Origin of the sequence: Curtobacterium sp. BRD11 (assembly GCF_031844345.1) — a bacterium.
Classification (GTDB): Bacteria; Actinomycetota; Actinomycetes; order Actinomycetales; family Microbacteriaceae; genus Curtobacterium.
Genome location: NZ_JAUZUZ010000005.1, coordinates 170,001 through 277,876 on the forward strand (window position 1 = coordinate 170,001; position 107,876 = coordinate 277,876).

The 107,876-nt window shown below is 71.0% G+C and carries 92 protein-coding genes (1 of these 92 only partly in view); 35 read left to right on the forward strand and 57 right to left on the reverse strand.

Annotated features, from left to right (window positions below):
• Nucleotides 1-687, forward strand: the 3' portion of a protein-coding gene (locus tag Q9R28_RS12780; protein WP_251155389.1) for an SOS response-associated peptidase. Its footprint begins 45 nt before the window's first position; the window shows 687 of its 732 coding nt (coding positions 46-732); its start codon lies off the left edge, out of view; its stop codon occupies nucleotides 685-687.
• Between the two features lie 152 nt (nucleotides 688-839).
• On the opposite strand, the gene Q9R28_RS12785 is transcribed toward Q9R28_RS12780, so the two are convergent.
• From Q9R28_RS12785 to Q9R28_RS12795, 3 genes are all read right to left on the reverse strand, one after another.
• Nucleotides 840-6,242 (reverse strand): Ig-like domain-containing protein, encoded by a 5,403-nt coding sequence (locus Q9R28_RS12785; RefSeq protein WP_311206267.1) that lies wholly within the window; start codon nucleotides 6,240-6,242, stop codon nucleotides 840-842.
• 346 nt (nucleotides 6,243-6,588) lie between these two features.
• Complete coding sequence (locus tag Q9R28_RS12790) at nucleotides 6,589-6,918, reverse strand: hypothetical protein (protein ID WP_209684057.1); 330 nt, start codon at nucleotides 6,916-6,918, stop codon at nucleotides 6,589-6,591.
• A 113-nt stretch (nucleotides 6,919-7,031) separates the two neighbouring features.
• On the reverse strand, nucleotides 7,032-7,358 hold the full coding sequence (locus Q9R28_RS12795; protein WP_066652101.1) for a hypothetical protein: 327 nt from the start codon (nucleotides 7,356-7,358) through the stop codon (nucleotides 7,032-7,034).
• 271 nt (nucleotides 7,359-7,629) lie between these two features.
• On the opposite strand from Q9R28_RS12795, the gene Q9R28_RS12800 reads away from it, so the two are divergent.
• Together Q9R28_RS12800 and Q9R28_RS12805 are read left to right on the forward strand one after the other, a co-directional pair.
• A complete protein-coding gene (locus Q9R28_RS12800; RefSeq protein ID WP_311206268.1) occupies nucleotides 7,630-8,520 on the forward strand; it encodes a VanZ family protein in 891 nt (296 codons plus the stop codon).
• Between the two features lie 52 nt (nucleotides 8,521-8,572).
• A complete protein-coding gene (locus Q9R28_RS12805) occupies nucleotides 8,573-8,701 on the forward strand; it encodes a hypothetical protein (protein WP_268746769.1) in 129 nt (42 codons plus the stop codon).
• A gap of 135 nt (nucleotides 8,702-8,836) precedes the next feature.
• Here the strand turns inward: Q9R28_RS12805 and Q9R28_RS12810 are convergent, their stop codons facing one another.
• The 5 genes from Q9R28_RS12810 to Q9R28_RS12830 form a co-directional block, all read right to left on the reverse strand.
• Complete coding sequence (locus tag Q9R28_RS12810; protein WP_209684062.1) at nucleotides 8,837-9,394, reverse strand: hypothetical protein; 558 nt, start codon at nucleotides 9,392-9,394, stop codon at nucleotides 8,837-8,839.
• Between the two features lie 439 nt (nucleotides 9,395-9,833).
• Nucleotides 9,834-11,654, reverse strand: a complete 1,821-nt coding sequence (locus tag Q9R28_RS12815; RefSeq protein ID WP_311206269.1) for a DUF4012 domain-containing protein — start codon at nucleotides 11,652-11,654, stop codon at nucleotides 9,834-9,836.
• Between the two features lie 35 nt (nucleotides 11,655-11,689).
• A complete protein-coding gene (locus Q9R28_RS12820) occupies nucleotides 11,690-12,658 on the reverse strand; it encodes a GDP-L-fucose synthase (RefSeq protein WP_311206270.1) in 969 nt (322 codons plus the stop codon).
• Complete coding sequence (gmd, locus tag Q9R28_RS12825) at nucleotides 12,658-13,686, reverse strand: GDP-mannose 4,6-dehydratase (protein WP_251155395.1); 1,029 nt, start codon at nucleotides 13,684-13,686, stop codon at nucleotides 12,658-12,660. Before gmd ends, Q9R28_RS12820 begins: the two co-directional genes overlap by 1 nt.
• A complete protein-coding gene (locus tag Q9R28_RS12830; protein ID WP_311206271.1) occupies nucleotides 13,683-14,933 on the reverse strand; it encodes a glycosyltransferase family 4 protein in 1,251 nt (416 codons plus the stop codon). Before Q9R28_RS12830 ends, gmd begins: the two co-directional genes overlap by 4 nt.
• 1,106 nt (nucleotides 14,934-16,039) lie before the next feature.
• Between Q9R28_RS12830 and Q9R28_RS12835 the strand changes: the two genes are divergently transcribed.
• The 6 genes from Q9R28_RS12835 to Q9R28_RS12860 all read left to right on the forward strand — a co-directional run bounded on the left by Q9R28_RS12835 (nucleotide 16,040) and on the right by Q9R28_RS12860 (nucleotide 22,243).
• Nucleotides 16,040-16,591: an acetyltransferase gene (locus Q9R28_RS12835; protein ID WP_311206272.1), complete on the forward strand. Its 552-nt coding sequence runs from the start codon at nucleotides 16,040-16,042 to the stop codon at nucleotides 16,589-16,591.
• A gap of 107 nt (nucleotides 16,592-16,698) precedes the next feature.
• Nucleotides 16,699-17,766: a glycosyltransferase gene (locus Q9R28_RS12840; RefSeq protein WP_311206319.1), complete on the forward strand. Its 1,068-nt coding sequence runs from the start codon at nucleotides 16,699-16,701 to the stop codon at nucleotides 17,764-17,766.
• 53 nt (nucleotides 17,767-17,819) lie between these two features.
• Entirely contained in the window at nucleotides 17,820-18,836 is a 1,017-nt protein-coding gene (locus tag Q9R28_RS12845; protein WP_311206320.1) for a glycosyltransferase, read from the forward strand.
• A 20-nt stretch (nucleotides 18,837-18,856) separates the two neighbouring features.
• Nucleotides 18,857-19,840, forward strand: coding sequence for a glycosyltransferase (locus Q9R28_RS12850; RefSeq protein ID WP_311206273.1), 984 nt, complete (start codon nucleotides 18,857-18,859; stop codon nucleotides 19,838-19,840).
• Nucleotides 19,841-19,893: 53 nt separating this feature from the next.
• Entirely contained in the window at nucleotides 19,894-21,183 is a 1,290-nt protein-coding gene (locus Q9R28_RS12855; protein ID WP_311206274.1) for a hypothetical protein, read from the forward strand.
• 49 nt (nucleotides 21,184-21,232) lie between these two features.
• On the forward strand, nucleotides 21,233-22,243 hold the full coding sequence (locus Q9R28_RS12860) for a glycosyltransferase (RefSeq protein ID WP_311206275.1): 1,011 nt from the start codon (nucleotides 21,233-21,235) through the stop codon (nucleotides 22,241-22,243).
• Nucleotides 22,244-22,276: 33 nt separating this feature from the next.
• Here the strand turns inward: Q9R28_RS12860 and Q9R28_RS12865 are convergent, their stop codons facing one another.
• The 5 genes from Q9R28_RS12865 to Q9R28_RS12885 all read right to left on the reverse strand — a co-directional run bounded on the left by Q9R28_RS12865 (nucleotide 22,277) and on the right by Q9R28_RS12885 (nucleotide 28,450).
• Nucleotides 22,277-22,981 carry a polysaccharide pyruvyl transferase family protein gene (locus Q9R28_RS12865; protein ID WP_311206276.1) on the reverse strand — a complete coding sequence of 235 codons (705 nt, stop codon included), beginning with the start codon at nucleotides 22,979-22,981 and terminating at the stop codon, nucleotides 22,277-22,279.
• Between the two features lie 95 nt (nucleotides 22,982-23,076).
• On the reverse strand, nucleotides 23,077-24,570 hold the full coding sequence (locus Q9R28_RS12870; protein ID WP_311206277.1) for a lipopolysaccharide biosynthesis protein: 1,494 nt from the start codon (nucleotides 24,568-24,570) through the stop codon (nucleotides 23,077-23,079).
• Complete coding sequence (locus tag Q9R28_RS12875) at nucleotides 24,570-26,036, reverse strand: sugar transferase (RefSeq protein WP_311206278.1); 1,467 nt, start codon at nucleotides 26,034-26,036, stop codon at nucleotides 24,570-24,572. The genes Q9R28_RS12870 and Q9R28_RS12875 overlap by 1 nt, the downstream gene beginning before the upstream one ends.
• A gap of 13 nt (nucleotides 26,037-26,049) precedes the next feature.
• A complete protein-coding gene (locus tag Q9R28_RS12880) occupies nucleotides 26,050-26,988 on the reverse strand; it encodes a hypothetical protein (protein WP_311206279.1) in 939 nt (312 codons plus the stop codon).
• A gap of 13 nt (nucleotides 26,989-27,001) precedes the next feature.
• Nucleotides 27,002-28,450: a polysaccharide biosynthesis tyrosine autokinase gene (locus Q9R28_RS12885; protein ID WP_311206280.1), complete on the reverse strand. Its 1,449-nt coding sequence runs from the start codon at nucleotides 28,448-28,450 to the stop codon at nucleotides 27,002-27,004.
• 153 nt (nucleotides 28,451-28,603) lie between these two features.
• Here Q9R28_RS12885 and Q9R28_RS12890 point away from each other — a divergent pair, with 153 nt between their 5' ends.
• Entirely contained in the window at nucleotides 28,604-29,323 is a 720-nt protein-coding gene (locus Q9R28_RS12890; RefSeq protein ID WP_081984608.1) for a CPBP family intramembrane glutamic endopeptidase, read from the forward strand.
• 51 nt (nucleotides 29,324-29,374) lie between these two features.
• Here Q9R28_RS12890 and Q9R28_RS12895 read toward each other — a convergent pair whose 3' ends face one another.
• A complete protein-coding gene (locus Q9R28_RS12895) occupies nucleotides 29,375-30,319 on the reverse strand; it encodes a hypothetical protein (RefSeq protein WP_311206281.1) in 945 nt (314 codons plus the stop codon).
• Nucleotides 30,320-30,457: 138 nt separating this feature from the next.
• On the opposite strand from Q9R28_RS12895, the gene Q9R28_RS12900 reads away from it, so the two are divergent.
• Nucleotides 30,458-31,456 (forward strand): nuclease-related domain-containing protein, encoded by a 999-nt coding sequence (locus Q9R28_RS12900; RefSeq protein ID WP_209684078.1) that lies wholly within the window; start codon nucleotides 30,458-30,460, stop codon nucleotides 31,454-31,456.
• 63 nt (nucleotides 31,457-31,519) lie between these two features.
• Here the strand turns inward: Q9R28_RS12900 and Q9R28_RS12905 are convergent, their stop codons facing one another.
• Nucleotides 31,520-32,077, reverse strand: coding sequence for a low molecular weight phosphatase family protein (locus Q9R28_RS12905; RefSeq protein WP_066652063.1), 558 nt, complete (start codon nucleotides 32,075-32,077; stop codon nucleotides 31,520-31,522).
• 2 nt (nucleotides 32,078-32,079) lie between these two features.
• A complete protein-coding gene (locus tag Q9R28_RS12910; protein ID WP_066652061.1) occupies nucleotides 32,080-33,384 on the reverse strand; it encodes an adenylosuccinate synthase in 1,305 nt (434 codons plus the stop codon).
• A 48-nt stretch (nucleotides 33,385-33,432) separates the two neighbouring features.
• Between Q9R28_RS12910 and Q9R28_RS12915 the strand changes: the two genes are divergently transcribed.
• Entirely contained in the window at nucleotides 33,433-33,618 is a 186-nt protein-coding gene (locus tag Q9R28_RS12915) for an Rv0909 family putative TA system antitoxin (protein WP_311206282.1), read from the forward strand.
• 80 nt (nucleotides 33,619-33,698) lie between these two features.
• Here the strand turns inward: Q9R28_RS12915 and Q9R28_RS12920 are convergent, their stop codons facing one another.
• Nucleotides 33,699-33,869: a hypothetical protein gene (locus Q9R28_RS12920; protein ID WP_153257418.1), complete on the reverse strand. Its 171-nt coding sequence runs from the start codon at nucleotides 33,867-33,869 to the stop codon at nucleotides 33,699-33,701.
• Nucleotides 33,870-34,004: 135 nt separating this feature from the next.
• Complete coding sequence (locus tag Q9R28_RS12925; protein WP_311206283.1) at nucleotides 34,005-37,664, reverse strand: S8 family serine peptidase; 3,660 nt, start codon at nucleotides 37,662-37,664, stop codon at nucleotides 34,005-34,007.
• Nucleotides 37,665-37,822: 158 nt separating this feature from the next.
• Between Q9R28_RS12925 and Q9R28_RS12930 the strand changes: the two genes are divergently transcribed.
• From Q9R28_RS12930 to Q9R28_RS12945, 4 genes are all read left to right on the forward strand, one after another.
• On the forward strand, nucleotides 37,823-38,479 hold the full coding sequence (locus Q9R28_RS12930; RefSeq protein WP_066657692.1) for a TetR/AcrR family transcriptional regulator: 657 nt from the start codon (nucleotides 37,823-37,825) through the stop codon (nucleotides 38,477-38,479).
• A complete protein-coding gene (locus Q9R28_RS12935; RefSeq protein ID WP_251154113.1) occupies nucleotides 38,476-39,192 on the forward strand; it encodes a hypothetical protein in 717 nt (238 codons plus the stop codon). Before Q9R28_RS12930 ends, Q9R28_RS12935 begins: the two co-directional genes overlap by 4 nt.
• Nucleotides 39,189-41,258, forward strand: coding sequence for a YhgE/Pip domain-containing protein (locus Q9R28_RS12940; protein ID WP_311206284.1), 2,070 nt, complete (start codon nucleotides 39,189-39,191; stop codon nucleotides 41,256-41,258). Before Q9R28_RS12935 ends, Q9R28_RS12940 begins: the two co-directional genes overlap by 4 nt.
• Nucleotides 41,259-41,607: 349 nt before the next feature.
• On the forward strand, nucleotides 41,608-42,627 hold the full coding sequence (locus Q9R28_RS12945; protein WP_271825680.1) for a LacI family DNA-binding transcriptional regulator: 1,020 nt from the start codon (nucleotides 41,608-41,610) through the stop codon (nucleotides 42,625-42,627).
• Between the two features lie 204 nt (nucleotides 42,628-42,831).
• Here Q9R28_RS12945 and Q9R28_RS12950 read toward each other — a convergent pair whose 3' ends face one another.
• From Q9R28_RS12950 to Q9R28_RS12965, 4 genes are all read right to left on the reverse strand, one after another.
• Nucleotides 42,832-43,503, reverse strand: a complete 672-nt coding sequence (locus Q9R28_RS12950; RefSeq protein ID WP_396137165.1) for a TrmH family RNA methyltransferase — start codon at nucleotides 43,501-43,503, stop codon at nucleotides 42,832-42,834.
• A gap of 97 nt (nucleotides 43,504-43,600) precedes the next feature.
• Nucleotides 43,601-43,912: a DUF4190 domain-containing protein gene (locus tag Q9R28_RS12955; RefSeq protein WP_066652049.1), complete on the reverse strand. Its 312-nt coding sequence runs from the start codon at nucleotides 43,910-43,912 to the stop codon at nucleotides 43,601-43,603.
• Nucleotides 43,913-43,970: 58 nt separating this feature from the next.
• Nucleotides 43,971-44,837, reverse strand: coding sequence for a DUF3592 domain-containing protein (locus Q9R28_RS12960; RefSeq protein ID WP_311206285.1), 867 nt, complete (start codon nucleotides 44,835-44,837; stop codon nucleotides 43,971-43,973).
• Complete coding sequence (locus Q9R28_RS12965) at nucleotides 44,834-45,580, reverse strand: TetR/AcrR family transcriptional regulator (RefSeq protein ID WP_066652046.1); 747 nt, start codon at nucleotides 45,578-45,580, stop codon at nucleotides 44,834-44,836. Before Q9R28_RS12965 ends, Q9R28_RS12960 begins: the two co-directional genes overlap by 4 nt.
• Before the next feature lie 137 nt (nucleotides 45,581-45,717).
• Between Q9R28_RS12965 and Q9R28_RS12970 the strand changes: the two genes are divergently transcribed.
• Entirely contained in the window at nucleotides 45,718-46,515 is a 798-nt protein-coding gene (locus Q9R28_RS12970) for an HAD-IIA family hydrolase (protein WP_058730132.1), read from the forward strand.
• Nucleotides 46,516-46,534: 19 nt separating this feature from the next.
• Here Q9R28_RS12970 and Q9R28_RS12975 read toward each other — a convergent pair whose 3' ends face one another.
• The 5 genes from Q9R28_RS12975 to Q9R28_RS12995 all read right to left on the reverse strand — a co-directional run bounded on the left by Q9R28_RS12975 (nucleotide 46,535) and on the right by Q9R28_RS12995 (nucleotide 52,826).
• Nucleotides 46,535-47,989, reverse strand: a complete 1,455-nt coding sequence (locus Q9R28_RS12975; protein WP_311206286.1) for an FAD-dependent oxidoreductase — start codon at nucleotides 47,987-47,989, stop codon at nucleotides 46,535-46,537.
• A complete protein-coding gene (locus Q9R28_RS12980; RefSeq protein ID WP_066652042.1) occupies nucleotides 47,986-48,882 on the reverse strand; it encodes a UbiA family prenyltransferase in 897 nt (298 codons plus the stop codon). Before Q9R28_RS12980 ends, Q9R28_RS12975 begins: the two co-directional genes overlap by 4 nt.
• A gap of 29 nt (nucleotides 48,883-48,911) precedes the next feature.
• Nucleotides 48,912-49,787, reverse strand: coding sequence for a L,D-transpeptidase (locus tag Q9R28_RS12985; protein ID WP_144411218.1), 876 nt, complete (start codon nucleotides 49,785-49,787; stop codon nucleotides 48,912-48,914).
• A gap of 144 nt (nucleotides 49,788-49,931) precedes the next feature.
• On the reverse strand, nucleotides 49,932-51,707 hold the full coding sequence (locus tag Q9R28_RS12990; RefSeq protein WP_311206287.1) for a phosphatase PAP2 family protein: 1,776 nt from the start codon (nucleotides 51,705-51,707) through the stop codon (nucleotides 49,932-49,934).
• A 237-nt stretch (nucleotides 51,708-51,944) separates the two neighbouring features.
• Nucleotides 51,945-52,826 (reverse strand): CPBP family intramembrane glutamic endopeptidase, encoded by an 882-nt coding sequence (locus tag Q9R28_RS12995; protein ID WP_311206288.1) that lies wholly within the window; start codon nucleotides 52,824-52,826, stop codon nucleotides 51,945-51,947.
• A gap of 22 nt (nucleotides 52,827-52,848) precedes the next feature.
• On the opposite strand from Q9R28_RS12995, the gene Q9R28_RS13000 reads away from it, so the two are divergent.
• The gene (locus Q9R28_RS13000) at nucleotides 52,849-53,538 is read left to right on the forward strand and encodes a metal-dependent transcriptional regulator (protein WP_271825663.1); all 690 of its coding nucleotides are present in this window, start codon (nucleotides 52,849-52,851) and stop codon (nucleotides 53,536-53,538) included.
• 526 nt (nucleotides 53,539-54,064) lie between these two features.
• Here the strand turns inward: Q9R28_RS13000 and Q9R28_RS13005 are convergent.
• Both Q9R28_RS13005 and Q9R28_RS13010 read right to left on the reverse strand, forming a co-directional pair.
• On the reverse strand, nucleotides 54,065-55,360 hold the full coding sequence (locus Q9R28_RS13005; protein WP_311206289.1) for a sodium:proton exchanger: 1,296 nt from the start codon (nucleotides 55,358-55,360) through the stop codon (nucleotides 54,065-54,067).
• 349 nt (nucleotides 55,361-55,709) lie between these two features.
• Entirely contained in the window at nucleotides 55,710-56,354 is a 645-nt protein-coding gene (locus Q9R28_RS13010) for a HEAT repeat domain-containing protein (protein WP_311206290.1), read from the reverse strand.
• Nucleotides 56,355-56,445: 91 nt separating this feature from the next.
• Between Q9R28_RS13010 and Q9R28_RS13015 the strand changes: the two genes are divergently transcribed.
• Nucleotides 56,446-57,399 (forward strand): aldo/keto reductase, encoded by a 954-nt coding sequence (locus Q9R28_RS13015; RefSeq protein ID WP_066652028.1) that lies wholly within the window; start codon nucleotides 56,446-56,448, stop codon nucleotides 57,397-57,399.
• 156 nt (nucleotides 57,400-57,555) lie between these two features.
• Here Q9R28_RS13015 and Q9R28_RS13020 read toward each other — a convergent pair whose 3' ends face one another.
• On the reverse strand, nucleotides 57,556-60,042 hold the full coding sequence (locus Q9R28_RS13020; RefSeq protein WP_311206291.1) for a hypothetical protein: 2,487 nt from the start codon (nucleotides 60,040-60,042) through the stop codon (nucleotides 57,556-57,558).
• Nucleotides 60,039-60,590 carry an orotate phosphoribosyltransferase gene (gene pyrE / locus Q9R28_RS13025; protein ID WP_066652024.1) on the reverse strand — a complete coding sequence of 184 codons (552 nt, stop codon included), beginning with the start codon at nucleotides 60,588-60,590 and terminating at the stop codon, nucleotides 60,039-60,041. The genes Q9R28_RS13020 and pyrE overlap by 4 nt, the downstream gene beginning before the upstream one ends.
• Before the next feature lie 76 nt (nucleotides 60,591-60,666).
• On the opposite strand from pyrE, the gene Q9R28_RS13030 reads away from it, so the two are divergent.
• The 3 genes from Q9R28_RS13030 (at nucleotide 60,667) to Q9R28_RS13040 (ending at nucleotide 64,862) form a co-directional block, all read left to right on the forward strand.
• Entirely contained in the window at nucleotides 60,667-62,355 is a 1,689-nt protein-coding gene (locus Q9R28_RS13030) for a hypothetical protein (RefSeq protein ID WP_311206292.1), read from the forward strand.
• A gap of 93 nt (nucleotides 62,356-62,448) precedes the next feature.
• Nucleotides 62,449-63,807, forward strand: a complete 1,359-nt coding sequence (locus Q9R28_RS13035; RefSeq protein WP_251154127.1) for a M23 family metallopeptidase — start codon at nucleotides 62,449-62,451, stop codon at nucleotides 63,805-63,807.
• A gap of 218 nt (nucleotides 63,808-64,025) precedes the next feature.
• On the forward strand, nucleotides 64,026-64,862 hold the full coding sequence (locus tag Q9R28_RS13040; RefSeq protein ID WP_311206293.1) for an exodeoxyribonuclease III: 837 nt from the start codon (nucleotides 64,026-64,028) through the stop codon (nucleotides 64,860-64,862).
• A gap of 357 nt (nucleotides 64,863-65,219) precedes the next feature.
• Here Q9R28_RS13040 and Q9R28_RS13045 read toward each other — a convergent pair whose 3' ends face one another.
• Entirely contained in the window at nucleotides 65,220-66,143 is a 924-nt protein-coding gene (locus Q9R28_RS13045; protein ID WP_066652019.1) for an AEC family transporter, read from the reverse strand.
• A 126-nt stretch (nucleotides 66,144-66,269) separates the two neighbouring features.
• On the opposite strand from Q9R28_RS13045, the gene Q9R28_RS13050 reads away from it, so the two are divergent.
• Together Q9R28_RS13050 and Q9R28_RS13055 are read left to right on the forward strand one after the other, a co-directional pair.
• Nucleotides 66,270-66,863, forward strand: a complete 594-nt coding sequence (locus Q9R28_RS13050) for a nitroreductase family protein (RefSeq protein WP_066652018.1) — start codon at nucleotides 66,270-66,272, stop codon at nucleotides 66,861-66,863.
• A 90-nt stretch (nucleotides 66,864-66,953) separates the two neighbouring features.
• Complete coding sequence (locus Q9R28_RS13055) at nucleotides 66,954-67,712, forward strand: HAD-IIB family hydrolase (RefSeq protein ID WP_311206294.1); 759 nt, start codon at nucleotides 66,954-66,956, stop codon at nucleotides 67,710-67,712.
• Nucleotides 67,713-67,803: 91 nt separating this feature from the next.
• Here the strand turns inward: Q9R28_RS13055 and Q9R28_RS13060 are convergent, their stop codons facing one another.
• Together Q9R28_RS13060 and Q9R28_RS13065 are read right to left on the reverse strand one after the other, a co-directional pair.
• Nucleotides 67,804-68,427, reverse strand: a complete 624-nt coding sequence (locus Q9R28_RS13060) for a phosphoribosylanthranilate isomerase (RefSeq protein WP_209684114.1) — start codon at nucleotides 68,425-68,427, stop codon at nucleotides 67,804-67,806.
• Nucleotides 68,428-68,491: 64 nt separating this feature from the next.
• The gene (locus tag Q9R28_RS13065) at nucleotides 68,492-69,544 is read right to left on the reverse strand and encodes a serine/threonine-protein kinase (protein WP_066652012.1); all 1,053 of its coding nucleotides are present in this window, start codon (nucleotides 69,542-69,544) and stop codon (nucleotides 68,492-68,494) included.
• A 200-nt stretch (nucleotides 69,545-69,744) separates the two neighbouring features.
• On the opposite strand from Q9R28_RS13065, the gene Q9R28_RS13070 reads away from it, so the two are divergent.
• The gene (locus Q9R28_RS13070) at nucleotides 69,745-69,948 is read left to right on the forward strand and encodes a DUF2945 domain-containing protein (protein WP_311206295.1); all 204 of its coding nucleotides are present in this window, start codon (nucleotides 69,745-69,747) and stop codon (nucleotides 69,946-69,948) included.
• A 4-nt stretch (nucleotides 69,949-69,952) separates the two neighbouring features.
• On the opposite strand, the gene Q9R28_RS13075 is transcribed toward Q9R28_RS13070, so the two are convergent.
• The 15 genes from Q9R28_RS13075 to Q9R28_RS13145 all read right to left on the reverse strand — a co-directional run bounded on the left by Q9R28_RS13075 (nucleotide 69,953) and on the right by Q9R28_RS13145 (nucleotide 85,694).
• Entirely contained in the window at nucleotides 69,953-70,726 is a 774-nt protein-coding gene (locus tag Q9R28_RS13075) for a DedA family protein (protein ID WP_311206296.1), read from the reverse strand.
• 331 nt (nucleotides 70,727-71,057) lie between these two features.
• Complete coding sequence (locus tag Q9R28_RS13080; RefSeq protein ID WP_311206297.1) at nucleotides 71,058-73,187, reverse strand: fructose-specific PTS transporter subunit EIIC; 2,130 nt, start codon at nucleotides 73,185-73,187, stop codon at nucleotides 71,058-71,060.
• A gap of 82 nt (nucleotides 73,188-73,269) precedes the next feature.
• A complete protein-coding gene (locus Q9R28_RS13085; protein WP_235426453.1) occupies nucleotides 73,270-74,274 on the reverse strand; it encodes a 1-phosphofructokinase family hexose kinase in 1,005 nt (334 codons plus the stop codon).
• A gap of 17 nt (nucleotides 74,275-74,291) precedes the next feature.
• Nucleotides 74,292-75,080, reverse strand: a complete 789-nt coding sequence (locus Q9R28_RS13090; protein ID WP_311206298.1) for a DeoR/GlpR family DNA-binding transcription regulator — start codon at nucleotides 75,078-75,080, stop codon at nucleotides 74,292-74,294.
• Between the two features lie 149 nt (nucleotides 75,081-75,229).
• Nucleotides 75,230-75,784, reverse strand: a complete 555-nt coding sequence (locus Q9R28_RS13095) for a DUF2231 domain-containing protein (protein WP_066652001.1) — start codon at nucleotides 75,782-75,784, stop codon at nucleotides 75,230-75,232.
• A 91-nt stretch (nucleotides 75,785-75,875) separates the two neighbouring features.
• Nucleotides 75,876-77,084 carry an ABC transporter permease gene (locus Q9R28_RS13100; protein WP_311206299.1) on the reverse strand — a complete coding sequence of 403 codons (1,209 nt, stop codon included), beginning with the start codon at nucleotides 77,082-77,084 and terminating at the stop codon, nucleotides 75,876-75,878.
• Nucleotides 77,081-77,845: an ABC transporter ATP-binding protein gene (locus Q9R28_RS13105; RefSeq protein ID WP_235426449.1), complete on the reverse strand. Its 765-nt coding sequence runs from the start codon at nucleotides 77,843-77,845 to the stop codon at nucleotides 77,081-77,083. The genes Q9R28_RS13100 and Q9R28_RS13105 overlap by 4 nt, the downstream gene beginning before the upstream one ends.
• On the reverse strand, nucleotides 77,842-78,888 hold the full coding sequence (locus tag Q9R28_RS13110; protein WP_209684123.1) for an efflux RND transporter periplasmic adaptor subunit: 1,047 nt from the start codon (nucleotides 78,886-78,888) through the stop codon (nucleotides 77,842-77,844). The genes Q9R28_RS13105 and Q9R28_RS13110 overlap by 4 nt, the downstream gene beginning before the upstream one ends.
• The gene (locus tag Q9R28_RS13115) at nucleotides 78,885-79,361 is read right to left on the reverse strand and encodes a hypothetical protein (protein ID WP_144411217.1); all 477 of its coding nucleotides are present in this window, start codon (nucleotides 79,359-79,361) and stop codon (nucleotides 78,885-78,887) included. Before Q9R28_RS13115 ends, Q9R28_RS13110 begins: the two co-directional genes overlap by 4 nt.
• A gap of 53 nt (nucleotides 79,362-79,414) precedes the next feature.
• Nucleotides 79,415-79,924, reverse strand: coding sequence for a hypothetical protein (locus tag Q9R28_RS13120; RefSeq protein ID WP_311206300.1), 510 nt, complete (start codon nucleotides 79,922-79,924; stop codon nucleotides 79,415-79,417).
• 87 nt (nucleotides 79,925-80,011) lie between these two features.
• The gene (locus Q9R28_RS13125; RefSeq protein ID WP_311206301.1) at nucleotides 80,012-81,160 is read right to left on the reverse strand and encodes a HAMP domain-containing sensor histidine kinase; all 1,149 of its coding nucleotides are present in this window, start codon (nucleotides 81,158-81,160) and stop codon (nucleotides 80,012-80,014) included.
• Nucleotides 81,142-81,795 (reverse strand): response regulator transcription factor, encoded by a 654-nt coding sequence (locus Q9R28_RS13130; protein ID WP_200884151.1) that lies wholly within the window; start codon nucleotides 81,793-81,795, stop codon nucleotides 81,142-81,144. The genes Q9R28_RS13125 and Q9R28_RS13130 overlap by 19 nt, the downstream gene beginning before the upstream one ends.
• A 23-nt stretch (nucleotides 81,796-81,818) precedes the next feature.
• Entirely contained in the window at nucleotides 81,819-81,941 is a 123-nt protein-coding gene (locus tag Q9R28_RS13135) for a hypothetical protein (protein ID WP_311206302.1), read from the reverse strand.
• Between the two features lie 136 nt (nucleotides 81,942-82,077).
• A complete protein-coding gene (locus tag Q9R28_RS13140) occupies nucleotides 82,078-84,246 on the reverse strand; it encodes an ATP-dependent Clp protease ATP-binding subunit (RefSeq protein WP_271826936.1) in 2,169 nt (722 codons plus the stop codon).
• A 53-nt stretch (nucleotides 84,247-84,299) separates the two neighbouring features.
• Nucleotides 84,300-85,694: an MFS transporter gene (locus Q9R28_RS13145; protein ID WP_311206303.1), complete on the reverse strand. Its 1,395-nt coding sequence runs from the start codon at nucleotides 85,692-85,694 to the stop codon at nucleotides 84,300-84,302.
• Between the two features lie 77 nt (nucleotides 85,695-85,771).
• Between Q9R28_RS13145 and Q9R28_RS13150 the strand changes: the two genes are divergently transcribed.
• On the forward strand, nucleotides 85,772-86,959 hold the full coding sequence (locus Q9R28_RS13150) for a heparan-alpha-glucosaminide N-acetyltransferase domain-containing protein (protein WP_209684133.1): 1,188 nt from the start codon (nucleotides 85,772-85,774) through the stop codon (nucleotides 86,957-86,959).
• A 101-nt stretch (nucleotides 86,960-87,060) separates the two neighbouring features.
• On the opposite strand, the gene tatA is transcribed toward Q9R28_RS13150, so the two are convergent.
• Entirely contained in the window at nucleotides 87,061-87,351 is a 291-nt protein-coding gene (gene tatA, locus Q9R28_RS13155) for a twin-arginine translocase TatA/TatE family subunit (RefSeq protein ID WP_396137163.1), read from the reverse strand.
• Between the two features lie 252 nt (nucleotides 87,352-87,603).
• Complete coding sequence (locus Q9R28_RS13160; RefSeq protein ID WP_311206304.1) at nucleotides 87,604-90,348, reverse strand: glycosyl hydrolase 2 galactose-binding domain-containing protein; 2,745 nt, start codon at nucleotides 90,346-90,348, stop codon at nucleotides 87,604-87,606.
• A gap of 318 nt (nucleotides 90,349-90,666) precedes the next feature.
• Between Q9R28_RS13160 and Q9R28_RS13165 the strand changes: the two genes are divergently transcribed.
• The 3 genes from Q9R28_RS13165 to Q9R28_RS13175 all read left to right on the forward strand — a co-directional run bounded on the left by Q9R28_RS13165 (nucleotide 90,667) and on the right by Q9R28_RS13175 (nucleotide 94,222).
• Nucleotides 90,667-91,065, forward strand: coding sequence for a pilus assembly protein CpaE (locus Q9R28_RS13165; RefSeq protein WP_066651968.1), 399 nt, complete (start codon nucleotides 90,667-90,669; stop codon nucleotides 91,063-91,065).
• Nucleotides 91,066-91,145: 80 nt separating this feature from the next.
• Nucleotides 91,146-91,976 carry an aldo/keto reductase gene (locus tag Q9R28_RS13170; RefSeq protein WP_311206305.1) on the forward strand — a complete coding sequence of 277 codons (831 nt, stop codon included), beginning with the start codon at nucleotides 91,146-91,148 and terminating at the stop codon, nucleotides 91,974-91,976.
• Nucleotides 91,977-92,128: 152 nt separating this feature from the next.
• Nucleotides 92,129-94,222 carry a hypothetical protein gene (locus Q9R28_RS13175; protein WP_311206306.1) on the forward strand — a complete coding sequence of 698 codons (2,094 nt, stop codon included), beginning with the start codon at nucleotides 92,129-92,131 and terminating at the stop codon, nucleotides 94,220-94,222.
• Between the two features lie 62 nt (nucleotides 94,223-94,284).
• Here Q9R28_RS13175 and Q9R28_RS13180 read toward each other — a convergent pair whose 3' ends face one another.
• On the reverse strand, nucleotides 94,285-95,433 hold the full coding sequence (locus Q9R28_RS13180) for a methyltransferase (protein ID WP_311206307.1): 1,149 nt from the start codon (nucleotides 95,431-95,433) through the stop codon (nucleotides 94,285-94,287).
• Nucleotides 95,434-95,578: 145 nt separating this feature from the next.
• Between Q9R28_RS13180 and Q9R28_RS13185 the strand changes: the two genes are divergently transcribed.
• Nucleotides 95,579-96,235 carry a GntR family transcriptional regulator gene (locus Q9R28_RS13185; RefSeq protein ID WP_066651959.1) on the forward strand — a complete coding sequence of 219 codons (657 nt, stop codon included), beginning with the start codon at nucleotides 95,579-95,581 and terminating at the stop codon, nucleotides 96,233-96,235.
• 1 nt (nucleotide 96,236) lies between these two features.
• Nucleotides 96,237-96,386 carry a hypothetical protein gene (locus Q9R28_RS13190; protein ID WP_311206308.1) on the forward strand — a complete coding sequence of 50 codons (150 nt, stop codon included), beginning with the start codon at nucleotides 96,237-96,239 and terminating at the stop codon, nucleotides 96,384-96,386.
• A gap of 69 nt (nucleotides 96,387-96,455) precedes the next feature.
• On the opposite strand, the gene Q9R28_RS13195 is transcribed toward Q9R28_RS13190, so the two are convergent.
• A complete protein-coding gene (locus Q9R28_RS13195; protein WP_311206309.1) occupies nucleotides 96,456-97,625 on the reverse strand; it encodes a hypothetical protein in 1,170 nt (389 codons plus the stop codon).
• On the opposite strand from Q9R28_RS13195, the gene Q9R28_RS13200 reads away from it, so the two are divergent.
• Nucleotides 97,596-98,027: a hypothetical protein gene (locus Q9R28_RS13200; protein WP_311206310.1), complete on the forward strand. Its 432-nt coding sequence runs from the start codon at nucleotides 97,596-97,598 to the stop codon at nucleotides 98,025-98,027. The two genes, Q9R28_RS13195 and Q9R28_RS13200, sit on opposite strands and share 30 nt — an antisense overlap.
• Nucleotides 98,028-98,446: 419 nt before the next feature.
• On the opposite strand, the gene Q9R28_RS13205 is transcribed toward Q9R28_RS13200, so the two are convergent.
• The 4 genes from Q9R28_RS13205 to dnaK form a co-directional block, all read right to left on the reverse strand.
• Nucleotides 98,447-98,857 carry a heat shock protein transcriptional repressor HspR gene (locus tag Q9R28_RS13205; RefSeq protein ID WP_311206322.1) on the reverse strand — a complete coding sequence of 137 codons (411 nt, stop codon included), beginning with the start codon at nucleotides 98,855-98,857 and terminating at the stop codon, nucleotides 98,447-98,449.
• Between the two features lie 123 nt (nucleotides 98,858-98,980).
• Nucleotides 98,981-99,985, reverse strand: a complete 1,005-nt coding sequence (locus Q9R28_RS13210; RefSeq protein ID WP_311206311.1) for a DnaJ C-terminal domain-containing protein — start codon at nucleotides 99,983-99,985, stop codon at nucleotides 98,981-98,983.
• Between the two features lie 24 nt (nucleotides 99,986-100,009).
• Entirely contained in the window at nucleotides 100,010-100,699 is a 690-nt protein-coding gene (locus tag Q9R28_RS13215) for a nucleotide exchange factor GrpE (RefSeq protein ID WP_311206312.1), read from the reverse strand.
• A gap of 2 nt (nucleotides 100,700-100,701) precedes the next feature.
• Nucleotides 100,702-102,573: a molecular chaperone DnaK gene (gene dnaK, locus Q9R28_RS13220; protein ID WP_311206313.1), complete on the reverse strand. Its 1,872-nt coding sequence runs from the start codon at nucleotides 102,571-102,573 to the stop codon at nucleotides 100,702-100,704.
• Between the two features lie 835 nt (nucleotides 102,574-103,408).
• Here dnaK and Q9R28_RS13225 point away from each other — a divergent pair.
• The 3 genes from Q9R28_RS13225 to Q9R28_RS13235 all read left to right on the forward strand — a co-directional run bounded on the left by Q9R28_RS13225 (nucleotide 103,409) and on the right by Q9R28_RS13235 (nucleotide 107,831).
• A complete protein-coding gene (locus Q9R28_RS13225; protein ID WP_311206314.1) occupies nucleotides 103,409-106,273 on the forward strand; it encodes an Ig-like domain-containing protein in 2,865 nt (954 codons plus the stop codon).
• Between the two features lie 92 nt (nucleotides 106,274-106,365).
• Complete coding sequence (locus Q9R28_RS13230; protein ID WP_311206315.1) at nucleotides 106,366-106,770, forward strand: DUF3060 domain-containing protein; 405 nt, start codon at nucleotides 106,366-106,368, stop codon at nucleotides 106,768-106,770.
• Between the two features lie 122 nt (nucleotides 106,771-106,892).
• The gene (locus Q9R28_RS13235) at nucleotides 106,893-107,831 is read left to right on the forward strand and encodes a hypothetical protein (protein WP_311206316.1); all 939 of its coding nucleotides are present in this window, start codon (nucleotides 106,893-106,895) and stop codon (nucleotides 107,829-107,831) included.
• Nucleotides 107,832-107,876 lie beyond the last annotated feature (45 nt).

The window sequence follows — 107,876 nt, forward strand, 5'->3', positions numbered from 1 at the left end:
CCCGAGCTCGTGGGTGAGCTCGCGGCGCGCACCGAGCACGTCGACGAGGACACCGGGGAGGTGCACGCCGGCCTCGCCCCGAGCTGGAACGTCGCGCCGACCGACCCCGTGTACGCCGTCCGGCAGCGCCACGGGCAGCGCGAGCTCCCGCAGATCAGCTGGGGCTTCGTGCCGAGCTGGGCGAAGGACTTCCGGAAGCAGCGGCCGAAGCCGATCAACGCCCGCATCGAGACGGTCGCGACGAGCGGCATGTTCAAGCGTGCGTTCGCCACGAACCGGTGCATCGTGCCCGCCCTCGGGTACTACGAGTGGGTCGTGCGCGAGGACGGCAAGGAACCCCACTTCGTGCACGAGCCCGACGGCGCACTGGCGATGGCGGGCATCGTGAGCGCCTGGCCGGACCCGACGAAGCCCGAGGACGACCCGGACAAGTGGCGGCTGTCGCTCGCGATCATCACCCGCGACGCACACGTCGCGCCCGGCGAGGTCCACGACCGGATGCCGGCGTTCCTCACCCCGGACGGCTACGACGACTGGCTGGACGGCGACCTCGGCTCCGACGACCTGCTCGCACTGCTCGACCACGAGTCGCTCGCGGTCGCGGCCGGGCTCGAGCAGTACGAGGTCTCCCGCGCGGTGAACAGCGTGCGGAACGACGGCCCGCAGCTCATCGCACCCATCGGGTGAGCGCTGCGCACCACGGGCCCGTCCGCTGACCCCCGAGGGCACGGCGACCCGACGTCGGGTCGTGACCACGGACGACGGACGGGAGGCCCGGATCACGTGCGCCTGTCGGCTGTCGTGATCCGGGCCTCCTGTCCGGTGGTGGGGTGCGGTCGTCAGGACCCGCTGCGGCGGCGCGTCCCCGTCACGACGGCGGTCCCGTCACCTCGGCGGCGGACCACCAGGAACGCCCCGGCCAGGACCATCGCGACCGCGGCCAGGCCGAGTCCGACGAGTCCCGTGGTGCCGGTGAAGGCGAGCTTCGCGATGTGCGCGACCGCCGCGATCCCGGTGGGGTAGGACACCTCGATGGTCGCGCGGACCAGCTGCGCGGCACTGTCGAGCACCGTGTAGTCGATCGAGGTGCGCGCTGCCCAGCCGTGCTCGGGGGTGAACACGACCTGCCCGCGGTCGACCTGCCAGGTGCCCATGCCCTGCACGACGACCCGGTCGGTCGGTGCGCCGGTGGCCGGGTCGACCAGGTGCAGCGTGGTCGCCACGAAGTGCGCTCCGCCGCTGGCGTGGTCGTTGTCGATCGGGCGGACGGTGACCGGGTGGCCCACGGCACCGACAGCCGAGTCGTCCGTGGCGGTGGCGGCCGCGACGACCGTCATGACCGCGGTGGCCGTCGTCGTCTGCCCGGAGGCGTCGGTCACGGTGTAGGTGAACCGGTCCGTGCCGGTGAAGCCGTCCGCGGCCTCGTACAGGTACGAGCCGTCGCGCTGGACCGAGACGATGCCGTGCGCGGGCTTCCGGTCGAGGGCGGCGGTCAGGCCGGTCCCCCGGTCGTTGCCGAGCAGGCCGTGCCGGGCGTCACGGGCGACCGGGGTGCCCGCGACGGTCCGCGCACTGTCGTCGACGGCGTCGATCCCGACGGTGATCCACACGGTGGCGTCCGCGGCCTGGCCCTCCAGGTCGTGGTCGCGGTACGTGACCGAGTCCACACCCGAGAAGCCCTGGTCCGGCGTGTAGACGAAGGTTCCTGCGCCGGCGATGCGGACCGTGCCGTGCCGCGCCGTCCCCGCGGACACGACCCGTAGGGCCGAGCCGTGGTCGTTGCCGAGCACGCCCGGGTCGACCGCCGTCACCGGGGTGCCGGCGGCGGTGCCGGTGCGGTCGTCGGTCGCGACCGGGGTGACGGTGATCGTCACGAGGCCGGTCGACGTCGAGCCCTCGGCGTCCACCGCGGTGTACGTGAAGGTGTCGGTGCCCGAGAAGCCGGCAGCCGGCGTGTACACGTACGAGCCGTCCTTGCGGAGCTCGACCGTGCCGTGCTCCGGCTGCCGGTCGATCTTCGCCCAGAGACCCGCGCCGGAGTCGTCGGTCAGGACGCCCGAGGCCGCGGACACCCGCAGCGTGCCGTTCGTGGTGGTGGTGCCGTGGTCGGCCGTCGCGACGTTGCCGACCAGGACCGTGACCGTGGCGGTCGCGGTCTGCGCGGCGGCGTCGGTCACCGTGTACGTGAACGTGTCCGTGCCGGACCAGCCCGTCGTCGGCGTGTAGACGAGCGAGCCGTCCGCCGCGGTGGTCACCGTGCCGTGGCGCGGAGCCGTGTGGTCCGTGACCGTGAGACCGGTGCCGTGGTCGTTCCCGGTCAGCACGGTCCCACCGAGCGCGAGCGGGGTGCCGGAGGTGGTCTGCAGCACGTCGTCGGTCGCGGTGGGTGCGACGGCGACCCGCACCGTGGCGGTCGCGGTCGAGCCGGCGCCGTCGGTCACCGTGTAGGTGACGGCGTCGGTGCCCGAGAACCCGTCGGCGGGCGTGTAGGTCACGCCGGTGTCGCGGGCGACCGTGCCGCCGGTGCCGGTCGTGTCGGAGATCCGGACGGTGCCGTTCGCAGCCGTGCCGACGCCGGTCACCCGGAGCGCGGTGCCCTTGTCGTTCTCGGTCACGGCGACGTCGACCGGGGTCCCCGTCGTGGTCGTCGCGGTGTCGTCGACGGCCTTCGGTGCGACGGTGATCGTGACGGTGCCGGTCGTGGTGTTCCCGGAGCCGTCGGTGATCGTCACGTCGAAGGTGTCCTTGCCGGAGTACCCCGGCTCGGGCGTGTACGTGTACGAGCCGTCCTTCCCGACCTCGACGGTGCCGTGGCCCGGGTCCGTGTTGTCGGTGACGGTCAGGCCGGTGCCGGTCGCGCCCTCGAGCACGCCCTTGCCTGCGGGCACCACGAGGGTGCCGTCGGCGGTGGCGTCGGCGTCGGTCGCGGCGACCACGGGCGTGATGGTCACCGTGACGGTGCCCGCGGCCTGCTTGTCGTTCGCGCCGGTGACCCCGTACGGGAAGGTCGCCGTGCCCGAGGTCCCCGGAGCCGGGGTGTACGTGACGATGCCGTCGGCGTTCAGCACGACGGTGCCGGCGCTGGGCTGCCCGACCGACGTGACGGTGAGGCCGGAACCGTGGTCGTTGCCGGTCAGGTCACCCGAGGTCACCGTGACGGGCTGGTCGGCCGCGGTGCGGATCCGGTCGTCCTCGGTGCGGGGCGTGACGGTGATCGTCACGAGCCCGGTGCTCTTCTCGTCGGTGTCGGACGCGTCCTTCGCCGTGTAGGTGAAGCGGTCCGAGCCCGACCAGTCCGCGGTCGGCGTGTAGGTGTACGAGCCGTCGGCGGCGAGGTCGACCGTGCCGTGCAGCGGCTGCTCGTCGATCGTCGCGGTCAGCCCGGTGCCGTGGTCGTTCGCCAGGACGCCGTCCGCCACGGGGACGGTCAGCGTGGTGGACGCCGGGACGGTCGCGGAGTCCGCGGTGGCCTGCGGTCCGACCACGACGACGACCCAGGTGGAGTCGGTGCGGCCCGAGGCGTCACGGACGTCGTACCAGAACGAGCCGGTACCCGAGAAGCCGTCGGCAGGGGTGAACACGGCGTTGCCGTCCGCGTCGAGCACGACCGTGCCGTTCGAGGCCTTGCCCACGCCGGTGACGGTGAGCCCGGTACCGGAGTCGTTGCTCGTCATGGCCGTCACCGCGACGGTGACCGGGGTGCCGGCCGTCGTCGAGGTGGTGTCCGGGCGGGCGGTCGGCGAGACCACGATCGTCACGGTCGCCGGCTGCGACGTCCGGCCGGAGCCGTCGGTCACCGTGTAGGAGAGGGTGTCGGTGCCGGACCAGTCACGGGCCGGGGTGTACTCGACGGCACCGTCCCCGTTCACGACCGCGGTGCCGTGGGCCGGAGCCGTGGCGATCCTCGGCGTGAGGTCGGTACCGGTGTCGTTCGCCGCCACGTCGATCGCGACGGGACGGTTCGCCGTCGTCGCGGCGCGGTCGTCGGCCGCGACGGGCACGACCACCACGGTGACGGTGCCGCTGACGACCGTGCCGGCGCTGTCGGTGGCCTGGTAGGTGAACGTGTCCGTGCCGGAGAACCCGGTCGCGGGCACGTAGGTGTAGGTGCCGTCGGGTGCCAGCGTCAGCGAACCGTGCGTCGGCTCGGTGTTCGAGCGGATCGTCAGGCCGGTGCCGCGGTCGTTGCCGAGGACGCCGTCGGCGCGGGTCGTCGCCGTGGCGGTGCCGCCTGCGGGCAGCGTGATCGTGTCGTCGACCGCTGCGGGGCGCACGAGGACGGTCACGGTGACGGTGTCGGACTTCCCGTTGCCGTCGGTGACCGTGTAGTCGAAGGTGTCGTCACCGGAGTAGCCGTCGGCCGGGGTGTACGTGTACGAGCCGTCCTTCCCGACGGTGACCGTGCCGTGTGCGGGCTGGGTCGAGCCGGTGACGGTCAGGCCGGTGCCCTGGTCGTTGCCGAGCAGGCCCGGGGCACCGACGGTGGTCGGTCCGCCGGCGGTCACGGTGATCGCGTCGGCGCCGGCCGCGGGCAGCACCGTCACGGTGACGGTCGCCGTCGTGGTGGTGTCGTTGCCGTCGGTCGCGGTGTAGGTGAAGGAGTCGGTGCCCGAGAAGCCGGGGGCCGGGGTGTACCGGTAGGACCCGTCCTTCCCGAGCTCGAGGGTGCCGTGCGTCGGGTCGGTGTGGCTCGTGATGGTCAGGTCGCTGCCGCCGTCGTTGGCCAGGAGGCCCGTGGTCGCGTCCGCCGTCGCGGTCCCGCCGGCGTGCACCGAGAAGGCGTCGTCGGCGCCGGTCGGCTGGACCGTCACGGTGACGGTGCTCGTCGCGGTCTGCCCGGAGGAGTCCTTCGCCGTGTAGGTGAAGGAGTCGGTGCCGGAGAAGCCCGCGGCCGGCGTGTACGTGTAGGACCCGTCGGCACGGACCGTCGCGGAACCGTGTGCGGGCTGCGTGTTCGAGACGACGCTCAGGCCGGTACCGCTGTCGTTCGCGAGCACACCGTCGGTGGCGCTCTTCATCACCGCGGTACCGGTGGTCGTGGTCGCGGTGTCGGCGGTGGTCGCGACGTGTGTGGCCTTCACGGTGTTGGCGAAGGTGACGACGATGTCGCTGCCGTCCGCGGTCGTCGCGTGCGGGAACACGAAGGACGCGTTGTTGCCGCTTCCCGATGCAACGGTCCGACCGCTGTTCAGCTCGACCGCCTGCCAGGTCGTGTCGTAGTTCGCGAGGTCCGTCGTCCCCTTGGCGGACTGCGTCGCCGTGTAGGTCGTGTCCGGCAGCGTCAGTACGGCACCGGCCTTCGGCGTCTGCGCGCCGGCACTCGTGCTCGTCGTGTCGGCGGTGTTGCCCGCGGAGATCTGATCGCCGTCGACGCGGAGACCGAACTGGTCGCCGGCGTTCCACCGCTCGTCGACGCTCGACTGCGCGGCGAGCGTGTTCGCGTAGTTGCAGGTCGCGAGGTCCGACGGCTGGAAGTTCCCACCGATGGTGAAGCTGTCGACCTGCTTGCCGGAGCTCGGGTTGATCTTGTACATCGTGGTGCCGATGGACGCGTAGAGGTAGCCGTCGGACGAGAACGCGATGCCCGGGCTGCCCCCGGCGTCGGCCTGGTTGCTCGGCAGCGTCGCGACCAACGAGGTCGACAGCACCTGTCGACCGGCGGAGGTCGGCACGGTCTCGACGTCGACGCGACGGACCTGGTTGCCGGTCACCACGAACAGCAGGCCGCGGGTGCTGAAGGCCATGTCGCCGTTCATGCCCGTCTGCAGGTTCCCGAGGGAGCCGACCTGGCCGATGCGGGTCTTCGTGTTCGGGTCGTACGCGCCGAGGTAGGCGCTCGCCCCGTTGCCCGCGTAGTAGTACAGGCCCGTCACCGGGTTGACCGCGCCGCGCAGCAACGCACGCGCGCCGGAGGGGTCGGCGTTCTTGACGTCGGGGAGCCGCTGCTCGTTGACCGCGTCGTACGTGGTGATGGTGTTCGCGCTGCCCGCGGGCGTCGTCCCGTTGAACGACGCGTAGGCGGCGACACCGTTCTTCGCGAGTCCGAGGGCGTTGTTGCCCGGGCTCATGCTCGCCTTGACCTCGGAAGCGTGGCTCGTCACGTCGATGGACGCGAGGTCACCCGCACCGTTGATCGCGTACACGGTGTTCTGGTCGCAACGGAGTCCGGACGCAGCCGCAGCCGGGTCGGCCACCACGGCCTGGGTGAGACCGACGGCGCCGAGCAGGGCGACGCCGAGCATGGCGACTGTACGGATACCGGGTCGTGGGCGCGCGTGAGCGCGTGCGGGCACACGGGTGCCCTGGTGCACAGGCAGCATGAGTCACTTTCGGGTCGAGACGATGCCGACGCCGAGCTGTCGTGACGGTCCGTGCAGAGGGACGGTCGCTGGCGTCGTCCCGATCCTGGCAGGACACTGAGTGCACCAGGGGTCAACGCCGGTCCCCAGTGTGGGGGACCCTCCTCGAACTGGGGGTGCCTACTGGCGGCCCCGCGGGGAGGGTCGCGGCGGGCGCACGACGACGGGAGGCCCGGGTCACGTCCGCCGTGTGGCGGAGGCGACCCGGGCCTCCCGGCCGGATCGTTGCTCAGTCGAGCGTGCGGCGCACGTCCGGCAGCAGCTGGTGGAGCCGCTCGGCGAGACGGTCCTGCGCCTCGTGCAGCGAGCGGAAGTCGCCGACGTACTGACCGAAGGTGTCGGACACGAAGAAGTGTGCGCCCTGCTGGTCGATCACGCCGCCGTAGTAGCCGCCGTAGTTCGCCGCCCAGAGCCCCGCGTCGGCCTCGGACCAGACGACGTGCGCCCGGGCCGGTGCATCGGGGGACACGACGCCGGCAGCGATGCCGGTGATGACCTCGATGGTCGCCGTGTCCACGGTCACCTCGGCCTGCTGGCTGTTGGCGACGCTGGTGCTCATGGTGGTGCTCCTCGTGCTGCTGTGGTGCTGGACGGTGCTGGTGGTTCGGGCCGTGCTGGTGGTACGGGTCTGGCTGGTGGTGCTGGCCGCGAGGGCCGGATGGTCGTCGGGCACTACGCGACCGGACGGATCACGGCCGGCAGCATCACGTGGAGCTGGTCCGAGAGCTTCGTCTGGGCCTCTTCGAGCGTGGCGAAGTCGCCGACGACGAGTCCGAAGGTGTCCGAGGCCACGTAGCGGCCGTCGCGCTTGTCGACGCTCCCGCCGAAGTAGCCGCCGTAGTTGGCGATCCACTCGCCGTCGTCCTCCTGCGTCCACGTGGTCTTGGCACGTGCTGCGCGGCCGGAGTGCTCTGCCTCGGCCTCGAGGATCGCGATGACGTCGACCGTGTCGGTGTCGAGGGTGACCTCGCGGGTGTCGGTGGTGACGGTGGTGCTCATGTCGCTCTCCTTCGCGATCCGGGGTACATCAGGTGATGGTGTAACCGTACGAGAACGTCCCCCGGCGACGCCAGCGATGCCCGTCCATTCACGGGTTTCGTGCATACGGATCGGGGTACAGCCCCGGATTTCCGCGGCCGGGGGACACGGGAACGGGGTACAGGGGCGCGATCGGGGTACTCGTTCCGTGGATGAACCGGTTCCTGCGGGTTCGCGAGGTCGCCTCGCGTCCATCCCGGACGGGAGGCGCGGCCCACTAGCGTCGTTCCCGATGAGCACCAGGACGAGGACCACGATCGTGCGCAGCGGGATGGTGACTGCGGTCGTGCTCGTGGGCGCGGTCCTGCTGGTGCCCGGCCTCTCGGACCGGGTCCGGTCCGTGCTGCTCCACCTCGTGGGCGCGCTGCGCGCGCTCGGGCACGGCACCCTGACGCTCGGTGACGGCTTCTTGGCCGCGATCGCGGTGACCCTGCTGACCGCCCTGCTGCCGGTGCTGCTGGCGGGGGCGAGCCGGGCCTCCCGGCCGGCCGGGGTGGCGGGACGCGCCCTGGTGAGCGCCGTCGTCGTGCTGGCGGCCGCCGTCGCCGTGGCGGCACAGTCCTCCGCCCCGGGCGAGCGGTTCCGGTCCGTCGTGCTCGCGGGCCTCGTCGGGGTCGCGATCGGGGCGCTGCTCGACGCGGCCTGGCACGCACGGCACCGCGCCGCGCACGCGTCGGAACGTACGAGGCGGGTGGCGTGGTCGCTCGCGGCCGCATACGCGCTCCTGGTGGTGCTCGTGGCGACGGCGGGCTCCCCCGTCGACCGAGGGATCCACCCGTGGCTGACGCGAGCGATCGCCGCGGGGCACCGGCTCGGCGCTCCGCAGTGGCTCGACTACGGATCGGTCGAGTTCACCGCGAACGTGCTCTTCTTCGTGCCGTTCGGGTTCTTCGTGCTGCTGCTCTTCGGAGCGCGCGCGTGGTGGGTCGGCATGCTCGGCGGATTCCTGGCGAGCTGCGTGATCGAGACGGTGCAGGCGCTGTTCCTGCCAGCGCGGTTCGCGTCGGTGGACGACGTGCTGTCGAACACCTCCGGAGCGGTGCTCGGGGTCCTGCTGGGGATCGTGGTGCTGGGGCGGGCCCGCGTGAGCGCGGCTGGCGGACAGTCGCGGGCCGCAGTGTGACGATCTGACGACGGACGAACCGCTCGGCCCGCGCACGGCCTACGGTCAGCGCATGGACCCGAACCCCGATCGGAAGCACCATCGCCCCTACCGCCGGCCGTCGACCTTCCCCTGGTGGCTGTGGATCGTCGCGCCGCTCGTCGTGATCGCCGTCGTGGCGATCGCCCTCGTCGTCACCTGATCCGTCCGACCTGACCCGCCCGACCTGACCCGTCCGACCTGACCCGTCCGACCAGACCCGCCTCGTTCCTCCACCGACGACAGCACGAAGCCCCCGGCACCGAGATGCCGGGGGCTCCGTTCAGTTCAGCTGTGCTCAGGCGGCGTCGTTCTGACGACGGACCGACTTGCGGGCGACCAGGAGGCCACCACCGAGGACGATGGCGCCGCCGGCAGCCCAGAGGCCGAGCGTCGAGATGGTGCCACCGGTGAAGGCGAGCTGGCCGGGGGTGCCGGAGTTGCCGTTCGAGCCGACCGTGACGGCGGTGTCGCCGGGGGCGACGGTGAACGAGGCGAGGCCGACGACGCCCGAGGTGGCGCCCGTGGCGGTCAGGTTGTAGGTACCCGAAGCACCGGCCGGGAAGGTGACCTTGACGACGAGCGCGCCGGTCGGCGAAGCCGTGTAGGCCTTCGAGACCGTCGTGGTCGGCAGCGCACCGAGGGTCACGGCGCCGGCGCCGGTCACCTGGACGTTGACGGTCTCGCCGTTCTGGAACGCACCGTCGGTGAAGCTGACGAAGGCGGTGCCGCCCGCGACGTAGTTGCCCGAGACGGAGACGCTCGAGTCCGGCGCGTAGCCGGCAGCGTTCGCCGCGGTCGGGATGGCGATGAACGCTGCGCCCGCGAGGACGGCAGCTGCAATGAGCTTCTTCATGAAGTGTTTCCCCTAAGAATCTGATCCTGCAGACCCTGACACCCAGAGCCCGTGGCACTCCCCCCAAACGCAAGCCGTGAAGGAGCAAGCGGTCGCTATGGCGAAGTTCCCTCAATCTAGCGGGAATCCTCAGGTTGTTGCCACCAGATCCGAAACTTTTTCGAGATCGAGCCGAGACCGGTGCGCATCAGGGACAGCTCGAGGGCGCCCGCACTCCCGGCGAGGGGCATGGTTGTCGAACCGAAATCCCAGTTCAGGGGCGCTATGCAACAAATTCACACAGCTACTCCGGCCGCTCGTTCTGTACCTGTGACCGGCTGAGCCGCGTGCTCAGAAAAGTCCTGAACCCCCCACTCTGGGGACAACATGAACCGCGCTGCTCGGCTCGACACGCCGTCGCCTCCGTTCCGTGGACGGGCCGCGGACGTATGGTTCGCGCTCAGCCGGCGGGGACCGGGTCCTTGCACTCGAACCGCAGGGGCTCGACCTTGCCCTGCTTGACGCCCGGCGTCGAGATCGCCTCGACGCCGGCGTTCGCGAACTTCGCGTCACCGAGGTACGCGACGCGGAAGGTCGTGCTCTCCCCCGGTGCCAGCAGTGTCTGCAGCTGTGCAACCGGGTGCCTGCCGTCCATCGCCGTCTGCACGCCGACCTGCTTGCCGTCCTGCGTCGAGCCGAGGTAGATGGCGTTCTCCGGCGCGTAGACGGCGACGAGTGTCTTGATCTTTCCGGGCTCGGTACCGAAGTTGCCACCGCCGGTGACGTACTCGGGGAGACTCGTTGCGGCATCGGCCGGAGCCGTGTTCTTGAGCGTGACCTCGACCACGGAGGTCGGACGACCGTCCTGCCGGCAGACGGACGATCCGACCGACACGGTCTTGTCGAGGTAGTAGTCCATCTTCGAACCGGTGCCGTCGTTCAGGTAGACGCCGAACTGCCGAGTCTCACGCGATGCGGTGGGGAGCTCGCCGGCCAGCGCTGTGCCGTCGAGCCGCTGCTGCTCGTCCTTCGTCGCGCTCCACAGCCGGAGTCGCCCCTCGTTGGTTCCCTCCGTCAGCGCCGAGATGAACTGCTTCGCATCGAAACCACCGCCCGACACCTTGTCGAAGACCGCGCTCGCGGCCGAGGCGAAGAACGCGTCCTGCACGGCGGGGTCTGAGTACTTCGTGTAGACGTCGCTCAGCAACAGCTGGACGGCATTGTCCGCAGTGAGAGTGTCACCCGTTGCCAGCTGGACCGGCCCGGTCGCCCGGAGCATGTAGCTCAGCGTCACCGGGTCCATCGCGAGGGCCCCGTCGACCTCCTGCCCGAACTTCTGCTTCCACATCTCGCGGGCGAGCTGTGCTGAGACGTCGAAGCGGGGCGTGAGGTTGACGTCCTGCATGTACCTGCCGGTGATGTCCCCGTACAGGCTGGCCGTGTCCGGCTCGAGCGGAAGCACCGGCTGCTCGTAGGGACCGAACGACGAACCCGCAGCCTGGTTCTCGAGCTTGATCGACCCGTCCTGCACCTTGAGCAGCGCGACGGCCCCTGGGATGCCCCCGCCGGCGCGGAGCTCGGCGTTGTTCTGGAACAGCAGCACGTAGTTGCGCTCGCCGTCCCGAGCGAGCATCGCCGGTGCGAGCTGCACGACGCGGTTGGCCGTGTCGACCTGCGTCGACGCGGACTGCACGGCGTTCCGCAGCTGGTTGACCGCCGACGTGACCGGCGAGAGCGTGCCGCTCGTGTCGATCGCCTGCGCATCGCGGTCGGCCTTGGTCAGCGTCTCGGCCGCCTGCGCGACCGCCGGCTGCGCCTTCACGAGCGGGTCCAGATCGACCTTGCCGTCCTTCGGCGCGAACGAGTCGACGCCGAGTCCACCGACGACGCCGGCGACGGGACTCACCGCACCGTCGGCCACATCGTCGACGACCACGGCGACCTCGCGCACAGCACGCAGGTTCGTCCCGAAGAACGGGACGTACTGGGCCGCGCCCCACACTGGGTCACCGGTCAGCGACCGCGCCGCGGATGCCTCGTCCTCCAGGTGCTTCGCGGTCTGCTGCGCGGCGCTCGTGTCGGCGTCCGTCAACTGCGACCGCAGCGTGCTGACGTCGGACACCGCCCGTTCGAGATGCCCCTTGGCGAGCACACCGCGCACCCCCACCCAGGCGACGGCGAGGATCAGCAGGAGGACGACGGCCAGGACGGTCCACAGCACGACGCGGGCCCTGGACCCCCGGCTCACTGCAGCGCGTCGCGACTCGGGCTGGTCGGACATGAGGTAATCCTACGGTCCCTCATGTCCGACCGAGGTCACTGCCGAACCGAGTCCGCGTGCTCGCGGTACCAATCGATGGTGCTGCGGAGGCCCTCTTCGAGCCCGACCTGTGCCGTCCAACCCGCTTCGGCGAGTTTGGACACGTCGAGGAGCTTCTGCGGGGTCCCGTCGGGCTTGGACGTGTCCCAGATCGTCTCGCCCTCGAAGCCGACGACCCTCGCGATGGTTTCGGCGATCTCCCGGATCGTGACGTCCGACCCAGTACCGACGTTCACCTGGTCCGGACCGTCGTAGTGCTCGATGAGGTGGAAGACAGCCGAGGCCATGTCGTCGACGTGCAGGAACTCGCGGCGGGGTGACCCCGTGCCCCAGTTCTCCACCTGCGGTGCACCCTGCTGCACCGCCTCGTCGTACCGGCGAATGAGGGCGGGCAGCACGTGCGACCCCTTGGGCGAGAAGTTGTCGCCCGGCCCGTAGAGGTTGGTCGGCATGGCGGAGATCCAGGAACGACCGTGCTGACGTCGTACTGCCTGAACCTGCAGGATCCCGGCGATCTTCGCGATCGCGTACGCGTCGTTCGTCGGTTCGAGGTGCCCGGTGAGGAGGGAGTCCTCCTGGATCGGCTGTTCCGCCAGCTTCGGGTAGATGCAGGACGATCCGAGGAACACGAGACGCTCGACACCGTGCTCGACGGCCGCGTCCATGACGTTGACCTGGATCTGCAGGTTTTCGCTCAGGAAGTCGTGCGGATAGGTGTCGTTCGCGAGGATGCCACCGACCTTGGCCGCCGCCAGGACGACGTGCTTCGGTCGCTCCTGCGCGAAGAAGTCGAAGACGGCGGCACGGTCCTTGAGGTCGAGTTCGGACGAGGTCCGTCCGATCAGATCGGTGAAGCCTTCTGCTTCGAACTTCCGTTGGACCGCCGACCCGACGAGACCACGGTGTCCAGCGATGTAGACGCGGTCGTCACGATCGAGCGGCCCTGGGGTGAACTCGGCCGCCATCAGGACTCCCAGCTCGCAAGCTTGACGGTGTCGATCCAGGGCCGACCCTCGTGCTGGAGCGCTTCGATGTCCGCGTCGACCATGATCCGAGCGAGCTCCGCGGTGTCGACCGTGGCCTCCCAACCGAGCTTCTCCTTCGCCTTCGACGCGTCGCCGACCAGGGCGTCGACCTCACTCGGGCGGAGGTACCGCTCGTCAAACCGCACGTGGTCCTCCCAGTTCAGCCCGGCGTGAGTGAACGCCGTCGACAGGAAGTCCTTGACGGTGAAGTTCCCGCCGGTCGCGAGGACGAAGTCGTCCGGTTCGTCCGCCTGCAGCATGCGCCACATGCCCTCGACGTACTCCGCCGCGTACCCCCAGTCCCGGACTGAGTCGAGGTTGCCGAGGTAGACGTGGTCTTCCATGCCCGCCTTGATCCGGGCAACTGCGCGCGTGATCTTGCGCGTCACGAACGTCTCGCCTCGCCGAGGAGACTCGTGGTTGAAGAGGATGCCGTTGACCGCGAACATGTCGTACGCCTCGCGGTAGTTGCGAGTGACCCAGTAGCTGTAGACCTTTGCGGCACCGTACGGCGAGCGCGGCCAGAACGGGGTCTCCTCGTTCTGCGGGGGCGGGGTCGCCCCGAACATTTCGGACGACGACGCCTGGTAGAAGCGTGTGTGGATACCGGACATGCGGACGGCCTCGAGCATGCGCATCGACCCGACGCCTGTGACGTCACCGGTGTGCTCGGGCTCGTCGAAGGAGACACGCACGTGCGACTGCGCGGCGAGGTTGTAGACCTCGTCGGGCTTCAGCTCACCGAGGAGGCTCACGAGTCGGGCCCCGTCGCCGAGATCTCCGTAGTGCAGGAAGAGTTTCGCGTCGGGGTTGTGGGGGTCGACGTAGAGGTGGTCGATGCGCGAGGTGTTGAATGTCGACGCACGACGGATGACGCCGTGCACCTCGTACCCCTTACGGAGGAGCAGTTCGGCCAGGTACGACCCGTCCTGTCCCGTGATGCCCGTGATGAGCGCGCGCTTCGTCAAGCAGTCCCCGATTCCCTAGTGGCGGTTGAGCGGCGGCCTCTCGCCAGCGTCTCCAACAGCTGAGCAAATGTATCGAACGAGGCCGCCGCCGTCAGGCGCTCGGTCCGGAACCGTCGACCAGAAGCGCCCATTGCCCGGGCCCGCTGAGCGTCTCCAGCGAGCGCGAGCGCTGCGTCGAGCAGAGCCTGCGGGTCGCCGGCGGGCACAACTGGCCCCGCTCCGGCGAGGAGTACCTCACTCTCTGTGACACTGCCCGGGTCTGTGGCGGCGATGACAGGCAACCCGGTGCTGAAGTAGGACGTGAGCTTGCTCGGGACAGCCATGCCCGCAACTCCAGCACGTTCGTTCACCAGCAGCGCATCAGCGGAAGCGAGCGCATCGCGGAACTCGTCGTCAGGCAGAGAAGCAATCATCTCCACGTTGGCCACCCCGGCGGCGAGTTCAGCAAGGGCCGAGCGTTGGTTCCCGTCTCCGAGCAGGACGAAGCGCACTCGCGAACCGGTCGCAGCTGCGAGGCGAGCCGCGTCCACCACGTTCTCGAGGCCTTGCTTCACACCCATGTTCCCCGCATGCAGGACGACGAACTCCGACGGTTCCCAGCCGAGGGCCGCACGTGATGCGTCGCGATCGACCTGCCAGTCGTCGTCGAGGTGGGACCAGTTCCGGACGACCTCGACTGAAGCAGGACGAACACCGAGCTCCTCGACGACGGTGTCGCGGAACCGCTCGTGGATCACGACGACCGCATCGGCAGACCGCAGTGTCCACTTCTCGATCGCACCGATGAGCCGGCTTGACAGACCAGGACGTCCGACGCCGAGCTCCCGAAGACCGAGGGTGTACAGGTCCTGCACCCAAACTACGACCGGACGCCGCGTCACGAGACGCGCCTTCACCAGCGCCGCTGCGGACGAGATGAGCGCAGGTGAAACCAAGACGACGACGTCTGGCTTCGCAAAGCGTGTGCAAACCGCCGCGACGCCGAAGGAAAGTTCAGAGAGAGCGCGCGCAACTCCCCCGGGCTTCGATGGGAGCCGATGCCGTCGCCTGACCACCATCACCCCGTCCTCGACGGAGATCCGCGAACGAGGGGGCCGTCCTTCAGCGAAGCGCCACTGCGGGTAGTGAGGGAAGCCGCTCAGCATCCGGACGCGCCACGACCGAGACGCGAGTTCTCTGGCTAGTCCGCTGGTGTACGGGGCGATCCCCGTTGATTCGGGCCCGTAGTTGAGCCCGACGACCGTCACGGATCCTGCTCTCTGCACACGCGATGGTAACAGGTCCTCAACTTGCGCTTCGAGGTACTCGCCGCGACGGCAGAGACGCACGGCGTTCCTATCCACGGCGTCATAAGCGCGCCTTCACTTGGGCACAGTTCTGCCCATCACCCGCGCCGATGCGTTCCATCGCTGGTTCAACCGAAGAATTTTGACTTTCCTCGCACTAACTCAGAGACTCCGGCACGGCGCTATCACTGAAGCGCTGGCGACTCGGCTTGCTCTACATCTCATACGGACACGAAAGATCCGGCCCGGGCGCAAGCCCGTTTTCCTGGAAGTTCGGGCACCTGGGCAGCGAAGGGGTGGACTTCAACCCCGACCGAGTCGAGCTCGAACACCACGTCGTGATGCTTCGAAAGAGCTTCCTGTCTACCGGCAGCGAACGAACGAATCTTCCTTTGGACTCGCATCCACAACTCGACCGACGAACCCGACCACCGGGCGCAATCGCTGAGGAGCCGCCACGCCAGGTAGGACGGGTAGGTGATGCGGACCCCGGTTCCTCAACCTCGGCGCTTCGATCCCTCAGACAGCGAGTCTGTGCACGACGCGTTACCGTGACCTCCGGCGGTACTTCATTCCGGCGATCGTGGCGGAGGGCGGCGTCTGCACCCCTTCATGCGAAGCCGATCCCTGCGCCGGCCCTCGAAGTTCACTGCAGCGAGAGCCCGATCCGATCGGGGTACGTGACGGCTCTGCCCCGTCTGCTGATCGGCGCCCCGCTCTCCGTCTCCTGAAGACCTTCAAGTCGTGCTCGACAGACCACTCCAGCCCTGCAGGTTGACACGCGATGGCGGCATCAAGTCCGCGCCGGGCAGCCGTTCGTCACGCCCGCCCCCCGAGAGGTCGCTGATGTCGACGCGCTCGACGGCCGTGGATCAACCGCTGGCCCTCGCACTCGGGCCCCGACCATCCGACTCCTCATTAGGAGGCGAGCTCCTGCCCCCAGCCCTCTACTATGGACACGAGGGACGCTCGGGTGGCTCGACTGCTCGATCTGCCGGCGTGGCGCCGGCAACGAAGGACAGGGGCTACAGATGAGAGCGCATGACGCACCGGTTTTCCCTCCGATCGTGCGCCTGCGCGACGCGCCCGGCGATCGGCAGACCTGGGGCGGTTCGCGTGCCCGCGTCTATGCATGGAGCGTCGCCGAGCTGCTATTCGTCACCAATCCTTGGCAAATCAGTTCGCGACTGCGGGTCGCTGTCCTCCGTCTCTTTGGGGCGCAAATCGGACCGGGAGTTACCTTCCGCCCGCGGACGCGCGTGCGCTTCCCCTGGAAACTCACTATCGGTGCGGACACCTGGATCGGCGAAGGGGTGTGGATTCACAATCAGGATCAGGTCAAGATTGAGCATGACGTCGTCATTTCACAGGAGAGCTTCCTGACGACCGGCAGCCATCGTCACAGGTCGGATATGGGCCTCGTAACGCGACCGATCCTCATAGAAGCAGGCACGTGGGTCACATCGAGATGCATGATCCTTGGGGGCGTCACAATCGGGAGGTCGTCCCTGATCGAGCCGATGACAGTAGTGCAGCAGAACGTCCCTTCCAACACCGTGCTTGGCAGCGATCGTTCCGCATACGTCACTCGCCCCCGATTCCGTCAGGAGCAAGAATGAGCGACCCGACGGAGCGCGGACACGGAGTGCTTCGAGTCGTCGCGCTCGGTAGCAGCACAGGTAGATACGGAGGGCCATTCGACACGGCCCGAGCGCAAATCGAGTTGATGAGCAGCGTGTTTCCGTCGTCTGTTTTGTTTGCGCCCCATTTACGAGCCGACAGCTTCAAGGACACTTCGGAACAAGGGTACGCAACGGCCTCCCCGCCGGTCTCGATGATTGCTCGGCTGGGGACACCGTCGGTCTTCTCGTTCCGCGCCGCCTGTAGCCTCCTCCGGGCCGTCAAACGTGCTGGCGTAGTGCATATCAGTCTCGCCAGAGAACCACTCCCGACATTGGCGCTCCTGTTAGCGCTCTTGCTGCGCAAACCGGTGGTCGCTCAACCTCACGGCATGCTCACCTCCCGGTCGAGCATCCAACACCGCATCCTCGACCTCGTCCTCGGGCCACTCATCAGACGTGCGGACGTCACCCTGGCCCTCACCAACAAGGAACGGACTGACCTTGAACGAAGGTTTAGCCTTCGGCCAGGCAGCATCGTGGTGCTCGGCAACCCACTTCTCCGAGGTGTGGTCGCGCCGAACCCGGACAACTCGCGACAAGTTCCCCCCCGGCTCGAGGCGTTGTTCCTCGCACGTCTCCACGCCCGGAAGAGAGTCGGCGTCTTCGCCGACGCCGCCGCAACTGCTCTCGAACTCGGCTGGCCAGAGCAGTACGCACTGATCGGACCAGACCAAGGCGAGTTGCAGGCTGCCCTCGACCGCCAACTGCCCAATTTGCGGTACGAGGGCACCCTCCCGCCATCGGAAGTTCCCGCCCGGCTCACACGTGCCGGAGTATTCGTCCTTACCGCGGACGCTGAACCTTGGGGCAATGTACTGGTGGCGGCCTTGTCCTCAGGGGTCCCCGTGGTGGTATCCGAGTCGTCTGCTCTTGCCGACACGATCCGTGCGCACGGAGCAGGCATCGTCACCCCTGACGGCGAAGTTGGCGCGGTCGCGACGGCTATTCATCAAATCCTTCACTCGTCGGACTACAAGAAGTTCAGCGAGGCCGCATTACGACTAAGCGACCGTGAGTTCACTGACGACGCTGTCCGACGAACGCTCACGAAGGTTTATGAGACTCGGTCCCACTCAACCGCCCAGGGAAGCCAGCTGTGGGCTCAAGATTGAAGATCCCGGCGCAGGGGGCTTGGAATAACGGGAAGCGCTCGCACGTGACGGTCATGCTTTCCGTCTCAGAGGTAACCCCCGAGACCAATCCCTACATTTCAATGTTGGTTGACGGCCTAAAACCTGTGACAAACCTGCTCCTGTTCGATCGGATCAAGCTCATCAGCCGGAAGGTTGACGTGCTGCACGTGCATTGGCCAGAAAGCCTGATCCGAGGCGGCAGCCGACCGAAGAAGGCGGCGAAGTACTGCTTTGCGATCGCATTCCTCCTTCTGCCCCGTCGGCTTCGCGCAAAGATCGTCTGGACGCAGCACAATCGTGATCCGCACGAGAACGGCGGCCCACTCGAGGGACTGTTCCTTCGACTGTTCCGTAGTCGCGTAGACCACACGATCTACATCAATGCGTCGCCGGAGAATGACCTCACCGTTGCGTCATCCACGATTCTTCACAGCGAGTACGAGCGGCTCACAGACCTGGATGAGGCACTTGTAGCAGCGCGAAAGTGCGATTTCCTTTTCTTCGGCCTTCTTCGACCGTACAAAGCCATCGAGCAACTCATCGATGCGTTCAAGCAGATGCCGCCGAACGCTTCGCTGCGCCTCGTCGGTCAGGCCTCCGTTTCGTATGCCGCACAACTCCGAAAAGCAGCATCCTCCAAACCGTGCAACATCGAAATCGATTCACGTTTTCTGTCCGAATCCGATCTGCAAACAGCCATTAGTGCAACGCGATGGGTGGTACTTCCGAACCCGGAGATGTATAATTCAGGAGCGGCCATTCTCGCGCTGAGCCTGGGAAAGCCGGTACTGGTGCCGGCGACCCCCTCAAACAGAGCGTTGCAGGATGAATTCGGTGAGCAATGGGTACGTCTGTTCACCCCGCCTCTCGACGCCACCGATCTGGCTGGAGCCGCCGCTCGGGCGGCGCATACCGGGCGCCCCTCGTTGGAGCGCCGATCCTGGACGGAAGCAATCGCAGCACACGTTGTGGTCTACGAAAAGCTCGCTGACACGCCTCCTGCTCAGAAACAGCGGGCATCAACAACGATTCGGGAGAAACGATCTTGAGGGTCTTGATACTCGGCGACATGACTCTCGGACGGAATGCGAGGAGCGTTCGCGAAGGTTTCGCGCAGGCAGGTTTTGAGGTGAGATCCGTCAACACTGCGCGTGCCGTGCACGCCCCGAAGGGCAGCCCAAACTGGTGGTACAAGCGACGTCTGCAACAGGTCGCACCGGCCGAGCAGCGCCGATTCAACGCCGAGTTGTCGAGCGCGACCACATCCTGGTCCCCCGACCTCACGGTGGCCATCAAGACTATTTACTACGACCAGACACGCATCCTCGAGCTTCCGGGATCCAAGGCGCATCTGTCCTTCGACGACGTGAGCAACCCCGAGAACACTTCTCCCCGGTACTTGCTGAACGAGTCCGACTGGGACCTCATCGTCACGACCAAACGACACAACGTTCCCGAGCTTCATTCGAGGGGCGCGCGTGACGTCTTGTACATCTGGGGAGCCTTCGACCCTCGGTACCGCCACAGGACGACCTCGTTCGAGGAGCGCCACTTTAAGGTCGGTTTCATTGGGGCGGCCCGGCCGGATCGCGTTACTCTTCCGAGCGACCTCGCTACCCACGTTCGGGGCCTCAGCGTTGTCTACGGACCGAGGTGGCGCCGCTCCTACCCCCTAGGGAAGTCCGGTGTCGCCCTCAGGCCTCTGGCGCTGCGTGAGCAGTACACGGCTGCAGCGAACTCGATGCAGATCGGCTTGGTCCTCCTGAACTCCGACAATCGGGACGCACACACGAACAGAACGTTCGAGACGCCCGCGACCGGTCAATTGCTCGTCGGTGAGCGGACCCCAGAGCACCTCGAACTCTTCGACGAAGGGTCTGAGGCTTTCTTCTTCGAGGACCGCGACGAACTCTGGAACCTGATCCCAAGACTCGTGGCAGATCAGCGTATGAGTTCCGCGGTTGCCGCAAACGGCTGGCGGAAGATTACCGAGGGAACGTACACCTACGCCGATCGTGCACGAGAAATCGCAGCGCACCTGGATGAAGCATGACTCCTGAAATCACGACATGGACTTTGATTGCATGTGAAGCACTGTTGCTGGTCGTGCAGCTCCGCATCGCCAAACGTGTGAAGGGCCCGCTCAGCGTGATCCTTATCGCACAAGTCGTCTTCTGGAGCCTCGCCTACGTGGCTCGGCCGACCTACCTTCTGATCGCACGCCCGACGACCACGGACGAGCTAGCGGACTCACGGATGATGGGTGCCGGCTACGCCGAGGCCCTGATGAACGTACTGTCGCTCGTCTGTGTAGGCCAACTGGCCTTCACGGTCGCGGTCGTCCTGACTCTGGCATTGCTTCCAAGACGCCGGACCACCTTTAGTCCTGTGACAGAGGGCGAACCTCGCGCGCTGGTGTACGCCGCCTTTGCCTTCTGGTGCGTCGGCTGGCTCTTCCGCTTGCCTGTCGCGGAGGAGTTCGAAGGTCTAGCATCGATCGCGAGGTCGTTTGCACCGATCGGCGGAGGCATGCTGATCCTCTTGGTCCGCGACCGGCGCAACAGCGCTTTCCCGCTCGTGTTGATCCCGGTCCTCCTCGGAGAGGTCGTCACGGCGCTTGGCGAGGGTTCAAAGACTGCGTTGATCGTCCCTGCGCTGGCGCTCGTCCTTCGATGGAACCGGAGAGGCGTCCCGCATCTGAAGCGGCGGTTGGCGCTCCTCGGTTCCCTCGTGCTCATCGGGTTTCTCATCATTCAGCCGCTCAAGGGAATCGACACAGCGGAGCGTGTCGAGGCAGTGAACCCGGGCCCGTTGGGCAAGATTCAGGCGCAGTCCGTGGCCTTGATCGAGCGCTTCGACGGTGTAAGCGCAGTCCAGGATGCGTTGGCGCATGGACCCGACAACTGGTTGTCTGTTCCGGCACTCCTTTCTCGATCAGTCTCGTACGTCGTCCCGGGGTTGTCTGAGGATGTCACTCTCGGCCAGAGGTGGACGCGGGAGATCCGCACCTCGTCGATCCCGCACCAGTATCAGGATGTTTCGTTGGCCGCCGGCCCGACTGCGGAGGGATATGCACTCGGCGGGTGGCCCGGAGTGCTCCTTGAGAGCGGAATGATGGGCATCGCTACAGTCCTTCTGGGGCTCGCCATGGCGTCCCGTCGCCCGTACTTGCTGCTCATAGCGTGTGTGTTCATCTTCTCGACCACCCTCTTCGAACTCGGCATGCTCGGTATGCTTCAACGGGTCAACCGAATCATCCTGCTCTCCGCAGTACTCCTCCTCATCCTTCCGTTCACCCGGTCCTTCGACAGGTTCTTCCGGGAGAATGCATCGGTCCGGGCAAGCGGGGCGGGAACAGTCGATCGAGAGCAGACCGGAGAGCGGATCAGTGGCTGAAAGCAGCGGCGTGACTATTATCGGCGCGCATCAGAGCCACAATCCGAGCATGCACCGCTACACACACCTGCTCGCTCGCTCCTATGAAGCGATCGGATACCAGGTGGAGATTTTGAAGCCTCCGTCGCTCTTCAGTAGACGCGCTCCCCATCGTTTGCAGAAATGGATCGGCTACGTGGAGAAGTACCTGCTTTTCCCGTTTCGCCTCCGCCGGCTGAACCGCAATGCACTCATCCACGTCGCGGACCACAGCGATGCTCCCTACCTCACTTTCTTGAGGTCGACCGAGAAGACGATCGTCACATGCCATGACCTGATTGCCGTGCGTGCGGCCGTGGGCGAGCTGCCCGAACATCAGACGCGTGGTAGCGGCCGGATTCTCCAGAAATGGATCCTGTCCTCTCTCGCACGAGCTGGCACTATCGTTTCGGTCAGCCGTGCAACCGCTCGCGATCTCGAGCGCTTAGCGGGCCGGTCCGGCGACCCCGTTCTGCCGAATCCCCTGGACGATCGATTCCTCGAGCACAGCGTCGATCGGGAGAACCGGAATCAAGCTCTGATCGTCTCAACAGTAGGTTGGCGGAAGCGGCGGGATCTTGCCGTCAGAGCTTGGTGCGAGCTCAACCGACAGCTGTCGGGCCAAGTCGACCTCGTCGTCATTGGACCGTCGTTGACACCGGAGGAAGAGAGGATCATCAGCGCAACCGGTAACAGCTCAAGTCAGGTCCGCACTTTGCAGAACATCTCGGACGCAGCACTCCTGCAGGAATACCGCTCCTCGCGTTTGCTCATCCAGACTTCGAAGTACGAGGGGTTCTGCTGGCCGATCCTTGAGGCCAACAGCCAGGGCGTCGTTGCGCTCTGTGCTGACGAACCCATCCTGCGGGAGACCGGGGAGGGCAACTTGTTCTTCGACCCGACCGCAACCGACACGGACTTCCAGGCCGCGATCGGTGCTGCAGACGATTGCGCGCTTGCGGAAGGGCTTCAGAAGCGCGCAAGTGCGTTCTCAGAAGAGCGTTTCCGAGACGGTCTGTCGAGCATCGTCAGAACAATCTGAACTGATCAGGCGCTGTTCAGCAACATGCGAGATCTAAGACCGCCACAGGTCTGCCGGGAAGGCTCCCAGCAGCGCCTCGGGGTCGAACACCGGCGGGTCGTTCAGGTCAGCCTTGACCGCTTCATCGATACTCGCAGCCACGCGAAATGACGTTCGTCCGGTTCCGCCGTAGTAGTCCTCGTACTTGAACATGTCTTCGTGCTTCGGAGCAATGAGTACCGCGGGCACCCCGAACGCTTCCGCGATGATGACCCCGTGGAGCGACGACCCGACCACCAGCTCGCTACGTCGAATGCGATCGATGCATTCCTCCAAGGGCGACCGAGGATCGAGTGTCACCGAACCGTGGGTCTCGCGGTCGTTCAGGTTGGGGACATGGGTCAGCGCGATGTCGCGTTTTTGCCGTCGACCATCTTGATCGACACGCATCAGGTGAGGGATCAGGAGCGCCGGATCCCCATAGATCGGCGGGCAGGACACTCCCAATGACAACAAGCGCTCGCGCGTTCGGGGCCCGCGGACTGCCCGCACGTCCAGGCCTCCGACTCTGCCGAGCGCGTGCAGCATCTTGCCGTTCACCCCGGCGCCCCAGATGACGTCTTTGTTCCGCGCCAGGTGAATGACTGAGCCGATCGCCACCAGACGTCGGCGCGTGGGAAGTACAGGTCGGACAAGGTTCAGGTGCGCAACCGTGCGCCGCACTACGAGCGGCCCGAGCAGATCACCGAAGTTCTGCACGCGGCGCCCGTACCGCACACGGCGTCCAGCAATCCTCGGACCCGCCTTTTCCCGCGGGTTCCAGAACATGACGGGAACCCCCGCGACGTGTTGAATCATGGTCCGCTCAGCCTTCCCCTGGACTTCATCAAGGACGCAACCTGCAACAGACCGCGCACATCTCTGCGGAACCCAGGCCAGCAGAGGTACGCCACCCACGACAAGACGAGTACCGCTACGAGGCCGATAACCGCGCTGCCAACAGGAGCGGAGCTGAAGCTGTACCGCTGAATCACCCAGGAGGCGCCGTAGCTCGATACGCCGTACACCAGGAACGGGCGGAGCGCATTCACGAACATCTGGAGCCCAGGTGCGTCCGCGGCACGCGACACCCATACGAGGCCTGCCACCCACGTCAGCGCGGTCCCTGCAGTCACCCCAGCAGCAGTCCCTACCGCCCCGTAGAAACTTCCTACGACGATGGCCGCAATGAAGAAGGGCCGAGTCACGAGCGAGAACCGGAGGTTGGAACCAGTCAGCCCCCTCGCCAAGAAAACCCAGTAGGAAGCGTATCCCGCGACCTGCGCGATGCCAGCGAATGTCAGGACTTGAAAGATCGGAATGACCCCTTCCCATCCCGGGCCGAGCACCAGGGGGATGAGCGAATCCGCGAAGGCGCCCGCGAACATCAAGGCAAAAATGACGACGTGCACAACAACCGCTTGTCCCCGCAGCAGGAACTCGTCGAACCGTCTCGCATCGTGTTGAAGTCGTGACAGGACTGGGAGTGCGACACGCGTCGCGGGTGCGCTGATCTGCCTCAACGGCAACATGAACAGTTGGAAAGCTCGGTTGTACTGCCCGAGAACCGTCGGTCCAGCTATGACGCCCAACAGGACCGAATCCAGATTGCTGGTGAGGTACACCATCAGCTGTGCCGCACTCAGATTCCCGCCGTACCGGTAGAAGCGACGGAGTGGCACTGTCTTACGCGGACGCCCAGGCAACCACCGTGCGAAGCTTATGACCACCAGGAGTCCCACGACGGCCACACTCGTCTGTTGCACAACGATGGCCCAGTATGTCGGTGACAGGGTCGCGTAGAGGACGGCCGCTGCCAGCCCGACCGTGGCTGCCAGTACGTCCGCGGCTGCAACCCGTCCGAATTGCAACGATCGCATCAGGCTGGCTCGGTACTGGCTGGCCATGCCATTGATGAGGAAAGTACTCGAAAGCGCGATTGTAACTGCGACAATCGCTTGGTCACCATATAGAGCGGCGAGGAGTGGGGCGGACAGGCAGCAGAGCGCGGCGAGCAGAGCTCCCAAGCCGGTGTTTATCCAGAAGAGCTGATCTCGTTCGGCTTTGCTGAGAGAAGCCGCTTGCACCGCAGCGGAAGACAGCCCGAAGTCGCGCACCACGTCGGCAATCCCGATCACCGCCGTGACCATCGCGATGATGCCGTAGTCCTTTGGATCAAGGAATCGGGCCAGCACGACGACGGAGAGCAGCTGAATGGCGATACGGATGATCTGCCCGAGCATCGTACTTCCGGCGCCACGAGCCGCCTGTCCACCGAGAGACGAAGACGCAGCGTCCTTGCTGGTCATCAGTAGGCCCCCTGCGAGCGCACTACAGCTCGTGCAGTCCGCCACAGGATGATCAGATCGCTGACCAACGACCAGTTCTCCACGTAGTAGAGATCGAGCCGCACCGAGTCCTCCCATGACAGGTCGGATCGTCCGCTGACCTGCCAGAGGCCGGTCATGCCGGGCTTGACGAGGAAGCGCCGATGGACGTGGGAGTCGTATCGCGCGACCTCGCTCGCGAGCGGTGGTCGGGGGCCCACCAAGGACATGTTGCCTGCCAGGACGTTGAACAACTGCGGCACCTCGTCGAGGCTGTAGCGACGCATGAAGGCACCGACCCGGGTCACGCGCGGGTCGTTCTTCATCTTGAACAGGACCGTGTTGCCCTCGGCCCGGTCGAGCGCACTCAGCTCCTGCAGGCGCTGCTCCGCGTCGACGACCATCGACCGGAACTTGATCATGTGGAACGTCGAACCGTTCAGGCCGACGCGCTCCTGCAGGAAGAACACGGGCCCGGCAGAGGTCGCCTTGACGAGCAACGCGAGCACGAGCAGGACCGGGGAGAGCACGATGATGAGTGCCGCCGATCCGATCAGGTCGAAGGCCCGCTTGGTGTAGAGCTTCCGGCCCGAGTACGTCGGGGTCTCGACGTGGATGAGCGGGAGGCCCTGCACCGGGCGGGTGTGGATCCGCGGGCCGCCGATGTCGGTCAGGCTCGGCGCGACGACCAGGTGCTGCCGTCCGGGCTCGAGCGACCAGCTCAGCTGGCGGACCCGCTCCGGGGGCAGGTCGTCTGAGCTCGTGATGACGACGGTGTCCGCTCCGGTCGCCGCCAGGGCTGCCGTGACGTCGTCGATGCCGCCGTGGCTCTCGACGGTGGATCCTGGCAGCAGACCCCGCGTGCCGTCGGACACCGCCGCGCCGACCACGCGGTAGCCGGCTTCGGGTGCCCGGGCGAGCTCCCGTGCGATGTGCAGCACGCTCGCCGTCGAGCCGACGAGCAGCACCCGCGCGGAGTACCCGCCGTGCTTCCGCTCGGCGACGAGCCACTGGCGCCACATCCAGCGAGAGAGCAGCAGCACGAGGATGCCGACGGGGAACGCGATGAGCACGTAGCCGCGGGCCAGGTCGACGCGCAGCAGGTAGGCAGCGATCGCGATCAGCCCGAACACCCGGACGCTCGAGTCCGCGACCAGCCGGTACTCGGTGCTCCCGACGCCGATGACGCGGTCACCACGGGTGTCGTAGAGCGCCAGCCCGATCATCCAGACGGCGATGACGACCACGGAGATACCGAAGTAGCTCAGGCGCAGGTCCGCCGTGTTCGTCATCAGGTCCGAGTCGAACCCGAGCCAGGCGATCTGCACGCCGAACACGACCCAGATCAGCGCGAGCAGATCCGTGATCAGCACGCGACGCGAGTACGTGCGGCTCCACTCGCGGGTGCTCCCCGTGGAGACGGGCTGGTGGACGGCCTCGGCAGTCATCGCCGACCCCGCGTCACCACGTCGCCCCGCCGTCCTTCGACACCGCGACGCTGTCGCCCGCCCACATCCAGACGTCCTGCCCGGAGCGGTCGAGCGCGATCGCACCCTCCGTCGCGACCGGGTTGCACCCGATCGGCGTGGTGGTCGTCGCAGGCGTCACACCCGACGCCGGCATCGTCTCGATCTGCACGCCGTCGCACGAGTCCGTCCCGATGCGGGCGAGCGTGTACTCGGTCCCGTTCACCGCGAGCGCACGGACGCCGTCGATCGGCACGGTCACCCACGCACCGGTACCGGTGCGCCACCGCAGCTCGTCGGCGCACGCGACCAGCGTCGTGCTGTCACCGCGGAAGGCGTCGAGCGGGTCCTCGCACGGCGAGGGCACGACCGCGTCCCCGAGCACCAGTCCCTGGTCGGTCACCCCCGCGCCGGCGGCACCGGCGGTCCCGAGCACCCAGGTGGCTCCGTCGTCGGTGCTGGTCCGGACCTCGGTCGCGCACTCGTCGCCGACGCCGACGAGCACGGACAGGCCGTCGGCGGTCACGCGCAGCGACCCGATGGTCCGCACGTCGTCGCCCAGGGCGACGGGTGACCACTCCTGCCCACCGTCGGTGGTGTGCTCCAGCACCGTCTCGGAGACGTCACAGGTCGTACTGGAGGCTCGCCATGCCTCCAGGCCGTCGACCGCGGACAGCATGTGGCGGGTCGACACCCCGTCGGCCGTCGGTTCCGCCGACGCGGTTGCGGACGGTCCCGGCGTCGCCGGCGCGCTCGAACCGAACGTCGGCACCGGACCGGCGTCGCCGTGCGCCTCCGGTGCGGTGCGCGCGAGCGCCAGCGCCACCAGGACGACGTCGACGACGACGAGCGCGACGACCACGATTGCGATCCCGATCAGCGTCGTCCGCGGCAGCTCGCTCCCGAGGCTTCGGATCCCCCGGCGCTGGCTCATCCCCCGACCGCCGTCAGCGGTCCGCGCGGCGGACCACGCCGAGCTTGCCGCGGGTCTTCCCCGACGACTTGGTGGACTTCTGGGGCGGTTCCTCTTCGTCGAGGCCGTACCCGTAGCCGTACCCGTAGCGGCCGTAGCCGTAGGCGCCCGGACCCTTGACGGGCATCATCGTGATGACGAAGCCGGCGATCGGTGCGCCGACGTTCTCGAGCGACGCGACCGCGGCGGCGAGCTGCCCCTTGTGGGTCTTGCCGGACGCCACCGCGAGGATGGCGCCGGACGCCTTCTTCGACAGGATCGCGGCGTCGGTGACGGGCAGCAGCGGCGGTGCGTCGAAGAGCACGTAGTCGAACTGCTGCTCGAGCGTCTCGATCAGGTCCTGCATGGCCTTCGAGCCGAGGAGCTCCGACGGGTTCGGCGGGATCTGGCCGGCGGGCAGCACGACCATGTTGCCGCGGCCCCAGGGCTGCGCGACGTCCTCCAGGCTCGCGCGACCGATGAGCACGTCGGTCAGCCCGGCGGAGCCGTCCACCTCCATGTACTCGCCGACGCGGGGGCGACGGAGATCGGCGTCGATGAGGATGACCTTGAAGCCCGCGCTGTCCAGCGCGATCGCCAGGTTGGCGACGGTGGTGCTCTTGCCCTCGGACTGCATCGACGACGTCATGACGAACGTGCGCGAGCCGGTGCCGAGGTCGAGGAACTGCAGGTTCGTGCGGAGCGTGCGGAAGGACTCGGCGCGCGGGCTGCGCGGGTCGACCTGCACGATGAGCGGTCGCTCGGATGCCTTGTTGTCGTAGGCGATGCCGCCGACGACGGGCTTGTCGCTGATCTTCTCGACGTCGGTCTCGACGCGGACGCGGTTGTCGAGCGTCTCGCGCAGCACGGCGATGCCGACGCCGAGCGCCAGACCGACGAGCAGGCCGAGGGCGATGTTGACGGGGACGTTCGGGCTGACGGGCGAGCTCGGCACCTGCGCCTGCTTCACCCGGGTCAGCTTGACGCTGCTCGAGCCGTTCTCGTCGGTGGCCTCGATGTCCTCGACCACGTTGGTGAGGCTCTGCGAGGTCGCGTTCGCGATGTTCGTCGCCTGCACCGGATCGGTGCCGTTGACCGTGATCGAGATGAGGGTCGTGCTCGTCGGCGCCGTCGCCGACACCATCTTCGACAGCTGGTCCGCGTTCATGTCGAGCCCGAGCGACGAGATGACCGGCAGGAGCACGATCGGCGTCGACACCAGGTTCGAGTACGTCAGCACGCGCTGCTGCGTGAAGGTGTTGCCCTGCGCCAGGTCGCTGGCGCTGCCCGACGTCTCCGTCGAGACGAACACCTGCGCCTCGGCGGAGTACACCGGCTTCTTCAGCAGGGAGAACCCTGCTGCCGCCGCGACGCCCACCAGGGCGAGCACGAGGATCAGTGCCCAACTCTTCCGCAGCACTGTGATGTAGTCGCGCAGTTCCACGCGGCCCGCCTTCCCCGATCCTGGCCGTTCCTGTGGTCCCGACACAGGTTCCGTGGGCTTGTCCCAGCAGACGGCATACAAATAGTGCCACACCATTGAGCCTCACTCGGCTGTTCTTGCCGATCTGCGTCGGTCGTCCTCTACGCTCGCCCCATGACATCCGAGCCGGAAGTGGCCGCCACCGAGCCCTCGACCGCCCGGCAACGCGACCTCGTCGCCCTGCTGGTCGCCCTCGTCGTGGCGGTCGTGCTCGCCCGGATCGTGAGCAGCCTGACGCTGCGCGGCGCCGTCCCCGGCCCGGTGCTCCAGGTGCTGCTCGGCAACCTCGCGGTGTGGGTGCCGCTCGTGCTCGGCATCGTCTGGGTCCTGCGCCGCTCGGGCCGTGACCTGTTCGGTCGCTTCCGGATCGAGCTCGGCGACCTCGTGTTCGCGCTCGGGGTCGTGATCCTCACGCGGGTGTTCGACGCCGTGCTCGCGCTGTCCTTCACCGGGACGAGCGGCCTGCAGCCCGCGCCGTCGCTCGGGACCCCGGACATCGGGCTGCTGCTCGTGTCGGCGGTCGGCATCGTGCTGGTCAGCCCCGTGCTCGAGGAGCTCTTCTTCCGCGGGCTGTTCCAGCGCCTGCTCGCGGCCGAGCTCACGCCCCGGACGCGCTGGCTGGCCGTGCTCGTGACGGCGTTCCTGTTCGCGCTGTCGCACCTGTTCCTCGGGTCGGCGACGACGTCGCTCGGTGGGGTGCAGGTGTTCCTGACGACCTTCGTGCTCGGGCTGCTCACGGGCACCCTGGTCGCGATGACGAACCGCATCGGCGGCGCGATCGTGGCGCACGTGCTGTTCAACGCGGTGGCGGTCGTCGCGACCTGGCCGCGCTGACCCGGTTCACGGGCCGCACAGCGCCGTTCGACCTGGCCGCACCGATCCTGCTCAGGGATCCGACCGGCGCCGTCCGTCCCGCAGGCGCACGACGACCGCACCGGCGATTCCGATGACGGCGGCGACCAGCAGCGGCACCAGGGTCGCTCCCGCCGGTCCCATCGCCATCACGAAGACCGTGGCGCCGGCCGACACCATCTCGAGCGGGTACGGCAGGTACACGCGGGACCCCAGTGCGTACGACACCGCCGTGATCGCCGCGGTCCCCGTCCACAAGAGCCCGAGCGCGATCAGCGCGGCGATGCCCTGACCGACCGTACGGAGCCCGGTCCACCCGATCGCCGCACCGACCGCCACGGCCGGCAGCCACCGCAGCACCGCGAGGACGACGCCCGCCGCGTCACCGGGCGAGGACACCGGCGGGACGACGAACGTGTTCGCCCACGACCCGAGCGCCACCGCACCGACGGCGAGTGCGACGAGCGCACCGCCGGGAGCCGCTCGGGCGACGAGCGCAGCGAGCACCGCCGCCGCTCCGATGCACACGAGCGACCCGACGGTGAGCGCGACGACGTACAACTGCGCGGCGCTGACGTCCGCACCGGTACCCGGCGTCCCGTCCATCCGCATGCCGGCGCCCGTGACGACGGCGGTCTCGACGACGGCCACGACCTGCACCCCGACCAGCCCGGCGAGCGCCGCGAGCGATCCGCTGCGCCGGACGGACCCGCGAGCACGCAGTACCCGGACGGCGATGCCGGCGAAGACTCCCCCGACGAGCAGCAGTGCCGCGATGGTCGTCACCGCGTACTGGCTGAACGGCAGCAGGGCGATCGGCATGTCCGACGGGTCGGTGGTCGGCGTCGCCCACAGGTTCTGCAGTGGAAGCCGCATCCCGGTGATGATCCACGGGAGCAGACCGGCGACGGCCGCCCCGGCTCCGACCGCGACTCCGACGGTGATCTGCTGCGCGCTGCCGCGTTCTCCCTGGTGCACCACGGCACCGTACCGACAACAGTGCATCGCGCCGGCGTCCGCTGCCACCCGTGGGCCGTCGGACACATCGCCCACCGGACCTCGGGACGCGCCGGGGTGCGGCGACCGACTCGCGTCGAGCCGTGGTGAGGTGAACCCATGACCAGCGACCTCGTGCCGTGGGTGGTCGCCGGGGGGCTCGCGATCGTCGTGGTCGTCCTGGTGATCGTCCTGCGGCGGACCCAGTCCTCCAACCGTGCCGCCCTGTCCGACGCCGAGGTCCGGCTGGACCACCGCACCGGCACCCTCGAGCGGGAGCACCGCGAGCAGACCGCCGCCGCCGACGCGGAGCACGCGCGGCAGCTCGCCGGTGCCGAGGCCTCCCGCCAGCAGGCCCTCGCCGAGGCCGAGGCCGGTCGCGCCCTCGCCCGCACCGGCATGCGCTGGGAGGAGGCATCGCAGCGCACGATCCTCGAGGTCTGCAAGGCCGCCGGGATCAACGGCGCCCTGCTGACCAACGTGGTGTTCGTGCCGGTGGCCCAGGGCGAGCGGGACCGCGACCGCAGCTACGCCGCGCAGCTCGACCACGTGCTCGTGTTCGAGTCCGGCCACGTGCTGGTCATCGAGAACAAGCGGTGGAACGGCATCGTGTTCGACGGCCGCAAGCCGAGCGCCGTGCACCACGCGTTCCGCAACCTGCTCGACGAGTCGTCCCTGACCGGCTCGTTCGCGATCCAGGTGCGCAGCCGTCGCGTCCTCGACCACGCGGACGACGTCGAGCACTGGTGGCAGGTCCGGGTGCAGTCCGGCGGGAACGCCCCGACCCGGCAGGTCCGGCAGCAGGCCCGCCGGCTGCAGCGGTTCCTGGCCGACGAGGACGGCAACGGCCCGCAGTGGGTCGATTCGTGCGTGTTCTACTCCGGCGACGCCGCGGCGTACGTCAACCCCGAGGACCGCAGCACGAGCACGACGCCGACGGGTCGTTCCGCGACGACCGCCGTCGTGACGAACGACAACGAGCTCCGCGGACTCGTTACCGACCTGGCACGCAAGCACGCCGTGCCGAACCGGGCGCGCACCGACTCGGTCGTGCGACAGCTGGCCGGCCAGGGCGCGCACACGATCACGGTCGGGACGTACCGCCTGCCGGAGGCGTGAGCAGACACGACGAAGCCCCCGCCACCGAGGCGGGGGCTTCGTCGTTCCCGGGGCGGAGGGGCGTCAGCGCAGCGCGCGCAGGGCGTCAGCGATGGGCGTGAGCGCCGCGTCGATCTCGTCGGCGACCCGCACGTGGGTGTCCTCGGACCGACGGTAGGGGTCGTCCACGTCGTCGTCCGCCGGGTCGGCGGGCGGCGGCACGGTCCCCCGCAGTCGAGCGACCCGGTCGACCAGGTCCTGCGCGGTCTCGATGCCGGCCAGGTCGCCGGGCTCCAGCCCGTCGAGCACCCGGGCGAACTGCTTGATGGTGAACGCCCGCTTCGCTGCCCGCGGTGCGAGCGACACGACGGCTGCGCGGTGCGAGCGCTCGGCGGTGAGCACGAGGTCGGCCGACGCCGCGATCTGCTCTGTCAGGTAGCGCGAACGGTGCGTCGAGGGCGCCCCACCCAGACGTGACGACTGCGCGGCAGCCGTCTCGTCCATCAGGGCGCCGTCGTCGGCGATGGTGCCGGCCGACTCGACCGTGAACGCCGGGGCGTCCGGGCCGAGCCGGGCCTCGAGCACCTGGGCGCCGAGGGGCGAGCGGCAGATGTTGCCGCTGCAGACGAACAGGATCCGCATGGTCACGCGGCAGCCTCGCCGGTTCCGAGCAGGTCGTGGCGGACCACGATCGCGTCACGGCCGGGGCCGACGCCGATCGCCGAGATCCGCGCCCCGGACATCGCCTCGACCGCGAGCACGTAGTCCTGCGCGGTCTTCGGCAGGTCCTCGAACGACCGGGCGCCGGTGATGTCCTCGGTCCAGCCGGGGAACTCCTCGTAGATCGGCTTCGCGTGGTGGAAGTCCGACTGGTTCACGGGGACCTCGTCCACGCGCTCGCCGTCGACCTCGTACGCCACGCAGACCGGGATGGTCTCGAGGCCCGTCAGCACGTCGAGCTTCGTCAGCACGAAGTCGGTCACGCCGTTGATGCGCGCCGTGTACCGGGCGATCGGGGCGTCGTACCAGCCGCAGCGACGCGGACGGCCGGTCGTGGTGCCGAACTCGAAGCCGTTGGCGCGGAGGAACTCCCCCGACTCGTCGAACAGCTCGGTCGGGAACGGGCCGGCGCCGACGCGGGTCGTGTACGCCTTGACGATGCCGATGATGCGCTCGAGCTTGCCCGGGCCGATGCCCGAACCGGTCGCGGCGCCGCCGGCGGTCGCCGACGACGAGGTCACGAACGGGTAGGTGCCGTGGTCGACGTCGAGCATGGTGGCCTGGCCGGCCTCGAACAGCACGGTGTCGCCCCGCTCGAGCGCGCGGTGGATCTCGAGCGCGGTGTCGGCGACCATCGGGCGCAGGCGCTCGGCGAAGGACAGCAGCGACTCCACGACCTCGTCCGCGTCGATCGCGCGACGGTTGAAGACCTTGACCAGCAGGTGGTTCTTCTGGTCGAGGGCCGCCTCGACCTTCTGCCGCAGGATGTTCTCGTCGAAGATGTCCTGGATGCGGATGCCGACGCGGTTGATCTTGTCGGCGTAGGTCGGGCCGATGCCGCGACCGGTCGTGCCGATCTGGCGCTTGCCGAGGAAGCGCTCGGTCACCTTGTCGACGGTGCGGTGGTAGTGCGTGATGACGTGCGCGTTCGCGGACACCAGGAGCTTCGAGACGTCCACCCCGCGGGCACGGAGCGCGTCGAGCTCCTGGAACAGGACCTCGAGGTCGACGACGACGCCGTTGCCGATGATCGGGGTCACGCCGGGCGTCAGGATGCCGGACGGCAGCAGGTGCAGCGCGTACTTCTCGCCGCCGACGACGACGGTGTGGCCGGCGTTGTTGCCGCCGTTGAACTTGACGACGTAGTCGATGCGGGACCCGAGGAGGTCGGTTGCCTTCCCCTTGCCCTCGTCACCCCACTGGGCACCGATGATGACTGCTGCGGGCATGGAGGTTCTCCTCACGTTGGCGGAGGACCGCACCGGCGGGCTGGGCCGATGGTCCACCCGAGTCTATCGACTGTCCATCTGCACGCCACATCCCTGTGGACGAGACGGTGGACGAGGACGACCGACGCCGGTCTCGGCAAGGCCGCGGACGCGGCCGACAAGGCCACCGGCGGTGGCCACGGCGACCAGATCGACAAGGCGGAGCACGCCGCCGACGACAAGATCGGCAAGTAGACCGCACCACGGAACGAACGGGAGGCGCGGTGCCAGCTGGCACCGCGCCTCCCGTCCGTCGTGGTGGTGGCGTTCCGCGATCAGGCGCGGAAGAAGTCCTGGTACGACGGGTCGCCCACCGGCTGGGCGTGACCGGGCTGCGCGAGCCGCTCCTCGACCATGGCCTGGAGCGCGTCGGGCGGGGTCAGCCCACGGCGGCGCCACTCCATCGGGTTCGCCCGGAGCTGCATCAGGGAGGTGTGGGATCGCATGGCCTCACTCTCCCATCCATTGCCTAGTTTGCCTAACTACATGTCCCATTGCCGCACTCGGGACCACTCCGCTCGGAGACCGGGAACGGCGAACGCCCCGCCACCGGACCGGTGACGGGGCGTTCGTGTCGATCGCTACTTGCGGGGTGCCACCTTCGCGGTCTCGGCGGAGGTCGCCGAGCCGTCCTGGTAGCCCTTCGCCTTCGCCGTCACCTCGACGGAGAAGCGGTGCCCCGCGTCCGTCGTGCCGAGCGTGTAGCGCTGGTCCGTCGCACCCTGCACCGCGACGCCGTCACGGAGCCACTGGTACGAGTACGAGACCTTCTTGCCGTCCCACGAGCCGGGCTTCGCCTTGAGCGTCTTGCCGACCTTCGGGGTGCCGGAGATCGTGACGGCGCTGCCCTCGCGGAGGGTGAGCGTCGGCGCGGTCTGCGCCGCCTGGAGTACGTCGGCCTGGTCGCCCACCGCGTTGCCGAGGTGGAGCAGCAGGACCCGGGCGTTCGTGGCGTCGGCCTGTCGCTTGACCTGCAGCGCGCCCTTGTCGGCGTACAGCACACCGGTGGTGGTGCCCTGCGCGAAGGTGAGCGCCGGTGCCGACGGGTCGTACGTCGCCGGGTCGGTCTCGTCCACGACGTTGGAGCCGCTGGTGGCGAGGGCCGGGGCGTACGCCGACTCGGTCAGGACCGAGTAGTCGAACGGACCGGTCGCACCGATGGTCGACGCCGACACCGTCAGCACCTTGACGGCGCTGTCGAACACGTTGACGTCCTGTCCCGCGGTGCCGCCGTTGAGCGGCTGCGCGTCGACCGTCTTGCCCGTCGCCAGGTCCACCGTGGTGGCGAGCGTCGCGTCGATGGTGGTCGACTTGGCGTCGTACACCAGGTAGTCCGGCTCACCGTCGCGGTCCGTGTCGATGAGGACCTCGACGTTGGTCACCGCGCCGGGGTTCGCGTCGGCACCGGCGGTCTGGACGCCGAAGGCGAGCGTGTCGGACGCCTTGTCGTAGTTCGCGCCGTAGGCCCGGATGTCGGCGGCCTGCAGCGACTGCTTCGCCGAACCGGCGGGCAGCGGCTCCTGCGGGTCGGTCCCGCCCAGGACGAACGGTGCGACGGACGAGTGGTACCCGGTCACGGCGTCGCCCTGGTCGACCGAGCGGCCGGTGAGCGCGAGCTCCGCGGTCGTGGTCGAGCCCGAGAACGCGATGTCCTTGCCGTGCACGGCGCTGACCGGCTTCGGCGCGACGTACGCACCGAGGCGCATCGGGTTCAGCTTCGCGTCCGTCGGCGTGAAGGACACGACACCGGACTCGGCGGCGACGAACTCACGCTGGTAGCCGGACTGCACCGACTCCTGCGTGGGGTCGATGACGCGACGCAGCTGCGTCGGGTCGGCGATCGTGTACGTCAGCTTGACGGTCGCGGTGCCGTGCGCCGGAGCGGTGACCCGCTTCGTGCTCAGCGAGAACGCGACACCCGGCTGGTCCACCTGGGCCTGGTACGCCACGTCGTACGTGTGCGGACGGCCGTCGGTGTTCTGGATCTGCAGGGTGCGGGACTCGGTGGTCTTCCCGCTGACCTCGACGACACCGTACGAGGCGGTGACGAGCTGGTCGTTCTCGATGCTGCGCACCGTGGTGCCCGCGGTGACCGCCTGCAGTGCGTCGACGCGGCCGGTGCCCTGGCGGAGCAGCGTGGCGTCCCGGTCACCCTGACGAACGTCGTGCGTCGCGGTGTTCATCACGGCGGCCTTGACCTGCGGGGCCGTCCACGACGGGTGCGACTGGAAGGTCAGCGCGACGATGCCGGCCACGTGCGGGGTCGCCATCGAGGTGCCGCTCATCGACATGCGGCCGTCACCGGTGCCGTTGGCCGCGGAGATCACGTTGACCCCGGGGCCGGCGACGTCCGGCTTGACGATGTCGTCGAACGAGCCGTGCACGCCACGGCTGGTGAACGGGGCGAGCGTGTTCACGTTCGCCTGGTCGGTCGCCAGCTGGAAGCCCTTGAGCTCCTGGGCGAACTGCACGTGCAGGGTCCCGGCCTGGGCGGCGGCCTGGAGGCTCGCAGCACTGTCCGAGGTCAGCTCGGCACCGGGGATGGTCGCGTTCCCCGCGACGCCCGAGTCGAAGCTGGTGACCGTCCCGGCCAGCAGGACGCCGACACCGCCGGCTGCCTGCACGTTGTTGAAGCGCACCCCGGAGCCGCACTCGAGCGCCCCGTCCGTCCACTTCAGCCAGACGACCTTGCCCTTGATCTTCGCGGCCTCGTCGGCGCTGAACGCTGCGCAGCCGTCGATGTTCGTGGTCGGGACGACGACGTCGCCCTCCACCGGCAGGGTGCCCTGGTAGTTCTGCGAGTACTGCGCACGGTAGGTGCCGGCGACGTCGGACGGCGCGGTGGCCTTGACACCGTCGAACAGCGACTGCCCGGTGGCGCTCGCGGCGACGGTGAGGGCGCCCTCGGCGTTGCCCGGCGAGCCACCGATGTCGGTGAAGTCGTCGGCGTTGCCCGAGGCGATGACGGGCAGGACACCGCGGGCGGTGAGCGCGTCGATCTTCGCGTTGTCGGGGTCATCCGGTGCGCCGTAGTCGGAACCGAGCGACAGGTTGAGGACGTTGATGTCCTTGCCCTCGGTCAGGGCCTGGCCGACCCAGTCGAGCGCGGCACCGGTCAGGTCGGTCGAGCCGCCGCCGTCACCGAACACCTTGAGGGCGTAGAGGCCGGCGTCCGGCGCGGTGCCCGGGCCGATCCACATGTCCTGGACGGACTGGTTCGTGAGCTTCGTGTAGTCGCCGCGGAACGTCTTCTTGTCCGCGGTCAGGCCGTAGCCCGCGGCGGTACCGGACACGTGCGTGCCGTGGTCGCCGCCCTTGCCGTCGATCGGGTTCGCGTCCGGCTTCGGGGTCGGGTCGTAGCCCGCGCTCGAGGAGTCGGCGTTGTAGGTGGGGCCGGCGAAGTCGTAGCCACCGAGGTACTTCTTCGCATCGAACCAGCTCGGGTCCGGCGCGCTCGTGCTCGCGAGGGCCTGCTCGTACGCGGCCGTCGTGCCGGGGCCGCCGAAGTCGGCCTGGGTGTAGTCGAGACCGGTGTCGAGGACGGCGACGTTGACGCCCTTGCCGGTGCGGCCGGTCTGCTGCCATGCGTCGAGGGAACGCGTGTAGATGTCGCTGGCCGCGTTCTTCGGGCTGACGCCGTCCGCGCCCGGCTGCACCAGGTCGGGGTCGACGCCGCTCGGGGCCTGCGACGCGTCACCCGGGGTCGGGTCGACGATCTTCTTCGGCGTGAGCGGGATGATGCTCTCGACGTCCGACCGGCTGGCGATGTCGCGCAGGACGTCGACGTCGGCGACGACGGCGACACCGGGGACGGTGTACTCGGTCGAGTACAGCTCCGTCGCCTTTGCGTCGGACCGCTTGACGGCGGCGCGGACGGCGTCGACGGTCGACGTGATCGCCTGCACGCGCTCCTTCGCGGCGGACGACGGCGTCTTCGACTTCGTCAGGTCGCCGCCCTTCGCCTTCGCGTCGACCTCGAGGGCCCCCTGGCCGGTCGTGCGGACGAACGCCGCGACCGTCTTCTGGGGCTTGGCGTCGCGCAGGGGCGCCGCGAGCTTGAGGTCGGCGGCGGAGAGACCGCTCGGCGCGGCGTTCGCTGCGCCGCCCACGGCGAGACCGCCGCACGACAGGGCGACGGCGGCGATGCCGGCGGTCAGGATGCGTGCGACGCGTGACCGCGTGGTGCGCTCCGTGGTGGGTGGTTGCTCGGGTACTGCACGGTTCGGTGTTGCACGTGTCACAGGGCGCACTCCTCGGCTCTGTCCGTGGTGGGAATTCCTGTGAAGTTATGCGTTCGTTCACAGGCGGAACAGTCCGCACTTTGGAGGACTGGCCCTCGTTCGGGGGTACAGCACCTCGTAACTTGCACAGCTGTGTGCACGTTATTACGATGGTGCTCGTGACCACCACCGACCAGCCCGGACGCGCGCCCCGACGGGATGCGACGGCGAACCGGGCCGCCCTGATCGAGGCCGCACGGAGCGTCCTGCAGCAGGACCCCGATGCCTCGCTCGAGACCATCGCGTCCGCCGCGGGCCTGTCGCGCCGTGCGGTCTACGGACACTTCCCCTCCCGCGACGACCTCGTGCGCGAGGTCGTGACCGGCGGCGCCGCACGGATCGCCGGCGCGATGCCGTCGTCGTCCGAGCTCGCCGACCTCCCGCCCGCCGCACGGCTCGCGGCGATCGCCGTGACGCTCTGGGCCGAGGTCTCGCACGTGCGCTCCATGGCCCGCGTCGCCCTGCGCAGCCCGTTCGCCGAGTCCGTGGCCGAGGTGTTCGCGCCGCTGCGGGCACAGGTCCGCACGGCCTGCGCGCTCGGCATCGACGAGGGCTCGATGCGCGACGACGTCGACGCGGACACGCTCGCCCGCCTGGTCGAGGCCGCCTGCATCGCCGTCCTCGACGAGGCCACCCGGTCCGGCACGAGCGACGAAGCCGGTCGCCGCACGGTCGTGCTGTCGGCGCTCGGCACCGCCGGCATCGACTGGCGCACCGCGCTGCTGTCCGAACCCGCCGCACCCGCACCCCGTACCGAGCAGGAGACCCGCGCATGACGCTCGAACTCGACCACGTCGGCATCGGCGACGAGCCCGGCGCCGCGCTGCCCGTCGTGTCCGCCGTCGCCGCTCCCGGTCGCCCCGGTGTCGTCGCCGTCGAGACCGAGCAGGCCCCGGTGCTCGCGTCCCTGATCGCCGGCGGGCGGATGCGTCCCGAGTCCGGGCGGGTGCTGCTCGACGGACACGAGGACGCCGCAGCGGTGCGCGCGGCCTTCGCGCTCGTGGACACCCCGGGCGTCGCCGAACCGTTCCCCGTCATGACGCTCCGGAAGGTCGTGCGGGAAGAACTCGCGTTCGCCGGGCAGCGCCCCTCGCGCGACCACGTCGACACCGTGCTCGACGAGCTCGGCATGCGGGACCACGCCGACACGCACGTGCAGCGGGTCCCGACCGACGTGCGGGTGCGGCTGCTCGTCGAGCTCGCGCTGCTGCGGGACGGGGTCACGGGCATCGTGCTCACCTCGCCCGAGCGGCACGGCGGCGCCGTGGCCGACTGGTTCGCGGTCGTGCGCGACGTCGCCCGGCGCGGCGTCACCGTCGTCCTCGTGACGTCGAAGGCCGCCGCAGCCACCGTCGAGCAGCTGCTCGACACGATCCGCACCGAGGGTCCCGACGACGCGACCTCGACCGACGGGGGCGACCAGGGCCTCCCGTCCGGCCCCTCCGACCCCGAAACTCCCGCAACCGTCCCGACGGAGGCACCCGCGTGACCATCCCCTCGCTCATCCGCGCCGAACTGGCGCGCCTCACCGCAACGCCGCTCGCCCGGCTCGCGTTCGTCGCCCTCATGGTGGTGCCGCTGCTCTACGGCGGCGCGTACCTCTGGGCGAACCGCGACCCGTACGCCAAGCTCGACCAGATCCCGGCCGCGATCGTCGACCAGGACGCCGGCGCGACGCTCGACGGCGACCGGGTCGACTACGGCGAGGACGTCACGAAGGAGGCGATCGACGGCGCCGACTTCAAGTGGACCGAGACGACCGCGGCCGACGCGCGCTCGGGCGTGCGGAACGGCAAGTACGACTTCGTCGTGACGATCCCGCACGACTTCTCCGAGGCCCTGGCGTCGGCGCAGGGCGACGACCCGAAGCGTGCCGAACTCGTCATGACGACCGCGGACACGAACTCGTACCTCGCCTCGACCATCGCGGAACAGGCCGGCAAGACCATGCGCACGGCCGTCGCCGAGCGGGTCGGCAAGCAGGCGGCGACGACCCTGCTCGTCGGACTCGCCGACGTGCGGGACAGCCTCGGCGACGCCGTCGACGGTGCGGGACAGCTCGCATCGGGGGCGACCACGGCTGCCGACGGCGCGTCCTCGCTCGCGTCCGGCACCTCCGCGCTGTCCGCCGGGGCCTCGCAGCTCGCCTCCGGCACCGCCGCACTGCCGTCGCAGACCGCCCAGCTCGACAGCGGCGCACAGCAGGTCGCGTCCGGGGCCTCGACCCTGGCGTCCGGGCTGCAGTCCGCACAGCAGCAGACCGCGTCACTCCCCGCGCAGACCGCGCAGCTGAACGACGGCGCGCAGCAGGTCGCCGCGGGGAACGCCGCGTTGGCCGACAAGGTCGACTCGGTCAGCGCCGACGTCGACGCGGTGCAGCCGGTGGACGCCGCCACGGTGCTCGCGCAGATCACCGCGAACCTGCCGGAGGGCGTCACGCTGACGGAGGAGCAGCAGCAGGCCATCACGAAGGCCGTCGGCGACGTGAACACCGCCGGCGCCTCGGCCAAGGAGACCTACGCGTCGACCAAGTCGGCCGTCGACCAGCTCCGCGACGGGTCGGCCCAGGTCGCGGCCGGCACGTCGGCGCTGGCCTCGGCGTCGCCGCAGCTCGCGGACGGCATCGCATCGGCGTCGAGCGGCGCCTCGCAGCTCGCATCGGGCTCGTCGCAGGTCGCCGCGGGCACGTCGAAGCTCGCCGCCGCGGCACCGACGCTGTCCTCCGGTGCGGCCTCGCTCGCGGACGGTGCCGCGTCGGCCGCGTCCGGTGCCTCGCAGCTCTCGTCGGGTGTCGACCAGCTCGAGGACGGCTCGAAGGAGCTCGCCGCGAAGCTCGACCAGGGACGCACGAGGATCCCGGCATCGACCGCCGCCCAGCGCTCGTCGCAGGCGTCCGTGATCTCGGACCCGGTCAAGGTCGGCGACGACAACGTCGCCGCCGCGTCGAACTACGGCGCCGGCCTCGCACCGTTCTTCATCTCGCTCGCCGCCTGGATCGGCATGTACGCGCTGTTCCTCATCCTCAAGCCGATCTCCAAGCGGGCGATCACCGCCGTGCAGAAGCCGCTGCGCGTGGTGCTCGGCGGCTGGCTCACCCCGGCGCTCCTCGGGGTCGTGCAGATGGCGGCGCTGTTCCTGATCGTGCGGTTCGCGCTCGACCTCGACGTGGTGAACGCCGGGTCGACGGTGGCCGTGATGGTGCTCGCCTCGGCGACCTTCGCGGCGATCATCATGGCGCTCAACGTGCTGCTCGGCTCGGTCGGGCAGTTCCTCGGCCTGGTGCTCATGCTCGTGCAGCTCGTGACCGCCGGCGGGACCTTCCCGTGGCAGACGCTGCCGGGGCCGTTGGCGGCGCTGCACTTCGCGCTCCCGATGACCTACTCCGTCGACGCGATCCGGCAGACGATGTACGGCGGGTCGTTCGCGGCGGTGTGGTCGGACGCGGGGGTGCTCGCGTGCTGGTTGCTCGGCGCGCTGCTCGTGTCGTACGTCGTCACCGCGCGGCAGACCCGCTCGCGGACGCTGCGCGACCTGCGGCCGAGCCTGATCGGGTAGCGCGCGGCGCGGCGCGGCGCGGAGCGCGGCGGCGCGGGCGGCGCGGGCGGCGCGGGCGCGGCGCTCGGGGCGGCGCGCTCGGCGCTCGGGGCGGCTCGGCCGTCAGCACAACGAGAAGCACGTCGCGCCACGCGGTTCCGTGGCGCGACGTGCTTCTCGTTGTGCGCGAGCACCCCGCACCACACGCCGCCTCCGCGCCACCTCCGCCCCGCGAGCACGCCGGACGCCCCGCGCCCGCTACACCCATCCCACCGCACCCCACCCACCCCGGTCGACCCACCATGTCCTGACGACCACTCGAGTCGGGGCCGCTACGATCGAGGGACACCACGACGGGTCGAGGGAGATCATGGGAGACGGCAGGTCCGCCACCGCAGACGGCAAACCGGCGACCATCTACGACGTCGCCGCCCGCGCAGGGGTCTCGAAGTCCCTCGTCTCGCTCGTGCTCCAGCGGTCCCCGAAGGTCAGCGACCAGCGCCGCGAGGCCGTCCTGCGGGCCATCCAGGAACTCGACTACCGCCCGAGCACCGCGGCCGTGTCCCTCGCCGGCACCCGCAGCCGCACGATCGGCGTCGTCCTCGACGACTTCCGCAACCAGTGGTTCGTCGACCTGCTCACCGGCCTGCGCGAGGCGCTGCAGGACCAGGGGCACCGCCTCGTCGTCGCCGACCGCTTCCTCAACACCGGGCTCGACGCCTCACCCGTCGAGGGCTTCCTGTCCATGCGCGTCGAGGGCATCGTCATCGCCGGCGAGCCCGACACCGACCTCGCGATCCCGGCGAGCATGCCCGTCGTCGTCGCCGGCGGTCGTGCGGTGCTCCCCCGCGCCGACACCGTCGCGAACGACGACCGCGCCGGTGGTCGGATGGCCGCCGAGCACCTGCTCGCGCTCGGCCACACGCGCATCGGCTTCGTCGGCGGGCGCTCGGCTGCGTCCGCGGAGCGGCTCACCGGCCTGGAGGCACGGATCACCTCCGCCACGTCGCCCGCCTGGCTCGCCACCCACGTCATGCCCGTGGAACCCACCGAGGAGGCCGGCGCCGAGGCCGTCGGGCACCTGCTCGACGCCCACCCCGACGTCACCGCGGTGTTCGCCGCGAACGACGTCATGGCGCTCGGTGCGATGTCAGGGCTCGCCGCCCGGGGCTTGCGCGTCCCCGAGGACGTGTCGGTGATGGGCTACGACGACACCCCGCTCGCGGCGTCGTCCTACGTCGGCCTGACGAGCATCGACGACCGCAGCGTGGAGATCGGCCGTGGCGCCGGGGAGCGCCTGCTCGCCCGGATCGCCGATCCGACCGCTCCGGCGCAGGAGACCCTGGTCGAGCCCCGGCTCGTCGCCCGCCGCACGACCGCTCCGCGCTGACGCGCGAGCGTGCCCGCCCGCGCGAGCCCGCCCGCGCGCGCACGAGACTCGCCTGAGCGGACGTCTTCGCGGCTCCGGCGCCGCGAACGTGTCCGCGGAGCCGAGTCTCGTGCGCGGCCCCGCCGGCCCGGCGGCCCCGCGGCTCCAGCCCGGCGGCCCCCCGGCCCGGCGGCCCGGCGGGCCGGCGGCCCCGCGGCGAGCGCGTCAGTCCGTGGGCAGGACCGCGTGCTGGACGACCCAGGCGTGCATGACGATCGCCGCCGCGGCCGAGGCGTTGATGCTCCGCGTCGACCCGAACTGCGTGATCTCGAGGTGGGCGTCCGCACCCGCGACGGCCTCGTCGGTGAGCCCGGGTCCCTCCTGCCCGAACAGGAACACGCAGCGCTCCGGGATCGCCGCGGTCTCGATGCGCTCGGCGCCCGGGGTGTTGTCGATCGCGACGACCGGTCGTCCCTCCTCGCGCATCGCGGCCAGGAACGCCGCGACGTCCGGGTGGTACCGCACGTGCTGGTACCGGTCGGTCACCATCGCCCCGCGCTTGTTCCAGCGCCGCCGACCGATGACGTGCACGGTGCCGGCGAGGAACGCGTTCGCACTCCGCACGATCGACCCGATGTTGAGGTCGTGCTGCCAGTTCTCGATCGCGACGTCGAAGGCGTGTCTGCGGGTGTCGAGCTCGGCGACGATGGCGTCCATCGACCAGTACCGGAAGCGGTCGACGACGTTGCGGGTGTCCCCGGCGGCGAGCAGCTCCGGGTCGAGCCGGGGGTCCTCCGGCCAGGGCTCTGGGTGCGGCCCGACGCCGTTCGTCGTGGCCTCGTGGGTCGGTGGCAGCGCGGGACCGCCCGGCTGCGCCGGTCCCGTCGACGGGACCAGGGGGTCGGACGGGAGGCGCTCGGTCACGTGACCAGCGTAGGGCGCGTGCCCCGCGCCTCCCGTCCGGCGACCGCCGTCAGCCGACGGTCGCGAGGAGTCAGTACGACGTCGGGTACGTGACCGACGGCTCGGACATCGCGACCGCGACGAGCGCGATGAAGAGCACGGCGTAGAAGACCGTGATCACCCCGCCGACGATGACCGCGGCGAGCGCCAGGCCACGGCCGCCCTCGTCACGCTTCTTCGCCTGGGACATCGCGACGAAGCCGAGGACGAACCCGACGATCGGCGCGACGAACGCCGCCACGAGCGCGATGATCGCGAGGGTGTTCGTGCGCTGCGGGGCGGCCGGCGCCGTTGCGTACGGCTGGTACGGGTGCTGCTGGGGCTGGACGTTCTGTTCTGACACGGCTGACGAGCCTAGGAGCGCCGCGTTTTCGTGGAGAAGTGCCAATCTTCGTCCGGCCTCAGGTCGTGCCGGGGCGCAGGAAGTCCTCGGGGTCGTCACCGCTGCCGGTCGTCGTGAAGATGCGCTTGCGGTCGCCGGGGCGGGCCGGGTCGTGGAGCACGGTCACCGTCCCACCGAGCACCGGAGCGGTGCCGTGGGTGAAGCCCTCGGTCCGCTCGACCCAGCGCCGGACGCCGTGCAGGTCCACGAACGAGAAGGTCCACCGCAGCAGCGTGCGCGACGCGTCCGGGGTCGTGCCACCGCTGATCGCGGTGACCTCGCCCGTGGTGCGGCGGCCGTTCGCCAGCACGTCCGTGAGCCGGGCGCGCCGGTTCCCACGGCCGATCCGCGTGGCACCGCCGGCCACGAGCGCGAGGACGGTCACGACGGTGAGGAGCCCCGGCAGCCACCACACGGCGGTGTACAGGATCCAGCTGCCGACGCCCCACGTCTCGTCGTGCCCGAACGTCGGGTCCACGGCCACGCCGACGCGGTCCGGTGCGGGCCACTGCGTGGTCGTGGCCCACCAGGTGCACGCGGTGGCACCGACGAGCCAGAGCGGCAGCGGCCCGAGCCCGACCAGGTCGGTGGTGCGCCCGGACCACCGGTGGTTCCACCGCGTGTACACGCCGACGGCCACCAGGGTGCCGACGACCGCGCTCGGGGCCGCCCACAGGTGCGTCTCCGGGTCCGGGCTGTCGGAGAAGATGCTGTTGACCGTCATCATCCGGAAGCGCAGGACGAAGTCCGACACCGCGAGTCCACCGACCGCCCCCGCGGCGACGACCAGCAGAGCACCGACGACGGTCATCGTCAGGGCGGTGGTCGAGCCGCGGTACCGGGCCTCGCGTTCGCGGCGTGCCTGCTGCGGGTCGACCGTGCTCACGACGCGGTGGTGCCGTGCGTGCGGACGCGGGCCTCGATGCCGGCGGTGATGATCTCGAGGCCCAGGGCGAAGCGGTCGTCGTACGAGTGCTCGCCGAGGATCTCACCGACCACGCGGTGCCGCTCGGGGCGCCCGGCCTCGGAGTCGCCGCGGCCGACCTGCACGCCGGCGTGCCCGACGACGAAGTCGTAGACCACGAAGAACGCGTACATGGCCTCGCGCTCCGGCAGACCTGCCTGCTGCAGGGCCCCGACGACCTTCGCCACGACGGCGTCGGACTCGGTGGAGGCGAGCGGGGCGCGCTGGCTGTGCGACTCGAGCACGAGGGGGTGGGTGCGCATGAGGTCGCGGAAGGTGCAGGCGAAGACGTGGACGACCGAACGCCAGTCGTCCGGCCAGACGAAGGTGGCCGTGAACTCGTCGACGGTACGACGGACGAGCTCGGCGTGGAGGTCGTCGAGGCCGCCGATCGTCCGGTGCACGGTCATCGGTGCGACGCCGAGCTTCGCGCCGAGGGCGCGGAAGGAGAGGCGGTCGAGGCCCTCCTCGTTGGCGATGGCGGTGGCGGCGTCGACCACCTGCTGACGGCTCAGGACGTTGGGGCGACCACGGCGGCGGCGGGGTGCGGCGGCGGTGTCGGCCGCCGGCGTCGTCCCGGTGGGGGCGTCGGCCGCTCCCGCGCCGGTACGGCCGTCGGTCGTGGTGCGCGGCTGGGCGGTGGGGCTGCCGGGGTCGACGAGCACGGGGAGGCCTCCTTGATCCGGTACGTGTCCCGAAAATCGTAGCCCAAAGCCGAACGCCGGTCGGTGTCCGGTCGGCCAGTCCTCACAGCCGGGTGACCACCGGGTCCGGCGAGCGGCGGCCCCAGTACGCTGGGCCCATGGCGACCCGCGACGAAGTCGAGTGCTGGCTGACCGACATGGACGGCGTGCTCGTCCACGAGAACCAGGCCCTGCCGGGCGCTCCCGAGCTCATCCAGCAGTGGCTGGACGAAGGGACCGAGTTCCTCGTCCTGACGAACAACTCGATCTTCACGCCGCGTGACCTCAGCGCGCGGCTGCGGTGGTCGGGGCTCGAGGTCCCCGAGGAGCGCATCTGGACGTCGGCGCTCGCCACGGCGGACTTCTGCCGCTCGCAGATGCCGGGGGGCTCCGCGTTCGTGATCGGCGAGGCCGGCATGACGACGGCGCTGCACGAGGCCGGGTTCATCATGACCGAGACCGCGCCCGACTACGTCGTCGTCGGTGAGACCCGCAACTACTCGTTCGAGGCGATCACCAAGGCCGTCCGGCTCATCCGCGACGGCGCCCGGTTCATCGTGACGAACCCCGACGCGACCGGGCCCAGCGCCGAGGGGGTCCTGCCGGCGACCGGGGCCATCGCCGCGATGATCGAGAAGGCCACAGGGAAGCAGCCGTACGTCGTCGGCAAGCCGAACCCGATGATGTTCCGCTCGGCGATGAACCGGATCGGGGCCCACTCCGAGAACACGGGCATGATCGGCGACCGCATGGACACCGACGTGCAGGCGGGCATCGAGGCCGGGCTCCACACCGTCCTGGTGATGACCGGCATCAGCGACCAGGCCGAGATCGACCGGTACCCGTTCCGCCCGAGCGAGGTCATCGCAGGCGTGCACGAGCTCGTCCGCGCGGAGCCGATCGAGGTCGAGCTCTAGCGAGGGCGCGAAGGCGCGCTCAGACCGGGTTCGCCCGGAGCAGCCGCTCCGTCGCGATCATCGCTCCGCCCACGACGGCCGGGATCCCGCCGCCGGGGTGCACCGACGCGCCCACCCGCCACAGCCACGGCCGCCAGCGGTCGTTGTACGAGGGGCGGTGGAACGGCCCGCTCTGCCACGGCGGACGGGCCGCCCCGTAGAGCGCCCCGTGCGGTTCGCCGCCGGTGCCGTAGTACTGCGGGTCGAGGACCACGTGGTCGTCGAGCAGGTCGGTGATCGGTCGGTCGAGGCCCAGCGCTGCCGACACCCGGTCGACCTCCCGCCGCACGAAGGGGTGGTCGATCTCGTAGTGCGCGCCGTCCGCGGGTGCGGTCAGCAGCACGCCCACGGTGCCGTGCGGGTTCGGGGAGAGCTCGCCGGCGCGGTAGTGGTTGACGAACACCATCGTGTCCGCCGGCTCGTCGCCCGCCTCGAGGCTCCGGTGCAGTGCGTCCGGCTTCGTCGGCAGCACCACGCTGTGCGTCGCGAGGCCCTCGGGCAGCTCCTCGCGCAGCACGCCGTAGAGCGCGACGGCGGAGCAGGACAGGGCCCGGGGGCGGGGGCGGGAGCGCGGGCGGGGCAGCGCGGACATCGCGGACATCGCGGACATCGCGGACGGACCGGCCGGTCCGGTCAGCGCGGCGAGCCGGTCGGCGTCGAGGGCGCTGACGACCAGGTCGGCGGGGTGGTGCGCGGCCTCGGTGGAGACGCCACCGCGCGCGATGCAGGTGACGGCCTCGCCGGTGCGGACCTCGACGCCGGCGGCCTCGGCGAGTCGCTGCAGCGCGAGCACGACCTCGTAGACGCCGCCGCGGGGCACCCACGCGCCGGTCTCCGCCATGATCGCCGGCATGCTCGCGTAGAGCGCAGGGGTGCGTGCGGGTGAGACCCCGGCGTTGAGGGTGTGGATCGCGATGATCTCGCGCAGCCCGTCCGGCAGCCACGCCAGGCCGTCGAGGTACGCACGCGTGGTGAGCCGCGAGCCGTAGACGGAGAGCAGGCGACGGACGGCCGGCAGGGCCGAGCGGTCGAGCGGGTCGGCGAGCAGGAGCCGCGTGACGTCGTCGGCGAGCGGCGCGTGCAGGTCGGCGAAGCGTCGCCACGCCGGGTACCAGGGGTGGTCGGGTGCCACCGGGAGCGCGGTCTCCTCGCCGCCGTGGAAGTACCGGCCGACCTCGGGCATGCGCACCAGGTCGAGGTGCCCGTCCTCGCCGGAACGTCCGCCGAGTCGCCGCAGCAGCTCGTCCCACACCGCCGGGAAGGTGACGAGCGACGGCCCGGTGTCGATCCGGTCCGCCCCGAGCTGGATGCGACGGCTCTTGCCGCCGAGCCGGTCCGACGCCTCGAGCAGGGTCACCCGGTGCCCGGCACGGGCGAGCAGGGCGGCGGCGGTGAGGCCACCGATCCCGCCTCCGACGACGACGACACGACTCACCGGGCACCTCCGAGCACGATGGACACCAGGAGCAGCACCCCGGCGAAGGACCCCGCGATGTACGGGAAGGCGACCGACAGGCGGTACAGGCGGTGACCGGTCTCCGGCGACGGGGCGCGCAGCAGGCACACGACGAGGATGCCGGCGATGAGCAGGTTGACGGCGGCGACGGGGATGCTGACCACGGCGAACAACACCGTCGACACCACCCACCAGGCGCCGCTCCACAGCGCGGTCCCCCGGGGTCCGAGCCGGACCGCGGTCGTGGTGATGCCCGCGTCACGGTCCTCGACGATGTCCTGCACGGCGTCGAAGGCGTGCTTGGCGACGCTCCAGGCCATCAGTCCCAGCGCGGCGGGCCACGTCGGCTCCTCCTCGAGGGCGAACGGCACGATGACCAGCGGCAGCGCGTACGCCGCGTTGCTCAGCGAGTCGAGGTACGGCCGGGCCTTGAAGCGCACCGGTGGCGCGGAGTAGCAGACGAAGACGACCGCGTAGAGCAGGATCGCGGCGTTCGCGAGCGGCGGCAGCGTCAGCAGGAACGCGACGAGGAACGGCACGTTGACCACCGCGACGGCCCAGACGATGAGTCGGACCTCGGACTGCCGGATCCTGGCACCCTCGATGGACCCCTTGCGGGGGTTCGTCGCGTCGGTGTCCTGGTCGAAGACGTCGTTGACGCCGTAGATGAGCAGGTTGAACGGCAGCGTCAGCCAGATCAGGATCGGCAGCGCCCGCAGATCGAACAGCGCGCCGGTGAGCCACACGGCGACCAGCCCCGAGCCGATCGTGTTGATCCACAGGACCGGACGCGAGACGTGCACCAGTCGGCGCACGGTCGCACCGGCCCCGGACCGCAGGGTCCTGGGCAACTGTCCGGTCCCGTCGGTCACCGGCCCGAGCGTACCCGGCGGTGCCCGTGCTACTCCACCGTCACGAGCGTCCCGAGCGGCAGGGCGTCGAGCGCCGCGACCCCCTCCGCGGAGAGTCGCACGCACCCGTGGGACACCGCCCCCGAGGCCGCCGCGTTCCAGTGCAGGCCGATGAGCCCGCCGTCCGACCCGCCGTACGGTTCGTCGGCTGCGCTCGAGTGCAGCGACGTCAGCTGGATCGCCTGGTCGCCCGTCCCTTGCGAGGGGTCGACGTACCGCTGCTCCAGGTACCCCGTCACGCCGGTCGGCGTCGGGGTGTCGGAGGTGCCCACGCCCGCGGGGAAGCTCCGGGTGACCCGTCCGGACGAGGACTCGATGGACACGGTCTGGTCGGCCGTCGAGATGACCACGTGCGACGTCGGCGTCACCTGCTGCACGAGTGCCGTCCGCGGCACCCACGCGGCCGTCTGCGCGGCCGCGTGTCCGTCGGCCGCCGAGGGCAGCTCCCGACGCGCCGGCGTGAGGACGAGCTCCCAGTCCCCCTCGTGCCGCAGTCCCACGACCGTCGTGGGCTGGCCGAGGAAGTCGGTGGCCGCGAAGCGCGCGACAGGGTGCTGCCGATCGGACCCGAAGAGCGGTGCGTCGGTGCGGAGGTGGAAGACCTCGGCGGACGACACCGTCCGGTCGACGGGCAGCAGGCCGTCGACCACGGCCGAGTAGCGCGCTTCGGGCAGCGCGGCGAGCGCCGCTGCGGCGACGTCGGGGACGCTCGGTACCGTGCGCGCCGTGGCCGTGGGGGTGCGGTCCGCCGCGGCGGGGACGGCGTCGCCGCCGGTCGCGCCGGTCAGCACCGGGACGGCGATCGCGGCGGCGGCGACCACGACGGCGGCGATGCCGACGGTGGTCCAGGTCTTGGGGTACGGCACGGGGGCCTCCGGTGGTGCGAGGGGGGGTGAGCGGTCAGGGGCGGCGGACGGGAGGCGCGGGGCGGGGCGGTCCCGCGCCTCCCGTCGGGTGGGTGCGGACGGGAGGCACGTGACGGTCCGGTTGCGCGCCTCCCGTCCGGTGGGTCAGCCGCTGACGACCGGCAGGTGCACGCCGGCGGGGACGGTCCCGGTGGCGCCGGTGCCGCCCGCCGTGCCCGCGCCGCCGGTCGAGCCGCCCGCGTTCGACGCCGCGGTCACGGTGATCGCGAGCGGCGTCACGAGCACCGAGGCGCCCGACGCGTCGGCGAGGTCGAGCGTGTGCGCGCCGACCGGAGCGTCCGCGGGGATCACGACCGAGCCGGTCGCGGTGCCGTCCGGACCGACCGTGAGCGTGCCGACCGTGACCGGGTCGGACCGCAGGACGACCTGCAGGGTGGCGCCGGCGGGGAGTCCGGTGCCGGCGAGGGCGATCGCCTTGCCGGCCTGCACGGAGGTGCCCTCGGGGGCGGTCAGCACGCCGGAGACGACGCGGGCCTGCCCACCGGTCGAGACGACCGTCGCGGTGCCGTCCGCGCCGACGGCGACGGTCGCGCTCGTCGCGGCCGCGAGGTCGAGCCGCTCCCACGAGCCGTTCGCGGAGCCGGACTGGTCGAGGGGGTGACCCGAGGCGATCTCGGTCTGCGCGAGCACCTGCGTGCGCTGCTTGTCGGTCAGGGTCGGGAAGGTCGACAGGAGCAGGTTCGACGCGCCGGTGGGGACCGACGGGGCGAGACCCGCGGTGCCGGTCTGCGCGAAGCCGTAGGTCATGCGCTCGCGGTAGACCTGCACGGCCGAGGCCCGGTCGGTGACGACCTGCGCGGTGCCGCCGGGCATCGCCTGGCCGCCGTAGGGGTCGTCGGTGTAGGGCCGCTCCGCGGCGATGCAGTTCGCGAGGGTGTCGCCGCACTTCGCCTCGAGGTACGCCGTGAGCTCGGCGCGGGCCGGCTCGAGGACCTCGGTGCGGTACCGCGTGTCGGACCAGCGGGCGGCGAGGGCGGCCTCGCCGTCGATGCGTCCACCCATGATGTCGAGCGGGTAGTGGACGCCGAGGACGATGCGGTCGTTGCCGGCCTCGGACGTGCGGGCGAGGATCTCCGGCGCGAGTTCGGGCACGAGCGTGGCGAGGGTGATGCCCGCCTGGTACGCCGTGGTGGTGTGCCCGGACGGGTACGAGCCGCCGGTGCAGATGCCCTTCTGGCCGTAGCCGGCGTCGAGCACGACGTCGTTCGGCGAGAACTCGTGCGTGGTGTCGGTCGTGGCCGGCACCCGTGTGATCGTGAGGTTGCCCTTCGCGTCCGCCCAGGCCGTACCGGTGCGGTTCGCGGCGAGCGACGACGCGTTCACGGTCGCCGGGTTGCAGCTGGCCGTGTCGTCACCGGCGGGCAGCGTCGCCGCGGTGTCGGTCGGCAGGTACGGCCGCGGGTAGCTGTAGTGGGCCTTCGCGTCGCCGGTGCCGACGTAGGCGCCGCTCGTACCGTTCGACGAGTTGATGAGCGCGTCGACGAGCGGCAGGTCGCCGTCGTTGCGCCCCTGCACGAACAGCTTGCTCAGCGTCTCGCCGAGCCCCTGCGACACGGTGAAGGACTGGTCGTAGGCGGTGTTCGTCGCGTTGTCGTACTCGGCGTCCTGCAGCGCCCGGAACTGTTGCGCCGTCGTCGCGTGCTGGTTGATCCACGACGTCAGCTGGTCGTTCTTGGCCAGCGTCACCGGGTCGTCCACGGTGCCGTGCAGGTCGTTCTTCCCGCTCGACGTCCAGTACTGGTCGTACCCGCTGAGCAGCGACACCAGGTCGGGCTCGGTGGAGTCGCTCGGGTACGTCGCAGCCTGCGCGGCGAGCGGCGACCCGAGCACGAGTGCGGTCGCGACGGTGGCGACGGTCACGCCGCGGACGGTGGATCTGCGCATGTGGTGGTGGTCGCCCGGGGGCGACGCCCCTTCCTGTTGTACCGGTGTGGAAACAGGGCGAACCTAGGGACGGGTGGTTGCCGGACGGCGAACGGTCCCCCACCCGGGGGTGAACCGGGCCGCAGGCTGTGCGCATTCGCAGCCCGTCGCCCTCGTGGACGAGTCGGCCCGGCGGCACCCGCCGGGCCCGGCACCTGAGCGCGGACGGTCGGGTCAGACGGCGGACGGGAGGCGCGGCTCGTCCCCCTGCACCGCGGGCGCCCCCACGGGCGGCACCGACCGCCACCGGCGCAGCAGGCGGCGGCCCCGGTCGTCCCGCCATGCGACCAGGCCGCCGGCGACCACCCCGAGGGCGAGCACCGCGAACGCGAACAGTCCGAGGAGCCCGACGGGCACCATCCGCACCAGGTCCTGCGTCGGCACGGTGGCCGACACCGCGATCGACCCGAAGTCCCAGAAGGCGTGCAGCAGCACGGGCGCGAGCAGGTTCCCGGTGAGCCGGCGGGCGAGGTAGAGCGTCGAGCCGAACGACGCGGCGAAGACGACCTGCACGACGGTCGCACCGACCCCCGCGCCGGCGAGGACGTTGAGGAAGTGCAGCAGCCCGAACAGCACGCACGACGCGATCCACACGCCGAACTCGGGCAGCCGCCGCCGGAGCCCGACGAGCAGCACGCCGCGGGTGAGCAGCTCCTCGAACACCCCCACGAAGAGGACCCCGACCGCGAGCAGCAGGAAGTACCGCACCGGCTGGGCGCCCCACTCGACGAGCGGGAGCCGGGCGACGCACACGGCTGCGATCAACGCCGGGGCCGTGAGCGTCCACCGGAGTGCCGTCCGACGACGGTCGGCGGTCGCGATCGGCCACCAGCCCAGCGCGGTGACGTAGACGCAGAGCACGAGCACCGCGATGCCCTCCGGCACCACGAGTGCCCCGAGGACGCCCTCGACGGTCTGCCCGAGCGTGCTGTAGTCGTCGCTCGGCCGCGAGCGCCAGGCGCTGACGGCCGCGAAGGCGACGAGCGGCGCGAGGCCGAGCAGGAGCGACGGGGGCACCGGCCAGCGACGGCGTCGGACGGGTGCGGTGGTGGTCACCCGCCGTTTGTACCATTGACGCATGCGCCTGCCCTCCCTGTCCGTCATGGCGGAGGACTACGTGAAGCTCGTGTGGAAGTCGACCGAGCGCGGCGGCGAGGGGCTCGCGACGCGGGACATCGCGGCGGCCCTCGGGGTCTCGGCGTCGACGGTGTCGGGGAACCTCCGCAAGCTCGACCGCGACGGCCTCATCGAGCACACCCCCTACTACGGCGTCGTGCTCACCCCGCTCGGGCAGCAGGTCGCCGTGGCGATGGTCCGTCGCCACCGGCTCATCGAGACGTACCTGGTGCAGCGGCTCGGCTACTCGTGGGACGAGGTCCACACCGAGGCCGAGGCGCTCGAGCACGCGGTGTCCGAGACGTTCCTCGAGCGGGTCGACGCCGACCTCGGCCACCCGACGCACGACCCGCACGGTGACCCGATCCCGGCGACGGACGGGTCGGTCCCGTCGTCGGCGGGCACGCTGCTCGGCTCGGTCGAACCCGGTGCCTGCGGGGTCGTGGACCGGGTGTCCGACGACGACCCGGCCCTGCTCCGGTACTTCGACGAGCTCGGGGTCGCACTGGGCACGCACCTGCGCGTCGAGCGGGTCCGCGACTACGCGGGTGTGATCGCCGTCAGCCGGCGGGCTCCCGACGGCGAGGAGTCCCTCGTCGACCTGCCGGCCGCCGCCGCCTCGGCCATCTGGCTCACCCCCGACGCCGACTGACGCCAGCCGCCCGCCCGTCGGCCCCGCCGCCCGCTCGCCGAGCGGGCACTTCCTGTCACACTCGGCGGCTCCTGCCGACGGATCCTGCCCGCCCGACGGGACGCGCGCGGCATGTCCTGACCGTTCGATGCGGCTGGTGCCCACGAACGGACGGGAGGCCCGGTGCCAGCCCGCCCCGCGCCTCCCGTCCCACGATTCCCGTCGCACGACATGCTGCTCACCTCCGCCGCCGACGGCACGTCGTGCGACCTGAACGGCCGCCGGAAGGCAGGTCGTGCGACCGGAACCGCCGGCGCGCCCATCGGACGGGAGGCCCGATGCCAGCCCTCCCCGAGCCTCCCGTCCCACGATTCCCGTCGCACGACATGCCGCTCACCTCCGCCGCCGACGGCACGTCGTGCGACCGGAACGGCCGCCGACGGCACGTCGTGCGACCGGAACGGCCGCCGACGGCAGGTCGTACGACCGGAACCGACCGCAGCCGCAGCCGCCGCGGCCGCAGCCGCGGGCGGAGCCGCGCCGCCGCCTACGCGGCCGGAGCGCCGGCGGCGCCGGCCTGCCGGAACGGCGCCCGCAACGTCGGCACGATGTCCTTCCGGTTGATCCACAGCACCACGAGCGCCGCGACCACGTGCACCCCGCTCAGCACCCACCGCCCGCTCGTGTCCGTCACCACGAACTGCACCGCGAACAGCGCCACGAGCGCGATCGCCGACCACCGGTGGAAGCGCAGCGCGATGATGATCGCCACGCCCAGCACGGTCTGCGACGCGGTGAGCACGAACTCCTCGACCTGCCGACCGTCGAGCGGCAGCCCGCCCGTCGTCCCGCCACCGAGCACGTGGGCGATCGGCAGCGACCCGACGAGCAGCGACCACTGGTTGACCTTCGACGCGATGAGCGTCCCGATCGCCGCGCCGCCCATCCCGCGCAGGGCGAAGAGCGCTGCGACGATGAACTCGGGCGCCTCGGTGGCGAGCGGCGCGAGCCACTGCACGAGGAAGTAGCTGTCGATGCCGAGCGCGCTCCCCGACTCGACGAGCGCGTCCGCGAACGGCTCCGCCGACGACAGGATGACGGCGGCGGCCACGAGGAACAGTGCGACGATCGTCCAGCGGCGCGCACGCTGCGGCATCGAGGCGATGTTCCCCGCCATGCCGACCATCTCCTCGTCGCCGCCGTCGTCCGGCGCCTGCGACGCCCGCCACAGGTACGCGACGAAGGCGGCGAGCAGCACGAACCCGAACCACAGCGGGATCGAGCCCATCAGCGGGATGAGGAACGCGACGACCGCCAGGAGCGCCAGGAAGCCGATGTCCAGCCGCGAGGACTGCTCCAGCTGCAGCACCTTCGTCGCCGACCGGGGCAGGGTGCCGGCGCGGACGTACCGGCGGGCGACGAGCAGCGAGATCACCACGACGAGGGGCCAGCCGAACCCGAGCAGCAGCCGGTTCGAGCCGGTCATGTTCGCGGCGGCGAACTGCTCGTACGACGGGTCGTACCCGGAGCGGAACGCGTAGTACAGGTCGACGGCGTACTCGGGCAGCACGGCGATGAGCGCGAGGATCGCGATGGCGAGGGCGCCGGAGATGTCCTTCTGCGCGGCCTCGGCGGCCCAGGCGAGCAGGAACGAGGCGGCGACCACCGCACCGCCGAAGACCAGCAGGTCGACGACGGGGTTCGGGGCGGAGCCCGTGACGCGGAAGACCACGGCGGGCAGGGCGATCACGATGCAGATCGCGATGCGCCCCCAGGCGCTGCGGCCCATGCGGGCGGGTGGTGCGTCGGCATCGACGACGCGGACGGGTGAGGTGTCGATCACGGGATGGTCCCTTGGTCGGGCCGCACCGATCGCGCAGGGGTGGGGAGCGCTTCGGCACGGCAGAACGGCCGAAGGTCTCGCTCGCCCGCCGGGTGGGACCGGCAGGTGGTGCACCGGGCCGATCGTCGTGATGGCCAGTGTGTCGATGCACGCGCTGGGAGCTACTCCCCTTCGCCGTCCACCTTGGCGCGCTCCGATCCGCGTGCGCAAGCCGATCGAGCCTGTTCGTCGATCCGAATCCGCGTCTTCCGCGGCCCGCCCCGGAACGGCGGGACACGCTCGTGGCGCACCGTGTGACGGACGGGAGGCCCGTGGCGGCGCAGCCACGGGCCTCCCGTCCGTCAGGTGGTCACCCGGAGGCGCGTTTGCCGCGTCCGAGCGCCATCTCGCGACGGGCGCGTTCGAGCGCGAGCGCCGATCCGGCGTCCGGGTCGGCGAGCAGTCGTCCGGTCTCTTCGACGTGCGCGCGCACGGCCTCGCCGCGACGTTCGGACGCGTCTGCCAGGACGGGGGCGACGACGTCCTCGCCGAGCGAGACCAGCGCACGGCTCAGCGCGAGTCGGGTCTCCCGGTCACCCTGACCGAGTTCGCGGGCGAGGCGTCGGGCGAGGGCGGGACCCTCCTCGGCCGGAGCGAGCAGGACGGCCGCGCGCCAGGCCGTCCGACGCACACCGGGGTCGTCGTCGCCGAGCCGGTCGGCCACCTCGGGGTACACCGACCCGTCGCGGATCTTCGACAGGGTGTGGAGCGCCTGCGAGCGCGCCTGCGCCTCCGGACGGTGCAGCTCGTGCGTCAGCCGGGGCACGACGGTCTCCGCCGGCAGCCTGACGAGCGCCCAGGTCAGGGCCTCGCGCACCTGCAGGTCCGGCTCGACGGCGCAGCGTTCGACGAGCACCTCGAGGTCGGACGGCCTCGCCTCGGTGCCGGCGGCCATCACGGCACGGAGTCGGACGGACGAGCGGGGGTCGGTGAGGTCGTCGGCGAGGGTGGTCATCCCCTCATGCAACACCGGGTACCCGCTGGTCACGTGCACGGAGCCGGGGCATAGCGTGGACGAGACCCGTACCGCACCGGAAGGACTCCCCATGCCCCGCATCGGAACCAGTGACCTGCACGTGTTCCCCCTCGCCCTCGGCGGCAACGTCTTCGGCTGGACCGCCGACGAGCAGACCTCGCACCGGGTGCTCGACGCGTACACCTCGGCCGGCGGCGACTTCGTCGACACCGCGGACGTCTACTCCGCGTGGGCGCCGGGCAACGAGGGCGGCGAGTCGGAGCGCGTCATCGGCTCGTGGCTCCGCGCGTCCGGGAAGCGCGACGACGTCGTGGTCGCGACGAAGGTCTCGCAGCACCCGCAGTACAGCGGGCTGTCGGCGTCGAACGTCGCCGCGGCTGCCCGCGCGAGCCTCGAGCGGCTGGGCACCGACCGGATCGACCTGTACTACGCGCACTTCGACGACCAGGACACCCCGCTCGAGGAGACCGTCCGCGCGTTCGACCAGCTCGTGCAGGAGGGCCTCGTCCGGTACACGGCGATCTCGAACTACTCGCGTCCGCGTGCCGAGGAGTGGATCCGCATCGCCAAGGAGAACGGGCTGGCGCTGCCCGTCGCGATCCAGCCGCACTACAACCTCGTCACCCGTGAGCCCTACGAGTCGGACATCGCCCCGCTCGCAGCGTCCGAGGGCCTGGGGGTCGTGCCCTACTTCGCCCTCGCCGCCGGGTTCCTGACCGGGAAGTACCGCACGAAGGACGACTTCGCCGGCAAGGACCGCGAGGGGCAGGTGTCGGGCTACTTCTCGGACGAGGGACTGGCCGTGGTCGACGCGCTCTCCCGCATCGCCGAGGCGCACGAGGCCGAGATCGCATCGGTCGCCCTCGCATGGCTGCAGGCCCAGCCGGACGTCGTCGCGCCGATCGCGAGCGCGCGGAACACCGAGCAGCTGCCGGCGCTCCTGGCGTCCGCGGACCTCGAGCTGGGCGCCGAGGAGCTCCGCACCCTGGACGAGGCGTCCGCGCGGGTCCCCGCCGCGTCCTGACCGGCGCCGCCCGCCCCGCCCCCGCGACCCCGCGCCCCCGCCGGCCCCGGCCCTGCGGCGCGGCTACCCTCGCGAAACGCAACGTCGGCGGTTGCTCGCAGCGGTACAACGCTGCGAGCAACCGCCGAGGTTGCGTCTTGGGGAGAGAGGGGCGGGTCAGGTGCCGCTCGGGGCGAGCGAGCCCGTCAACGGCTGGCCGCTCGAGCGCGTCGCGAAGCACGAGATGAAGGTGTTGCCGCGGTCCCAGGTCTCCTGGTCGGGCGCGTAGGTGCCCTGCACCTGCACGTCGCCGTACCGCGCCGCCGCCGCGGTGTCGACGGCCTGGGCGGTCTGGCACACCTGCGCCGCCTGCGCCGCCAGGTCGTCCGGCCCCGGCCACGCTCCGGCCTCGACCTGGATGCGGGAGGTCAGCTGCCCGGCGTGCGCTGCCGCGCAGTCGACCACCGTGAAGGACTGCGCCCAGGCGTCGGTGAACGGCGACAGGCACTCACCGCCGGCGAGCTCGTTCCAGGCGTGCTCACCCGGGGCGGCCTGGGTGGTCGCGAACTGCAGCGGCGGTGCGGGGGCCGCGGCGGCCTCGGTGGACTGCTCTGCCGAGGGCTCGTCCGAGGGAGCGGCCGACGCAGCGGCGGACGACGCGCTCGCCGCGGGAGCGCTCTCCTCGCTGATGGAGTTCCCGAGGATCCAGCGGGTGAGCCCGAAGACCGCCACGAGCAGCACCACGATGAGCACGACGGCGCCGATCACGAGCAACTGCTTGCCGCGCTTGCCCTCGCCCGCGAGCCGACCGAAGCCCTCGTTGATGAAGTTGTCCCGCCCGCCGCCGTCGCCGGGAGCCGTGCTCCCCGAGGCCGCGCGGTCGGGAGCCGTCCCACGGGTTGCTGCGCGTGCACCGGGCGTCCCGTCACGACCGGGAGCGCCGGCCGGAGCGGCGACCGCGGGCATCATGCGCGTCCCCGAGTCCTCGGGGTCGTACCCGGTGTCGCCGAGCTGCCCGACCGCAGCCGTGCCGAACAGGTCCTTGATGACGCTCGTGTCGCTCGTCTCGCGGCCGTCCCACTCGTCCTGGTCGAGGTCGTCCGGTGCAGCGGCGGGCAGGCGCTCGACGGGGTGCTCGTCGTACCGCTCGTCGTGGACGTCGTCATCGTCGCGGCGGTCGCTGCGGGCGTCGCGATCGCCGGCCAGCCCCCGGAGGTCCTGGCCGACGGACGGCGGGAGGTGCGCCGGGTACGCAGCGGTGGCGTCCGACGACGCCGGTTCGATCAGCGGCGGCGCCGCGGTCGGCGGCACGATGGCGTCGGGCTCCGCCCACCAGGGGGTCGCCGCTGCAGCGACGGGCATCGGCGCGTCGGCAGCGGAGTCGTCACGTCCGACACCGCCCACGGCCGGCAGCGCCGTCGTCCGTGCATCGTCGTCGCGGTGTTCGCGGTCGCCCCGGTCGTCATCCTGCACCGCCGGCAGCGCCGTCGTGCGTGCCACGTCGTCGCGGTGTTCGCGGTCGCCCCGGTCGTCGTCCTGCACCGACGGCAGCGCCGTCGTCCGTGCCACGTCGTCGTCCTTCGCATCCTCCGGGGCCGACGTCGGCACCGGAGCGGGTACCGGCAGCGGTGCCGGCACCGGCGCCGCGAGCAGCCCGCTCGGGAGCCCACCGGCAGGCGTGTCGACCTCGCCCGCGACCACGTCGTCGTCCGCCTCGTCCGCGAGCGACCACGACCCCGCCCCGAGTGCCGTGGTGTCGAACCGGCCGGTCGTCAGCGTCGTCGGGACCTCGCCGGTCTCGTCGTCCCGGATCGCCCAGTCGAAGGGTCGTTCCGTCGCGCCGGCCGGGGCAGCGTCACCCGCTCCCTGCAGGCGCAGCAGCTCGGTGAAGCTCGGCGGCTCGTTCGTGGGTGCCGGCGCGGGCGGCAGGACGTTCTCGACCCCGAGCGGCTGCGCGACCGGCCCGGTCGGCGTCGGCGCGGGCGTTCCCGGCTGTGACCCGGTGACCCGCCCGAGCCAGTCGACGTCGCTGCGCCCCTGGCCGAACGGGTCGGCACGTCGTCGCTCGTCGTCGACGGCGCGGTTCTCGGCAGCGCGCTCGTCCCGGTGGCGCATCGCGGTCGGCAGCGAGATCGAGGACGGGTGCGAGACCGTGCTCGTCGGCGGCACCGGCGCAGCGGGCGGGATGCGGTCCCCGAGCGTCTCGCGCTCGTGCTCGACCGTCGCCTGCGGGTTCTCCGACGGCTCGCGGAGCTCGTCGCCCATGTGGATCGCCTGGGTCGCCCCGGCATCCTCGTCGGACTCGGATCCGGACGCAGCCCCGGACGTGGACCCCGGCCCGGACCCGGCCTCACGGTCGCCGACGGGCGGCGCCGGCACGACCGGTGCGGGCGCGACCGGTGCGGGATCGACGGCCTCCGGCTCGAACGGCTCCGGCAGCGGCGCGCCGGTCTCACGAGCGGCCCGCTCCGCCTCGCGCCGCTCGCGGCGCGAGGGCCACTCGTCGGCACCACGCGGCGCACCGAAGATGTCGGCGGCACTGCGGAGACCGCGGAACGGAGCGTCCGAGCCGGACGCGCGCAGGGCCTCCCGGTCGTCCGCCCCGTCTGTCGGGCCGGACGGACGGTCGGGATCGCGCGCGTCGTCCGGACGCTCCCCGGTCACGCGCTCAGCCCCAGGTCGGCCAGTCCGATCGCGGCGAAGTAGGGGTAGCCGGCCGCCTCGATGCGCTCCTTCGCGCCGGTGTCGCGGTCGACGACGACGGCCACTGCGGCGATGATCGCGCCCTCGCGCTCGAGCGCCTCCGCGGCCTTGAGCGGCGAGCCGCCCGTCGTGGAGGTGTCCTCGAGCACGACGACGCGCTTGCCGCGGACGTCCGGACCCTCGACCTGGCGGCCGCGGCCGTGGTCCTTCGGCTCCTTGCGCACGACGAACGCGTCGTAGGAGAGTCCGCGCGCCGCGGCCTGGTGCAGCACGGCACTCGCGATCGGGTCGGCGCCCATGGTGAGGCCACCGACGGCGTCGACGTCCGGCACCTGCTGCAGCAGGTCCGTCATCACCTGGCCGATGAGCGGAGCGACCCGGTGGTCGAGGCTCACCTTGCGCAGGTCGATGTAGTACGACGCCTGCTTGCCGCTGGTGAGCGTGAAGTCGCCGTGGAACACCGCGTCTGCGGAGATGTGCTGGATCAGCTGGTCGCGCGTGTCGGTCACAGCCCACAAGGGTAGTCGCTCGGCCCCGGAACGCCATCGCCAGGCGGCGTCACGGCTCGCTCGGTACGCTCCGCTCATGTCACCCGTCGCGCCCGGCCCGTCCGGCCGCGCTGCGGTCCCGGAGCCGGTCGCGATCGCTCCGGCGGGTCCGCCGTCGCGCCGCCGGTGGGTCGCGTCCGGCCAGGAGGCACTGGGCGCCGCCGTCGCGCTCGCCCTGGCCGTCATCGCCCTCGGCCACGTCCTGGTCACCGAGCGGGTCGCCCTGCTCTGGTACGACGGCGACTCCGTCCTGCTGCCGCTCGTCGAACGGTCGATCCGGCTCGGGCAGCCGTTCGAGTGGGCGATGTCACCGGCCCTGTTCTTCTTCCCCGAGCTGCCCGTCTACCTGCTCTGCTCCCTCGTCACCGCGACCCCGCAGCAGGCGCTGGCGCTGAACGGCGTGCTCGTGCTGCTCGCCGTGTACGCGCTGGTGCGGGCGGCGGCGAACGAGCTCATGCCGGCCGCACGCCGGTCGGCCAGGATCGCGGTGTCCGCCGTCGCGCTCGGGTTCGTGACCGCGATCGTGCTCACGGAGTACACGGCAACTGCGACCTCGCTCGAACTCGGATCACTCCTCCTGACGACGACCTACTACTACGGCGCTGTGCTCGCCATGCTCGGCACCGCGGTCCTGGTGCTCCGCGCGGTCCGGACCGGCCGCGCCTCCGTCGTCGTCCTCGTCGTGACCGGCCTCGTCGCCGCGTGCACCACGGCGTCGAACCCGTTGTACGTCCCGTGGTCGGCGGCGCCCGTCGTCGTGACCCTCGTGCTGCTCTCGCTCGCGCGACGCGTCCCCTGGCGTCCGACCGGGTGGATGTCGGCCGTCCTCGTCGCCGGTTCCGTCGTCGGGTACCTGCTCCGGATCCCGCTCGCCCCGTTCGTGTCGCTCGACCCGTCGACCTACGTGCACCCGGAGCAGGCGGGCCGGACGCTCGCCTTCTTCGCGGCGCTGACCGACGACCGCGCCGGGTCGGCCCGTGGCGACGCCGAGCTGCTGCTGCTCTTCGCGGGCGTGGTGCTGGCCGTCGGCGGCACGGTCTGGGCTTGGCGGGTGCGGACCGCGCGGACCGTGCTCGTCGCGACCGTGCTGCCGCTCGTGACGGTCGTGGCGGTGTCCGTCGGGGTGGTCGTCGCCGGGTCGGAGACACCGCGGTACCTCGAGCCGATCGTGACCGCACCGCTCCTGGCGCTCGTCGCCGTCGCCGAGCTCGTGCGCTCCGCCGTCCGTCGGACCCGGGTGCACCGGCCGCGCCGCGGCGTGCAGCTCGCCGCGGCGATCGCCGCGGCGGTGGTCCTGCTGGGTGGGGCGGCCGACGCCCCGACCACGGTCAGCACCGTCGCGACGGCCCGGTACGCGCCGGCGGACTGCCTGGACCGCTGGGCGGACGGACGGCAGGTCACCGGCGTCGGGCAGTTCTGGACCGTCCGGCCCCTGGCGGCGTACGCGTCCGACGACGTCGAGCTCCTGCAGGTCCGGGACACGTTCGAGACCTACCCGTGGCTCGTCGACCTCGGCGCCTACCGGGACGCCAGACCGACCTTCGTGGTGATCGGTGCCAACGACGTCTGGACGACCGCGGTCGAGGACTCGCTCGGGGCGCCGGCGACCATCACGCACTGCACCGGGTTCGACGTCTACGACTACGCGGGCACGGTCGGGGCGGCCGTCCTGCAGCGCGACGTGGTCGGCAGCGCGGACGCCATCCGTCGCGAGCGGGGCTTCTGAGGCGCGGTCGCGGCCCGCGATGCCGTCGGGAGTTCTCCACAGGCGGCGCGGCGGCGTGTCGCGCCGGCTGTACGGATGTATAGGCTCGACCCCGTGACTCGTCCCACAAGCCACCGCGTCCCGCGCCCCGCCCTCCGTCTCCGAATCGCCGCCACCGGCCTGGCCCTCGCCGGCCTGCTCGCGACGGTGCTCGTCGACGCGCCGAGCGCGAGCGCCGCGAAGTACCCCTCGTGGGACGAGGTCATGGCGGCCCGGGGGCAGGAGTCCGCGAAGCAGGAGCAGATCACGAAGATCCGCGGGGTCATCTCCGGGCTGTCGGACCAGGTGCAGGAAGCCGAGGCCGAGGCGAAGCGCCTCGGTGACGACTTCTTCGACGCGCAGAGCGAAGCGCAGGAAGCCGCGGCCACCGAGCAGAAGCTCCGTGCCGAGGCCGACGAGCACGCCGAGATCGCCGAGCGCAGCGCGTCGCAGGCGGGGCAGTTCGCGGCGCAGATGGCGCGGCACGGTGGCGCCGACGTGACGGCGTCGGTCCTGGCCGAGGGCGAGGACGCCCGCGACCTGCTGTACGACCTCGGCGCCCTGAGCAAGCTGTCGGAGCAGGCCGAGCGGGTCGAGGCAGCGGCGAGCGCCGACGCCTCGGTCGCCCGGTCGCTGACCGCGCAGGCCGACCGCGCGTCGAAGGCGCTCGACGAGCTCGCGGCCGAGGCCGAGCGCAAGATGCAGGCGGCCCAGGCAGCCGCCGACAAGGTCCAGGCCGCGTACGACGAGCAGCAGGAGAACAAGGCGCGGCTCGACGCCCAGCTCGCGACCCTGACCTCGGGGCGTGTGCGCACCGAGGCCGAGTTCGCCGAGGGTGAGAAGGTCCGCAAGGCGGCTGAGGAGAAGGCCCGGCAGGAGGCCGAGGCCGCACGGCAGCGCGAAGCCCAGCGGCTGGCCGACGCACAGGCGGCGGCAGCGAACCGCGGTGGCGGTGGCGGCGGCGGTGCGCCCGCTCCGGCTGCCGGCGGTGGCGGCGGGGGCGGCGGGGTCGGTTCCGGCTCCGGCACCGGCTGGGTGCGCCCCGGCGGTGGCTACGTCATCAGCCCGTACGGGTACCGCGTGCACCCGATCACCGGTCGCGTCACGAAGCACGACGGACTCGACCTGACGAGCGGCTGCTCGACGGCGATCGTCGCGGCCTCGTCCGGCACGGTCGAGTACGTCGGCTGGTACGGCGGGTACGGCAACTACGTCCGCATCAACCACGGCGGCGGTGTCTCGACCGCGTACGGCCACATCGTGAACGGTGGCTTCCGGGTCTCCCCCGGCCAGCGGGTCTCGGCGGGGCAGCTCATCGCCCTGGTCGGCTCGACGGGCAACTCGACCGGCTGCCACCTGCACTACGAGGTCCACATCAACGGCGCCACGATCGACCCGGCTCCGTTCATGGCAGCGCGGGGCGTCCGCCTCTAGTCCGGAGCGCACGGCGGGCGGCGCTCGTCACGCCGGCGCTGCACGGCGGGCGGCGCGCGTCACGCCGCGACTCCGACATCGCACCTGTCGATCGACGGGTGCGATGTCGCACACCCGGCCAGAGGCGTCGGGCCAGCGGCGTCGGGCCGGACGCGCCGGGTGTCAGCTCCTGGTCCGGCGCGAGCGGCGTGCCAGCCGTCACCGGTAGGTTCGATCCCATGCGCGTGGCGACCTGGAACGTGAACTCCGTCCGCACCCGAGTGGGCCGGATCGTCGACTGGCTGGTGCGCGAGGACGTCGACGTCCTCGGCATGCAGGAGATCAAGTGCAAGCCGGAGCAGTTCCCGGTCGAGGCGTTCGAGGCGGCCGGCTACCAGGTCGAGGCGCACGGGCTGAACCAGTGGAACGGCGTCGCGTTCGCCAGTCGCCTGCCGATGGAGGACGTCACCCGCGACTTCCCCGGTCAGCCCGGCTTCCTCAAGGGCCACGAGGGGCCGGACCTGCCGGTCGAGGCACGGGCGATGGGCGTCACCGTCGACGGTGTCCGGCTGTGGAGCCTCTACGTCCCGAACGGCCGGGAGCTCGGTGACCCGCACTACACGTACAAGCTCGACTGGCTCGCACAGCTGGCCGACCGCACGACCGAGTGGCTCGACGCCGAACCGGACACCCCGCTCGCGCTGATGGGCGACTGGAACGTCGCGCCGCTCGACCAGGACGTCTGGGACCTCCGGGTGTTCGAGGGCGCGACGCACGTCAGCGAGCCGGAGCGTGCGGCGTTCCGCGAGTTCGAGACCCGCGGGCTGCAGGACGTCGTCCGCCCCCTCGCGCCAGAGGGCTACACCTACTGGGACTACAAGTCGCTCCGCTTCCCCCGCAACGAGGGCATGCGCATCGACTTCGTGCTCGGGTCGCAGGCGTTCGCGGACGTCACCGTCGGCGCCACGATCCACCGCGACGAGCGCAAGGGTGACGCTCCGAGCGACCACGTCCCGGTGTCGGTCGACCTCGACCTGGAGACCTCGCTCGACGACGATCGCCCGATGATCTTCTGACGCCGGCCCGGTCCTGACCGACAGCCGGCGCCGCACCCGCGGTCGCGGAGCGCGCCCGCGCCCGACGTCCCCGAGCGCGCCCGCCGCTGACGTCCCCGAGCGCGCCCGTCCCTGTCGACTCCGAGCGCGCTTGTCCCTGTCGTCTCCGAGCGCGCCCGTCCCTGTCGTCCCCGAGCGCGCTCGAGGCCACCCTGTGCCCGCTCGGACCACCACGAGCGTGCACGACGTGCCGCGCGCTGGTCACCGACCGGGCTCGATCGGTCGGCCGACCCCGCTGACCGTGACAGGAATGGCCCGGTCGACATCGGCAGGCCCCGGCAGGGCACGCCCCGGCATCCCCCGGTCGGCGCGCCCGCGCTAGGGGTGCAGGAGCGCGGCGATGACGACCAGGACCGGGACGGCGCCGATCGTCGAGACGAGCACCACGTCGCGCGCCACCGGGACGGCCGCCTGGTAGCGCTGGGCGTAGTTGAACACGTTCTGGGCCGCCGGCAGCGCCCCCAGGGTGGTGAGGACGAAGACGTCCTGGTCGTCGAGCCCGAAGACGAACCGGGCGACGACGTACGCCACCGCCGGCATGACGAGCAGCTTGAGCGCCGAGGCCACGAGCACGTCCGGTCGTGTGGCACGGTCACGCAGCGGGGTCGCGCCGTGCAGGCTCATGCCGAACGACAGCAGCACCACGGGCACCGCAGCAGCACCGACCAACGAGAACGGTTCGAGCACGGGCGCCGGCAGCTCGAGGCGGAGCGCGGAGCACACGAGCCCGACGAGCGAGGCGATGATGATCGGGTTCCGGAAGGGTCCGACGACCCGGGACCGCCAGCCGCCACCGCCCGCCGTCGCCGCGTCGAGGACCGTCAGGGCGAGCGGGGCCAGCACGACGAGCTGCAGCAGGATGACCGGGACGACAGCGGTTGCCTGGCCGAGGACGTACACCGCGACCGGCAGACCGATGTTGTTCGCGTTCACGTAGCCGGACGCCAGGGCCCCGACCGTGGTCGTGGCGACGGACCGCCGGAGCACCAGGCGGAACACCGCGACGGCGACGAGCCCGACCGTGACGGCGCTGACCAGCGACACCCAGAGCATCGGGGAAAGCAAGGACTCGATGTGCGCCGTGGCGATGGTGTGGAAGAGCAGGCACGGCATGAGCACGAAGAACGCCAGGCGGCTCATCACGAACTGCGCGTGAGGGCCGAGCAGGCGGACGCGCCCGACCACGTAGCCGGCGGCGATGATCGCGCCGATGATCGCGAACCCCGTCAACACGCCACCCATCGCACCCATCCTCGCAGCCCGACGGCACGGACGGCGACCAGGACGGCAACGCGTGCGGCCGACCGGCGCACATGTGACGTCACTCAGCCGGGAAATGCGTTCGCATCGAATACCGTTGCAGGCACCATGACCTCGACGCCCGACACGCTCTCCCGTTCGACCGACTCCAGCCAGCCCCTCGTGCCGCTGCTCGAGGAGCGCTGGAGCCCGCGCTCCTACGACGACACCGCGACGATGACCGACGCCCAGCTCGACGCCGTCCTCGAGGCCGCTCGCTGGGCCGCGTCCGCGATGAACCACCAGCCGCGCCGCTTCGTCGCCGGCCGTCGCGGCACGGACACGTTCGCGAAGATCAACGACAACCTGCTCGGCTTCAACGCCGCGTGGGCCTTCCGCGCCAGCGCCCTGGTGGTCGGCATCCTCGAGACCACGACCGAGGACGGCGACGAGCGCCCCTTCGCACAGTACGACCTCGGCCAGTCCCTCACCGCGCTGACCGTCCAGGCGCACGCCGAGGGCCTCCACGTGCACCAGATGGCCGGCATCGATGCCGAGGGCCTCCGCGCCGCCTTCGACCTGCCCGAGCGCTTCCTCCCCTACACCGTGACCGCGATCGGCACCGTGGCAGACCCGTCGCAGCTCGACGAGAAGGCCGCCGAGCGCGAGGTCGCTCCGCGCACCCGCCTGCCCCTCGACGAGGTCGTCCTCGTCAAGGAGTAGGGACGACGCGCAGCAGCGCACGACGACGCGCACCGCTCCACGACGACGACCGGGACCCCGCTGCCCACCGGGCCTGACAGAATCGGTGTCATGACCACGCCCCGCCTCGTCGCCTTCGACCTCGACGACACCCTCGCGCCGTCGAAGTCCCCGCTCGACCCGCGCATGCTCGAGACGTTCGCCGCGCTGCTCGCCACCGTGCCCGTCGCGGTGATCTCGGGCGGCAACTTCCAGCAGTTCGAGCAGCAGCTCGTGCACCCGCTCCGCGAGCGCGAGGGCCTCGTGCTCGACGACCTGCACCTGCTCCCGACGTGCGGCACGGCGTACTACCGCTGGTCCGGGTCGGACTGGGCCCTGCAATACGCCGAGGACCTGACGGACGACGAGAAGGCCCGTGCCCTCGCGGCCGTCGAGTCGCAGGCGAAGGCCGCCGGCTACTGGGAGTCGGAGACCTGGGGCGAGATCCTCGAGGACCGCGGCTCGCAGATCACGTTCTCGGCGCTCGGGCAGTCCGCTCCGGTGGACGTCAAGAAGCGCTGGGACCCGACCGGCGAGAAGAAGGACCACCTGCGTCGACTCGTCCAGGCCGAGCTCCCGGACCTCGAGGTCCGCTCCGGCGGGTCGACCAGCGTCGACATCACCCGGAAGGGCATCGACAAGGCGTACGGCATGCGTCGCCTCGCCGAGCTGACGGGCATCCCGCTCGACGACATGCTGTTCGTCGGCGACCGCCTCGATCCCGAGGGCAACGACTACCCGGTGAAGGCGCTCGGCGTGCCCTGCCACGCGGTGGAGTGCTGGGAGGACACCGACGCGTTCCTCACGGACCTGATCCCCACCCTGCGCTGACGCGCACACGGACGGACGGGAGGACCGGTGCCAGCTGGCACCGGGCCTCCCGTCCGTCCCGTGGTGGCGTCAGGCGCGACGTCGCCCGCGGTCAGGGGATGCTGCGGACCGCCTCGACGAAGGAGCGGATCTTCGCGGCGTCCTTGACGCCGCGCTCCGACTCGACGCCGCTCGAGACGTCGACGCCGTCCGGGTCGAGCGCCTGCACGGCGGCGACGACGTTCGCGGGCGTCAGTCCACCCGCGAGGATCCAGGCCTCGTCGACCCGATCGGCGAGCGCCGCCGGGTCGACCAGCGTGCCACTGCCGGGCACCGCGGCGTCGAGCAGCAGCAGGTCGTGGTCGAACGCCGCGCGCTGCTCGGCGGTCTCGCGCAGGTAGTCGTCGGCGGACACCGCGCGGATGGTGAAGAAGCCCGCGTCGCGGGCACGGGCGAAGTCGCTGGCCGACTCGCGGCCGTGCAGCTGCAGGGTGGTGAGCCCGACCTCGGACGCGATGCCCACGACCTCGTCGATCGGCTGGTCACGGAAGACCCCGACGGCGTCGATGCCGTCGGGCACCCGCTCGACGAGCTCCTTGGCCAGGTCGGCCGTCACGGTGCGGGGGCTGCCGGCGGCGAACACGAACCCGACCGCGTCCGCACCGGCGTCCACGGCGGCGTCCACGGTCTCGGGCGTCGACAGGCCGCAGATCTTGATCCAGCGCTGGTCGGTCATGGTCCCATCCTGCCAGGGCCGACCGTCGGACGATGCCCTCGGGCTGCGCTGTGGACGAACCCGTTCAGTGCAGCGTGCCCGCGACGTACGCAGCCGCACACGCGGCGAGCACACCGAACGTGGCGAACGAGCCGACGAGCACGTTCCGGCGACGCCAGCGGCGCACCGCCGTGAAGGTCCCGCGCTTCGCGTGCTTGTGCGCCGCGCGGTGCAGCTTGTGGTCACGCTTGTGCTTCGTGCGGTCCGGCCCGAGCGGCACGGGACCGGTGATCTGCGTCGACCCGCCGCGCAACGCGTTCGCGACGGCCACGGCCGTCGGGCGCTTCGCCGGGTCGCGGTGCGTCATCTTGGCGAGCAGGTCCTTCCACTCGACACCCACTTCCGCGGGGACCTGCGGGTCGTTGCGGAGCCGCGCGAGGGCCGCCTCGATGAGGGTGCCGGAGTACTCCTGCTTGCCGGTCAGCGACTCGAGCAGCACCAGACCGAGCGAGTACACGTCGGTCGCGAAGCCGATCGGCTCACCGGCCACCTGTTCCGGGCTGAGGTACGCGGCGGTGCCGATGATCGTGCCGTCGTTCGTCAGGCGGGAGCCGTCGACGAAGTGGGCGACGCCGAAGTCGGTGAGCTTGACCGAGCGGACGAAGCCGGATGCGCCCTCGTCGTTGATGAGGATGTTCGCCGGCTTGACGTCACGGTGCACGATGCCGCGCGAGTGCACGTAGGCCAGGGCGTCGGCGAGCTGTGCGCCGAGGTCGGCGACCTCGTAGTTGTGCAGCGCACCGCCGGCGAGCCGACGGAGCAGCGTCGTGTCGGCGATGAGCTCCATCACGATGAAGCGGTGCGGGCCGTCCTCGAACTCGTGGGTCCCGGCGTCGTAGAGCGGGACGAGGCCCGGGTGCGAGAGCATGCTGAGCAGGCGGATCTCGCGTTCCTGACGGACGCGGTCGGCCGTGGTCATCGAGTCCGGTGTCGCGAACAGCTTCACGGCGACGAGCCGGTAGGTGTGCTCGTCGCGGGCCTCGTACACGGACCCCATGCCACCGGTACCGATGAGCTTGACGAGCCGGTAGCGGCCGGAGAGGACCGTGTCGGCTCGTGCGCTGTCGACCAGGGTCATGGTGCACGTCGTTCCGTCTGGAGCCATCGGGGACCGCGGCACACGCCGCGAACTGACTCGCCGTCAACGGTACGCGTCCCACCTCGATCCCGCAGGGGCGTTACGACATCGTGATGGGGGACAGATGCCCGTGGATCCGCGGATCTGCGGGGGTACGGTCCGGAGTCACGGAACCACACCCACTACGCAAGGAGGACATCGTGGCGCTGGCGAAGGGCGACGAGGTGCACTGGAACACCTCGCAGGGCAAGACGACCGGCAAGCTCGTCGAGAAGAAGACGAAGGACTTCACGTTCGACGGTCAGGACTTCAAGCCGACGGACGACGACCCGTACTGGATCATCGAGTCGGAGAAGTCCGGCAACAAGGCCGCCCACAAGGAGTCGGCCCTGACGAAGAAGTGACCGGTCAGTCGTTCGCGGGCGTCGCACGGCGGCGTCCGCGGGCGGCTCCGGCCGTCGCGCCGTCCTGCGCCGCCGCACGCTGCTCCGCCCGCTCGGCACGGACGCGGCGGATGCGCCGGACCACGAACGTCACGACGACGACCGCGATCGCCACGTAGAGCACCCGGTCGATCCACTCGGTGTACTGCTCGACCTTGTCGTACTGCGTGCCGAACGCTGCCCCGAGCAGCACGAGCGCACTGTTCCAGATGCCGCTGGCGATGATCGTGAAGACCGAGAACGGCACGAGGTGCATCCGGTCGGCGCCGGCGGGCAGCGAGATCAGGCTGCGGACGATCGGCACGAAGCGGCCGAAGAAGACCGCGCTCTTGCCGTGCCGGTGGAACCAGTCGGCGGCCTTGCGGAAGTCGTCCTCGTCGACCAGCGGCAGACGCCCCAGCAGCCGCACGGTCCGTTCGAACCCGATCACCGCGCCGAGCCAGTAGAGCACGAGCGCACCGAGGTACGACCCGAGCGTCGCCAGCACCAGGACGAGGACCAGGTTCATCTGCCCGGCACCCGCCAGGAACCCCGCGAGGGGCAGGATCACCTCGGACGGGATCGGCGGGAACACCGTCTCGACGAAGAGCATCAGCGCGACGCCCCACTCCCCCAGCGCGTCGATGAGCTGGAGCACGAAGCCCGACAGCCCACCGAGGTCCTCGGTGCCCTCCGGCCGGGAGCCCGCGGCGGTGGTCGTCGCGGGCAGGGTCGGCGGCAGCGTGAGGGCGGTCGTCATGCCCCGAGTCTCCCTGAGTGTCCTGACAGATCGCGGTGCACCCGCCCGCGCACGCGCCGGACGCCGGCGTCTCGCGGAGACGCCGGCGTCCGGCCGTCATCGGTGCCGCTCCCGAGACGCCGGCGTCGGACCGAGACGCCTCGTCGTCGCCGAGACGCCTCCACATCCGGCGGCGTCTCGGCGGCGGGGCGGCGTCTCGCGGAGACGCCGGCGTCTCGCGGCCCGGCGACGCGACCCGGCACGACCCCGCGGCGCGAGCCGACATGACGACGGACGGGAGGCCCGGTGCCAGCTGGCACCGGGCCTCCCGTCCGTCGTGTGGTGACGACCGCTACACGGCGGCCGGCGCGCGCTGCCCGACCGTCTCGCCGGCCACCGCTGCCTGCTCAGCGGCCACGGAGTCGGCGGCGGGCGACTTGCGCACCCACTTCTTCAGCCCGACCAGGACCAGCGCGGAGACGACCGTGCCCGCCAGGATCGCGACGATGAACATCAGGACGTCGCCGATGGCGAAGAAGACGAAGATGCCACCGTGCGGTGCGCGCGACGTGACGCCGGCACCCATCGAGATCGCACCCGTCACCGCGGCACCGATCATCGAGGCGGGGATGACGCGCAGCGGGTCGGCCGCCGCGAACGGGATCGCCCCCTCGGAGATGAAGGACGCGCCGAGCAGCCAGGCGGCCTTGCCGTTCTCGCGCTCCGGCTTGGTGAAGCCCTTGCGGTACAGCACGGTCGAGGCGAGCGCCAGGGCCAGCGGCGGGACCATGCCGGCTGCCATCACGGCCGCCATGATCTCGAACGGCACCACGTTCGTGGCGGTGCCCGCACCGAGGCCGGCGACGGCGAACGCGTAGGCCACCTTGTTGACCGGGCCGCCGAGGTCGAACGCCATCATCAGGCCGAGGATGATGCCGAGCAGGATCGCCGAGGCGCCGGAGAGCGAGTTGAGGAACCCGGTCAGCTGGGTCATCAGCCAGGCGATCGGGCCACCGAGCACGAGGAGCATGAGGCCCGAGGCGATGATCGACGCGAACAGCGGGATGATCACCACCGGCATGAGGCCACGGAGCCAGCGCCAGGTCGGGATGCGGCCGATCCAGTACGCGGCGGCACCGGCGATGAGACCACCGACGAGCCCGCCGAGGAAGCCGGCGTTCATGAACACGGCGATCGACCCGGCGACGAAGCCCGGCGCGATGCCCGGGCGGTCGGCGATGGCGTAGGCGATGTACCCGGCCAGGGCGGCGACGAGGAACCCGAGGGACACCCCGCCGATCTGGAAGGCCGCTGCACCGAGGTAGTAGCCGAGGCCCTCCGGCGGCAGGTTGAGGAGCGTGGAGTTCGTCAGCGTGTAGACGGCGTTGTTCTGGCCGGAGTCGCCGTGCGGGAGCGCGATGGCGTAGCCGGAGAGCAGGAAGCCGAGGGCGATGAGGAGACCGCCGCCCGCGACGAACGGGATCATGTAGCTCACACCGGTGAGCAGCCAGCGCTTCAGCGCCTGCCCGAAGTGCTCGTCGGCCTTGTTCGACTCGGATGCGGTCGCGGCACCGCCCTGGACGCGCGCGGCGTTCGGGTCGTCGGCGGCGCGGATGGCCTCGGCGATCATCGCGTCGGGCTCGTCGACGCCGCGCTTGACCGGCCCGGACACGAGCGGCTTGCCGGCGAAGCGGCTGCGGTCACGGACGTCCACGTCGACCGCGAACACGACGGCGTCGGCGCGGGCGATGAGCGCGGGGTCGAGCGGCTCGACCTGCGAGGAGCCCTGCGTCTCGACGTGCATCTCGGCTCCGGCGCGCTCCGCGGCGGCGACGAGGGCGTCGGCGGCCATGTACGTGTGCGCGATGCCGGTCGGGCACGCGGTGACGCCGACGATGACCTTGCGGGCACCGGTGGCGCCGCCGGTCGCGCCGCCGGCTGCTGCGGCCTGCGCGGGCTGCGACGTGGTCGGACGGGAGGCACTGCTCCCGTTCCCGACACCGGCTGCGGCGACCTCGCCGCCCACTTCACGCTGCACCAGGTCGACGACCTCCTGCGGGGTCGAGGCGGCGCGGAGCGCGGCGGTGAAGTCCTCGCGGATGAGTGCCCGGGCGAGGGTCGACAGGACCGTGAGGTGGTCCTTGTCGGCGCCCTCGGGCACGGCGATCATGAAGACGACGTCGGCGTCGCCGTCCGGCGCACCGAACGGCACCTTCCGTGCGAGCCGCGAGAACGCCAGCGTCGGGCTCGACACCGAGGCCGACCGGGCGTGCGGGATCGCGATGCCGCCGGGCACACCGGTGCCGACGCTCGCCTCGCGCTTGATGGCGTCCTCGGCCAGGGTGGCGCCGTCGGCCGCGCGGCCGGTCGCGGCGACGCGGTCGGCGAGCACGCGGATGACGTCGGACGACGTCGCGCCGAGGTCCTCGTCGAGGCCGACGAGCTCGGCGCTGATGAGGCGCTGCGTCGTGTCTGCGGACATGGGGTTGCTCCTTTGCAGTGGCGCCGGGGGCGCGGGCAGTGCTGGTTCGGGGTGGTGCTGCGGGGTGGTGCTGCGGGATCGGTCAGGCGATCGGCGCCGGGACCTGCGTCGTGTGCAGGGTCCGGACCGTCACGCTGCCGGGGTCGGTGTGGTCGAGGGCGGGCACGTCGCTCCCGGGCAGTGCCGCGGCAGCGGCCCCCGTGGCGACGGCCTGGGCGAGGCGCTCGGACGCCGAGGCTCCGGCGACCTCGGCGAGCAGGTAGCCCGCGAGGGACGAGTCACCGGCACCGACCGTCGAGCGGGCGACGATGCGGGGTGCGGCGGCGACGTGGCTGCCCTCGCCGGAGACGAGGACGGCGCCGGCGCTGCCGAGTGTGAGCAGCACGGTGTCGACGTGCTTCTCACGCAGCCGGTGTGCGGCGGCGACGGCTGCCTCGAGGTCCTGCTCGTAGACCTCGGGGTCACCGCCGACGACCTCGGCGAGTTCCTCCGCGTTCGGCTTGACCAGGTCGATCCGCTCCCCCGACTGCAGCAGCGCGGTGAACGGGATGCCCGACGAGTCGACCGCGACCCGGACGTCGTCGCCGTGGCGCTCGCGCACGGCACGGACGAGCACGGCGAGCGCGTCGTCGGGCAGGCCCGGCGGCAGGGACCCGGCGAACACCACCCAGCGGGCGGACGGCCCGGTCGGGGTCGGTCCGGCGGCGTCGGCGACGAGCGCCGCGAGGTCCTCGAGACGACCCGCGAGCGAGGGCCCGGGCTCGTTGAGCTTCGTCGTCGTGCCGGTCGGCTCGGTGACGGTGACGTTCGAGCGGAGCGGGGCACCGATCGGCAGTGCGGCGGTCGGGATGCCCCGGGTCGCCAGGCCGAGCAGGACGGGGTCGAGCTCGTCGCCGGGCAGGACCGCGAGGGTGTCCCCGCCGCTCGCGACGACGACCCGGGAGACGTTGACGCCCTTGCCGCCCGGCTCGGCCGTGGTCCGGACGGCCCGCTGCACGGCGCCGCGCTGCAGCTCGCCGCCCAGCTCGATCGTGCGGTCGAGGGACGGGTTCGGCGTCACGGTGACGATCCGGGTGCTGGGGTGCACGGTGTGCTCCTGCTGATTCATGCGACCACGACCTCCACGTCGGCGTCGGCGAGCGCCCCGGCGAGGTCCGCCGGGGGCTCCTGGTCGGTGACGAGGGTGTCGACCTCGTCGAGTCGGGCGAAGCGCATGAGCGCCTCGACGCCGTGCTTGGCGGCGTCGGCGAGGACGACGCTCCGTCGCGCCGCGAGGACGTAGGCGCCCTTGACCCCGGCCTCGTACTCGTCGGGCGTGCTCAGCCCGAAGCCGGCGGACAGGCCGTTCGTGCCGACGAACGCGATGTCCGGGCGGAGCGCCGCGATCTGCTCGACGGTGGCCGTGCCGACGGCCGCGCTCGTCAGCCCGCGCACCCGCCCGCCGAGCAGGTGCAGCTCGACGTGCTCGCTGTGCTGCAGGGTGGCGGCGATCGGGACCGAGTTCGTGACGACGGTCAGGGTGGCTCCGGGGGTCGCGGGCTCCCAGCGGACCAGCTCGGCGGCGACGGCGGCGCAGGTGGTGCCGGCGTCGAGGGCGATGGACCCGGTGAACGACGACGGCACCAGGCGCATCGCGGCGCGGGCGATCGCCGTCTTCGCGGTGCCGTGCTGCCCCTCGCGCTCGGCGACGGAGAGCTCGACCACGCTGGAGCGTCCGACGGGCACCGCTCCCCCGTGCACGCGGCGCAGGAGACCGGCGGTCTCGAGGGCGTCGAGGTCGCGGCGCACGGTCTCGGTCGTGACGTCGAAGTGCTCGGCGAGGTCGGCGACGGACACCCGCCCGGCCGACTGCAGCGTGGCGGCGATGGCGTCCTGCCGCTCGGTTGCGTACATGCCGGAACTCCTTCGTTCTCGTTGGTTCGAGGAACTGTACGTCCGAAAGCAACACGAACGCAACTGTTTCGCGGCAGAACCAACACGAACGAAGGAACGCCCGACCTGCCGGTGCAGATCGGGCGTTCCCGTGGAGGCCGAATGGAGCGTCAGTCGTCGAAGGGGACCCGGTCGCTCGACCCCACCCCGGCACGCTGCCGGTAGGACAGGTGTCCGCCGAGGTACCCGCCGACGCTCACGACGGTGAGCCCGACGACGCCGAGCGCCTTGCCTGCCGCGGTGTTGCCCTTCCGTCGCTGCCACCACGACAGGCCGAAGAACGTGATGCCGACCCAGTTCACCGCCTGGTGCACCCACCCGGTCCGGCGCTGCTCGAGCGAGAGCTCCGCCCAGTCGACGTAGCCGGCGATCGACGCACTGCCCGCCGATGCGATCCCGACCCCGGTCAGCGTCTGCGCCGCGCGCGCGTTGCCCTTCCCACCGATCAGGTCGAGGACGGCCGCCGAGATCCAGGCACCGAGCGGCACCTGCACCATCAGCGGGTGCAGGGGGTGTCCGAACGGCACGCCGTGCAGCAGCTGCCGCAGGGCCTTCGGCTTCGCGACCGCGCGGACGACGCGCGTGTCGAGGTCGACGGCCTTGTCGAGCACGCTGGCGTGCTCGATGGAGTCGGTGAGGCGACGGATGATCGGCAGCTCTGGCATGCCCTGGACGCTAGGCCGCCGGGCCCGGTGTCGGTTCCAGGAACCGGCACCGGGCCTCCCGGCCGGTGCGCCCGGCGGACCACGCGACCGGTCAGACCGCGGCGAGCGCCGAGGTGGGCGGGATTCGCGCGGCGCGCGCCGCCGGGTACAGCCCCGAGACGCCGCCGATCACCACGGTCGCGGCGAGTCCGCCCCCGACCGCCCACAGCGGGATCGCCACCGGCCACCCCTGCGCGAGCGCGAAGGTGATCGTGACGCCCAGCCCGATGACCACCCCAGCGACACCGCCGAGGAAGGAGAGCAGCAGCGACTCCACCAGGAACTGGTCGCGGATGTTCCGCCGTCGGGCGCCGAGTGCACGCCGGACGCCCACTTCTGCCCGTCGTTCGAGGACCGTGATCACCATCGTGTTCGCGACACCGATCCCGCCCACGAGCAGGGCGACCCCACCGATCCCGACCAGGAGCCCGGTGAACGAGTCGTCCGTCGCGTTCTTCGCCGCGAGGGCGTCGGACGGACGGGTCACCCCGACGTCCTGCGGGTGGTCGGGGCTGATCGCGTTCGCCAGGACGTCCCGCGCGTCGGCCACCCGTTCCGGGTCGACGCGCGTGTAGACCGCGGTCGGGTGTCCGTCGAACCCGAGGGTCGTCGCGAGCGCCTGTGGGACGAAGACCTGGTTGTCGAGGTCCTCCGCGAGTTGCAGCGGCGCGAGGACGCCGACGACCTGCACCCACTGTCCGCCGATCCACACCTGGGTGTCCGGCCGGAGCCCGTCGATGCCGAGGTTCTGCGCGGCGACCGCCCCCAGCACGGCCTGGGCGGGGGCGTCCGGCGACGGGTCGACCCACCGTCCGGCCGCCAGGGATCCGCCGAGCACCGTCGGCACGTCACCCCAGACGGTCATCACGCCGATGCCCTTCGTCTCCGCCGCGGGCACGAAGGGGTTCCGGTAGACGCGGCCGTCCTCGGCCTCGCCGACGCCGGCGGCGTCCCGCACGTCGGACTGTCGGAGCGCCGACTCGACGGCCGTGCTCGGCAGGGGCGGGACGTCCCCGAAGCCCTGTGCCTTCGTGACCGTGAGGACGTTCGTGCCGAGTGCGTCGAGCACCTGGTCGAGGGCCGCCTTGCTCGACGACGAGATGCCGACGACGGCGATCATGGCGGCGATGCCGATCGCGATGCCGAGCGCCGACAGCACGACCCGGCCCGGACGGGTCCGGAGCCCGAAGACCCCGAGCCGGAGCAGGTCTCCGGCGCCGACCGTCCGCGGGCGCTGCACTCGCGCCGTGTGCGCGCTCACCGTCCGGCTCCGACGATCGCGTCGGCGAGGGCACCCGCGTCCGAGGTGCTCGAGTCGTCCTCCACCGCCCCGTCCCGCATCCGCACCTGGCGGGGCAGCGAGGCCGCCAGTGCCAGGTCGTGCGTGATGACGAGCACAGTGGTCCCGGCGTCGTTGAGCTCGCGGAGCAGCCCGAGGATCTTCCGACCGCTCGCGGTGTCGAGTGCACCGGTCGGCTCGTCGGCGAGCAGGATGGTCGGATCGCCGACGATGGCGCGGGCGATTGCGACGCGCTGCTTCTCGCCGCCGGAGAGCTGCGGCGGGCGGTGCCCGACGCGGTGCTCGAGACCGACCCGTCCCAGTGCGTCGACCGCGCGCTCCATCCGAGCCCGACGCGGGACGCCGGCGTAGAGGAGTCCGTCGGCGACGTTCTCCGCCGCGGTCGCGCCGGCCTGCAGGTGGAAGTGCTGGAAGACGAACCCGATGTGCTCGGCGCGGAGCCGGGACAGGTCGTCGTCGCGCATCGACCCGACGTCGTGCCCGGCGATCGTCACGGTGCCCGAGGTCGGCCGGTCGAGCGTCCCGACGGTGTTGAGCATCGTCGACTTGCCGGAACCCGAGGGACCGACGACCGCGACGAGCTCCCCGGCGGTGACGTCGAGCGACACCCCGCGGAGCGCCTGCACGTCACCGTAGGTCTTCACCACCTCACGGAGGCGGACCACCGTCTCCGCGGCGCGTGGGCCGGCGACGGCATGATCGGCGAGGGTCGCCGCGCTCACGAGGGCACCACGACCTCGTCGCCCTCGTGCACGTCGCCGGTGACCGCCGCACGACCGTCGGCGACGAGCCCGACCTGCACCGTCACGCGCTTCGTCGTGCCGTCACGTCGGGCGACCTCGACGCTGTACTCGCCGGAGCGTCCGGTCGCGGACAACGCCTGCACCGGCACCGAGAGCACGTCCTTCGCGGTCTGCCCGGGGGCCTCCACCCGGACGGATGCCGCTGCGGGGATGCTCTGGTCGCCGGCGTCGAACGCGATCGTCGTCAGGACGGTCTTGCCGCCCGTGTCCGACTCGTCCGGCTCGGCGTCGACGACCTCGCCCTCGATCGCGTCCTCGCCGCCGTTCAGACGCACCCGGACCTTCGTGCCGACGGCGAGGCGCGCGGCGTCCGCCTGGGACACTGCGGCGTTCACGACGCGCTTCGTGCTCGTGACCTGGAGGACGTCCCCGGCGGCGGGCTGGCCGAGCTTCGCGACGACGGAGTCGACGCGGACGGGGCCGTCGACGAAGACGATGTCGTTCGCCGTGAGCGCGCCGGTGACCTCCAGCCCACGGTCCTCCTGCCAGCGCTGCACCGCTGCCCGGGTGCGCTTGCCGAACGTCTCGTCGACGGACACGTCGTAGCCCAGGGCGGCGAGGTCCTCGTTGAGCTGCCGGACGTCGGCCCCCTCGATGCCGTACTCGAGCGTCCGCCAGAGCGGGGTGGCGCCGTACATCGCACGGACCGGTCGCTCGTCGACCGCGTACACCGGCTGGTCCTGCTCGATGACCTGTCCGGGTTCGGGCAGCCAGGTCACGGTGCCGGACGCCGCGCCCGGGACCCCGGTCGGTGCGCCGTACCCGAGGGCACCCGCGAACAGCTTCGAGTCGGTCAGGTCCCCCTTCTCGACCGGGGCGGTGGCCTGCTTGCTGCGGGTCTCGGCGGCCGAGGACTCCGTCGGGGTCCCGCCGACGACCGCCCACGTGCCGACTCCGGCTGCCAGCACGGCGACCAGGCACGCACTGACGACGACGGTGCGCCCGCGCACGGTCCCGGTCACTTCGTCTGCACCTTCGCGCCGGAACCCTCGTAGCACTTCCCGAGGACGTCCGCGTACGCGGTGTCGCCCGCTGGGGCCCGGTACGCGTCCGCGCGCTCCGGGTCGTCCGGGTAGTCGGTGTACCCAGCCTTCCGCATGCACTCCGCGACCTTCAGGGCGAGCGCCCGGAACTCCGCGCTGTCCCGACCGCTCTCGGCCTCGCGCGCCGCCTCGGGGTCGTGCTCCCGCGTGCACTCCGCCAGGGCGTCCTGCTGACCCTGCACGTCTCCGGTCGTCGGGGTGAACCGGTAGTCGTCGTCGGTCACGTCGTAGCCCGCGTCCCGCATGCAGGACGCGACGGCGTGGTCACTGCTCGTCTCGGCGGGGCCCGTCGGCCGGCCGGGGTCCGGCTGCGAGGCGGAACAGCCGGCGAGGACGCCGGCGAGGACGAGGATCGCCGCGGCGATCCCGGTGCTGGTGATGGTCCGTGTCATGGTGCTCCTCGCGTCGTCGGGGATGGTGGTGGTCCTGGTGCGGCCGGTCATGATCAGTTGCCCCGCGTCTTCGTGTCGGGCGCGTGCTTCGCCAGGCACTCGTCGAGGTGGTCGTCGAACGCCGGGTCCTCGGAGAGGGCGCCGTAGTCGATGACCCCCGGCTTCTGCGCCGGTGCGTCCGGGTACTCCTCGCGCACGCAGGCGTCGACCGCGGCGTACTGGCGCTTCCACTCGTCCTTCTGCGCCGAGTCGGCGGACTGCACGCCGATCTGCTGGTTGCACGTCTGTGCGGCCTCCAGGAAGGCAGCCTGATCGACCCCGGGCGGCGTGAGCACCGAGCCGCTGGTGACCTCGTCGTCGCTCGGGTCCTCGGCCTCGAAGCCGGCGTCCCGCATGCAGGACCCCCACTTCGACCCGAGGCCGCTGGACGCGGCGGTGTCAGCCGCTCCCGCCGTGTCGTGCGCGGTGCACCCGGCGAGGGCGAGCGGAGCGCCGACGACGAGCGCGAGGACGACGGCGGCCCGGTGGAGGATCGAGGGAGTCGGTGTGGTGGTGTGGTTCATGCATCCAGGACACCGGACACGGTGTTTCGGGGACGGCCGCCCGCCGATTACACCGACGAAACACCGATCACACCGACGAAACACCGATCACACCGATGAGACACGAACGACGGCGCGGAGCCCGCCGTCGGCCAGGGGCTCGAGCCGGAGCGACCAGCCGTGCGCGTCCGCGATCGCGGCGACGATCGACAGCCCGAGGCCGCTGTGCCGCTTCGAGCCCGGGTGGTCCCCGCGACGGAACGGCTCGGTGAGGTGCTGGACCTCGTCCGGGTCGACGAGCACCCCGGTGTTCTCGACCGTCACCCCGTGCACGCCTGTGCGGACGAGGACCGTGCCGCCCGGTTCGTTGTACTCGATCGCGTTGTCGACCAGGTTGCCGACGAGTTGCCGGACGAGCAGCGGTTCGCCGGTCAGCCCGCGGGGCACGTCCTGCTCGTCGACGACGAGCGTGATGGCGGCGTCACGCGCAGAACCGGCGGCCTGCGCGACGACGTCACGGGCGACGGCACCGAGGTCGACCGCCGTCGACCGGTCCTCGAGTCCGCGCTCCGCCTCGGCGAGCACCAGGAGCGAGTCGACGAGGTGCTCGGTGCGACGGTTCTGCTCGAGGAGCTCCGCCCGGACCGCCGCGAGCTCGGCCGGGGTGGCGCCGTCGGGCAGCCCGATCTGCACCGACGCGCGCTGCACCGCGAGCGGCGTGCGCAACTCGTGCGCGGCCTGCGCCACGAACCGCCGTTGGCTCGCGAACGCCGCCTCGAGCCGGTCGAGCAGGGCGTCCACCGTGCGCGCGAGCCTGCGGAGTTCGTCGTCGGGACCGTCGAGCGCGATGCGTTCGTGGAGGGTCGACGCCGAGATCCGGTCGGCGGTGCGCGCCATCCGGTCGATCGGGCGCAGGACCTGGCGGCTCAGGACCCAGCCGAGCAGACCGGCGAGCACCCCCGCGACGGCGATGCCGACCGCCGACCACTGCCACTGCTGCTCGGCGGCGACCTGCACGAAGGCGACCGCACCGGAGGGCACCGCCGAGGGGTCGACGTGCGGATCACGTCCGACCGACGGCGTCGCGGCCGAGGACAGCGCCGTCGGTCGGAACTCGGTGGCTGCGCGGAGCGACCACTGGGACGCGAGCGCGACGAACACGAGCACGCCCGTGGTCAGGGCCATCGCGGAGACCGCGAAGCCGACGGTCGTCCGGACGCCGATGCTCCAGAGCCGCGTCACAGTGCGTACCCGCACCCCGGGACGGTCCGGATCGGGTCGGGCGGCCCGAGCTTCTTGCGGAGCTTCGACAGGGTCACCCGGACGGCCGCCGTGAACGGGTCGATGTTCATGTCCCAGACCTTCTCGAGCAGCTCCTCGGACGAGACGATGCGACCGTCCGCGCGGAGCAGCACCTCGAGCACGCCGAGCTCCTTCGACGTCAGGTCGAGCGGTCGGCCGTCGCGGGTGGCGATCCGCCGGTTCGAGTCGACGACGATCCCGTCCCGCTCGAGCACCGGCGCGACCGGCGCGACGCTCCGCCGCCCGAGCGCTCGCACCCTGGCGACGAGCTCCGGGTACTCGAACGGCTTCGCCAGGTAGTCGTCCGCACCGAGTTCGAGCCCGTGCACGCGGTCTGCCAGCGTGGTCGCGGCGGTCAGCATGAGGATCCGGGTCAGCGAACCCCTCGCCGCGAGTCGACGCGCGACCTCGTCCCCGTGCAGACCCGGCAGGTCGCGGTCGAGTACGACGACGTCGTAGTCGTTCACCGACAGGAGTTCGTCCGCCTCGTCGCCCCGGTGGGCGACGTCGACGGCCATGTCCTGGCGACAGAGTCCCTTCGCGACGAGATCGGCCAGGGAGGTCTCATCGTCGACCACGAGTACACGCACATTCGACATTTCACATGCGATGTCTATGAATCCGCTGAGTCGAGGTGGACGGTCCCCCGCCGTTCGTCGAACCGCACGACGAACTCGGTCGTCTCCGCGGATCGGGTGATGAACAGGGGGACGGTGTCGACGGTCTGTGGTTCCATGCGACCACCGTCGCGCGTGCACTGTTTCGCGGCCGTAACGCTGCCGGGGGCGACGCAACGACCGGGAGGCCCGGTGCCGGTCCGTCGGACCGGCACCGGACCTCCCGGCCGCACCCTGCCGCGGGGCGGACGCGACCTACTCCTCGACGATCTCCGCGAGCTCGAACGGCTCGACCGTCAGCTCGTCGCCGCCCGCGGCGACGTCCACGCGGACGGTGTCCCCGTCGCGGACGTCCCCGGACAGGATCGCCCGCGCCAACCGGTCGTCGATCTGCCGCTGCATGAGGCGGCGGAGCGGCCTCGCCCCGTAGACGGGGTCGTAGCCGCGGTCGGCGAGCCAGCTGCGCGCCGCCGGCGTCACGGCCAGCTCGAGTCGGCGGTCCGACAGACGACGAGCCAGACGGTCGACGTACAGCGACACGATCTGGCCGAGGTCGTCGGTGGTGAGCGCCTGGAACACGACGATGTCGTCGAGACGGTTCACGAACTCGGGCCGGAACGCCTGCTGCACGAGCTCACGCACGGCCTCGTCCCGTTGCTCGTCCGTGAGCGTCAGGTCGGTCATGAACTGCGATCCGAGGTTCGACGTCAGGACCATGATCGTGTTCCGGAAGTCGACCGTGCGCCCCTGCCCGTCGGTCAGGCGTCCGTCGTCGAGCACCTGGAGCAGGACGTCGAACACCTCGGGGTGCGCCTTCTCGACCTCGTCGAGCAGCACCACCGAGTACGGGCGGCGCCGGACGGTCTCGGTGAGCTGCCCGCCGGCCTCGTACCCGACGTACCCGGGCGGGGCACCGATGAGCCGCGCGACCGAGTGCTTCTCGCCGTACTCGCTCATGTCGATGCGGACGAGGGCCTTCTCGTCGTCGAACAGGAACTCGGCGAGCGCCTTGGCGAGCTCGGTCTTGCCGACGCCGGTGGGGCCGAGGAACAGGAACGAGCCCGTCGGGCGGTCCGGGTCGGAGATGCCGGCGCGGGTGCGACGCACCGCCTCGGACACGGTGGACACCGCGGCGCGCTGCCCGATGATCCGACGGCCGAGCTCGGCCTCCAGGTGCAGGAGCTTCTCGGTCTCGCCCTGCAGCAGGCGCCCCATCGGGATGCCCGTCCACTGCGCGATCACGGCGGCGATGTCCTCGTCCGTGACGCTGTCGTTCACCATGCGGTCGGCGCTCTCGGCCTGCTCGGCCGCCGCGAGCTCGGCCTCGATCCGGGGCTTCTCGCCGTACTCGATGCGCGACACCGTCTCGTACTGCGCCTCCCGCTGCGCGCGCTGGCTGCGCATGTTCAGCTCGTCGAGCTGCTGCTTGAGCTCACCGATGCGGTTGAGGCTCGCCCGCTCGGCCTGCCACCGCTGCTCGAGCTCGTCGAGCCGCTCCTGGCGCCCGGCGAGCTCCGCGCGCAGGGTCGCCAGCCGCGCCTTCGACGCGTCGTCCTTCTCCTGCTTCAGCGCGAACTCCTCGACACGCAGACGGTCCACGCTGCGCTTGAGCTCGTCGATCTCGACCGGGCTCGAGTCGATCTCCATGCGCAGTCGGCTGGCGGCCTCGTCGATGAGGTCGATCGCCTTGTCGGGGAGCTGGCGACCGGAGATGTAGCGGTTCGACAGGCTCGCGGCGGCGACCAGGGCGGAGTCGTTGATGGTCACCTTGTGGTGCGCCTCGTACCGCTCCTTGAGTCCGCGGAGGATCGCCACGGTGTCCTCGACGCTCGGCTCCCCCACGAACACCTGCTGGAAGCGGCGCTCGAGCGCGGCGTCCTTCTCGATGTACTCGCGGTACTCGTCGAGCGTCGTCGCGCCGATCAGCCGCAGCTCACCGCGGGCGAGCATCGGCTTGAGCATGTTCGACGCCGCGACGGACCCTTCACCGCCGCCGGCCCCCATCAGCGTGTGCAGCTCGTCGATGAACGTGATGACCTGACCGTCGGAGTCGTCGATCTCCTTGAGGACGGCCTTGAGCCGCTCCTCGAACTCGCCGCGGTACTTCGCGCCGGCGATGAGGGCGGACATGTCGAGCGACACGAGCCGCTTGTCCTTCAGCGAGTCGGCGACGTCGCCGGCGACGATGCGCTGCGCGAGACCCTCGACCACGGCGGTCTTGCCGACCCCGGGCTCACCGATGAGCACGGGGTTGTTCTTGGTCCGCCGCGTCAGCACCTGGGAGACACGGCGGATCTCGGCGTCACGACCGATCACCGGGTCGAGCTTGCCGCTCCGCGCGATCGCGGTGAGGTCGACGCCGTACTGCTCGAGGGCGGTCTTCTGCCGTTCCTGCGAGTCGGGGGCGCCCTGGAGGTTCGCCATGCGGTCCGTCCTTTCCGTGCGGTGGTGGTGTACTTGAGTCTACTGCACTCAACTTACGAGCGCAGCGGTGCATTCCGGATCCCGACCGCGCTGACGACGGCTCCGGCGGCGAGCAGCAGCGCCATCACGACCATCGCGCGGTGCAACCCGTCGACGCTCACCCCGCCACCCAGGACGACGCCCGCCAGGGCCACCGTCACCAGCCCGGCGATGCGGGCGACCGCGTTGTTCACGGCGGACCCGGCACCGGCCTCCGCCTGCGGCACCGATCCGAGGACGGCACTCGTCAACGGCGTCACCATGGTCGCGATCCCCGCGCCGATCAGCACGAGCCCGGGCAGCACCGACCACCAGTAGCCCGCCGGGTCGTCGCCGGCGAGCAGCATCAGCAGCGCGCCGACCGCGGCCACGGCTGGCCCGGCAGCTATGAACCACCGTGGACCGTACCGGCCGGAGATCGAACCGACCGTGGTGGACAGCGCCAGGAGCATCAGCGTCGGCGGCAACGTCGCGAGTCCGGCGACCCACGCGGGGAAGTCCCACACCTCCTGCAGGAACAGGGTCACGACGAAGAACACCATCCCGAGCGCCCCGTAGATCGAGAGCGTCGCCAGGTTGCCGACCGTGAAGTTGCGCGCGCGGAACAGCTCCAGCGGCACCAGGGGCGAGCCGGCGGTCCGGGTCACGCGGAGCTCCCACGGCACGAAGGCCACGAGGGACGCCGCGCCGAGCACGAGCGCGGCGACGACGACCGGCGCGCCCCACCCGAGGCGCTCCTGCTCGATCAGGCCGAGGACGACACCGCCGACCCCGACCACGGCGAGCACCGCGCCGATCACGTCCACCCGCGGACGGTCGCCGGTGACCACGTCGCCGGAGATCCGCCGGACCAGGGGGATCGTCACCGCGATCGGCACGGCCGTCACCACGAAGATCCAGCGCCAGCCGATGCCGTCGACGATCAGCCCGCCGACGACCGGCCCGAGGATGGACGCGGCGCTCGACCAGGCCGTCCACGACCCGATCGCCTTCGCCTGCGCGGCGCCCCGGAACGCCGCGACGATGAGCGCCAGGGCGCTCGGGGTCACGAGCGCCCCACCGACACCCTGGAACGCCCGGGCGACGACCAGGACCTCGCCCGTCGGCGCGATCGCGCACACCACCGAGGCGACGCCGAAGACGACCAGGCCCCACCGGATGATCCGGACCCGGCCGAACAGGTCCGAGAGGGAGCCGGCGACCAGGATCAACGAGCCGAGCGTGACCAGGTAGGCGTCGACGGTCCACTGCTGCACGACGAGACCACCACCGAGCTCCCGGCGGATCGCGGGCAGGGCGACGTTGACGACGCTCGAGTCGAGCCCGACGACGAAGGACGCCAGGATCGCGACCACGAGGACCACCCGGCGGTCGTCACGGAGCGGGGCCGTTGCGGCCGGAGCGGTCATGCGCCCCATCCTCCTCGTCGGAGTGATCCGGCGACCGGTTGCGCCGACGAAACAGCGCGCTCGCGAGCATCGTCGACATGCAACATGTCAACGCCCCCACTCGTCCACGTCTCGCCGGCCTCGACGCCGCTCGCGGGCTCGCCGTCCTCGGCATGTTCGCCGCCCACGTCGGAGCGGCGGACACGCTCTTCGACTGGACGGATCCGTCGAGCTGGCCCGACCTCGTGAACGGTCGCTCCTCGGTCCTGTTCGCGCTCTGCGCCGGGGCCTCCCTGGTCCTGCTCACCACAGGTCCGGGGCCGGCCGGTCGGGTCCGCGACCGACGGCACGTCCTCGCCCGTGCCGCGACGCTCCTGGCGATCGGCGGGCTCCTGACCCTGGTGCCCGGAGGCGTGCTCGTCATCCTGCCGACCTACGCCGTGCTGTTCGTCGCCGCGCTGCCGTTCCTGCGGCTCCGGCTCCGCTGGGTCGTCCTCGCCGCCGTGCTCGCCCTCGTGGTCGGTCCCGTGCTCGCCCTCGTCGGACAGGCCGTCGTCGAGATGACCGGCGGCAGCAGCACCGCGGGGCTGCTCTTCACCGGGTACCCCGCCGTGTCGTGGTTCGGGGTCGTCCTCGCGGGCGTGCTCGTGGCTCGACTCGGGCTCGACCGCGCCGACGTCCTGCGCCGGGTGCTCCTGGTGGGTGTCGGGCTCGCCGCGACCGGGTACGGAGCCGGAGCCGCGATCGGCACCGCACTCGGCATCACGGGACCGGTCGGGACGATGATCCCCGTCGGCGGAGGCGGGGACAGCGGCAGCGGCAGCGGCTCCGCGCCGGTGGCGCCCGCCGTCCCGGAGGGCGGCCCCGGCATCGTCGCCCAGAACCCGACCTTCCCGCGGATCGACTGGGCACGCCTGCTCGACGTCACCCCGCACGCCGGGTCGACCTTCGAGCTCGTCGGAGCCCTCGGCATCGCCCTCGCGGTGCTGGCTGCGCTCGGGCTCCTCGGTCGGTACGCCCCGACGGTCCTGCTCCCGCTCAGCGCCGTCGGCCGTCTCGCGCTGACGCTCTACTGCGCGCACGTCCTGGCCGTCGGCGTCTGGTCGCGATCGGGCGAACCGGACCCGCTGCCGGCACTCGGCGGGTGGGGGCCCTTCGTCGTCCTCCTCGTGGCCGCCGTCGTCGCCGCACTGCTCGTCCACCGCTCCGGGCGTCGGGGTCCCCTCGAGGCGCTCACCCGACGTGCCGCCCGAGCACTCGACGATCCACCGACCACGACGTCCTGACGTCGAGCAGGACCAGGGCCGGAGCAGGACGTCGCCCGAACGCCGAAGCCCCCGCGACCAGAGTGGTCGCGGGGGCTGCCGACAGGACGGGGCTGGGTGTCCTAGTTCTTGGGCTCGGCGGTCGAGTGCACGTCGGGCTGCACCGAGGGGCCGGGGTTGACGACGGGCTGCGCGGTCGGCTGCGCCGTGTTCTGCACGGTCGGACCGGTCGTCGCCGTGTTCACGGTGCCGTCGTCGTTCTTCTTCTTGTCGTCGCCCATCTCCTTCTTGAAGATGTTGATCGACTGGCCCAGGCCCTTGGCGAGCGCCGGGAGCTTGGTGGCACCGAACAGCAGGATGATGATCCCGAGGATGATCAGCAGGTGGATCCCCGTCAGGTTTCCGAGCATCATGTCTCCTTGTTCTGGGTCTGGCGACGCCCGTCCGGTCATCGTCGACCGGGAGGGCGGAAGTCCGTCGTCCGATCATCGTAACCCGCACCCGACCGGAAGCCCAGGCGGGAGCCGGAACGGACACCGTTCGCACAGGCTGCACCGGACGACATGGCAGCACCCCCGGAGGCCGTTGCTCTCCGGGGGTGCGCTGTTGCGACCGCGGGTCAAGGCGCGGCCGTACCGGTGGCAACACCGGACACGTCCAGTATATCAGTCCAGAGTGCGACGCCCCGGATCGAGGAGGGCGTCGTCGAGCGACCAGAGCGCCGCGCCCTCCGTCAGGCGAGCAACCTCGGCGTCGGACAGCCCGCGGACCCGGAAGCCCACGAGCTCCCCCGGCAGCAGCGTCATGAAGCCGCGGTCGACGGTGCCGGTCGGCGCGATCCGGTCCGGCTGCACGAGCAGGTCCCGCACGAGCGACTCGGCCTCGACGACCAGGTCGTGTCCGTCACCGTCGGCCGCGGGGGCGACCGTCGTGCGGTACCGCGCCGGCTCCCACTGCACGTCCTTGTCCGGCGACGCAGTCCAGACCGCACGACGCCAGTCCATGTCCGCCACGACGAGCTCACGCGTCGGGTCGTCCAGGACGCCGACCGACTCGGGCAGGTCGACGACGGCGACGCCGGCCTCCGACAGCCGGACGGGCAGCGTGACCTCGGCGAGGATCCTGCCGGACACGTGCATGCGCCGGACCCGCACCACGCTGTCGCGACCGCCGCGGGAGGACCGCACCGCGATCTCGACGGGCGAGTGCCCGAACGACCCGGGCGACACCCCGAGCGACAGCGTGTCGACGAGCCCTCCGGACTCGGAGGCGCCGTCGGCGGTACCGGTGCTCGCGGCGGTCCCGGCCGCCCCGTCGAGGGGAGCCGACGTGCCGACGTGGTCCGCGCCTCCGGGCCGGTCTCCGGACGACGTCGGAACCGCGTCGTCGTCAGCGGACGGACGCACGACGGGCCGGATCGCCAGCAGGACGTCGTCGTACAGCCGACGCAGCTCGTGGGCGAGCGGCTTGAGCCGCCCCGCGGAGTCGATCGCGGACCACGACGCCACCGGCCACAGGTCGTTGAGCTGCCAGACGACGACCCCGGTGTTCCGCGGCCAGTGCGTCCGCCAGTGCTCGACGCCGGTCGCGACGGCCCGCGTCTGCTGCAGCTGCGTCAGGTAGTGCCAGCGGTCGAACTCGGCCGGATCGACGACGCCGAAGCGCGGCTCGATCCCCCGTGCCAGCTTGCCCATGCCGTCGTCGGCCTTCTGGTGGTGCACGACACCGGGCGAGTCCACGCGCAGCGGCTCGTCCGTGACCGCGTCGCGGAGGGTGCGCCAGGCGGGCGGTGCCTGCCACCCGAACTCGGACACGAACCGCGGGACGGAGTCGCGGTAGTGGTCGTCGGACAGCCGGTTCCAGACGTCCCACGAGTGGTGCGTCTCGTGGTCGACGTCGTTCGCGGGCAGGGTCTCGGAACCCGACCAGGGCGAGGCGACCGTGTAGAAGCGCGACGGGTCGACCGCGTCGACGATCGTCGGGAGGAGGTCGAGGTAGTAGTCGAGCCCCCAGCCGCGGTCACCGAGCTCCTCGGCCCAGCCGTCCGCGTCGTGCAACCAGATGTTCTCGTTGTTGCCGTTCCAGACCACGAGCGACGGGTGGCCGGCCAGGCGTGCGACGTTGTCCCGGGCCTCGGCGACGACCTCACTGCGGATCGGCTCGATCTCGGGGTAGGCCGCGCAGGCGAACGCGAAGTCCTGCCAGACGAGCAGGCCGAGCTCGTCGCAGACGTCGTAGAAGTCGTCGGACTCGTAGACCCCGCCACCCCACACACGGACGAGGTTCACGCCGAGGTCCGCGGCGACGCCGAGCCGGTCCGCGGTCCGCGCGCGGTCCACCCGCGACACGATGACGTCGTCCGGGATCCAGTTCACGCCGCGGACGTCGATGACGGTGCTGTTCACCACGACGGTGAAGGGCTTGCCGATCGCGTCGTCCGCGGTGTCGATCCGGGCCGAGCGGAAGCCCGTCTTCGCCGTCCGACGGTCCAGGACCTCGCCGTCGACGGTCTGCAGCTCGACGGTCACGTCGTACCGGGGCTGCTCGCCGTAGCCGCGCGGCCACCAGCGCCGCACCTCGGGCACGCGCACCGTGACGACGGTCTCGTCGTCCTTCGGGGTCAGCTGCGCCCGGGAGCGCTGTCGGGTCGTCCCGCCGTCCACGGTCGGGCCGGCGACCGTGACGACGAGCACGAGGTCGTCGTCCTCACCGTCCTGGTCGAGGTCGTTCATCCCGGACCGCTCGACCCGCACGTGCGCGTCGAGGACGCCCTCGCCGGCCTCGACGTCGACCAGCGGCTTCACCTCGGCGAGCCGCGCCGTGGACCAGCGCTCGATCGCGACCGGACGCCACGGACCGCTCGTCACCGCGGTCAGACCCCAGTCCCAGCCGAAGTTCGAGGCCTGCTTGCGGATGTACGGGAACGGCTCGTCGTACGGTCCCGGCATCGAGCCGGCGCGGGCGGCGACCCGGCCGGCCTCGCGGTACGGCGACTCGAAGAGCAGCTCGAGCTCGCGGTCGCCCGCGGCACCCGGGACGTCGTTGAGGTCGAACCGGTACCGCCGGTGCATGTTGCGGGTGGTGCCGACGACCACGCCGTCGAGGCTCAGCTCGGCGACCGTGTCGAGCCCCTCGCACACCAGGTCGACGCGCTCGTGCCCCCGAGGTGCGACGTCCACCGTCCGCCGGTAGGCCCAGTCGGCCCGGCCGACCCACTTCGCGCCGTCCTCGTTGCGGTCGAACGTCGGGTCCGCGACGAGTCCCTCGCGTTCGAGGTCCGTGTGCACCTGACCCGGCACCGTGGCGGGGATCGTGCGACCCGTGATCCCGGCCGGTGCCCCGGTCGGCACCTGGTCGCCGGCGATCGCCACGGTCCAGTCGTCGCGGAGTTCCTCGCGCTCGAGGGTCATGCGGGTCCTTTGCTGGGCGGACGGGGAGGGCGGACAGGAGCCGGCGGCGGCTCGTGGCCGCCCCGGCACCGTGACACCGGCCGGCGGTCGTGCCCGTGGTCGCGTGAGCGGCCGGGAGGCACGGCACCGGTCGCCCAGGCGTCGTCGCGTCCGCGCGCGCGGACGAGTGCTCGTCGCGCGCGGGGGTGCTCGGCGATGCTAGTACGTCGACCTTGCCGGCGACCACGTCCGCGACGACGGACCGCGCGACGCGTCCTGACGGCGTCGGGCCCCGTCGGGTCGTGTCCGCCCTCCGGCCCTGCGTGGCAGGGTGGTGCGGTGATCACCGTCGAACTCGCCCGGTCGCTGCGCGACGCCGGACTCCGCTGGCACCCGGGGACGGGCGACCGGTTCGTGATCGACAAGCCCGGGGTCGACGACGACGTCTACACCGTCTCCGAGATGACGGTGGAGCGGCACGACCACCCCAGCGGCACCTCGCTCGGCTTCAACGGGACGACGGAGTGGGCGCTCGACTCGGTCGAGGCGTCCGAGTCGCTCTGGCTCCCGCGGGAGGACCAGCTGCGCGACCTGCTCGGACCGGCGTTCGTGTCGCTCGCCGCCGGGTTCGTCGTCACGGCGACGATCGACGGGGTCGCCCGGGAGTTCCGGAGCGACGACCCGGCTGTGGCGTACGGGGACGCCCTGCTCGCGTACATCACGGCCGCGCTCGCCTGAGCGGTCCGGTTCCCGCGCGCAGCGCGCCCGACTGAGTGTTGCCGGAATGCCTCCTGGGGGCGCTTTGGTTGCATGGTGACATGACCGTTCCGAACATCACCCTGAACGACGGCAAGACCATCCCGCAGCTCGGCTTCGGTGTCTTCCAGATCGATCCTTCCGACACGAAGGAGGCGACCCTCACCGCGCTCGAGGTCGGCTACCGCCACATCGACACCGCCGAGATGTACGGCAACGAGAAGGAGGTCGGCGAGGCCATCGAGGCGTCCGGCATCCCGCGCGAGGAGATCTTCGTCACGTCGAAGCTCAACAACGGCTTCCACGACCCGGCCCTCGCCGCCGAGAACGGCAAGAAGTCGGCCGACCTGCTCGGCGGGTACACCGACCTCTTCCTCATCCACTGGCCGCTGCCGACCGTGACGGACTTCGTCCCGACCTGGAAGGCGATGGAGGAGCTCTACCACGCCGGCACCGCCCGCTCGATCGGCGTGAGCAACTTCCAGGCGCACCACCTCAACCGCCTGGCCGCCGAGACGACGATCACCCCGGCCGTCAACCAGATCGAGGTGCACCCGTACCTCGTGCAGGACGAGCTCCGCGCATACGGCACCGAGCACGGCATCGCCACCGAGGCCTGGTCCCCGATCGCTCAGGGCCTCGTGCTCGACGACGAGACCATCACCCGTATCGCCGGCGCCACGGGCAAGACCCCGGCGCAGGTCGTCCTCCGCTGGCACATCCAGCGCGGCGACATCGTCTTCCCGAAGTCGGTCACGCGCTCGCGGGTCGAGGAGAACTTCGCGATCTTCGACTTCGAGCTCTCCGACGACGACATGACGGCGATCACGTCGCTCGACAAGGGCCACCGCACGGGCCCGGACCCCGACACGTTCGACTACGTCCCCGCCTGATCCGAGGTCACGTCGACGAAGCGCCCCGCCACCGGCGGGGCGCTTCGTCGTGCACGGGGTATCGCTCACACCCGGAATAGTTTCAGTATGCGAAATACAACATGGGTGCTCGTCCGCGCTGTCACTGGCACGGATCCCACCGAAAGGAACCCATGCGCAAGATCACCCGTGCCGCCACCGGGGCGGCACTCGGACTCGTCCTCACCTCGTCGGGTTTCGTCGTCGCGACGGCCGCCAACGCGGCACCCGACCTCCCGACGATCCCGGGCGCGACGCACGAGCGACCCATCGCCGACAGCTTCACCGGCATCAACGAGGTCCAGGGGGCGCGGAGCACCGGCGAGCGCGACGGGCTCAGCGTCTTCGAAGCGAGCCGCGCGACCCCGTCCGTCGCGGTCACGAGCTCGGTCTCGAAGGGCTCGCTCAAGGTCGTCGACCAGCAGGGCCACCTGCTCTGCACCGGACACAACACCCCGGCGAACCAGCACCTGTACACCTGCGACCTCGCCGTCCTGCCGTCGGGTCCGCAGGTCATCACCGCCGCGGTCGTCAAGGCGGACGGGTACCACAGTGCTCCGGACCAGGCGCAGCTCGACGCCTACGCCGCCGACCCGGTCGTCTCGTCCGTCGACCGGAAGGGCGACGACCTGGTCGTCCGCGGCACCGCGAACCGCGACGTGCGCGTCGAGGCATCGCTCGACCGGGGGTCGATCGTGGCGAGCGCCCCGACCGGCGCCGACGGCCGCTTCGAGATCACGATCCCGGGCGGTGCCGCCGCCGAGCAGGCCGCGCTCCGCGCCGTGAACGACGTGATCCCGGCCAGCACCCCGAACCACGACCTGTTCGCCGTGAGCAACTGGGCCCCGGTCGACACCGGCAGCACGCAGCCCGGCGACGGCGAGCAGCCCGGCGACGGCCAGCAGGGCGGCGGCGAGCAGCCGGGTGCCGGTCAGGGCGACGGCCAGCAGGGCGGCGGCGAGCAGCCGGCTGCCGGTCAGGGTGACGGCCAGCAGGGCGGCGGGGAGCAGCCGGGTGCCGGTCAGGGTGACGGCCAGCAGGGCGGCGGGGAGCAGCCCGGCGAGGGGCAGTCCCCGGTCGAGGCCGTGACGAACCTGCACGACGGCGACGAGGTCCGCACCTCGCAGCCGACGTTCGAGGGCACCGCCCGTCCCGGCGGCTCGGTGAGCATCGGCGGCATCACCGGCCCGGCGCTCGGCGTCGCCACCGCCGACGAGCACGGGCACTGGTCCACGAAGCTCGAGGGCTCCCTCTACAAGGGCGAGAACCGGGTCGTCGTCCGCTTCCAGCAGGCGAACGGCGACTGGGTCGAGCGCCAGCGACTCGACATCACCTACACGCCGAAGTCCTCGACGTTCGAGCCGGCCCTGGCGAGCGGATCGACCGTCCACGAGGCACGTCCCGCCATCTCCGGCTCCGGCGTCCGCGCCTACAGCCCGGTGGACCTGGAGGACGCGAACGGCCGCACCTACGCGTCGGGGCGTGCGAACGCCGACGGCGAGTTCACGCTGGCCTTCTCCCGCGACCTGCACGAGGGCGAGAACGACCTGCACTTCCTCTTCGAGAGCCGTACGGGCGCCTGGACCAGCTCGGACTACGTCCTCACGTACTCGGCGCCCGGCGAGGGCACCGAGCAGCCCGGCGAGGGCACCGAGCAGCCCGGCGACGGCAGCGGCACCGAGGAGCCCGGCGACGGCAGCGGCACCGAGGAGCCGGGTGACGGCGCGTCCGACACCGCGTTCGCCGTCGACTCGACCCGCATCAGCGACAGCCAGGTCGCCGTGGACGTCCTCGGCCCGACGGGCACCGAGGTGACCGTCGCGGCCAACGGCGAGACCAAGACGGTGACCCTCGGCGACGAGGAAGCGGCCCAGGTCGTCCTGACCGCTCCGAAGAAGCTCACCACGGTGGTCACCGCGACCGCCACGATCGACGGCGAGCAGGTCGAGCGCACGCTCACGATCGGCAACGGCGACCACGCCGCCGACCAGCTCGAGGCCCAGGTCACGAGCACCAGTGCCCTCTTCGGCACCGCGCAGATCACCGTGTGGGGCCTCCCCACCGGCATCGCCGGCCTGCAGGCCCACGAGGGCGAGCAGCAGCTCGCGGCGGGCGCGATCAAGGCCGACGGCGAGGGCAAGCTCTCCCTGTCCGGTCTCGCGAAGGGTGACCACGTGATCACCGTGACCGCCGGCGGCAAGCAGACCCAGGTGTCCGTGCACATCTGAGCCCGACCGCTCGCGCACGACGGCCCCGTCACCACGGTGACGGGGCCGTCGTCGTCCCCGCCTCAGTCGGCCCGGCGCGAGGCCGTCACCGTGAACTTCGCGGTCCGGACGACCTGTCGGGTCGGTCCGACGAGCCGCTCGAGCACGGGTCGGTACCGCAGGTGCGAGTTCCAGACGCACCACAGTTCACCGCCGGCCTGGAGGATCGTGGCCGCGTTGCGGAACATCGCCTCGGCCGCGTCGGTGCTCACCGTGGTGCCCTCGTGGAAGGGCGGGTTGCAGAGCACGAGCTTCGCAGACCCCTCGTCGAGCTCGTCGCCCGCGTCCGACCGGACGACCGTCACCCGGTCCGCGACGCCGTTCGCCACCGCCGTCGCCCGCGTCGACGCCACGGCGATCGCCGAGACGTCGGTCGCGACCACCTTGACGGCCGGGCGGCGGCGCGCCAGAGCAGTCGCGATGACGCCGTTCCCGCACCCGAGGTCGACCGCGACCCGCGCCGACGGGACGGCGTCGTCCATGACGTCGAGCAGCACCCGGGTGCCCTGGTCGAGCGACGTCCCCGCGAAGACGCCGCCGTGCGCGACGAGCGTCATCCCGAGCTCGTCGACGTGCACGGACCGCGGCCAGGGGTTCGTCGCGTCCGCGCGCACCGCCGTCGCACGGAGCGGGTCCTGCGCGACGAGCAACCGGGACTTGCCGCGCCCCCGTGACGCGGTGACCTCGCCGAAGTACCGGCGCAGGACGTCGTTCTGCGACAGGTTCATGTGCTTCGAGACCCCGCCGCAGAGCAGGACCACGTCGGGCGCCGCCCATCGTGCGACGGCGCGGGCGAGCTCGTCGAGCCGGTCGTTCGACTTCGACAGCCGGAGGAGCACCAGACGGACGTCGCGGAAGGCCTGCTCGAGCGTCTCGGTCAGCACGAAGCCGCTTCGGCCGAAGGTGCCGGCGTTCGCCTGCAGCGCCCGCACCCCGACGAGCGAGTCCTGCACGACCCGGACGCCCGACGCGCCGTGCACGGTCATCGCTCCGAGGGTCAGCACCCCGTACCGGTCGTCGACGACGGCGACCTCGCCGGGCTGCCGGAGCGCGTCCCCGTGCACGTGCGGTGCCTCGTCGAGCATGAAGCGGTCGGTGCCGTCGATCGCGACGAGGTCGGGTTCGTCGTTGACCGGGGAGCGCCGGAAGTGGTCGGCGAAGTCGAATGGCACGGCCCCAGGGTACTCAGACGACGGTGCGGAGCCGCGCCGGTGCGCACGGCAGCGGTATATCACCGAAGCCGGTGGTATCCCAAGCCCCTACGCTCGGAGGAGACCGTTGCGCGACGAGCAACGGCAGGACGAGCGAGAGGGGCCGATGTTCGCTTCGCCAGACGCCGGCCGGCGTCCCCGCCTGCGGGACCAGGCGCGGGAACGCCTGCGGACCGAGATCATGAGCGGGGCGCTCGCCCCGGGGACCCTGCTCGACGACGAACAGCTCGCGCTCCGGCTCCGGTGCTCCCGGACCCCGGTGCGGGAAGCACTGTCGGACCTCGGGCACCTCGGTCTCGTCGAGTTCCGCCCGAACCGGTACACGCGCGTCACGGTTCCCCGCCGCGACGAACTCATCCCGACGCTGCAGACCCTCGGGCTGCTCTTCGGAGGCGTCGTCCGCACCACGATCGGCGACCTCGGGGACCGCGACCGCGCCGCACTCTTCCGCCGCATCGGGCTCGTGCTCGACTGCATGGCGATGCCGACGTGGCAGTGGGGCTCCGACGCGATCACCCCGGTCTACCGGACGTTCCTGGCCGCGTGCGACAACCCCCTGCTCGTCGCAGCCCTGAGCGGGACCCTCGACGGCCTGACCTACCGCCTGCGCCACGACGACATCCGGAGCGCACTGCCCTGGGAGCACATCCGGAACGGCCTCGTCGCACTCCGCGTCGCGGTCGACTGCCGCGACGGACGGCTCGCGGAGCGGGCGACCTGGACGGTCCACCTGCTCCCCGACCCCGACCGCGGGCGGTCCTGACGTGTGCGCGTCCTGCGTCCGCTCGGTCATCGACACGGTCCGGGCGCACCGCCCCGAGCGCTGCTCCCCCGAGGACGACCGCCCCGCGCTCCCCCGCTGCACCGCGGTCGACGGCGTCCGCCGCGAGCTGTTCGACGACGACCTCCCGTGACGGACGGGCCGGCGGCGGAACCGGAAGCGGAACCGGTCACGCCGCCAACCCGTCGACGACCGGTCCGGGTCAGCCCTCGGGGACGATCCGCACCGTGTCCCGCGTGGTGTTCGCACCCTTCGACAGCGCCGTCGCCACCAGGTCGTGCTCGCGCAGCGCGAGCGGCGGGGTCGTGATCGCCCACTTCCCGGCAGCGTTCGCCGTGACCGATCCGTACGCCGCCGTGTCGCCACCCTCGCCGAGACTCACGCGCGCGTAGGGCTCGGCCGTCCCGCTGACGCGCACCTGGTTCCAGACCGGCGTGATCTGGAAGCCGTCCCCGGGTGAGGTGATGCGCACGGCCCGGCCGTAGTCGACCTCGACTCGCTCCGAGCCGGCGGGCTGGCCGTCGACGGTCTGCACGGCGGTCACGGACTGCTTCCCCGGCTGGTCCGGCGCAGGCACGGTGACGGACCAGTGGCCGTCGACCCCGACCGGAACCGGCGGGACGGTCGCCCAGGCCCCCTCGATCCGGACGGTTCCACCGGCGGTCCCGGACCCCTCGATGACCACCGGCTTCGTGACGTCAGCCGCGAAGCGCGCCGTGGCGCTGAACGGCGCGGCGTCGAGGTGCACGGTGACGGGCACCGGGTCGCCGAGTGCCTGCCCGCCGACCTTCGCCACGACCCGCACGGTCGTGTCACCGTCGCGCAGGCCGTCGACGACGAAGCGCCAGGCTCCGTCCGTCGGCGTCACCGTCCGCGTGACCGTCCCGCCGTCGCGCTCCCACGTGACGTCGAGGGAGTCCGCACGGCGGGGCGCCGTCCCGGCCAGCGTCGCCGTCCGGGCCACCGCGTCCTGGCTCTCGATCCGTGCACTGAGCGCCTGGTCGACCACGGTCGTCGTGGTGGTGGCGGTCGTGTCGAACGAGGCGCCCGGGAAGGTCCCGGACAGCTTGCCGGTCATGCTGCTCGTGGTCGTCGCGACGTCGGCCGGGGTCTGGACGTCCAGGGTGAAGCGGAAGCGCTGGTCCTTCGTCACGTCCCAGTCACGGTTCCCGAGCTGGAAGGTGTACGTCCGCCCGTCGGGTGCTCGCGACCCGTCGACGAGCGAGTCCCCGCCGAACCGGTGCCAGGTGCCGCCGTCCAGGTACTCGCCACGCTGCCGGTCCTGGCCCGGAGCGAACGTCGTACCCTCCGGTGCGGTGACGACGAGCTTCCCCGTCGGCGTGTGGAACGCGGACTTCGCCGTGAACGACACCGAGACCGGCGTCGTGGCACCGCGCTGCAGGTCCGCCGTGCCGGTGTCACGACGATCTGGCCGGGCGTCGGCGGGAAGTCCACCACGACCGACGTCTCGTCCCGGTACCGATCGTCGACCCACTGCTGGAACGTGATCCTGTTCTGCCCGGTCGACAGGCCCGTCACGGTCGTGCTCCACGTCCCGGTCCGATCACTCGTCGCCGTCGCCACCTGGGCGCCGCCGCGCTTGATGACCGCTCGGCGGGTCGCCGTGCCGGTGATCACCGCCGATCGGTTCGTGTCGTTCTTGCTCTGCACCCTGGCAGTGATGCCGAGCTGCGGGAACGGGCGCGTCGCGGAGCCCGCCGTCACCGTCGCCGAGTTCTTGCACCCGAAGACGGAGCAGGCGTACGTCCAGTAGACCGGCGTCCGGGTCTGGCCGAACGGCCAGCCGGCTGCGAACTCGGCCGTCGAGACCCCGCCGTCCCAGTGGTAGTCGCTCGCACTCGTCGGCCCGACGTTCCCGACGTGGATCTGGCACGTGTACTCGATCGTCCCGCAGTGCGGCTGCCCGGTCACCTGGTACCGGTCCGGGCCGAGGGGCGTCAGTCCGACCCCGGTCGGAGCCTTCGCGACGGTCCGCGTCGATCCCACCGGTGCACCGGTCGGATCAGCGGCCGCCGTTGCCGACGTCGTGGGAGCCAGGGTCAGGGCCCCCACCAGCACCGCGCTCCCGATCGCGCTGAGCAACCGTGTTCGTCGTCGCATCGTTCCTCCTGTTCTCGATCACGGCCTTCGTGATCGAGAACAGTCAATCGAAATGCGACATACTACGTTCGGTCAGCGCTCTGGGCGGTACAGCACGACCGCGGTGTTCCGCTGCGGTCGCATGCCCGCGCGCAGCGGGACTGCAGCGCCGGTGGTCGTCGCCGCGAAGACACGGGCGCCCGGGCGCGCGATGAGCTGATCGGCGAGCGCCCGCTCCAGCTCGCGCACGCGGTCGCGGAGCACCAGGTTCTCGTTCTCGAGGTCGAGCACCCGCCGGATCCCCTCCAGCGACACCCCCTCGGACCCGAGTCGCGCGATCTCGCGCAGCTGCGCGACGTCGCGCATCGAGTAGCGGCGCGAGCCACCGCGGGTGCGGCCCGGCACGACCAGGCCGAGCCGGTCGTACTGCCGCAGCGTCTGCGGGTGCATCTCGGCGAGCTCCGCCGCCACCGCGATCGCGAGGACGGGCGAGTTCTCGTCCATGTCGGTCATGGCTGGTTCCTTTCCGTCGTCCTCGTGGTGCAGAACCAGCCTGGAGGCCCGGTGCGGCTTCCTCACGGAGCCGCGCCGAGCCTCCAGGCCGGTTGTCGTGCTGGTTGCGCAGCGCTAGCTGCGCGCCTTGGCGAGGAGGTCCTCGCGGGGGTCCTCGTCGGGCAGGGCTGCGCGGAGGGCCTCGACGGCTTCGCGCTGCTTGTCCGACAGGTGCGACGGCACCGCGACCTGCACGGTGGCGAGCAGGTCACCGGTGCCGCTCTTGGTCGTGACCCCGCGTCCCTTGACGCGCAGGACGCGGCCGGACGGCGTGCCGGGGGCGACCTTGAGCTTGACGGGCTCGCCGCCGAGCGTCGGCACCTGGATCGTCGCGCCGAGCGCCGCCTCGACGAACGTCACGGGGACGTCCACGCGGAGGTGCTGCCCGTCGCGCTCGAAGACCGGGTGCTTGCGGACGGAGACGCTGACGACCAGGTCGCCGGCCTCTCCGCCGTCCGGACTCGGCTCGCCGCGCCCGCGCAGGCGGATCTTCTGCCCGTCGGCGACGCCCGCGGGGACGCGGACGTTCACCGGTCGGCCGTTGCCCTGCGAGAGCTTGACGGTGTCACCGGCGATCGCGGTGGTGAAGTCGAGCGTCGTCGACGCCGTGACGTCGCGACCCTTGGTCGGACCACCGAAGCCGCGGAAGCCGCCGGACGACTGCCCGAAGCCCTGACCGCCGCCGAACATCCCGCCGAGGATGTCCTCGAAGCCGCCGGCGCCGCCGCGAGCACCGCCCTGGCCGAAGCGCACACGCTGCCCGCCCTGCTGGCCGAACATCCCGCCGAAGACGTCCTCGAACCCGCCGCCCTGGCCCGGGCCACCCGCGGTGAAGCGGGCGCCGGAGCCCATGGCACGGACCTGGTCGTACTCGGCGCGCTGCTCCTTGTCGGAGAGCACCGAGTAGGCCTCGCTGATCTCCTTGAAGCGGGACTCGGCGGCAGCGTCACCCGGGTTGGAGTCCGGGTGGTACTGCCGGGCGAGCTTCCGGTAGGTCTTCTTCAGCTCAGCGTCGCTCGCCGTCTTGTCGACGCCGAGGACCTTGTAGAAGTCCTTGTCGAACCAGTCCTGACTGGCCATGAATCCCTACCTCCTTCCCGAGCCTCAGGCGGGGACCGCGACGGCGACCTTGGCCGCGCGGAGCACGCGGTCGCCGAGCTTGTAGCCCGGCTCCACGACGTCCGCCACGGTCTGGTCGGTCGCACCCGGCGTCGGCAGCTGCACGATCGCCTCGTGCACGTTCGGGTCGAAGAGCTCGCCCTTCTCGCCGATCTGCACCAGCTTGAACTTCTCGAAGCCGCCGCGGATCTTCTGGCCGATGACCTGCATGGGGCCCTCGGTCAGGTCGCCGTGCGCCTCGGCGCGGGTCAGGTCGTCGAGGGCCGGCAGCAGGGCGCGGACGACCTCAGCGATGACGGCGTCGCGGTTCGCCTCACGGTCGCGCTCGACGCGCTTCCGGAAGTTCACCAGCTCGGCCTGCGCGCGGAGCATGTCGGCGCGCATGTCGGCGACGAGGTCACGGTCGGCCTGCGACAGCTTGTCCTCTTCCATGCCGCGGGCCGCGTCGTCGAGCAGGGCCTGGTCCTCCGGGGAGAGGTCGCTGGCCTCGCCGGCACCCGCCTGGTCGCCCTTCGCCTGGTCGGCCTGCGGGCCGCCGGCGGCGGGGCCGTCCGTGGGGATCTCCACGTCCGGCCCCTCCGCCTCGATGAGGTCCTCGGGCTCCTGCGCGTTGGTGGCGTCGCCCTCGACCTGGGGCTCGTCCTCGTTCGGCACGTTGTCCTTGGGGTCCGTCATCGTTACTTCTTGTCCTTGTCGTCCTCGTCGTCCACGACCTCGGCGTCGACGATGTCCTCGTCGTCTGCCTGCTGCCCCTGGCCGTCGGCCGTCGGCTGCTCGCCACCGGCCGCGGCGCCCGCGTCCTGCTGCGAGTAGATGGCCTGGCCGAGCTTGCCCTGCGACTCGTTGAGCTTGTCGAAGGCGGTCTTCACGGCCTCGTCGTCGTCACCCGCGAGGGCCGACTTGAGGGAATCGACGTCAGCCTGCACCTCGGACTTGACGTCCGCGGGGAGCTTGTCGTCGTTCTCCTTGATGAGCTTCTCGATCGAGTAGACGAGCTGCTCGGCCTGGTTGCGACGCTCATTGGCCTCGCGGCGGGCCTTGTCCTCGGCGGCGTGCTCCTCGGCCTCGCGCACCATGCGCTCGATGTCCTCCTTCGGCAGCGACGAGCCGCCGGAGATGACCATCGACTGCTCCTTGCCGGTGCCCTTGTCCTTCGCGGACACGTGCACGATGCCGTTGGCGTCGATGTCGAAGGTGACCTCGACCTGCGGCACGCCGCGGGGAGCCGGGGCGATGCCGGTGAGCTCGAAGGTGCCGAGCGGCTTGTTGTCACGGGTGAACTCGCGCTCGCCCTGGAAGACCTGGATCGCGACCGACGGCTGGTTGTCGTCAGCGGTCGTGAAGGTCTCGCTGCGCTTGGTCGGGATCGCGGTGTTGCGGTCGATGAGCTTCGTCATCAGGCCGCCCTTGGTCTCGATGCCGAGGGACAGCGGCGTGACGTCGATGAGCAGGACGTCCTTGCGCTCGCCCTTCAGGACACCGGCCTGCAGGGCGGCGCCGACGGCGACGACCTCGTCCGGGTTGACGCCCTGGTTCGGCTGCTTGCCGCCGGTCAGGCTCTTGACGACCTCGGCCACGGCGGGCATGCGGGTCGAACCACCGACGAGCACCACGTGCGCGATGTCGTTGACGCTGACACCCGCCTCCTTGATGACGTCGTTGAAGGGCTTCTTCGTGCGGTCGAGCAGGTCGGAGGTCATCTGCTCGAACTGCGCGCGCGAGATGGTCTCGTCGAGGTTCAGCGGGCCCTCGGCGGTCAGCGTCAGGTACGGGAGCTGGATGTTCGCCGACATCTGCGACGAGAGCTCCTTCTTTGCCTGCTCAGCGGCTTCCTTCAGGCGCTGCTTCGCGATCTTGTCCGTGGACAGGTCGACGCCGTGCTCGTCCTTGAACTTCTTGACGAGGTGGTCGACGATGCGCTGGTCCCAGTCGTCGCCGCCGAGGCGGTTGTCGCCCGAGGTCGCTCGGACCTGGATCGTCGAGAAGTCGTCGTCCTTGCCCACCTCGAGCAGGGAGACGTCGAACGTGCCGCCACCGAGGTCGAAGACCAGGATGAGCTCGTCCTCCTTGCCCTTGTCGAGGCCGTAGGCGAGCGCCGCGGCGGTCGGCTCGTTGATGATGCGGAGGACGTTGAGGCCGGCGATCTCACCGGCGTCCTTCGTGGCCTGGCGCTCGGCGTCGTTGAAGTACGCCGGGACGGTGATGACCGCGTCGGTGACGTCCTCACCGAGGTACTGCTCGGCGTCGCGCTTGAGCTTGCCGAGGGTGCGGGCCGAGATCTCCTGCGGCGTGTAGCTCTTGCCGTCGATGTCGACCTTCCAGTCGGTACCGATGTGGCGCTTCACGGAGGCGATGGTGCGGTCGACGTTCGTGACGGCCTGGCGCTTCGCGGTCTCGCCGACCAGGACCTCGCCGTCCTTCGTGAAGGCGACGATCGACGGCGTGGTGCGGAGCCCCTCGGCGTTCGCGATGACGGTGGGCTCGCCACCCTCGAGCACGCTGACGACCGAGTTGGTGGTTCCGAGGTCGATGCCTACTGCACGTCCCATGTTGTGGTGCTCCTTCGGTTGGGTTCGTGGTCTTGCTGAAGCCTACGCGGAGTTGCGTCCGCTGCACTCAAGTTTACTCGCCATGAGGGGTGCGTCAAGTCCGACACCGAAAACTTGCGCCGAGTGGGCTCAGGGCGGTGCGCATCGTCTATGCATCGCACTCGGCATGATTCCAGCTTCTTCATTCAATATTTCATATGTCCATGTTGGAGCCGTGTGTCCGCACGGCACGATCCCGAAAGACATCTCCTCTTACATGAAGAACACACTCCGAGCAGTCGGGGCCGCTGGCCTCGCTGCCGCCACCATCGTGACGGGGCTGAGCTTCGGCCCAGCCGCCCAGGCCACACCTCAGAGCAGTCCACAGGAAAGCATGAAGTGGGTCATGGATGACTTCTTCTGGGACCGCCAAAGCCACCCGAGCGTGACGCAGCTCACGGTCGACGAGCAGGGCACAGTTTGGCGGCTTGGTGTCGGCTTCGACAGGGAAGGCGCTGCCGAGCGGGCGTCGGAAATTCTCGTGCCGAAGTCTGGGACTGAGGGTCCAATCCAGACGGCCGACGGGACGCTTTGTCTCGACGGCACGAGCACGGGACTCCGGTTCGTCACCTGCGACGGTTCTGCCGGTCAAGTCATGCAGCTCCGGGAGGTCGAGTACTCCGGCTACAAGCGCATCGTGATGACGCGGAAGGTGGATGGGAAGGCCGTCAAGGCAACGAAGACCGCTGGTTGGGTGGACCTCCGAAGCGCCACACCAATCTCCGACGACGTTGCTGCAATCACTCCGATCCGATCAGCGAACGCGACGTACGACTCTGCGACCGACAGTGTGGAAATGCGCGTCACTGACGGGACACCGAACACAACGGTGACCATCTCGGACTCAGACGGCCTGCAGTCGAAGGCCTACACGCTCGACGCGGGCGGCAACCTGACGCAGAAGCTGCCGGACTCGATCGGGTGGGGGCAGAAGGTCCTCGTCAAGTTCAGCGACCAGGACCAGCCGTTCGAGGTGCCGACCGGGCGCACCGCCGCGGTGACCGACCTGCACGTCGCGCGGAACGCCAGCGGCAAGCTCGTGCTCAGCGGCAAGGCACCGGGCGGCGCGAACGTCTACGTCGGTGCTTCGCGTGTGCAGTCCGAGTCGCTGCAGAACGTCAAGGCCGCGACGAGCGGCGCGTTCTCGATGGAGCTCAACGACAAGGCCTCGCGCCTGGCCGAGGGGTACGTCTACGCCTGGACGCAGGGTGTCCGGACCCGGATCAAGATCTCCGACCTCTTCGCGCAGGTGAAGGACATCGACCTCGAGGCGGGCACGGCGCACCTCGACGGCTTCGCGCCGGCGACAGCGACGGGGGTCGACGTGTCCTGGGTGGACAAGAACGGCAAGACGAAGGAGCACTCGCCGAAGATCGCTGACAGCGGCGCATTCGAGGACGTGGTGACCGATCTCCCCCTGGGCGAGACCGTCATCCACGTGACCGCGTTCGACGGCGGCACCGAGATCGCGCAGTACGACGTGACCGTCGACCTGCACGTCGCCCCGCTCACGGCAGACTCCCGCTTCTCCTCCGACCTGATGGAGAACGTCACCGTGTTCGGTGACGCACAGCCCAACTCCTCGGTCCGGATCAAGAACGGCAAGACCGACGTCAAGACCGTCCCGGTGGACGACAACGGGCACTGGGAGACCACGCTCAATGCGCCGAACAGGGCGGGCGAGTACGCCCTCACCGTCCACGAGATCGTCCGCGGTGAGGACTACGCGCACTCGGACCTGACGATCGACTACGGCAAGGGCGTGTCGATCACGTCCCCGGACGACGGTTTCGAGGTCGATCCCGGGCAGTCGCTGACGATCAAGGGTGACGCGCAGGACAAGAGCGGCGTGAAGGTCTACGAGAAGGGCAAGCCGCAGAACATCCTCGGCGCGAACCAGGCCGGGACCTCGAACACGTACCGCATCGTGACGTCTGAGCTCGAGGACCGCGAGTACCAGCTCGTCGTCGAGGGCATCTCGAAGGGCTACAACCGCACCCGGGCCGAGATCACGGTCAACCCGGGCAAGTCGTCCGTCGCGAAGCCGACCGCCGAGGTCGAGTTCCCCGAGGACGTGACGAAGAAGGCGATCGTCAAGGGCACCGGTGTCACCGGCGGCATGATCACCGTGAAGGACGAGAAGGGCAAGACCGTCGGCGGCCCCGTGTCCGTCGAAGGAGCCCAGGCCGGCACCGGTTCCTGGTCGACGGAGATCGACCCGCTGGGCCCGGGCACGCACACGCTGAAGGTCGAGCAGTCCGGCATCGACGGCGTGCAGGAGACCACGGTCGACGCCGACTTCGGGCCCGCGGTGGCCGCAGCTGGTCCGGCTGCTCCCTTCGAGGGCAGCTCGACGACCATCACCGGCACCGGCACCGACCGCGCACGGATCGTGATCTCCGAGAACGAGAAGGAGGTCGCCTCCGGAACGGTCGAGCACGGCGCCTTCTCGATCCCGGTCGAGCGGATCCAGGACGGTACGCACACCTACACCGTGACCCAGACCGCTCCGGGGAACACGGTCTCGTCCACCGAGGTCACCGCGGTCCGCGACGCGGCCGTGGTCCCGGTGACGGTCACCTCCCCGAAGTCCGGGGACACCCACGCGCCGAACTCGGTCGTCCGCTTCGAGGGCACCGGCACCCCGGGTGCGAAGGTCGTCGTGCACGCCGGCGAGGGCCTGACCGACTTCGACGCCACCGTCGACCCGCTGGGCAACTGGCACGTCGACCGTCCGGTCACGACCGGTACCTGGATCTTCGACGTCATCCAGACCGCGAAGGGTGGCAACGTCAGCCGGGTCGACGGCATCGAGCTGCCGGAGGCCGGCGTTCCGGTCGACCGACCGTTCGACGTGACCGCACCGACGTCCGGGTCCACGCACAAGGACGAGCTGGTGACGTTCGAGGGGACCGGTACGCCGGAGAGCACGGTCACGATCGATCCGAAGAACCCGAACCTCGCGAAGGTCACCGCCACGGTCGGGATCGACGGCCACTGGTCGGTGAACCGCTGGATCGGCGGTGGCAAGTACGAGTTCGACGTCATCCAGTCGAAGGACAGCACCGAGACCGGTCGCAAGACGGTCCGGATCAACCAGTCGGCCGAGGCCGTGAAGCCCTTCGCGGTGACCTCGCCGGACGACGGTGCGACCGTGAAGGACCAGCTCGTGACCTTCCGCGGGACCGGCGCCGCCGGCAGCACGGTCACCCTCGACCCGAACAACCCGTACCTGGCGACGCTCACCGCCCCCGTCGGCAACGACGGCGAGTGGAGCATCGACCGGTGGATCGGTTCCGGGCAGTACACGTTCACGGTCACGCAGACGACGGACGAGGTGGAGACGGGCCGGGTGACCATGCACCTGAACCAGCCCGCGGAGGTCACGAAGCCCTTCGCCGTGACCTCGCCCGACAACCTCTCCTCGCACCAGAACGAGCTCGTCACGTTCCGCGGCACGGGCAAGGCGGGCAGCACGATCACGCTCGACCCGAACAACCCGTCGCTGGCGACCGTCACGGCCAAGGTCAAGGACAACGGTGACTGGGAGGTCTCCCGCTGGCTCGGCGCCGGCTCGTACCACTTCACCGTGACCCAGACCACGGACGACACCGCCGACGGCAGCGTCGACCTCGATCTGAACCCCGCGGCGACCCGGTAGTACCGGCGCCGCACCCACCTCCGGCGGGCGGGGAGCACCGTCTCCTCGCCCGCCCACCCCTCTGCCACTGACGACGACCCGGAAGAAGTCCCATGCGCAAGCACCTCCTCGCCAGCGCCCTCGCGCTCAGCCTCGCCGCCGGCCTCACCGCCTGCAGCCAGCACACTCCCGATCCGGCTCCGACCGCCAGCGCGAGCGGATCACCCACCGCGGAGACCGCGACCTGCTCGGACGGCGTCGCGCTGCTGCGAGCGAACGACCAGCACGGCGACCAGCCGGGGTGTGACCGGTTCAACCTGATGGGCAAGGGCAACACCGTCAACATCGGCGAGACCGAGCAGCTGACCATCGAAGGCGACGGCAACACCGTCACCGTCGAGAGCGTCGAGCACGTCACCAGCGCGGGCAAGGACAACACCGTCTACTACGACGGCGACGAGCCGGACTTCGACGAGCTCGGGACCGGTACGAAGGTCCTCCCCTCCGCAGCACGCTGACCGACGCAGCACGCTGACCGACGCCACACGCTCCACGACGAAGGGCACCCCGCCACGGGGTGCCCTTCGTCGTCCCTGCCGTCCGAGCACCGGCCCGACACCGGCTCGGTAGGCTCGACCCCGTGCGATGGAGTCGAGTGGGCTGGCCCGGGGTCGGGTACGTCTCCCTCGAGGACGTCGAGGGCTACGCCGAGCACCTCGCCCGCCTGGTCACCGACGCACCCCCGTCCATCGCCGCCCTCGCGTCCGTGACGTGGAACGAGGCCCGCATCGCCGAGTGGCACGAGACCGAGACGACGACGGCGACCGGCACCCCGGACACCGCGGGCATCGACGAGGCGCCGACGCGCACGGTCCGGGCCGTCGTGGTCGTCCGGACCGACGAGGTCCTCGACACCCCGGACGGCCTCTGGCGCCGATGGAACCACGCCCGCGTGACGCTCGAGTTCCACCGCGCCGTCCTCGAGCCCGCGGACACCGCACCGCTCGCGGTCCTCGCCGGCGACGTGCAGGTCTCCCGCGGCGAGATCGCCCACGTCGACGCCGACGTCTGGGAGCTCCGCCTGCTGCTCTCCCCCACCGGCGAGCTCGCGGTGCACTTCCGCGACGTGGTGATCGAGGTCCGCCCCGTCGCCGAGTCGGCGTGGTCCGACCTGGAGGCGCGCCCCACCCACGGCTGGCACGGCCCGGTGCCGGACGGCTGGCTCGAGTGGGCCGCCCCCGCGGTGCGCGCTGCGGGTCACGGGGACGTCGGCGGGCTCTCGCTCGAGCTCGACGGGTTCGGCGCGGACCCGACCGGGATCGACGAGGTCGACCCGCGCTGGGGCTTCGCCCCGCTGCACGCCGCCGCATGGTTCGACCGGCGCGGGACGACGGAGGCGCTCATCGAACGGGGCGCGGACGTCACGGTGCTCGACGCCGAGGACCGGACGGCGCTCGACATCGCCCGCGAGCGCGGGTCGCGCAAGGCGGAAGAGGTGCTGCTCGCCTGGTTCGACGCACATGCCTTCGGCGAGGCCCACGTCGCCGACGATCCCTCGAGCGACGAGGCGACCCGCTGATCGAGGGGCCCATGGACGGACTGGAGGCGCGGTGCCAGCTGGCAC

Bases quoted from the DNA above. Each gene is read 5' to 3' on its own strand.
- Q9R28_RS13045 (WP_066652019.1), bottom strand. From the start codon at position 66,143: ATGGGTGGCGTGTTGACGGGGTTCGCGATCATCGGCGCGATCATCGCC.
- Q9R28_RS13115 (WP_144411217.1), bottom strand. From the start codon at position 79,361: ATGACACGGACCATCACCAGCACCGGGATCGCCGCGGCGATCCTCGTC.
- Q9R28_RS13140 (WP_271826936.1), bottom strand. From the start codon at position 84,246: ATGGCGAACCTCCAGGGCGCCCCCGACTCGCAGGAACGGCAGAAGACC.
- Q9R28_RS12890 (WP_081984608.1), top strand. From the start codon at position 28,604: ATGACATCCGAGCCGGAAGTGGCCGCCACCGAGCCCTCGACCGCCCGG.
- Q9R28_RS13015 (WP_066652028.1), top strand. From the start codon at position 56,446: ATGCCCCGCATCGGAACCAGTGACCTGCACGTGTTCCCCCTCGCCCTC.
- Q9R28_RS12870 (WP_311206277.1), bottom strand. From the start codon at position 24,570: ATGACCAGCAAGGACGCTGCGTCTTCGTCTCTCGGTGGACAGGCGGCT.
- Q9R28_RS12900 (WP_209684078.1), top strand. From the start codon at position 30,458: ATGACCAGCGACCTCGTGCCGTGGGTGGTCGCCGGGGGGCTCGCGATC.
- Q9R28_RS13230 (WP_311206315.1), top strand. From the start codon at position 106,366: ATGCGCAAGCACCTCCTCGCCAGCGCCCTCGCGCTCAGCCTCGCCGCC.
- tatA (WP_396137163.1), bottom strand. From the start codon at position 87,351: ATGATGCTCGGAAACCTGACGGGGATCCACCTGCTGATCATCCTCGGG.
- Q9R28_RS12790 (WP_209684057.1), bottom strand. From the start codon at position 6,918: ATGAGCACCAGCGTCGCCAACAGCCAGCAGGCCGAGGTGACCGTGGAC.
- Q9R28_RS13170 (WP_311206305.1), top strand. From the start codon at position 91,146: ATGACCGTTCCGAACATCACCCTGAACGACGGCAAGACCATCCCGCAG.
- Q9R28_RS13215 (WP_311206312.1), bottom strand. From the start codon at position 100,699: ATGACGGACCCCAAGGACAACGTGCCGAACGAGGACGAGCCCCAGGTC.
- Q9R28_RS12875 (WP_311206278.1), bottom strand. From the start codon at position 26,036: ATGACTGCCGAGGCCGTCCACCAGCCCGTCTCCACGGGGAGCACCCGC.
- Q9R28_RS12845 (WP_311206320.1), top strand. From the start codon at position 17,820: ATGCTTTCCGTCTCAGAGGTAACCCCCGAGACCAATCCCTACATTTCA.
- Q9R28_RS12920 (WP_153257418.1), bottom strand. From the start codon at position 33,869: ATGCGATCCCACACCTCCCTGATGCAGCTCCGGGCGAACCCGATGGAG.
- Q9R28_RS12795 (WP_066652101.1), bottom strand. From the start codon at position 7,358: ATGAGCACCACCGTCACCACCGACACCCGCGAGGTCACCCTCGACACC.
- Q9R28_RS13135 (WP_311206302.1), bottom strand. From the start codon at position 81,941: ATGGAACCACAGACCGTCGACACCGTCCCCCTGTTCATCACCCGATCC.
- Q9R28_RS13095 (WP_066652001.1), bottom strand. From the start codon at position 75,784: ATGCCAGAGCTGCCGATCATCCGTCGCCTCACCGACTCCATCGAGCAC.
- Q9R28_RS13185 (WP_066651959.1), top strand. From the start codon at position 95,579: ATGTTCGCTTCGCCAGACGCCGGCCGGCGTCCCCGCCTGCGGGACCAG.
- Q9R28_RS12970 (WP_058730132.1), top strand. From the start codon at position 45,718: ATGGCGACCCGCGACGAAGTCGAGTGCTGGCTGACCGACATGGACGGC.
- Q9R28_RS13080 (WP_311206297.1), bottom strand. From the start codon at position 73,187: ATGTCCGCAGACACGACGCAGCGCCTCATCAGCGCCGAGCTCGTCGGC.
- Q9R28_RS13050 (WP_066652018.1), top strand. From the start codon at position 66,270: ATGACCTCGACGCCCGACACGCTCTCCCGTTCGACCGACTCCAGCCAG.
- Q9R28_RS13145 (WP_311206303.1), bottom strand. From the start codon at position 85,694: ATGACCGCTCCGGCCGCAACGGCCCCGCTCCGTGACGACCGCCGGGTG.
- Q9R28_RS13175 (WP_311206306.1), top strand. From the start codon at position 92,129: ATGCGCAAGATCACCCGTGCCGCCACCGGGGCGGCACTCGGACTCGTC.
- Q9R28_RS12850 (WP_311206273.1), top strand. From the start codon at position 18,857: ATGACTCTCGGACGGAATGCGAGGAGCGTTCGCGAAGGTTTCGCGCAG.
- Q9R28_RS13030 (WP_311206292.1), top strand. From the start codon at position 60,667: ATGTCACCCGTCGCGCCCGGCCCGTCCGGCCGCGCTGCGGTCCCGGAG.
- Q9R28_RS12810 (WP_209684062.1), bottom strand. From the start codon at position 9,394: ATGAAGAAGCTCATTGCAGCTGCCGTCCTCGCGGGCGCAGCGTTCATC.
- Q9R28_RS12915 (WP_311206282.1), top strand. From the start codon at position 33,433: ATGGTCCACCCGAGTCTATCGACTGTCCATCTGCACGCCACATCCCTG.
- Q9R28_RS12860 (WP_311206275.1), top strand. From the start codon at position 21,233: ATGCACCGCTACACACACCTGCTCGCTCGCTCCTATGAAGCGATCGGA.
- dnaK (WP_311206313.1), bottom strand. From the start codon at position 102,573: ATGGGACGTGCAGTAGGCATCGACCTCGGAACCACCAACTCGGTCGTC.
- Q9R28_RS13075 (WP_311206296.1), bottom strand. From the start codon at position 70,726: ATGACGACCGCCCTCACGCTGCCGCCGACCCTGCCCGCGACGACCACC.
- Q9R28_RS12815 (WP_311206269.1), bottom strand. From the start codon at position 11,654: ATGTCCGACCAGCCCGAGTCGCGACGCGCTGCAGTGAGCCGGGGGTCC.
- Q9R28_RS12935 (WP_251154113.1), top strand. From the start codon at position 38,476: ATGACGCTCGAACTCGACCACGTCGGCATCGGCGACGAGCCCGGCGCC.
- Q9R28_RS13210 (WP_311206311.1), bottom strand. From the start codon at position 99,985: ATGGCCAGTCAGGACTGGTTCGACAAGGACTTCTACAAGGTCCTCGGC.
- Q9R28_RS12945 (WP_271825680.1), top strand. From the start codon at position 41,608: ATGGGAGACGGCAGGTCCGCCACCGCAGACGGCAAACCGGCGACCATC.
- Q9R28_RS12840 (WP_311206319.1), top strand. From the start codon at position 16,699: ATGAGCAGCGTGTTTCCGTCGTCTGTTTTGTTTGCGCCCCATTTACGA.
- Q9R28_RS13000 (WP_271825663.1), top strand. From the start codon at position 52,849: ATGCGCCTGCCCTCCCTGTCCGTCATGGCGGAGGACTACGTGAAGCTC.
- Q9R28_RS13205 (WP_311206322.1), bottom strand. From the start codon at position 98,857: ATGGACGAGAACTCGCCCGTCCTCGCGATCGCGGTGGCGGCGGAGCTC.
- Q9R28_RS13090 (WP_311206298.1), bottom strand. From the start codon at position 75,080: ATGTACGCAACCGAGCGGCAGGACGCCATCGCCGCCACGCTGCAGTCG.
- Q9R28_RS12805 (WP_268746769.1), top strand. From the start codon at position 8,573: ATGGACCCGAACCCCGATCGGAAGCACCATCGCCCCTACCGCCGGCCG.
- Q9R28_RS12785 (WP_311206267.1), bottom strand. From the start codon at position 6,242: ATGCTCGGCGTCGCCCTGCTCGGCGCCGTCGGTCTCACCCAGGCCGTG.
- Q9R28_RS13150 (WP_209684133.1), top strand. From the start codon at position 85,772: ATGCAACATGTCAACGCCCCCACTCGTCCACGTCTCGCCGGCCTCGAC.
- Q9R28_RS13060 (WP_209684114.1), bottom strand. From the start codon at position 68,427: ATGACCGACCAGCGCTGGATCAAGATCTGCGGCCTGTCGACGCCCGAG.
- Q9R28_RS13040 (WP_311206293.1), top strand. From the start codon at position 64,026: ATGCGCGTGGCGACCTGGAACGTGAACTCCGTCCGCACCCGAGTGGGC.
- Q9R28_RS13055 (WP_311206294.1), top strand. From the start codon at position 66,954: ATGACCACGCCCCGCCTCGTCGCCTTCGACCTCGACGACACCCTCGCG.
- Q9R28_RS13065 (WP_066652012.1), bottom strand. From the start codon at position 69,544: ATGACCCTGGTCGACAGCGCACGAGCCGACACGGTCCTCTCCGGCCGC.
- Q9R28_RS12880 (WP_311206279.1), bottom strand. From the start codon at position 26,988: ATGAGCCAGCGCCGGGGGATCCGAAGCCTCGGGAGCGAGCTGCCGCGG.
- Q9R28_RS12910 (WP_066652061.1), bottom strand. From the start codon at position 33,384: ATGCCCGCAGCAGTCATCATCGGTGCCCAGTGGGGTGACGAGGGCAAG.
- Q9R28_RS13010 (WP_311206290.1), bottom strand. From the start codon at position 56,354: ATGACCACCCTCGCCGACGACCTCACCGACCCCCGCTCGTCCGTCCGA.
- Q9R28_RS12820 (WP_311206270.1), bottom strand. From the start codon at position 12,658: ATGGCGGCCGAGTTCACCCCAGGGCCGCTCGATCGTGACGACCGCGTC.
- Q9R28_RS12800 (WP_311206268.1), top strand. From the start codon at position 7,630: ATGAGCACCAGGACGAGGACCACGATCGTGCGCAGCGGGATGGTGACT.
- Q9R28_RS13160 (WP_311206304.1), bottom strand. From the start codon at position 90,348: ATGACCCTCGAGCGCGAGGAACTCCGCGACGACTGGACCGTGGCGATC.
- Q9R28_RS13225 (WP_311206314.1), top strand. From the start codon at position 103,409: ATGCGCGTCACTGACGGGACACCGAACACAACGGTGACCATCTCGGAC.
- Q9R28_RS12905 (WP_066652063.1), bottom strand. From the start codon at position 32,077: ATGCGGATCCTGTTCGTCTGCAGCGGCAACATCTGCCGCTCGCCCCTC.
- Q9R28_RS13120 (WP_311206300.1), bottom strand. From the start codon at position 79,924: ATGAACCACACCACCACACCGACTCCCTCGATCCTCCACCGGGCCGCC.